Genomic DNA, 113339 nt, shown 5'->3' with positions numbered 1-113339 from the left:
CCGTGGAGGGTGAAGCGCACGACCCCTTGCTGTGCGGGATTGGCCGATTGATCGTCGCCTGGGGAATGCTGGAGGTCCAGCTGGAACAGAAGATTGGGCAGTTGCGCCGTGCGGCGGGGGAGGTCCGGTCCGCCACCAGTCGCACCAAGCCCACAATGGCCAAAATGCTATCCGAACTGCGTGCGATTGTGTCGATGCGATGCCGCCGCGACAATGTTCAGTTGGTGGAAATCGCTGAAGTCGAACGCACGATCCAGCAGATTGACAAGTTCCGCACATTGGTGGTGCAGGGCTTTCAGGGCCCGGCTGACAATGGTCATTTGGAAGATCACCCGTTCCTGTGCCGCGATGCGAAGAACAATGTCATCAGCATCAGCCTTGATGAACTGATTGGCGAAGTTTCGCGGCTTGACGCCTGCAGGGAACGTTTGCTGGCGCTTTAGCTTAATAAAACGCTATTTCGGATAGCGCGGCCAATCCTGCGGGATAATGGCAGCTTCTTGGCTTGACCGGAATAGGGGGAGCGGCGATGGCTGCTTCATCTTCGGCAGTTTACAGCAGAAGGAATATCGATGACTCTCAAGAAGATCCGCAAGGCCGTGTTTCCAGTGGCTGGCCTTGGCACTCGCTTTCTCCCGGCCACCAAGGTGGTGCCAAAGGAAATGCTGCCGGTCGTGGATCGCCCACTCATCCAATATGCCGTCGATGAGGCGCTTGAAGCTGGCATCGAACAGATGATCTTCGTCACCGGCCGGGGCAAGGGCGTCATCGAAGACCATTTCGATATCGCCTATGAGCTTGAACACACCATGTCGGTGCGGGGCAAGGATCTGTCGGTCCTGAAGCCAACCCGGCTGATGCCTGGCAACGCGGCCTTTGTTCGCCAGCAGGAGCCGCTTGGGCTCGGTCATGCCGTTTGGTGCGCTCGCGACATTGTGGGAGATGAACCCTTCGCAGTCTTTCTTCCAGACGAGTTCATGGTCGGCCGGCCGGGATGCATGAAGCAGATGGTCGACGCCTATGAAAAGGTGGGCGGGAATCTCATCTGCGCTTTGGAAGTACCAGCGGATCAGACCTCAAGCTATGGCGTGCTTGATCCCGGAGCGGTCGACGGAGCCCTTACCGAGGTCAAGGGGTTGGTGGAAAAGCCCGCTCCCGGCACGGCCCCTTCCAATCTCATTGTCGCAGGCCGCTATATATTGCAGCCGGAGGTGATGGAGATGCTGGAAGGCCAGGAAAAGGGAGCGGGAGGAGAGATTCAGTTGACCGATGCCATGGCGGCGATGATCGGGAAACAGTCCTTCCATGGAGTGACCTTCGAAGGCCGCCGCTTCGACTGCGGTTCGAAGACCGGCTATATAGAGGCGAATTTTGCCCTTGCCCTCGACCGGGATGACATGCGCGATCACATCCGGGCCTTCGCCCTCGATTTGCTGGGTTGATTCCTGCCGCCGGCAGTAACGCCGGGTTCAGGAGGGAATGTCTTATTCGCCGACGAGCTTCAGCAACCGTCGTTCCACCGGAGCGAGGACGTTGACCAGCTCATGTCCGCGTTTCAGCACGGCCCCCGCTTCGCCAATCAAGCTCCACATGCCCTGACGATGGCGGAGCGCCGGATGCTTTTCGATCCGATATTCCGGCCGTTCCGTTGCCCTGCGAAAGGCAGAGAAAATCGCCGCCTCTCGGCCAAGGTCGATGGCATAGTCGCGCCAATGGCCCGCAGCCACCATACGCCCATAAAGGTCCATGATCCGCATTAACTCGAAGCGCTCGAAACCGATTTGCAGCCCCCCCTGCGGCGATGGAAAGGGGGTCACATTATACATCAGGCGCTGTCACGCTCCGGCAGGCTTTTATGTCGTGTACGTTCGTCGCGTTCCTCCATCAACTCGGCAATCCGCTTACGCATCTGCTCAAGTTCGCACTGCATCAGCTCCAGCTTCTGCGTGGCGGGATCGAACATGTCTGAACAAGGAGTGCCGTAAGGGACGAAGTGACGTTGATATTCCTGCGCGTCCACCAGCGTCTGCCGCGCCGGAATGCCGACCATGACAGCGCCTTCCGGTACGTCCTTGGTGACCACGGCATTGGCGCCGACGCGCGCGCGAGGTCCAACGATGATCGGCCCAAGCACCTGAGCGCCCGACCCAATGATCGCCCCATCGGAAATGGTGGGATGCCGCTTTCCGGCAATGCCGTTTGCAGGGTCGGTTCCGCCTAATGTCACGCATTGATAAATGGTGACATCGTCACCGATCTCGGCGGTTTCGCCAATGACGGTAAAGCCGTGATCGATGAAGAATCTCCGACCGATCCTTGCGCCGGGATGAATATCGATTGCGGTCAGGAAGCGTGAAAAGTGATTGACCGCGCGGGCGAGAAAATAGAGGCGGGCAAGGAACAGGGCATGGGCGATGCGGTGCAGACCCAGCGCCCATACGCCCGGATACAGCAGAATCTCCCAGCGGGAGCGGGGGGCAGGGTCACGCGACATGACCGAGTCCAAATAGACCACAAGATTGCGCAACATAGGCGCTCCCTAAAACCTGAGTATCGGTCCAAGGTAGTCTAACCCGCGCCATTTTTCCAGATGCGGCCGTTTTTTCACCGCGAGTGAAACGCCATCAATTCGCGCAGACCAGCTTGGTTTTAGTGGGAAAAGCGATTACATGACGCTCTACAATCGAGGAGGGCGATGAATGTCGAGCTACATGCCGACCCTGAAACAATTGCAATACCTTGTCGCGCTGAAGGAACACGGTCACTTCGGCAGGGCTGCCGACGCCTGCTTCGTAACCCAGTCGACCTTGTCGGCAGGCATCAGGGAGCTCGAATCGCTGATCGGCATCACTTTGGTCGAACGGACACGCCGGGTGGTTCGATTCACGTCTTTTGGCGACCGCATCGTCGAAAAAGCGCACAGAATTTTGCGCGAGGCGGAAGAACTGGCCGAAATGGCGCAGGCGGCAGGGAAGCCGCTAGCTGGCGAATTGCGCATGAGCGTCATTCCAACCATTGCGCCATTCCTGCTGCCACAGCTGCTGCCCAAGGTCCGCAAGGAAAAGCCTGAACTCAGGCTCTATCTTCGTGAGGAAACGAGCCAGGCCGCCATTGAGTCGCTGCGGCATGGGAATGTCGACTGCGTGCTGCTTGCGCTGCCTTTTCCCTGCGGTGACGTCGATAGTGAGTTGCTGTTCCAGGACCCTCTGTTCGTTGCCTTTCCCAAGGATGACCCCCACAATCCACCGCCATTTGTCACGCCCGAGTCCATCGACGAAACGCGCCTCCTTTTGCTGGAGGACGGGCATTGCCTGAAGGATCATGCACTCGCCGCCTGCAATCGTCCGGATTTGCGCGCGGAAGCCACGATGATGGGGACCTCGCTGCACACGCTGGTGCAGATGGTGGATAATGGGTTGGGCGTGACGATGCTCCCCGAAATGGCCATCCGCAACGGTATTCTGACCAACACTGACATTGCCGCGCGACCGTTGAAGTCGGAACATGCCTATCGCGATGTCGCGCTGGTTTGGCGAAAGAACAGCCCTCGGGAGAAGGAATTCCGGTTGATGGCCCAGATGCTGCGGGATGCGGCAGGGGAGCGGCGGAAGGCGGCTTAGCAACCTGCCTGAGGAGGTTTCGTACCGGAACAGGTCGTACACTCCCGTGATGGGCGCAGATCCCATCTGTGCGACCGGTTGCCGGATCATGTCGAAAATAATGGAAGCCAAATGCGTTCGAGCGCTGTATGCGGTCGCCGAGGCGTCGGTTTCGAGTAGGTTTGAGCCAGCGCCGAGAGCCGCCGCGAATGTTCGGGCGTCCTTTTTCTTTTCCAGCCGCTTCGGCGGCGCAGCAGTTTTTTGGAACCTATGGACTTTTCTGACCTTCCCCCGCTCCTTTCGGAGGCCCTGACCGCGCGCGCCTATACCGCGCTGACGCCCGTGCAAACTGCCGTGCTGGAGACGGAGGCTCATGGCCGCGATTTGATTGTGTCGGCCCAGACCGGTTCCGGCAAGACCGTCGCCTTCGGCCTTGCCATGGCGAACGACCTCCTGGTCGGGAAGGAGCGGATGCCCTATCTGCGTACGCCGTTGGCGCTCGTTATCGCCCCGACGCGTGAGCTGGCCCTGCAGGTCAGCCGCGAGTTGATTTGGTTATACAATAAGGCGGGCGCCCAAATCGCCACCTGCGTTGGAGGCATGGACGCTTCGAAGGAGCGGCGGGCGTTGGCACAGGGCGCGCACATCGTCGTCGGCACTCCCGGCCGCCTGCGCGATCATCTCGAACGCGGTGCGCTGGACCTATCGGAACTCAAGGTCGCCGTTCTCGACGAGGCGGACGAGATGCTGGACATGGGTTTTCGCGAGGATCTGGAAGAAATTCTCGACGCGACGCCGAATGAGCGCCGCACGCTGCTGTTCTCCGCGACCATGCCCCAGCCTATCGTCGCACTGGCCAAGCGCTATCAGCGTAACGCGTTGCGCATCTCCACCGTTGGCGAGCAACGGGGTCATGGCGACATTGCCTATCAGGCCGTCACCGTCTCTCCAGCGGAGATAGAGCAGGCGGTGGTCAATCTGTTGCGCTTTCACGAGGCGGAAACAGCCATGCTGTTCTGCGCCACGCGAGACAATGTTCGCCGTCTGCACGCCACTTTGCAGGAACGTGGATTCGCTGCGGTGGCTTTGTCGGGAGAGCACAGCCAGAACGAACGCAATCAGGCGCTCCAAGCGCTCCGTGACCGGCGGGCACGGGTCTGCGTAGCGACCGACGTGGCGGCGCGCGGCATTGACCTGCCGACGCTCAGCCTGGTCGTACATGTCGAAATACCACGCGACGCTGAAACATTGCAGCACCGCTCGGGCCGAACCGGCCGCGCCGGCAAAAAGGGTACAGCCGTCCTCATCGTGCCCTATCCTCGCCGGCGCCGGGTCGAATCCATGTTGCGAGGCGCGCGCATCAATGCGGAATGGGTCGAGACGCCTACGCCCGAAGCAATACGCAGGCAAGATCGCGAGCGCCTGATATCCGCCCTGCTTCAGCCGGTGGAGGTTGATGAAGAAGACCGCGCACTGGCGGCGCGCTTGCTTGCGGAGCGCAGCCCGGAAGACATTGCGGCTGCTCTTGTTCGTTCTCATCGCGCCGCCATGCCGCAGCCTGAAGATCTGATCGACGGTTCACCGGAGGCACAGCGGGCCGCGCAAAAGGAACGTCACCGCACCGGGTTTGAAAATACCGTCTGGTTCCGCATGGATGTCGGCAGGCGGCAAAATGCCGATGCGAGATGGATCCTGCCGCTTTTGTGCCGTCGTGGGCATATCACCAAGAACGAGGTAGGCGCTATCCGGATCTCTGCGAACGAAACGCATTTTGAGGTGCCCCGGGCTATCGCCGACAAGTTCGCCAACGCCTTGGTTCGCACCGCCAATCCGAACGGCGAGGACGAAAGCGGCATTCTGATCGAGCGATCAGAGGGCGGTCCGCGCGAGCTTGCACGTCAACGGCGAAATGTGTCCAATGCGGACCGGCGTCCCGCCCCGCCACGACACCAGGCGCAGCCCATGCGCAAAGGACCCCCAAAAGGCCGCCGACCCAAATAATCATTGCGACGCAGGGATGCTTATTCAATCTGTTCATGTTCGCCGTCGCGGCAATAGCGAAGTGGAGACTCGTTCCCTATTGGTCGTGTTGCGCACGGACTTCGCCGCTTTGGGCTGGACGGCACCAGTCCCCCCTCCAATGCATTGTTCTGAATGTCCGATATGAAGGGACACAAAATGGGATTGGACGGTTATCTGGCGAATGCCGGAGACCCTTTGGCCGACGGAACGGCGGGCGCAGTCACTCGGGGCATCATGCGGCTTTTCAGCCGGCACGACATAGCCGGCATAGCTGAAGTGCCGCTGCCCAATGGACGCAGGGCCGACGTCATGGCGGTCGATGGCAAGGGGCAAATTCTGATCGTCGAAATCAAGTGCAGCCGGCAGGACCTGCTAGGCGATACCAAATGGCCTGATTATTTCGACTATTGCGACCGCTATTACTGGGCCGTGCCGGCAGGTTTCGACTTGAAGCTGTTCGATAGCGAAAATCTGTGGCCCTCTCGAACCGGCCTCATCTGCGCCGACCAATATGATGCAGAGATTATTCGTCCGGCCCCGACACAGCCATTGGCAACCGCTCGACGCAAAGCCGAGATACTGCGTTTCGCACGCCGATCTTCCCGGCGGCTTATGGCGATGTTGGACCCCGGTTATATCAGTGATAATTCGGGGATATAACGGTTATCTCGCTTGAACAGACCGAAATCGTTCGAAGCCAATCCTATTTCGGTCCCTGCACTTCTCCAGTTCCTTGTACGGGTTTTGGTGCTTCAAGCGCCGCCACGATCGCAGGAGTGCGGTTGTCCCGCTTGGCGTAATCGCGGGCGGACATGCCGGCTAAGGAATCGGATTTATCAGGGTTTGCGCCATTGGCGATCAGCAGGCGAACCAGCGCCAGATCGCGAAGCTGGACGGCACGGATCAACGGCGTTTCGCCCCGGTCATTGGCCTTGTCCACTTGCGCGCCATTTGCCAGCAACAGCCGTGCGCCATCCAGAAAACGCAACTGCGCGGCCAGCATCAGTGGCGTTGTCCCGCTATTGTCAGCGAAATTGGGCTTTGCGCCCTTGGCTAGCAAAAAATTCACCCAAATGGCGTCGCGGCGGGCGACGACGATGTGCAGCGCAGTTTCGCCGCTTTTGCCATCGCGGGTATTGATGACGGTGGTGCCGGGCTGGTCGACGAACTCAGTCACCTTGGCGCCGTCACGGTCCCTGACCGCTTTCAGGAAGTTGAAGCTATCTGAAAATTGCGCATGCGCCAGGGTTGGCGCCAGAAACGCCAGCGCCAGCACAAAGCCGGCGACCCGCCTTAAAAACGAACGCGGCTCAAATTCACCCGTCATGTTTCGCTCACCCTGTTCATGCAATGCGGAATCGATTTGAATTTCGTTCCCTAGCAAGGCATGGCTGGCTTTGCCATGAACAAAGCCCTTATTTCCATCGCCATTCTGTGCCTTTTACCATTGACCGCTTGCGGCGACGCATCCGATCCGGACAAAAAGAGCGAGCGGCCTCCACTTGAAGGAGCAAGCATCGGAGGCCCATTCACCCTGACCGGACAGGATGGAAAGAAGGTTTCCTACAGCGACTTCGATGGGAAATACCGGCTAGTCTATTTCGGCTATACCTATTGCCCCGACGTTTGCCCTCTTGATCTGCAAAAGCTGATGCAGGGCTATCGGCTGTTTGAAAAGCAGAACCCGGCTTTGGCGGCAAAGGTGCAGCCGATCTTCATCACCATCGACCCGCAACGGGACACTCCGTCGGTCGTGAAGAATTATGTCGGGAACTTTCACCCCAAACTTATCGGCCTGACAGGCACTTCAGATGAAATTGCAGATGTCGCGAAGGAATTTGCGGTCTATTATGCCAAGGACGAAAGGTCCGGGGGCAGCGAATATCTGATGAACCATTTAAGAGCGCCCTATCTCATGGGCCCCGAGGGCAAGCCGCTGGCAATCTTGCCGACGGATCAACCGGGTACGGAAGAGGACGAGGGCTCGCCCGAGCGAGTGCTGGCCGAACTTGACCGATGGGTGAAATGATCGACACTCCTTTCTGGGAAAAGCCTTTAAGGGACCTCGACCGCACGCAGTGGGAGGCGCTCTGCGACGGATGTGGAAAATGTTGCCTGCACAAGATCGAGGATGAAGATAGCGGCCGCATCTACCCCACCAATGTTGCGTGCAAGCTGCTGGACCGCCACAGCGCCCGTTGCGTGGATTATCGCCGGCGGAAAGCATTTGTTCCTGATTGTCTTCGCCTGACGCTCAACAGGCTCAACGACATTGAATGGCTGCCGGAAAGTTGCGCCTATAAACTGCGCGCCGCGGGACAACCGCTTCCAGAATGGCATTATCTGATCTGCGGCGATCCGGAGGCGGTGCACAAGGCCGGACAGTCGATACGCGGCTGGACGGTATCGGAAACAGAAGCGGGCGATCTTGAACATCATGTGGTGGAACGGGGGCTCTGACGATCAGTTGACCGTGGGCGGTGTGGCATACCCGCTAAAGGTGCGCCGGCACGCTAGATCGCGCGCCTTTCGGCTGTCAGTGGATCCCGGCAAGGGTGAAATCCGCTTGGGCCTTCCTACAGGCGCCAGTCTGCGCAAGGCCATTCAATGGGCATGCCAACAAACAGATTGGCTGGAGCGCCAGTTGACGGCTGTGCCGGCTACAATCCTGCTCGCACCGGGCGCCGTCTTTCCCTTGGAAGGACTGAACATTCGCATCGATTGGTCGCCTACTCTACCAAGACGGGTCCAGCGCCATGAAGACCGCTTGCAACTCGGCGGCCCCGAAGAGGCGGTGGGTCCAAGGACGCTTCGCTGGTTAAGAGAGCTCGCGCGCCAGACGCTGGTGAACGAGACGGCCGCCTATGCCGAACCGTGGGGCCTCAAGCCAGGCCAGATCACAATGGGCGATCCCCGCTCCCGCTGGGGAAGCTGTGCGTCCAACGGAAATATCCGCTATAGCTGGCGGCTGATCTGCGCGCCGGTATTCGTGCGGCAGGCGACCGTCGCGCATGAGGTCGCCCATCTCGCCCATATGGACCACGGTCCCGCCTTCCACGCGCGACATGCCGAAATTTATGGAGGAGATCCGCTGCCCGCTCGGCGCTGGCTTCGCGAGAATGGCGCAATGCTGCATCGGATCAGCATTTAGAGTGTTTTCAAGGCATTGCTGAGTTGATGCTGATCGGTTTCGGCTGCGGCACATTATTCATTAGACGGAAAGGCGCACTGCCTTATAATTCGCGGCTGTTGATCATTTAGGACGTTCATTAATGAAGAAAACTGCGATTATCGCCGCCCTTTCCATTGCCATGACGCTGCTCGCCGCTTGCAACACCGTCAAAGGTGTCGGACGCGATATTGAATCCGTCGGCCAGGCAGGCGACGACGCTATGCACTGACCAATAGCCTTCAGGCCATTCCCAGCATTCGTGCCGCCAGCCAAGCGGGCAGGGTGGCAATCGCCATGTAGGTGCCGAGCGGCATTTGCGTAGAAGAAGAGACCTCCCCGCCCCGCGCCGCCCGAAGCCCTGCGGCGGTCAGGGCGGTAAGACTGGCGATGAGGAGCACTAGTGGCAATGGCTGCCACCCGAACCATGCGCCTATCGCTCCCAACAGTTTGGCGTCGCCGCCGCCCATGCCGGTCCGACCGCGCAACCATTGGTAAATGACGGCTATCAGCATCAAACTGCCATAACCTGAAGCAGCGCCGACCACTCTATCGGGCAGCGCGACAGGAGTGACCCACATGGCAAGAGTGAAGCCCAGGAAGGCCAGGGGCCATGTCAGGGCATCGGGAAGCCAAAAGTGGCGATGGTCAAGTATGGCAAGGGTGATGAGGAACCAGACCAGCACCGCCCAGCCCAATCCTTCGATTCCTGGCGCCAGCCCTAAGGCGGCCGCGCCCGCCAGCCCACAGGTGAGCTCCACCCGGAAATGCAGCCAGTCGATGGGAGCGGCGCAGCTTTTGCACCGGCCCCCTTGTGCCAGTGCGCTCAGCAAAGGCACCAGATCGACAACGCCGAGAACTCGACCGCAGCCGTCGCAGGCTGACCGACCGGCCAGAACAGATCGCCCTTGGGGCCAGCGAAGAATGAGTGTCGCAAGGAAGCTGCCGATGATGGCGCCCAGGACGAAACCGGACAGCGACCAGGACCAGACCGGAAGCGGATCTACACTCACAATTGGCCGCTGAGCTTCAGCAGATAACCGCCCGGCGCTGGAACAAAGCCATCGTCGACAAGAGCGGCGGCCTGGGTGGCATCACTGGGACGGACGACAAGTTCAGCCGTGTAGTTTCGATTACCCTCGACCAGCATGTTCAGCTTTTCCATGCCGGATTGGCTGTGAAGCGCGAGGAGCAGGGCAGCGCCATTGCAGACAGCATCGCCGGAGAGGCTCGAAGAAAAAGCTTGGGTAGTCGAGAGGGTCAGGCCTATGTTCACGCGGCCCTGCGCACGAATGCAGGCGCCCTTGGCGAAACGCACGCTGACGTCCTGAAGGTCTATTCTGGTGAAAGGCAGTGGGGCGAAGGTCTCTCCGGTGCCGATGCTGGCCGTCACATCGTCTATGCCGAAACTGCTGTTACTGACGCTGACTGCTCCCTTCATGTCATCGGGGGAGCCATGCCGGACGAAATCCATCCGGGCACGCCCGATGAACAGCGGCAGCGGCGAAAGCCGCGCCTCGACATCGCCGAGCGGAAGACCCGCAAGATTCAGCTGCTCGATCCTGCCCCACCAGACGGCTCCATGAATAGCGCGGGCGGAAAGGGCGTTTTCGTGAAGAGCGAGCATGTCGAAGGCGGTGCGCAGAGGGAATAATGCAATCAGCGAGAAAAGGAAGCTGAGTAGCAGGAACAGCCGGCCGCGCGCGCGAAGAAGGAGCGCCATCATCGTCCGGACGCCCTCAAAACACCATTTGCGGTAAGGACAACATTGTCAGTCGGCTCAACGCTCAATGACTCGACCTGGATCCCCTGCGCTTCGAGCGAGGCAAGCCAGCCGAAAAACGCGGTGGGACGAACAGAAGCTGTCATAAAGGCCACCCTGTCCTCGCCTTGCCGTTCATTGTGGTTAAGAGTGAAGCCCGTTTCGGCCGCGCTTTGGCCAATTAAGACGTCCAGCGGTCCCCTTCGAACGGGTGAGCCCTGACCAGACAGGGTTTTGATTGCGGCTACCCGCGCCCGAATGGCGGCGGAACGGTCAATGGCGGCGGCGTGCCTCGCTTTTGCCGAGGCAAGGCCGCTTTCGATCGGGCGCAAGACGCCCAGCCATAAAATGATCATGACGAGCAGCGTCAGCATGATGCCTATCAGCCATTTTTCGCGGATCGAAAATATCGCCCATTTACCCTTTATAAGAGCGATCATGGTGTCCGCACCGCCACTCGGGTGCGTATCGGTCCGTCTTGGTCCTGCTGGGGTGTGGCAGTGACCAGAAAGCCCGATTGCTGCAAAGCGTTTAGCACCTGGTTCATATCATCGGCGCTCGGCGCGGAAAGCGTCACGCTGAGGGTGCCTTCGGCGGTATAAGCCATGTTGGCGATACTGGCGTTGGGCACGTTCCGCATGGCGGCATAAAGGCCGGCGGCAGGTCCGGAGAACGCCAAGCCACCGCCGCCAAGCTCGGACAATCGAGCGTCGAGTTGTGCCTGCGCCGTGGCGATATCGGGGACATGGGGCAGAACCGTGCGTGCCAGAGCTTGGCTTTCGGCATCCACCGCATCGGCCGCAAGATCATATTTCATTATTTGGGTGAGCGCGATCAGCAGGCTGCAGAAGGCAATGAAACCCAGCATTGCTGCCAAGCTGCGCACTAACGGCCAATCGAGCACATGCTTCCCGCGCTTGGCAAAATCCCCCTGACGCAAATTGAGCGGAGGGGACGCCAAGGCTGCGATGGCGGCGCGGTTAACGTCCCGGACGGTGACTTCGCGGACCTGAGCCTCGCCGACGATGAGCGCCGCGACCGGATCTGCGGCGCCTATTGCACAATCAGGCCCCCGTAACACGATCTCTCCGCCGATCATTCCGCTTACAAAACATTCGTCCGGATGGGGCAATAACAGCCCGGCAGGCAGAATGATGTCGGGGTCGATTCCCTGATGCTGGGCCCAGAGGAGCCATTGCGCCATCTGCGTTCGCGAAACGACCGCGACATTGTGGCGGTCGTCCATATCGCCCGTATCAGCGGTTGCGATGTGCAGCATTTCCGCAGAGCCAATGCTGTTGTCGAGCGCCAGCAGGCGCGCCGCCGCGCGTCCCTGACGGGGGGTCAAATCCGGAAAGTCGGTCCAATGCAAGGTGGTGAGCCCGACCGGCGTGACCAGCATGACGCGGGTATCGCGCGGTAGCTCGGTAAGCCCGCTGTCATCGAGCCATCGCGCCCCGGCACTGTGGCCGACTATCTCGCCACCCGCGACCCGCATCCACAAAGGTTCGGCATCGCCGTTCTCCGGGATGGAAATGATGAGCCCTTCGGCGCTCAACCTGCTTCTCCCCATTGGCGGATGACTAGTCTGGCCGGTTGCTCCCCCGCGTCAATCAGCGCCTGTTCGGTCAATTCCGCGTCCCCCAGCTCGACCAGAATGTCGAGGCGAAAAAATCGGCTAGTCAGTTTCGTCTGGGCTGTCACCTCGGCATTGGGTGTGAGCTTCGCCACTGCGGGCAATTTCCAGAACGCGTCGAGGCTGCCATAACCTGCGGGCGGACGCTGCGCCAGCATTTGCCGCGCGGTTTCGATGGTGAGTTGTCCCGGCAGCAGCATGGCAAAAAGCGGCGCTTGTTCGGGCAGCAAGGTATTCACATTGATCGGCGAAAGATCGCTGGTTGGTAGTGCGCAAATCCATGGGCGAAGCGTCGCATAGATTTGGGGAGTGACCCCGGCCAATGCGCGAAGTTCGCTTGCATCCAGAAGCATGCGGTTCGGGGTGCGATAGAATTGGGGCAGGCTGGCATAAACATTGTCTTCCGCGCCGCCGGGCTGACTGTCGCTGTCGATCCAGTCTGCGGCCGAGGCAGCGATGCCTGCCGCTTCTCGCGGCGGGATGCCCAGCACTTCCATAAGCGCAGTGAACTGGCGAACGCCCAGCGGCCGGACCTTAAGGTCCTCAACATTTTGGCCAGTGACGAGGCTGTTGAGATTAAAGCAATTGCCGCCATCGACAACGCGCGCCGTAGCGATGCCGCCGGGCAAGGGCAGCCGATTGGTGCGGCCTTGCCAATCCCCCTCCAAGGTGGTCCTGGCCCGATCGCGCTCGATCAGATCTTCGATCCGGACAATCGATATGGTTTCGGCCGCAAAGGCGTAGGCCCGGGCCTGATCGAGCGCGCTTGAGTTGCCCGCCAGTTTGGTGGCGATGGTGAGCCTTTCCAACGCCGTTGCGGCGATGACCGACATGATGGCGACCAGCAGGAGGACGGTAAGCAAGGCCGCGCCTTGTTCGTTGCGGCGGTCGGTCGTGGCAGGGCGTTGCGTCATTCGCCGTCGCCCTGCACCGAGGCGTCTTTTCCCGGACCCACCAGAAACAGCAGTGTCAGCGGCGGTTGCGAAGCACGCGTTACGCGCATTTCCACCGCCTGGGGGAGAAGGTCGGGCTGCACCGACCGCCAGTCGTCCCGCCATGTGCCCTTGGCGTCGCGATAGCGTGTGCTGAACAGTGTGACATTTTCGAACAGGGTTGATGGCGCATTGGGAACGCTGCCATCGACCATTGGATAGGTGACCCGCTCCAGGCGGCCGTCGTTCAGCCAATATTCGATCTTCTGCAAGGTCGATCGGGGTGCGTGGTCCAGGTTGCTCCAGCCACTGCGCACGAAGCGCAACAGAGGCTGTTGCGGATCGCGCTGGCCCCAAAATGCGGGGACGGACAGTCCCTCGACATTGCGGCTGATGCGAGGTTGGGCCTGCGCCAGATCTGCGGTGATGGCGGCACTGGCGCGCTGGACCAAAGCCATGTCCTCAAGCCGTTGCTTGACCGCGCCCTGGGCACTGACACTGCCGGAGAGCAGCATCACGCCGGCCGAGGCCAACAAGCCAAAGATCAGCAGCGCGACCATGAGTTCGATCAGGGTGAAACCTTGATCATGTTCGATGACCCTGCGCGGGCGGGAGCGCCGTCGGCCTTTTCCTGCCCGCATCACTTCGCCATTCTCACAATGGTGAGCGCGTTTGGGGACGTGCCGGCGTGGCCCTCTACGCGAAGGTCGATCTGGATGATGCGGGGGTCATCGGTTAGCTTGGCCTTGCGGGTCCAGTGCCAAAGCTGACCGCCATTTTCAACATCGCCGCTGGTCTGGCCGAGTCCGGGCGGGGCAGGGTCGCTCAGCAATTCGACCGCAAGATTGCGAGCGACTATCTGACCGAGCAGCTTTTGGTCGAGATCGGCTGTGGTGGCGAGAGTGAAGCCCTGCAGTTTCAAGAGTGCGAGAGCGGCAAGGCTGAAAACGCTGAGGGCAACGAGCATTTCGATCAGTGTAAAACCGCGAGCCTTAAACGGTATTTCCGCGCAGGCAGGGGCACCATACCCCCTGCTCGTCGCCTGTGGCTCGGGTCGCTCCCCGGGCTTTTTATCACGCACCGACATTGATGTTGCCGTCAAGGTCGATGGTTACAGACACGCGCTGCCCTCCCCTTACCAGCGTGATCATCAAAGGTTCGCTGGCAAGGCCGGTGCTGTCAAAATAAAGTTGCTCGTGGCCTGTCTGTCCGACCAGTGCGCTCGTACCTTTGCGCCAATTGGTCGGGGCGAAGGGCTTATCCCGTAATGGCGTCCACTGACCCCGTGTGCGCTGCGAAAAGCCATAGCCCGAGGCGGAAATCCAAAGAGACATGGGACGTGATTGAAGGACTGCGTCGTCGCGAGCCGCCAGGGCGCGGGCGGCGAAGCGCTCGGCATCTTCCAGGATATGGCTGCGCTGATCGGGCATGGTGAGGACGACCGTGGCCGACATCAAGCCAAGTAGGACAATGACAACCAGGAGTTCGACCAGCGTGAAACCGTGTTCCTCCGCTTTGGGGGGTGTATCTGAACGCCGGGCATCAGATGTCGCTGGAATAAATGTCGGCATTTTCATCCTCGCCACCCGGCGCTCCGTCCGCGCCTAGCGAATAGACGTCAAAAGCGCCACTCCGTCCGGGGTTGGCATATTGATAAGCCCGGCCCCAAGGATCGGCGGGAAGCTTCTTGATATAACCGCCACTGCGGTAACGCTCTGGCCGGGCGAGCGTTGGCGGCGGCGTTACAAGCGCATCAAGTCCCTCTGCTGCTCCAGGATAGGTTAGATTATCCAGGCGGTACATTTCGAGCGCCTGGCTGAGCGTTGCAATGTCGGCCTTTGTTTTTTCCACCATGGCACGGTCCTGACTGGGGAGGACATTGATCACCACCACCGTGGCGAGCAGGCCGATAATGACGATGACAACCATGAGTTCGACAAGGGTAAAACCATTTTCACTCATCTTTGCCGGGGACGCGCTTAGATGTCGTGAAAATCGGGAAGGGAAGCGGGACATATATTCCTCAAACACCTGTAAGGCTTTGCAATTGCAGGATTGGCAACAGGATCGATAGCACGATTATTGATACGACGCCGCCCATGATGACGATGATCGCGGGTTCCAATAGTGACAGCGCCGTGGCGGTGAAACGGTCGAACTCTCGCTCCAGATAATCCGCGGCGCGCTCAAGCATCATGTCCAGACGCCCGGCTGCCTCTCCGCTTGCTGTCAGATAGACGAGGAGCGGCGGGAAGACGCCTGCACGGCGCAGCGCGGCGGAAAGGCTGCCGCCGCCCCGGATCGCTTCCACAATGTCTTCGGTTGCGTGACGGAGGACGCGGTTGTGGACCGTTTGGGCCGTGAGAGCGAGCCCTTCAAGCAGCGGAAGGCGGCTTGCCACCATCGTGGAAAGTGTCCGCGCCATGCGGGCGGCGTGGAGATCACGGATAAGGCGGCCGATCAGTGGCAGGCGGAGGAGGAAAGCATCGACGCTGGTACGGATCGATTCTTCCTTGAGCGCGCGCCAGCCAATGGCGGCTGCAAGAACGAGGAAGAGCAGCAGCGCCCACCAATAGCTCGCAAGCAAATGCGAAAGGCCCATTACGATGCGGGTGAGCAAGGGCAGTTTATGGCCAACGGTATCGAACTGTTCCACCACCTTGGGGACGACGAACATCATGAGCGCGGCGACAACCCCGATGGCGACCAGCGCCAGGACGATGGGATAAGCCAGCGCCGTCGTCACCTTGCCGCGCACCTGCGCCTGGCGCTCAAGCAGTTCGGCAAGGCGGTCCATGATAAGCGGCAAGCTGCCAGAGCTTTCGCCCGCCGACACCATGGCCCGGTAGAGCGGCGGAAAGCTTTTGGACTCGAGGGCCATCGCATCGGCAAGACGGCGGCCCTCGGTAAGGCCCGCATGGACATGGGCGACGATAGTGCGGACATGATCCTGCTCGCTCTGGCGACTGATGGTCCGGAGCGCTTCCTCTAGCGGGCTGACCTCCACAAGGGTCGAGAGTTGACGGGTGAAGAGCGTCAATTGCTTCGCGGAAAGCCTGCGCCGGGCGAAGGATAGAAGGGCGTAGCCGTGGTTGGGCTTACCAGGTTCGAGCCTGACGACAAACATTTTGCGCTGATCAAGGCTCAGCTTGGCATCATCAGCGCTCGGTGCGGTGAGAGAGCCACGACGTTCCTTGCCCGCTGGATCGATGGCGAGATAGTCGAACTCAGGCATCGCCCAGCACCTCTGTGCTTTCCCGGCGGGAGATGCGGATCGCCTCCTCGGCTGTGGTCTGTCCGTTGCGGACCAGCGCGCGCGCCGCACTGCTCAGGTTGGGAGCGTTGGCGAAGGCGTGACGGGCGATGCTGGATTCGTCCGCACCCTCATTGATGAGGCGGCGGATGGTGTCGTCGACACGGACGGCTTCGAACACTCCTATGCGGCCCTTATATCCAGTGCCATTGCATTCGCCGCATCCCCTGGCCTGCCAGATCAGGCTAGCTGGCTCAACATCCAGAAGCCCGCTGACCGACCTGTCGGCCTCAACCGGTTCACGGCAATTCGGGCAGAGGCGGCGGACGAGGCGCTGTGCGATAACGGCGCGCAAGGTGGAGGCGAGCAGGAAGGATTCCACTTTCATGTCGCGCATCCGCGTGATCGCGCCGATCGCGTCGTTCGTATGAACCGTCGAAAGCACGAGGTGGCCGGTGAGCGACGCCTGAACCGCGATTTCCGCCGTTTCCTTGTCGCGAATTTCGCCAACCATCACGACGTCAGGGTCCTGGCGCAATATGGCGCGCAGGCCTGCCGCAAAAGTAAGGCCGACCTTGGGATTGACCTGTGTCTGGCCGACGCCCTCAATGGCGTATTCTACTGGGTCCTCGACCGTCAGCAAGTTGCGGGCGCCATCGTTCAATTGCCGCAGGCCGGCGTAAAGCGTCGTGGTTTTGCCCGAACCAGTGGGTCCGGTGACGAGGATGATGCCATTGGGTTCGGCAAGGGCATTGCGAAAAACCTGGTCGGCGAAACCGGTCATGCCAAGGACATCAAGGTCGATGCCAGCATTTTCCTTGTCCAGGATACGCAGCACAACTCGCTCGCCCGCGCGGCTGGGGAGGGTGGAGACGCGCACGTCGAGCAGCTTGCCGCCCAACGTCAATCCGATGCGCCCGTCCTGAGGTAGCCGGCGCTCGGCAATGTCGAGCCGGGCCATGACCTTGATGCGGCTGACGACCATAGGGGCGACGTGCGGAGGCATACGCAGCGTCTCCTTCAGGACGCCGTCCACCCGCATGCGGACGACAAGTCCGCTCTCATAAGGCTCTATATGAATGTCCGAGACGCCCTGCCGCGCTGCTTCGGCTATGATGCCGTTGATAAGGCGGATGGCGGGGGCATCATCCGCGCTGTCCAGCAGGTCGTCGGCTGTAGGAAGGTTGGTCGCCAGCAGGTCTAGCTCATCGGCAGGGACGCCCATCGTCCCCGCTACTGCGGCGGCGGTGCCATCCATGGCGTAATGCTGGGAGAGATATTTGTCGAAGGTGGCGGCGTCTGCGATCTCGACATCGAAGCTTTGGGCAAAATGGCGGCGGACTTCGATCAGCACGCGTGGATCGCCGCCTTCACGCAGGGCGACGGCCGGACGATCGCCTGTGCGGCCCGTCAGCAGGACGACACCGAATTTGCGCGCAAAGCCATAGGGTATGTCGACAAGGCGGGGCATGGTGGGACCTGCTTCCTCGCCAACGTCCGGGGTCATTGCGGCTCAGCCTTGCCTGAAGGAACAAGCTGCGGCTTCACGACAGACTGCGATTCCCGAACTTCCGGCACAATGACCCGGCCGTCGATCACTTGATCGCTTGGCTGGTGCTGCGCCGCTGTGGGCGGGACGGCGCCCATATAGTCACGGACCAGCTCGTCTATGCTGGGTTCGCTCTTCGGGTCCTTCAACAGTTGCTGGGCACGAATATAATTGTAGCGTTGCGCCGCAAGCTGGCGGCTCTCCTCCTTGCTGCGAACGATGGTGGGCCGGATGAAGATCATGAGATTGGTCTTTGTCCGGGATTTCGAACGCGACTTGAACAACTCGCCAAGGCCCGGAATCGAGGATAGCAACGGGACCTGTTCAACGGTCTTACGCTGATTATCGTCCAACAAGCCGCCCAGCGCGACGATTTCGCCATCGTCGACCGTGATTGTCGTGTCGATTTCCCGCTTGTTGAGGATAAGGTCGCTCGATTTTTCCGAGACCGGACCAGAGATCGAGCTGACCTCCTGCCGAAGGAAAAGCTTGATCGCACCGCCCGTGTTTATTTGCGGCTTCACCTCTAGCTGAATGCCGACATTTTCTCGCTGCACGGTCCGGAAGGCGTTGTCGAAATTATCGCTCAGCGCCTCACCGGTGGTGACGGGTATCTCTTGTCCCACCAGGATCTTCGCTTCCTGATTGTCGAGCGTGTAGATCCAGGGCGTGGAAAGCACGTTGGAATTGGTGTCGCTCTTCACTGCGTTCAGGATCGCGCCGAGCACATTGCCGTTGCCCAGATCGGCAGCCATGCCGAACAGGCCGCCATTGGCGCTCTGCACCGCTGCGAGGCCTGCTTCGACAAGATCATCGCGCAGTCCGCTGGTCGTTGTCGTGGAGGTAGTCGTCGTTGTCGTGGTTGTCGATCCGATCCTGTCGGCGATCAGCGCGCCGCCCACCGTGATGATATTGGGGGCGGTGTTGGAATAGTTGGTGACGAATCCGCCTTGCTTGCCGCCCACCAGCCACTGCACGCCTAATTTTTTCGCCACTGTGTCGGATATTTCGACGATGATCGCCTCGATAAGCACTTGCTCGCGCCTGGTGTCGATTTGCCGAATGACTTCCCCCAGCATGCGCTGCACATCATTATTGGCGGCGATTATGATGGCATTTGCGCCTTCATAGCGGGTAACCACGGCCGGCCCCCGCGAAGCTATGCCGGCGCTGGAGGCGACAGCGGAAGCCAATGCCGGAGCGGCGGATGAGGGGTTTGCACCGCCAATCTGCCCGTTGCCACCGGTGGAGGTCGCCGCCGCGGAGTTCATGAAGGAAGGCGCGCTAGAGCCGGAAGCCATCTGGGTCGTCTGCTGCCCCAGCATCTGCTGCAACACCGGCACCAGCTTTTCAGCATCGGCATGTTCCAGCCAATAAACCCGAATTTCCGTGCCCGACGCGGCCTGTTGGTCCAGCTCCTTCGCCATGGCGATCAGGCGCGATACCGTAGCCGGGTCGCCGCGCAGGGCAATGCTGTTGCTGCTGTCGATCGGGACGACCGAAACGGCGTAACCAGCGCCACCCTGCTGCCCTTGGCCAACCAGCGTTTGCAGCGAAGTCGCGATTTCACGCGCGCCGGCATTCTTCAGCGTCACGATCTGGGCCGACGCCCCGTCCTGGTCGATTTGGCGAACGAGTTGCCGGATGCGGGCGACATTGTCGGCGAAATCGGCCACGACGATGCTGTTGCCCGCGCGATTGGCGGTAATCGAACCTTCCTTGCTCACCAGCGGCCGGAGCGTTTCCAGTGCGGAAGCGGCGTCGATCGAGCGCAGGCGTATGACCTCCGTCACGAACTGGTTGCGCGCTGCCGATGCGCCGCCGATCCGGCTCGGTTGGGCAGCGGCCGTGTCGGCGGGAAGTATGCGATAAGCTCCGCCTGGCGCGGGCACGGCGACAAGGCCGTTGGCGCGTAGGGTGGACAGGAAAATCTCAAAATATTCGGACTTGCTCAGCGGCCTGTCGGTCACCACCGACACTTTGCCTTGTACGCGCTGGTCGATGATGAAAGTTCGGCCCGTGACGCGAGCTGCATCCTGGATGAAGGCCCGGATGTCCGCGTCGCGGACATTGAGCATGTGCTGCGCCTGAACGGGACTTGTGAGGATTAGCGCAAGGGCGGCGCTGATTTTGAAAATATGCTTGGTCATTGGCTCGATAGGATCATGGTGACCGGGACAATGCTTCCGCCCCGTTCGACCTGTAGGGAAATGCTGCTGGTCGGCTGCAACTGATCAGTTAAGGTCTGGATATCACCGGCCGAAGAGATAGGCTGTCCGTTGATTTGGACAATGACATCCCCCGGCTGAAAACCAGCAAGCCGGAATGTGTCGCCATTGCCCGATGGGCTGACGTTGATGCCTGTCACGCGGCCACCTGCCATGCGTGGTGCAAAGTTGATGCCTCGCTGGATATCCTGCAGAGTAGGCGGTCCCGAAAGCTGTCGTGCCGCAGAAGCGTCTCCTGGCCGGACTGAAGGAGCGGCCGCCGATTGGTCGATGAACAGCATTTCATCCCGCCCGCCACGGTCGATCACGACATGGTCGAAGCTTACCGATTTCAGTGTGACGCCCGGAAGGATCTCGTCGCCGGGCGCATAGCTGCCCTGCATCTGATCGGGGTTGGCGAGGATCGCCGATCCGCCACCCGAGCCTTCATTGATGCGCGTGCCGAACAGCGTAAGATTGAGCGATGTCACGATCTGCCCCTCGCCTTGTCCATTTGTACGGAAAAAGGGATCGAAAGAAGAAAAGAGCGCCTTGCGTATTTCCGAGGAGGGGATGGCCGCCTGGCGGGGCCGCCAGTCGCCATAGGGGCCTACTGGCGTCACTACCGTCCAGACCAAATGGGCGAGCTGAACAGCCATGAGCGCCAGCAACAATAGCTCTATCAGGGAGAAAAGATCGCCGCGGCGCAGTCGCGACATCCATTTCCTGTCCAGTCTCAAGCGCATGGTTTGCCGTTGCCCCTTTTTCCAGACCGCCTGTCACGGCGGTTCCGTCATGCTGCAATCGCCGTTATCGACCTTTTGCATTGCAGCGAGGCCTCTTTGAGCACAATGCGCCGCTTTTTTGAAGCGGAGACTGGCTTTGCAACGGGGCATCAATACGCCTATATCTTCGGAAAGTATGCCAAGGACGCCTGAATCGATGAAGAACAGCCTGATCAAAGCCGCATTGCTGACAGGCGCTCTTGCGCTGGTGCCGATGACCACGGCGGCGCTCGCGGAGGCCGAAGGAAATAGTTACCGTACGCTCGACGAGTTCATGGACGTTTTTCAGCGCGTGCGGGCCGATTATGTGGATAAGGTCGACGATGAAAAGCTCATCAAGGGCGCCATTGACGGCATGCTGTCGAGCCTTGACCCCCATTCCAGTTTCCTGGACGCCCGCGATTTCGAAAATCTGCGGACACAGACCGATGGGGCTTATGGCGGCCTTGGGCTGTCGGTGACGATGGAGGACGGCGCGGTTAAGGTGATTGCGCCGACCAAGGATACTCCGGCTGACCGCGCGGGTATCAAGGCGGGCGACTATATCACGCATCTCGATGGTGAACTCATTTACGGCGGGACGCTGGATGACGCTGTCGACAGGATGCGGGGCGAGCCCGGCACCAGCATCAAGCTTACAATCGTGCGTCCGGGACGCGACAAGCCCTTCGACGTTGCCATCACGCGTGAGATCATTGAGTTGAAGCCGGTCCGCTGGGAGGTGAAGGACAATATCGGCGTCATCAACATCATCAGCTTCTCCGCCAATACCGGCGCGGACGTGCGGGCGGCGATACGGGGCGTTGAAAAGTCGCTGGGTCACAAGCCGACGGGCTATATCCTTGACCTGCGCTCCAATCCGGGGGGGCTTTTGGACGAGGCCGTGAATGTTTCCGACGTCTTCCTGGAACGCGGCGAGATCGTTTCGCAGCGCGGCCGGAAGAAGGGCGACATCGAACGTTATTTCGCAAAGGCGGGGGATGATACTGGCGGCTTGCCGGTGATCGTCCTTGTGGACTCGGGATCGGCATCCGCATCGGAGATCGTGGCGGGCGCGCTACAGGATCAGCGACGGGGGTTGGTGATGGGCGAACGTACTTTTGGTAAGGGCAGCGTGCAGACGCTCCTGCCGCTCAGCAACACGACAGCCCTTCGGTTGACGACGGCGCGCTATTATACCCCTTCAGGGCGTTCGGTGCAGGAAGGCGGGATTGAGCCCGATATACGCGTACCGCAAATCTCCGATCCCGACTACAAGTCGCGGCCGCGCTTCCGGGAGTCGGATTTGCGTCGTCACCTCATCAATGAGACAAAGGTCGACAACAGCATATTGGAAGATGACACCAAGGAAGATCCCCGTTTCAAGGCGACGCCCGAAGAGCTGAAAAAAAACGGGATAGAGGATTTCCAGCTTAATTATGCCCTGGAAACGATTGGCCGCATCGCAAAATCGCCCGTTCGCATGGCTGCTACGCGCCCCAATGAAAAGAAGAAGAAATAGGGGTATCAGAGAGATGCGAGGATTGACGCTGGCGCGGCTTTTCGCGTTGCTTGCCCCTGCGGCGCTTCTGGGTGGAGCGCTGCTCTCCGAATATGTCGGGGGCCTGGCCCCGTGCGAAATGTGCTATTGGCAACGCTGGCCTCATGCGGCGGCCATTGGTTTTGCATTGCTCGCCCTTTTGTTCCGCGGTGGAGCAGCGCGCTTCTTTCTGGTGCTGGCGGCGCTGGCGATCGCGGTGAGCGGCGGCATCGGCATATTTCATGCGGGCGTGGAATATGGTTGGTGGGAGGGGCTGACAGCCTGTTCCACCAGCAGCATGGGCGGCAGCACGCAGGACATTTTGGCTAATATCATGGCGACGCCGCTGGTGCGCTGCGATGTGCCGCAATGGACGCTGTTCGGCGTTTCGCTGGCGGGCTATAACGCCATCTTGTCACTTGGGGCCGCTATCGCCATCTTGGTCCTGACGACAGGATACAAAGGGAAACGAGCATGACGTCGAGCCGTTTCGGTGAGAAAAAGCCCGACCGCACTTCCATGCTGCGGGTGAATCAGGCCGGCGAATATGGCGCGACGAGAATCTATGCAGGGCAGCTCGCCGTCCTGGGGGATCGCCATCCGATGGCCCGCGCCATAGCAGGAATGGCCGCGCAAGAGGAACGGCACCGCATTCATTTCGATGCGATGATGACCCGGCGAGGCGTCAGGCCGACTATTCTGGCGCCGCTGTGGGATCATGCGGGTTTCGCACTGGGAGCGATCACGGCCGCCATCGGCCCGGAAGCCGCCATGGCTTGCACGGCGGCGATCGAGACCGAGATCGACCGGCATTATGAAGAGCAACTCGCCGACATGGGCGATGCCGACCCCGAGCTTGCCGAGGCGGTGCGGGATTTTAAGGCGGAGGAGGCCGAGCATCGCGACATTGCCCTGGCTTCCGGCGCGGAAAATGCACCGGCCTACCCGTTGCTGTCGGGCCTCATCCGGCTGGGATGCAGAACCGCGATTGCCTTGTCGAAGCGCATCTGAAGACCCCGCACCGGGGCGGAAGGACGATAGATGAAACGCCTGATGATTGCAGCGCTCTTTGCTGGCCTGAGCGTTTCCGCGCCTGCCCCGGCCCAGGAGCGGGAACCGGTTGGTGCGGTCGACGATGCGTCGGTCAAGATCAACCAGCTCATCGTCTATGGCGACGATCCCTGCCCGGAAAGCACGGCGGACCAGATCACGGTGTGCGCCAGGAAAAGCGAGCGCGAGCGTTTCCGCATTCCCGAAGCGCTGCGCGAGGATCCCAATAAACCTGCCAATCAGAGCTGGACGAACCGCGCTGAGGCTCTGGAATATGTCGGACGGAGCGGCACTGACAGCTGCTCACCGGTGGGCGCGGGCGGTTTCACCGGCTGCTTTGCCCAGCTAATGCGAGAGGCGCGGGCCGAACGCATGGGTTCCGACAATGTCAGTTGGTCGCGGCTCGTGGAGGCGGAGCGGCAGAAGCGGCTTGAAAAGCTCGACGCCGAAGCCGAAGCGATTGAGAGCCAGCTTAAGGCGCAGGAGAAAAGCGGGGGATAGAAATCTCCTGTTCATCTGAAAGGGGCTTAAAATGCATCATGCCCCGTTCCCGCCATTTCGTCGCGCTTATGGTTCCGCTGTTCCTTCTGCCTTCAACCGCGCGGGCAGAAGCGCCGGAACGTGTGCAGACACTGGTCGTCTATGGGAATGACCCTTGTCCCAAGGCAGAGGATGGCGCCATCATTGTTTGCGCGCGAAAGCCGGAAAGCGAGCGCTACCGCATTCCGAAGACACTGCGCGAAAAGAAGAGGGCGGTGGGCAGCCAGGGCTGGGCCAGCCGTGTGGAAACCATGGAGGCCGCCAATCGGCAGCAGCTACCCAATAGTTGCTCCGTCATCGGCAGCAACGGCCAGACCGGGTGCACGCAGGCAATGCTTCGGCAATGGTTTGAGGAGCGCCGTCGCGCCAAGCAAGAGGCAGAAGGCGTGCCTTAGGCGATAGGGTGTTTGCAGGAGCGCAGTTCCCATGAGGGCATCAATCCAGGACACACCCATATCCGGGCCGTAATCTGGCTGTGCGTCTGGCGATCAAAGGCACGTTCGCGGTAACCGAGTGCCTATCCGGCTGGTCATCCAGCATGACCATTTCCATGCCCGGTTCCATATCTTCCTCGCAGCTTTCGATGGGTCGCCCCTGCACATAGCGGCAGGAACAGCCGATCCGCGCTCCGTAAGCCGCGCCCGCCTCCGCTCGCGCCTTGAGGCCGGGCCAGCTCCAGACAAGGAAGGCCAAGCCAAACAGGCCCAGGCCCGCAGCCGCATAGCCTGCCACACGCGCACTGAACATGCTTCCCCTTCCCCGTGATGATGCTGTAGAGCGCGGCCCATGAACCGGAAAAAGATGCTTCTGGCAAGTCTTGCGATCTGCGGCGCGATTTGGCTGGGCTTCCCCCGCTCGATCTCTGGCCAGGCGCGCGTGTCCTATATGGCGCAAGGCACCACAGGTGTTAGTGAGGCGGACTTGCGCGCCGCCGTCGATCCGTTGTTTGAAGACGCCGTAGTTGGCAAAACGCGCGCACTGATCGTGATGCGGAATGGCCAGGTCATTGCGGAACGCTATGACGAGGGCTTTGGTCCGGACAGCAAATTGCTGAGTTGGTCGATTGCGAAAAGCATAACGGCGGTACTGGTCGGCCTAATGGTTTCGGACGGCCGGCTAGTGCTGGACGCGCCTGCCCCTGTGCCCGCATGGAATCGGCCAGGCGATCCGAGGGGAATGATCACCTTGCGGCACTTGCTCCAAATGTCTTCAGGGCTGGAGCATGTTGAAAATGGTGATCCCATCTATGACAGCGACACGGTTCGCATGCTGTTTCTTGGCGGGGCAAGCGACATGGCCGGCTATGCCGAAGGCAAGCCGCTGGCTGCGCAGCCGGGTTCGAAATTCCAATATAGCACCGCCAGCAGCATGATCCTGTCGGACATCATGACCCGCGCGCTGACGACGAGCAATGATCCCGAGGCCCGTCGCCAGGCGATGATGCAGTTCCTGCGCGGACGACTGACAGAGCCGTTGGGACTTACCAGCTTGACGCCCGAATTCGACGCTCATGGCACGCTGATCGGCGGCAGCTTCATGCATGCGACGGCCCGGGACTATGCCAGCTTCGGTGAGTTCCTGCGCCACAATGGGGAAGCGAATGGCCGGCAGATATTATCTGCCCGCTGGGTCACCTTCATGCGCGCCTCATCGCCGCTGGACGCGGGCTATGGCGGCCATATGTGGCTGAACAAACCTCGACCGGAAGGATCGGCGGAGGCGCTGTTTCCGGATAGAGGTTCCCAGAGCCTGTTCGCTTGCCTCGGACATCAGGGGCAATATATCTTGATTTCGCCAGAACAAGGATTGACGATTGTTCGCTTGGGCATATCCGGGGAAGAGGAGCAAGTGGCGCTTCGGCAGCAACTCGCGCGCCTCGTCGAACTTTTTCCGGCTTAGAAGCGGCCGCTGCTCAAATGACCGCCCACAGCAGCAACAGCAGCGCTCCTGCCGCCACCAGCCCGATGCCTGGAAGGTCGGAAAACAGGCTTAACCTATCGCCGCTCCCCCGCGGTTCCAGCGTTTGCGGGTGCTTGGTATTGGGAGCCGGACTGCTGAGCCGGCCGCGTCGCGCGGTTCGTACCGCCGCCACTGCAACGCCCGCTATGATAAGCAAAGAGCCAAGCCAGACTAGAAGCATGATCGTCCTCGAAGGGAGAACTGGCTTATTGCCCCGATTGTTCCGGGATCAGGCCACCCGCGCCAATTCGGCCGCTTCGGTCTGCACAATCCAGCCGCCCCCGAGCACTCTGTCGCCATCATAGAGGACGGCCGCCTGCCCCGGCGCAACGCCATATTCGGGCTGCGAGAATAGCAATAAGCCGCCGTCCAATTGCGCCTGAACAGGCTTGGCCAGCGAACGAACCTTTGCCTGACATGTGCCGCTGAAGCTTCCCCCCAGCCAGTTCATGTCGGACAGGTGCGCGGCGCGAACGGCGAGCGCCTGGCGTGGCCCCACGATCACTCGCCGTTCGGCGGCGTCGATGCGGATCACATAGAGCGGCTCGGGCTGGCCGCCTATCTCCAATCCTTTGCGCTGGCCCACGGTATAATGGATAAGACCTTTGTGCTGCCCCAGGATGCGGCCGTCGACATGCATGATCTCGCCGCCGTCGTCTGCGTCGGGACGCACCTTGCGCACGATCCGGGCATAATCTCCGTCGGGTACGAAGCAGATGTCCTGACTGTCGGGCTTCATCGCCACGCCAAGACCAAGCGAAGCGGCGATCTCCCGGACCTGCGGCTTGGGCAGGCCGCCAAGTGGAAATCGCAGGAAGTCGAGCTGGTGCTGGGTTGTGGCGAAAAGAAAATAGCTTTGATCGCGGGCAGGATCGGCCCCGCGATGCAATTCCGCGCCCTCGTCGCCAATGACGCGCCGCACATAATGGCCGGTGGCGAGGCAGTCGGCTCCAAGATCCCGCGCTAGGGTGAAAAGGTCAGTGAACTTCACCCCCATATTGCATTTTACACAGGGTATTGGAGTGCGGCCCGCCATATATTCATTGGCAAAGTCTTCGATCACGGATTCACGAAACCGGCTTTCATAATCGAAAACATAGTGAGCGATGCCCAGCTTGTCGGCCACTGCGCGGGCATCCCGGATGTCCTGTCCGGCGCAGCAGCTTCCCGTCCTGCCCGTTGCGGCTCCATGATCATAGAGCTGAAGCGTCACGCCGATGGTTTCGGCGCCCGTACGTGCGGCAAGAGCGGCGACGACGCTGCTGTCGACGCCGCCTGACATGGCGACGACGATCCGCCGGGCCTGCATTGGCCCTTCAAGCTGGAAATCGGCTGACATGATCGCGGCCATATAGTCTGCTTGGCGCCTCAGCGCCAGAGGCACCGTTAAGCAAGCGTTGAGGCTGCTTAACAGCTTCTAACCGACGGGTTTACCGGCCCTTATCCATTAGTCGCTATTGATTCGACTCATGGACATGAACTTCCCGCATCGGCCAAGAGGCTTGCCGCCCGGCCCGGTAGCCCTGGGCGACCAAGCACCGGATCTTTCGGTACTGCTGGCCGTAGCGTCTGCCAGACAAGCGGCCAGTCCTACTGCACGCTGCCTGGCCGCGGGCAAGGATGGTGCGGGGGAGCAAATCGACTTTGCTACTGCCTTGGCGCGGGTCTTTGCGCCCAGGGCAGTGGAGAAGGTCAAGACAAGAAGCTTGGCGGGATGTTTCAGTCCGCTGATCGCCGAGCATTTAACGGTGGGGCAAGAATCGTGAACGGAGCATTTACCGTGGCGCTTTAGCCGATGTTCAATGCTCCTGTGACAAGTCGATGTGCGTAGACATGTGATTGGCTCCGTTGCCGTGTTTGAGGTGAGAATGATCGAGAATCAAAAAATCCGGCCCGCTCAAGTCGTCGGCCCCCTGGGCGAACCGCTGACGCTGGACAGCCTTCCGCCGCCCTCGACCACGCGCTGGGTCGTGCGACGCAAGGCAGAAGTGGTTGCAGCCGTCAATGGCGGCCTGCTGTCCGCGGACGAGGCTTGCGAGCGTTATGGCTTGACGCTTGAGGAGTTTGCAGGATGGCAGCGGGCGGTGGACCGCTCCGGCATGCCGGGCCTCCGCGTGACCCGAATCCAGCATTATAAGTCGCTGTACGAGCGCCAGCAAAAATATTGATCTGCCTGGATCGTCTGGCCCTGTAAGACGGCTTTGCATCCAGCCGAGACCGCCTGCCCCCTTTGGGCGGGCGGTTTTGTTTTGGCTTCTGTCGGGAAGCACAAGCAGTGCTCGGTTAATTCTAAATAGTCATGGCTCAAAACCAACGGGCCGTCGCAAAGGCGCAGCCAAGCTGGATCGATTCGCTAGCTCATCAATTGTTTGAAGCTGATTGAAAAGCAATCTGAGCTAATATTACCTCACATGACCAGTTTACAGTAACTCAAGAATAATCAATCTCATGGGGTGTATACAGTGTAAATGGGGGAGAGGATCGGCTGAAGGGAAGCCGTAGGTGCTGTTCAATTCCGTTACGTTTCTGTTTTATTTTCTGCCGACGGTATTTGGTGGCTTCCTGATCCTTGCTTATTTCAAACTTCAACGCGCCGCCGGACTTTGGCTGACCTTGGCTTCCCTGGTCTTTTATGGCTGGTGGAATCCGCAATATGTGCCGCTGCTGCTGGGCAGCATGGCGTTCAATTATTGGCTTGGCGGCGTATTGATGCGGCGGCGTAGCCGCGCTTTCCTTTTTGCCGGAATTGCCGCCAATGTCGCGTTGCTCGGCTATTTCAAATATACCGGCTTTGTGATCCAGACGGCGGCGGACGTTGCTGGCGCTTCCTGGGCAATGCCGCAGATCCTGCTGCCCCTCGCCATCTCCTTCTTCACATTCCAGCAGATCGCCTATCTGGTCGACGCCAATGATGGTGAGGTGACCGAGCACGGGTTCCTGAACTATTGCTTGTTCATCACCTTTTTCCCCCATCTCATCGCCGGTCCCATCACGCACCACAGAGAAATGCTGCCGCAGTTCAGCAATGCGGACAGGTTTCGTCCTCGTTGGGATTTGGTGGCGGTGGGGATGACCCTGTTTTTCATCGGATTGTTCAAAAAGGTCCTGGTGGCCGATCCCTTCGGAACTTACGCCCGGCCGATTTTCGAACAGGCGCGCATCGGCGGTGTCCAGTTCCTAGAGGCCTGGACCGGCGCGCTGTCTTATACCCTGCAAATATATTTTGATTTTTCAGGCTATACCGACATGGCTATCGGTCTTGGCCTGTTGTTTGGCATTTCACTGCCGCCCAATTTCAACAGCCCCTATAAGGCACGGAATATCATCGATTTCTGGAACCGCTGGCACATGACGCTGACGCGGTTTTTGACGGCCTATATTTACAATCCCATCGTTGTCGCGATGACGCGACGTCGCGCCACAAAGGGCCTGCCATTGCCGCGAAGGGGTAGGATGTCGCCCGAAACATTTGTTGCGCTTGTGGCTTTTCCGACAATTTTCACAATGTTCATTTCAGGGGTGTGGCACGGTGCGGGATGGCAATTTGTCGCCTTTGGTCTTCTGCATGGCGTTTATCTGATCGTTGCGCACGCCTGGCGGCAATGGAAAGTGCATCAAGGCCTTCCACTGGAAAGCGCCAATCCCCTCAATATTGCCGCGTCGGTAGGGCTTACCTTTCTATGCGTGATGGTCGCTCTGGTATTTTTCCGGGCCCATAATATAGCTGCGGCGCTGAATATTCTTTCTGGAATGGCCGGGCTCAATGGCGCAGCCTTGCCCCAACGGCTGCAGACGATGCCGCTATTAGGTGCATTGGCGGAAGGCGTGGGGGCCAGCTTTGGTGACATTACGGCCCTCACGCCCTCTCATGCCGTGCGCATCGCACTGTTCCTCATTGTCGTCTGGGCTTTCCCCAACTCTATTCAGTGGCTTCGGAACTTTCCCACAGCGCTTAATCTGCATCCGCCAGCATCATGGTTGGAACGCTATTCGTCGTTGTTCCGTTGGAGCCCCAGCATTCCCACGGGAGTTGCGATGGGGGCGGTTTCGGTCGTTGTAATGCTCTACGCAACATCGGTCGCGCCGACGGAATTTCTTTATTTTCAGTTTTGAAGGCCTGTGATGGTTCAGATGCTTGATTGGCTCCCTTCGACCGTTGATCTGACCCAACGGATCAAGGACGTTCGGAGGATGGAAGGATCCACGACCGAACGGCTTCAAGCTGTTATTCGGTTGCTGCAATTCAATCGGGACATGACGGCCACAGGCCAGATCGATCGGTTGCTCAAAGATGTTCTTCAAACATGGCCAGCGAACGAGATCGCTCCCCTAGGGCTGCCGAAATTGCGCGTCGCTATATCATCCTCCCATAGCGCCGAGCATCTGGCACCGTCCATGCGCGTGGCCAGCCTGGGACGGGGCGTTATCGCGCAGATACATGTCGGCCCTTATGGTGCGTTTCGCCAGTCGTTGGAGGGGGATGACCCGGAGCTGCGGGATTTTGATCCGCAGGTGATATTGCTGGCTCTGGATATCCATGCCGTCCTACCCAGAATAGCCATAGGCGCGCAGGAGGAGGCGGAACGGCAGATTGCTTCAACAGTTTTGGAAGTCCGCCATCTGTGGAAGCGGGCGAAGGACAATTATGGCGCTCAGATTATCCAGCAGACCTTTTTGCCGCTTACGCCTCCTCTATTTGGATCATTTGATGCGCTGGTTCCGGCTTCTCCCACCGCAATGTGCATGGCGCTCAATCAGGCCATCCGTCTGGCTGCACGGGAGGAGGGGGTGGCTCTGCTCGATGTCGAGGCACGTCTTCCCCCCAATATTGGCGGGATCGACCGAGTAGACATTGTCCGCTGGCACCATGCCAAACAACTCATCAATCCCCTGTTCGCCCCGCTTTATGGAGATCATGTCGCGCGGATATTGGCTGCCTTCACTGGCCGGTCGCGCAAATGCCTGGTGCTTGACCTTGACAATACCCTGTGGGGCGGTGTGATCGGCGATGATGGCCTTGCTGGCATTCGCCTTGGCCAAGGGAGCGCCGAGGGGGAGGCTTATCTCGCGTTCCAGCATTATGTGGACCAGTTGCGAAGGACAGGCGTGATCCTCGCGGTGTGCAGCAAGAATGACGATGCGACTGCTCGCCAGGCCTTTGACGAACATGGCGAGATGATCCTGAAATATGCGGATATCGCCTGCTTCCGCGCCAATTGGTCGGATAAGGCGGAAAACATCCGGTCCATTGCCAGCACCATCAATATTGGGCTCGACGGCTTGGTCTTCGTGGATGACAACCCTGCGGAACGGGCAATCGTCCGGCGTGAACTTGCCGAGGTGGCCGTGCCGGAAATGCCCGAGGATATTGCCCATTACCCAGAACGCCTGGCCGCCGCCGGCTATTTCGAAGCCGTGTCGCTCACCCAGGACGACCTGACCCGCGCCGGAAGCTATGCCGCCAATGCGCAACGTCAGGCGCTCTCCGCTACAACAGACATGGATGGCTATCTGCAGAGCCTGGAAATGACGATGGCCGCAAGGCCGATTGGTCCGATCGACCTGCCGCGCGCTGCCCAACTGATCAACAAAACCAACCAGTTCAACCTGACAACGCGCCGTCGTACCGCAGCCGAGCTGGAAGCGTTCCTGGCCGAGCCCGATAATCTGGGCTACTGCTTTCGCCTGCGGGATCGCTTTGGTGACAGCGGCCTGATCAGTGTCATCCTTGCCCGGCCCGATCCTGCTTTGGAACCGGGTGAGCTGCTGATCGATACCTGGCTTATGAGTTGCCGTGTGCTGGGCAGGGGAGTGGAGGCGGCGGCGTTCGAGGTGCTTGCGAGGGCCGCTGGCGAGCGCGGTTTCGCGTCGTTGCTCGGTGAGTATCGTGCGACCGAGCGAAACGGGCTGGTAGCCCGGCATTATGAAAAGCTCGGATTTGTAGCTGCGTCCCCGCCGAGCGGCTCTGTGGGGACGGGGACATTTTGGCGGCGGGCAATTCCGGGGGCGGAAATGGGTAAACACCATATCACTCTGGAGGCTGCATGACCGAAGCTGAAATCTACGATGCTCTCACCCAAATCATGCGCGACATTTTTGACGATGAGGAACTGGTGATCGGCCCGGAGACCCGTGCCGAGGATGTTGCCGGCTGGGACAGTCAGTCTCACATCTCGTTGATCGTGGCCGCTGAACAGCGTTTCGGCATCCGTTTCCTGACCTCCGAATTTGAGAGCCTGCACAATGTAGGGGAATTTATTTTCCTCATCGAAGCAAAGCTGAGCCCGACATGTTCATCCCTGTAGGTTCATCGGATATCATTGCGCCAGGCGTTGCGCCCCGGCGCTATATGCGCCGCTACCTGCTGGCGATGTTGGCTGGCGGGATCATGACCGCCCTATCCATGGCAGCGATAGCGGCGTTTCTATATTCTCGAAACGCATTACCCCCGCCGCAATTGTCCAACAGCATCTGCATTGACGAAAAACTGCGTATCATGCGGGAGCAGCCACCGCAATCGCCCAACCTGCTAGTCATCGGATCGTCGGTCGCATGGCGGCATTTCAACAGTCCTGCGGCTATGGCGACGGACGCCAGCATTCGACCCTATAATGCCGGATTATGCGGTCAGTCAGTGGCTCAAACCGCTGAGACGGCGCAATGGCTGTTGGGCCGCCTGCCGTCCGTCGAGCATGTGATGCTGCTGGCCTCTCCGGTCGATTTCCAGGATTGTTCGGCGGAAGCCAGCAAACTGAATTACAGTGACGCGGACGGCTATGTGTTCGGTGACAAGCCCGCCTGGCGTTATTATCTGCGCTATTTTGATCCTGTGACCTTCCTGCGCAATGCCCAGGGTTTGGCGGCCCGACGGAGCGACCCCAATCATTTTGAGGCGTTGGTAATCGACCGCTTTGGCGATGGTCCAATGGAACCTCGTCAAACACGGGGCCTGCATTATCGGGAATTGAAGGCCTTTGATAGAAAGTGCCTTTCTTCGCTTTCCTATCTGGCCCAGCTCACCAAGGAACGGGATATGGCCATGGACGTCGTACTGACTCCCGTTTCTCCAGAGTGGATCAGGACCTATGATCCAGAGGGACGGGTTCTGGGCCAATTGCACGACGCCGTAGGCAAAACTGCGAAAAAATCAGGGTTGCGCTTCGTGGATATGCGGGACGCGTTCAAGGATCAGAACTTTGTTGATGCAATTCATTTGCGTCAGTCGGTCACTGCCGAATTTACACGGGCCATACTTTAGCAACCAAACCATCTGGTGGCGTCAAAAAGTTCTTGCTATGTTCCTGACGAGATGTGGCGGTTGGGCCCTTGCCGCCTCAGCCGATGGAACGAGGAACGCGCGTGGGCGAAGCGACTATTCGCAAGATTATCCATGTGGATATGGATGCGTTCTTCGCTTCGGTCGAGCAGCGGGATGACCCGTCGTTGCGCGGTCGGGCTGTGGCCGTGGGGCATGCTGCCTCCCGTGGAGTGGTCGCGGCCGCCAGCTATGAGGCGCGGCGCTTTGGCGTGCGGTCGGCCATGCCCTCGGCGACGGCCTTGCGAAAATGTCCCGAATTGTTGTTCGTGCCGCCCCGCTTCGATGTCTATCGTGAGGTATCGCGGCACATCCGGGCGATCTTTTCCCACTATACGGAATTGGTGGAGCCTCTTTCGCTCGATGAGGCCTATATGGACATCACGGCCAATTTACGAGCCCTTCCTTCCGCCACCGCGACGGCGCAGGAGGTGCGCGCCCGGATCCGGGAGGAAACGGGCCTCACCGCCTCTGCGGGCATTTCCTTCAACAAGTTCCTGGCGAAGCTCGGCTCTGATCAGCGCAAACCGGACGGGCAGTTCGTCATCACTCCGGCGCAAGCGGAAAGCTTCATTGCCAAGCTGGACATAGGCCGCTTTCATGGCGTGGGTCCGCGCACCGTGAGCAAGATGCATGCACTGGGTATCTTTACCGGCTCCGACCTTCAACGGCACGATCTCGCCTTCCTTCAGCAGCATTTCGGCAAATCCGGTTCATGGTATCATGCCATAGCCAGGGGCGAAGACGACCGGCCGGTTTTGGCGGATCGCGAGCGCAAGTCGTCGGGGTCGGAAACGACCTTCGCCACCGATCTTGTCGATCCAGCGCTGATTTCCGAGGCGACCGCCGCCCAGGCCGGCGAGGTTTGGGAGTGGTGCCACAAGGCGGGAATGTACGGCCGAACGGTGACGGTTAAAGTTAAATATGCCGATTTTCGCCAGATCACACGCAGCAGGACATTGGCTGAGCCGGTGAACAATCGCACCAAACTGCTGTCGGTCAGTCAAGATTTGGTGCGGCAACTCTTTCCGTTGCGAAAGCCAATAAGGCTGCTGGGCGTGACGCTGTCGAACTTTCCAGGACCGCAAGCCATAGGCGGTTATCCCGAACAACTGGCCTTCTCGCTGGAATAGCTCAATCCTTTCGATGCGGGCCACTATATCTACTACATGTCAGTCAAGGCGTTGCCTCTCTCTGCATCGGCGGAGGAGAGGCGACGGCGATGGCGGTGGAACTGCTTTAACCGGCGGGCCGCTTATCCCAGGGGCGCTGAGGGATCTATCGTGCGTAGCGGCTTTGGCGGCTGTTGATGGGGATAGGGATCTGCAAGGGCAGGACTGTCGCTAACGGCGGGATCGGCGGTCCCCAGAACAGGTTTGGCATCCCCAAGCGCGACATCCTGATCCACGAAGACTTCAAAAGTCGTACCGGCGCGTATCTTGGCCTCCCGGCCTCTGACGATGACTGCTAGCGGCAGGAATACTACACCCGCGCCAACCGCGCCCAGCGTCCCGGACTTGCCTTTGACGTTGCGCTGTCCACGAACGGGTACGTCCGTTTCGCCGACGCGGACTTTGGTTACCTTGACTTCAAGCTTGCCGGAGCGACCGAGCAGGCCATTGTCCTGAACGCGGGTGACCTCACCTGTAGCCGGTGATCCGGCCGGAATGGCGGTCGTTCCGGCGATGTTAACCGGTTCGGCCACGGTGAATTCAACCGGATCGCCGACCTTTGCATTTTTGGAAGAGATGTCCTGACGCGTCTGGAGGCGAATGCCCATCCCTTCGGGCAGCGTCAGAGATTGGGCTGACGCCAAATCGGTACTAAGGAGCGCGAAAACTGCGCACATGGTGATAGCGAGCTGTTTCATGGGGCCAACCGTTCCGCTTGACCGCACCTGCCTCCCTTAAACGTGCATTGGGCAATCTGGTTGCATTCGAGCAACGAAATAGCCGTCATCCCTTTTACAAGGCGGATGACGGCTGAGCAAAAGCCTCAGAATTTGCCACGCAAGGTGATGCCGTAAGTGCGCGGTTCGGCGAGATACGCGGAGAATAATTGCGTGCCTGCTGCGAAGCTCGGCGCGCCAATGGCTTGGACCTGCGCGACCGATCCGCTACCTTGCAGAGGTGAGTTGAACCCCACCTGAGTATATTTGGTGTTGAAGACGTTCTGACCCCAGAATTCCACCGCCCAGCGTTCCTCTGGTCCGCGAATGCCGACGCGCGCGTTCCAAATGCTGTAACCATCCTGCGTCTTTTCCGGGAACAGGTCGGATCCGGTGTTATAGTCAGAGGTCATGCGCCCGTCGAAATAGATGAGCCCTGAAAGCCCGGAGGAACCGATATCAGGCGTCCAGGCAAAACTCATGGTCGTTACGAATTTCGGCGCATTGCTGTTTATATTGCCCGGAAGCAGAAGCAGAGCCGGGTCGAGTGGCGTGACGCCGTCACTGCTGCCGACCAGGCGGTTACGGAACTTTGCTTCGGCGTAGGTCAGGCCGCCGCTCAGCCGGACGTTTCGCACCGGCGAGGCGGTCAACTCGATCTCGATGCCCTGGCTGACGAGACCGGCCTCCACATCGTCCTTCGCGCAGGTGCGCGCGGAAGAAAGCGTTCCGTCGCACCCGTTGATATTCTGTACGACGAAGCTGGTTCCGTTGAAGGTATTGAGCTGAAAATCATCGAATTCTTGACGGAACGCGGCAATGTTGGCGCTCCACATGTGAGAACTATATTTCAGCCCCACCTCGAAGGCATCGACCTTTTCCGCCGCGAAGCGCAGGGTGGAGGCATCAGCGCTACTGCGGGGGAAGAAATAGGTGGCCGGGGACGTGGTAAGCCCGGATAGGCCGGTATTGCCCAATTCGAACCGATCCAGATTATAGCCGCCTGCCTTGTACCCCCGCGAATAGCTTGCATAGACGAGCAGGCCCCGCGTCGGCTTGAAGGACAGGACCGCCGTGCCGGACAATTCATTATCCGAAAAGCTGTCATTGAGCGTTAGCGCATTAAGGCTTGTGCTGCTGTTGCCTAGACATCCCAGGCCCAATATGCCGCCGGCCAATTGGGCAGCAGTGGCGCCGACAAGAGCTGGATTGGTTGCAAAATCCACCAGATCGTTCGGCCCGCCGGGAAGCTGGGTCTGAAGTGCGGCGCAGGCCGCATTGTCATTGTCAAAGGTCGCCGAGAGCTTCTTCTTCTCATGGGTGTAACGCAGGCCCAGGGTCAGATCGAGCTTGTCCGTGATATGCACGATATTGTGTGTGAAGGCAGCGATGCTCTCACTATTCTGCTTGTAACGCGCATCGTTGTCGCCTGCGGTGGTGCCACCCGCTCCGATGTTGAGCAAGGTCTTCAGTCCAGCATTCAGCACCGGATTGGTGATGAAGGGATCGATGACCCCGGCGCTCATCGCCGTACGGCTGTTGCAGGGGAGCAGGGCCGCTGGGATGCTGGCCGACAATATGCGGCAGGTGGCAAACAGGCCATAGTCGTTGCCGAAGCGGATATTGTCGACCAGCGTCAGCTTTTCGTTCGAATAATAGCCGCCGACCAGCCAGTCGAGCTTGTCATTGAAGGCCTGACCCTGGAGTCGCAGCTCTTGGGTGAAGGTCTTGAACTGCCGATAGGTATTGGGATCGCGATAAAGAATATCGGCGGGATTATAGTCATAATCGCCATAGTCCCGCGACTTGTAATCCCGGTAGGCGGTGATGCTGGTCAGCTTTGCGGTCCCGAAATCATAGTTGATCTCACCGGACAATCCCCAATCCTTGAGCTTGCTGACATATTCGCGACCCGGCGTGATCCGCGTCTCGCGGTCATAGGGATCGACTACCACCGGCTGCCCGCTGATCGTCCCCAATATCGTCGCGATCCTGCTGATGCCGTTGGGCGCGAAATCTCCCGGAACCCCCGGCGTGGGGTCGATTACCTCACGATTGGAGATGTACACCGCGCCGCAACAGCTTTCGTCACGATGGGTATAATCGCCGATGATACGGACTGACAATGCATCGGTCGGTTCGAATAGCGCCTGGCCGCGCAGGAAGTAACGATCCCGGTCGTTGGTATCGCCAATCTTGTCGCCGGACGCGTCCACCACGTCCAGGAATCCGTCACGCTTCGACCAGACGCCGTCGAGGCTTAATGCGATGGATTCAGTGATGGGCCCGGTTACACGCCCCTGAAGCCGCCAATAGTCATAATTGCCATAAGTGATTTCACCACTGGCGCCGAATGTGAAGGAGGGCGCCTTGCTGACGATATTGAGAAGGCCAGCTGAAGTATTGCGACCGAATAATGTGCCTTGCGGCCCGCGCAGCACCTCGACACGTTCGATCTCGCCAAGATCAGTAAGGCCCGCGCCCGTGCGCGAACGGTAGACACCGTCGATGAAGACCGCGACTGAGCTTTCCAGCCCAGGGTTGTCACCCACGGTGCCGATGCCACGGATGCGGGCCGATCCATTGGCTTCAGTTCCGCTGGAGGAGACCAGCAGCGATGGGGCCAGTTGGTTGAGCTGCCGAATGTCGGAGGCGCCGCTGTTCTGCATGGATTCCGCTGTCACGGCCGACACGGCGATCGGCACTTCGCTCAAGGGGCTGGCGCGGCGGGTGGCCGTCACGATGATCGCGCTGGGATCGTAGGTTTCAGCGGCATCTTGCGGCGTTGTATCGCCGGAAGTGGTTTCTTGGGCCTGGGCCGGAAAGGCTAGGGCTGTAAGCCCAACGGAAAGTAGCAAAAGACTTTTTTTCACGAAGGTCCCTCCCGAAGGTGCCCGGTCCATTTTGGCATTGAACCGGTCTATTTTTGCATTGAATGCCAATATGTCCGCCTTTTCCATTGGGAAGCATTTGGAATTCCCTATATTTTTCCCGCTGCAACCTTTGTGCAACAGCATAAGCATGTCCATTTTGTACAATTTTGGGAGAATAAGGTTAAGATTTGGTAAAAATTACCCGGCCAATGGGAAGCGCAGCAGCCTGTCTGTAAGGGCAATGATGGCCTCTCCCGAAGACCCTATCGCGCGTCCTATTTCGGGATGCCGGGCGTCCAATCCTCCCGTCAATGCGCCAAAGGCGGGCAGGATGATTTTGCGATCGGATCGGATGAAGCAACGCCGCGACAGGCTTCTGCCTCGATGCATCAGGCGCAGCTTTGGATGGTAATGCCCCGATAGTTCGGGGCGTGGATCACAGGGATCGGCCTCGTGTCGTAATATCAAACCATCCACTTCTATCTCGGGACACAGATCGCCGCCCAGCCCAGACTGGGGCGCGGCATCATGATTGCCGGTAATCCAGGTCCAGCGCAGTCTTTGCGTCAGGCCGACCAGTTGCTCCCGCGCCGCATGGGGGAGGCGGCCGGTGCCCCCATTATCGTGAAAGCTGTCGCCCAGGCACCAAAGCTCCCGTGCCTCCAGCCGTTCCGCCAGCGTGGCAATAGCGGACAAGGTGGCAAGGCTGTCATAGGGCGGCAACATCTGTCCATGGCCGGCGTACCAGCTCGCCTTCTCAAAATGCAGGTCCGCCAACAGCAGTGCTCGCCGCGCCGGCCAGAACAGGGCAGCCTCGGGCAGGGCGATCAGCTGATGACCGGCGAACGAAAGGGGAACCATGTATTGGCTATGCCCTGTGTTGGATCATGGTTCAACGGCTTTGAATGCGCTGGCTGCTAATGTATAGGCGCTCGCCATGACTGCTTCGCCCATCACTGTTGCCGCCTTGTACCGTTTCGCGCGGTTCGACGATCCGGCGGCCTTGCGGGAGCCCCTGCAGACGCTATGCAATGCGGTGGGGATCAAGGGCACCTTGCTGCTGGCGCGGGAGGGGATCAATGGCACCATTGCCGGGGCCGCCGACGCGCTGGAACAAGTGATCGGCCATATTCGCGGCCTGCCCGGTTGCGATGATCTTGACGCCAAATATTCCAGTGCGCGCGAAATGCCCTTCTACCGCATGAAGGTGCGGCTGAAGAAAGAGATCGTCACCATGGGCGCCGGCGAACTCGACCCCGCCACCAACGCGGGCATTTATGTCGAGCCGCAGGACTGGAATGCGCTTATCTCCGATCCTGACACTATCCTGATCGATACGCGCAATGCTTATGAGGTGGCGATCGGCACGTTCGAGGGCGCGATAGACCCCGAGACCGACAGCTTCAGCGCATTCCCGGAATGGTTCGATGCACATGCGGATCAGCTGACCCAAGGAAAGCCTCGCAAGATCGCAATGTTCTGCACCGGCGGCATACGTTGCGAAAAATCGACCGCCCTCGTCAAAAGCCGAGGATTTGACGAGGTCTACCACTTGAAGGGCGGTATCCTGAAATATCTCGAAACTGTCCCTGCCGAACAAAGCAAGTGGCAGGGAGAATGCTTTGTCTTTGATCAAAGGGTCGCGGTCGGGCAGGGTTTGAAGCTCGGGGAATACAGCTTATGCCACGCTTGCCGTTCGCCGGTTTCACCGGAAGACCGCGCCTCTCCCCAATATGTCGACGGGGTTTCCTGCCCTCGTTGCCATGACGAACGGGATGACGCTCAGCGTGCCCGCTACCGAGAGCGCCAGCGCCAGATTGAGGCAGCCAAGGCACGCGGAGAGGATCATATCGGCGTAGCACCGACGAAAGATTTTCCGTCCGACAAGTAATCCTGCTCAAGTCTTCCAGTTGAGCCCTGCAACATCGAACTCAAAGGCTTGCTTGCTCTTAGGGGTGAAACCTACCGTAATCTTGATCTTTTTAGCGTCCTTGATGGTTTCAAAGGCCCTGCGCGCCGGCGGAATGAAGATCCCGTCCTGGGCGTCCGTCATTCGTCCTTGCCAAAGCTTCGGTTTTCCACCATCCGCGACGGCAGTGACGCTGCAATCCGACAAATCGCAGAAAAACGGCGCGCCAACCGTCTTGATGGTCACGCCCGTTTCCCCTGTGTCCAGGCTGTTGAGCAGCAGCACCGCGAAGGTGTCCGGCGCGGTCGGCGTCGCAACACTGTTGGCACTTCCAATATAGGCGATCTTCGTGTCGCCCTTCGTTTCATATTTCCACGCATGGCCGATGGCCTGCCGTTGCGAGGCTGTGTCATCCTTCTTGCCGCACCCGGTCAGGACAAACGGTGCAACCAGCGCGGCCAGGGGCCACAATCGCTTGAGCTTCATCATCTTGTTCTCCACAGGCCGGCCCTCAACGCATTTGAGCGTGAGACGTTGCCTTAGCAGAGACTGAGATCAGCTCAGGCGACGTCAGAACCCGATAAGGGGGAAGAAACACCCTCTCGCACCAGGAGCACTCAAACGGACTGTTCAAATCATATGGGGCCAGACCGCCGCGATGCTCAGCCCAAGGCTTGCGATGACGATGCCCCCGGCGAGCAGCCTGCTGCCGTGCATTCGGGTCCAGAGCAGAAATCCGGTCAGGCTCATTGCGACCAGCGCGCCCGCAATTGTGTCCAGGAACAGGATCCAGCCGACGCCGACGCCGGTCCCCTTGTGAAGGTTCTTGATGAAGCCAAAAAGGTTATGCGCGTCCTGCCGTACCGAAACACTTCGTGATCCAGGTACATATTCCACCGTCACCCGGCCGTTCGCCTGATTGAAGACCTGGACCCATTTTTCAGCCTCTTCCTGTTTTCGGCCCATGAAGCTTTTATGCTGGCTGCCTTCCCGGCCCTCCCGACGTTCGTCCCGTCCTTCGGGGCGGCCCTCTTGCCGGGGAGGGCGAGGTTTTACTGACAAGCCGAGTTGCTTGCTTGCCCATTGCCCAAGCGCTTTTTGATCGGGGATGCGGGCGGGATCCACCGCTATGTCCATTGCGCTGACTTCGGCGGCGTCGCCGGTGTCGATCTTCATGACGCTCCGGTGATTGAGGAGTACGCCGCTAAGCCCCAGCATGAAGAACAGGATCGCGCCCCAAAAGCCGGTCCAGGCGTGTACCTTCTTCAGCCAGCGGATGAATGCTGTCCGCTGCCAAGTCGAGGGGACGAAGAGAAGTCCAGATTGGTTGAGTCGAAAGGTCGTCACAGCTCGGCCCATTTCCGAAGAAGGTTGTGATAGGTGGCAGTGAGCCCCAGCACGGCCGGATGGCTATCGCCAAGTTCGGCGCGCGTCAGGGTGATGGAACGGTCGAAGCGATAAAGCAGCGCGCGATCGCCATCATCCCGAACCATGGATTGCGTCCAGAAAAAAGCGGCCCAACGGCTGCCTCGCGTCACTGGCTCGACACGATGCAGGCTGTCGGCGGGGTACAGAACCAAGTCGCCGGCGTCGAACTTGACCCGCTGCTCGCCATAGCTGTCCTCTATCACGAGCTCGCCGCCGTCATAATCGGCAGGATCGCTAAGAAAGAGCGTTGCCGACACGTCGGTCCGGACCCGCTGCCGCGCGGCGGCCATATAGCGGATCGCATTGTCGACATGAGCGGTAAAGCCCATGCCCTGATCATAGCGGTTGAACAGCGGTGGATAGACGCGCAGCGGCAGGGCGGCGGCGTTGAACGTCTCGTTATTGCCCAAGGCGCGCAGGATGATGTCCTGCAACGGCTTGGTCTCCGGCGCGTCCTCGGGGACCTGAAGATTATTCTTGGCGATGGCTGACTGCACGCCAGCGGTGATCCGGCCATCCACCCATTGCGTCTCGGTCAGTACCTTGCGGCACTGATCCACTTCCTGGGCGGTGAGAAGGGAGGGAACTTTGATCAGCATCGACGGGCCTTCCAGGACAAAGGTGAGGGACGGGGGGCAATCGCCACCCGTCCTTTTGCCTTCTGCCGGGCCGCACTGTCAGAAGGCAATGCCCAAGGTCGCTACAAAGGCGCGGCCCGCCGCCGGAACGACCCGGCTGCTATTGACCTGCGCATAGTAAAGCTCGTCGGTCAGGTTATAGCCGTTCACCGCCACGCGGTAGTTGCCGAAGCTGTAGCCGACGAGCGCGTCGAACGTTGTATAGGACGGCGCAACCTGCGAATTGTCCACGTTCAGATAGACCTTCGATTGATGATTCATCCCGCCGCCGATCTCCAGACCCTTCAGCGCTCCATCAAGCGGCTTGTAGCTTGCCCAGACCGACAAAGCATGTTCAGGGACGTAGCGTACCTGATTTCCAACGACGCTGGTGTCGATTGCGCCGTCGGCGACCGCGCCCCGGATTTCCGCATCAATATAGGAATAGTTCACATTGAGCAGGAAGTTGGGTGTCACCAAGCCGCTTACGCCCAGTTCAAAGCCGCGCAGCCGCTGCTTGGGCTCTGAGGAGGCGACAAGGTTGTTAGTCGCCGGATCCACCTCCACCGAATTCCGGCGATTGAGCTGATAGACGGCTGTCTGGATGAGTAGACGCTTATGGAAGAGATTCAACTTCGCGCCCAAATCAAACGTTTCCGTCCGCTCCGGTTTAAGCAGGGACGAGGTGGCTGACAGCGTATCGCCATTGGCCACTGCGTTGCCCGGAGGGTTCAGCGCACGGCTGTAGGTTGCGTAGAAGCTCAACTCATCGGAAGGCTCCCAGATTGCCGAAACCTTGGGGCTCCAGAGATTGTGTGTGGCTTCGCCATTGAGGACGCAAGCCGTAGTAGGTCCATCCACCCCGTTGCACTCCTCCAGTGCGTCGCCGGTATTGGTCAAGAAGTCGATCTGTTCCTGTTTCACCTTGTAATGCTGGTAGCGAATTCCGGCGTTGATGGAGAATTTTGGCGTCAGCCACAGCCGTTCATCGATGAAGAAAGCGATGTCGGTAGAACGGGTGTCACGCGTCAGATAGGTGACCGATGGATAAGCGGGCAACGGCGAACGAACTGGATTGAACAGGTCCTGTAGATAGGGACCAGGTCGCGCATCGTCCGATCGGTCATTGGTCTGGTAAGAAATGTCCCAGCCCGCCACCAACTCGTTCCGCATCCCGCCAAGTGGCTTTGTCACGGTCAAGGCCGTCACATTCTGGATGCCCTTTGTGGTCTGCTCATAGGCGCCGCGAGGGGTCGTGCGGGCGACCGGGACGGTTGCATCATCACCGTCCAGAAGGTCATCGCCGCAATTCTCGTCGAAACGGCAGCCCGGAACCGTCTGGCGGAAGTGCCGCTTGTAAACGCCCAATTTGGTGTCGCTGGTGAGGCTTAGCCAATCATTCGCCTGATGGGCGAATTTGCCGGTCACAGTGTTCACCACCACTTCATCCCGGTCGCCAAGGAAGCCATAGAAGGTGGAGCGGGGCACGCCGAATTCAGTCACCGGCCGCTCGACATCGTCCTCATCGGCCGTCCCGGCAAGCGGCACGCCATAATCCACCAGCTTTTTCTCATCCTGATGCAAGTAAATCAGCGTGAAGCTTGTGTTGGTCCCAAGACCGAAGCCGATCGATGGCGCAAAGCCCCAACGGCGGGAATAGACCTCGTCCCGGTCGACCGCGTTGTTGTCATGCGCCATGAAATTGAGGCGGAGACCGATCGTGTCGGTCAGTCTTTTGTTCGCATCCACAGTGACGCGTCCATAGTCGCCGGTGCCATAGCCGCCGGTGGCGCTGAAGAAATCCGTCGTGTGGGGCTGTTTGGAAGTAGTGTTGATTGCACCGCCAGCGACGCCGCGGCCAAGTGCGGTGGAGGAAGAGCCTTTCAGCACCTCGACCGATTCATAATTGAAGGCGTCACGGGTAAAGACGCCAAAATCACGCAGACCGTCAGTGAAAATGTCGTTTTTGGCGGACTGGCCGCGAATGTTGAACTGATCGCCATTGAGGGCGCCGCCCTCACCGACCTGGGTGGTTACGCCCGCCACATTGCGCAGCGCCTGTTCAAGCGAGGTGATTTGCCGGTCGCGCAGCGTTTCGGACGAAATAACATTAATCATTTGGGGCACATCGATGATGGGGCCGCGGATTGTCGGCAACTCCATCGCATGCCGCTCGCCATTGACTTCGATGCCCTTGCCAGCCTGGGCGGCGACTTCTGCGTCCGCTGCTGCAGCGTCAGCGGCAAATGCGGGGCCTGCCATCAGCATGGCTGCGGCGATGGAGGTGGAAGCGGCAATGCCGTGGGATGAACGCGAATTGATTGACATGAGAAGTCCCCCTTTCCTTTGTTGCGGGGGCCTTATTGCGAGTCAATCTCAGTGTCAACTATTTTGAGAATGAGTATCAATAAACATGTTGGTGCGCTGCTGAAAAAGCCACAATCGGATGGCGCTTGCAAGATTGGGCGGTTGTTCCACGCCGATGCGCTCCAGATCGATCTGAGCGATCAGGGCATTGACAGGCAGGCTCTTTCGGGCTGCTTCCTCGCGTAAGGCTTCCCAGAACAATGGTTCCAGGCTGAGCGAGGTCTGATGTCCGGCGATGGTAACGCTATGTTTTACCGGCCCTGCGAGATATTCAGTCAAGGCATCGTGGCCTGTCGCGCCGCGCCTGGCCTCAGCGTTGCTCCTTCATGTTCCAGCAGCCAAGCCTTGCGGCTTATTCCCCCGCCATAACCCGTCAGCTTGCCATTCGAACCGATGACCCGGTGACAGGGAACCACGATGCCGACCGGATTGGCGCCATTTGCAAGGCCAACGGCGCGTACCGCGGCGGGCCTGCCAATATGGGCGGCGAGCGCTGAATAGCTCATAGTGCTGCCCGCCGGTATATCAAGCAGGGCCCTCCAGACCTGACGTTGAAAGGACGATCCGTTAGTCTCCCACTTGATCCGCGACAAATCCTGATATTCGCCCTGGAAATAGGCGTCGAGCGCGTCGCGAATTGCGGTTGGAGCGGGAACGGATAGTGTCTGGTCGGTGCCATAGTGCCGACGCAACAACCGCCGCATGCGATCTTCATGATCCTCAAAATCCAGCGCGCGCAATCGTCGGTCTTCATCGGTCACCAGCAATATGGTGCCGATGGGACTATCATACCGGTCCAGGAAAAGTGTGGGCATTACCGTAAACCTTTCATTAGCCTCCTTCGATTGCGCTCTTTCGTTCGCGCAGGAAGCATAGCGCAATCCCCGCGAAAAAGGCACCCAGTCCCATAAACATCGCTACCCATTGCAGTCCATATCCGGCGTTGAACAGGAACCCACCAATCATGGGCGCCAGCGCCGCCCCACCCCGGCCGACGCCAATGGCAAAGCCTGTTCCCGTGGCGCGAACATGGGTGGGAAAAGCCTGCGCAAAAATGGCGTACAGCCCCACCACGCCTGCATTGGTGAAAAACCCGGTTGCCCCGGCGACCAAAGCCAACTGAGCCAAGGTGGACTGTCCCATTCCGAACACCGACACCATGGCCGTGGAACATAGCAGGACGCCGATGGTCAGCCATTTAAGCGGCATATAGCGCGCGAGGATTCCCAGCATCGCTCCGCCGCTCGCGCCGCCGACATTGGCCCATACCAGGACGCCGGCAGCAGAAGCCGGCTCAAAGCCCATGTCCACTACGAGCTTGGGGATCCACTTAATTATGAAATAAAAGGTAGTGATGTGCAGGAAATAAGCCAGCGTCACGATAATGGTCGTCCCAATCAGGCCTGGCCTAAAAATATCGCGGACCGATCGTTCCTGCTGTTCTGCGGACGCAAAAGCGGGAAGGGCGCTGACAGTTGCATGGCCCAGGCTCTTTAGGGTGCGGTTGATCTTCTGCAGGGCGTGTTCCGGCTGCTTGCGGGTCAGGAAGGGAATTGTCTCTGGCAGGCGCCACCAGACCAGCGGGATGAAAGTCGTGGTCACAATTCCACCGAAAATGAACACCGCGCGCCAATCATTTGCAGTGAGCAGCATCGCCGAGACCGATCCGCCGATGACGGCTCCAAGCGGATAGCCTATCGCCATCAGGGCAATGCAAAGATTGCGGCTGCGGGCGTTCGAATGTTCGGCCGCGGCCGCGGCGATGGCGGTCAGCATCCCGCCGATCCCCAGGCCTGTGAAGACGCGCCAGGCCGACAATGCGGCGATACTTGACACGGTCGTGGTCATGAACATGCCCGTCGCCATTGCGGTTAGGCATCCAAGAATGGTTGTTCTGCGCCCGATCTTGTCAGCCACGCCACCCAGCAGCAGCGATCCTACGGCCATGCCTATCAGTTCCATGGACAGAACCACGCCCAAGGCGGCTCTATCGATGCCCCATTCAGCCGCAATTCCCGGCGAAGCAAAGCTGATGGCCAGAACATCGAAGCCGTCGAGCGCGTTCAATCCAATCGTGATTGCTATCGCCACGACCTGGAACTGCGTCATTTTGGATTCGGCTATGATTGCCCGCGGATCAGCGGTCATCGGCATCCCCTTTTTATATAATTTGTATTTATTGGGCCTCTGCCCGTGTAATTTTGGCAAGCAGATCGATCAGTGTCTGGCGCTCCTTTGCAGTGAACGAGGCAAGCAGACGCTTCTCATGCGCCATGATCATTGCCGTCGCCTCTTTGAGCTTGGTTTCACCGGCAGGGGTGATGTACAGATCCAACACGCGCTTATCCTCCGCGGACGCTTCCCGTCTCAGCAAACCGTCATCGATAAGGCCGGAGAGCAGAGGCACCATGTTGGCCCGCTGAATGTTGAGGCTGCGCCCTAATTGGGTCTGGCTGATACCGGGATTGGCGTCGACCACCGACAAAATCGACACCAGTACGGAGCGCAGACCGCTTCCTTCCTGAACGGTACTGGCAAAGTCGGCCGACACAACGTTCGAGGCCCTGCGCAGCCAATATCCCACCAGACCGTCCAGAAATCGCGTGTTCGTAACCCCGTCGCGGGGCTCTTCGGCGGAAACTGCTTCGATGCCGCTTGGCGACGCCATTGAAAATCTCCTTGATTGTTATGCGACACAACATTATTGAGTGGGCTAGGTCAACACAAAAAGCAGGAGCGGGCCATGGAAGCAACATCTGTGCTGATGTCAATCGCCGGGAATTCGACCGCCGCTGATGCTGGGCGGACCTTTTTGCGCATCAATCCGCTTACTGGCGAAGCTGCCACCGTCGCCCCCGCTGCCGGTCTCAAGGACGTTGAGCGAGCGGCGGAAGCTGCTGCTGCCGCTTTTCCGGCCTGGTCCGCCACCGGTCCCAATGCGCGCCGCGCGCTGCTCATGAAGGCTGCTGCCGCGCTGGAGGCGCGCGCCGACGACTTCGTCGATGCCATGATGTCCGAAATCGGGGCCACCAAAGGCTGGGCGCTATTCAATCTGGGCCTTGCCGCCGGGATGGTGCGGGAAGCAGCCGCCATGACAACACAGATCGGCGGTGAGGTCATTCCCTCGGACAAGCCCGGCTGCCTTGCCATGGCGATCCGCGAGCCGGTTGGCGTAATCCTGGGCATTGCTCCATGGAACGCCCCCATCATCCTTGGTGTCCGCGCTGTCGCGATGCCTCTCGCTTGCGGCAATACCGTCATAATGAAGGCATCGGAAAGCTGCCCGCGCACCCACGCCGTCATTATTGAGGCCTTTGCTTCGGCTGGGTTCCCTTCCGGCGTCGTCAACTCCATCACCAATGCGCCCGAAGATGCAGGTGAAATAGTGGGCGCGCTCATCGATCATCCAGCAGTCAAGCGGATCAACTTCACGGGTTCGACCGCAGTTGGCAAGATTATTGCCAAGCGCGCAGCCGAGCATCTGAAGCCTTGCCTGCTGGAATTGGGCGGCAAGGCTCCGCTGATCGTGCTGGAAGACGCTGATCTGGATGAGGCGGTAAAGGCTGCGGCGTTTGGCGCTTTCATGAATCAGGGCCAGATCTGCATGTCGACCGAACGCATCATTGTGGTCGACGCGATCGCCGACACCTTCGCCCAGAAGTTCGCCGCAAAGGCAAGCAGCCTCACCGTCGGCGATCCGCGTCAAGGCAATACGCCGCTTGGAGCCGTGGTCGACCAAAAGACAGTCGATCATGTGAACAGCCTTCTGGACGATGCACTAGCGAAAGGCGCGAAGGCCCTTTCCGGCGGCAAGGCAGACAATGTGCTTATGCCCGCAACCGTCGTGGACGGCGTCACCAGCGGAATGAAGCTTTATCGTGACGAGAGTTTCGGGCCGATCGTAGCGATGATCCGCGCCAAAGATGAGGCCGACGCCATTCGCCTTGCCAATGACAGCGAATACGGCCTGTCCGCGGCCGTCTTCACCAGGGACACAGCGCGCGGCCTGCGCGTCGCGCGGCAGATCAAATCCGGCATTTGCCATGTGAACGGCCCCACGGTGCATGATGAGGCGCAGATGCCTTTCGGCGGCGTCGGTGCATCAGGATATGGCCGCTTCGGCGGCAAGGCGGGGATCGATAGCTTCACGGAACTGCGCTGGATTACGATGGAGACCGAACCAGGGCATTTCCCGATTTAATTCAATGACCCACGCCCGTTCGTGTCGAGCAATCGAAACACGTTCGCGCAGCATTAATGTCCCTCGACTTCACTCGGGACGAACGGAGAAAGAAGTTATGACTACAGAACGTGCAGAAAAGGACACCGTCGCTTATACCGTCGAGAATGGCATTGCCTGGGTGAAGTTCAATCGCCCGGAAAAGCGCAATTGTATGAGCCCCAAACTCAACCGCCGGATGCTGGAGGTGCTGGATGAGCTGGAATTTCGCGACGATGTCGGCGTTCTTGTTCTCACCGGTGAAGGCGCCGCATGGTCTGCAGGCATGGACCTCAAGGAATATTTCCGAGAGACCGAGGCCCAGGGCCTGCCGGGCGTCCGCAAGTCGCAGCGAGAGGCTTATAGCTGGTGGGAACGGCTGCGCTGGTATCAGAAGACCACCATCGCCATGATCAATGGCTGGTGCTTCGGCGGCGGCTATGGTCCGCTCTTCGCCTGCGACCTCGCTTTTTGTTCGGACGATGCGCAGTTCGGCCTTTCCGAAATCAACTGGGGCATTTTGCCGGGCGGCGGCGCGACCAAGGTGGCTGTGGAGCTTATGTCGTTCCGCGACGCCATGTACCATTCGCTGATGGGCGAGAATCTGTCCGGCCAGGAAGCTGCGGCCGCGCGTCTCGTCAACGAATCGCTTCCCGCCGACAGACTGGAAGCCCGCGTACGTGAAGTCGCACAGACGCTGCTCGGGAAGAATTGGGCGACGCTGAAGGCCGCCAAGGATTGCGTCCGCCGTGTTTCCGAAATGACCTATGACAATGCCGAAGATTATCTGATCCGTGCTCAGGAAGCGCTGAACTTCATGGACAAGTCGGACGGCCGCCATGAGGCAATGAAGCAGTTCCTGGATCACAAGACCTTCAAGCCCGGCCTTGGCCATTATGACAAGAGCAAGGCTGAGGCCTGAAATCCATGCCGTCATTCCGCGAAAGCGGGAACCCATTCCTCCGCAGGAACGATGTACCAGGAGACGAAGATGGGTCCTGCCTTTGCGGCGGTGACGAGCAGCTGAAATAATCAACTTCCACGAGGAATCCCGTGACAGTCCAGACCGCTCCGATCCCGTCCACTGCCATCGATCGACTGCTGGCCCCCAAATCGGTCGTGATCGTCGGCGCCTCCGACAAGCCCGGGGCGCTTGGCGCTTCGGTGCTCGGTAATTTGGAACGGCTCGGCTATCAGGGCGACATCCATTTGATCAACCCAAAGCGCGATGAGATCAATGGCCGTCCCTGTCTTCAGTCGATCGACGATCTGCCTGAAGGCGTGGACGCGGCTATCCTCGCCATTCCCCGCGCCGGTGTTGTTGAAGCCGTCAAGGCGCTGGCCGGGCGAAAGGTGGGCGCAGCAGTGATCTTCTCCGCAGGCTTTGCCGAAGGCGGTGAAGAGGGGCTGGCCGAGCAGCGCGAAATCGCCCGTATCGCGCAGGAAAGCGGCATGGTGATCGAAGGACCCAACTGCCTGGGCATGATTAACTACGTTGACGGGGTGCCGCTGACCTTTGTGGAAATGCCGACGGCGCGGCTGGAAGGGCGAAAGGGCATCGGCGTTGTCTCGCAAAGCGGTGCGATGGCGGCAGTGCTGAGCGTCAGCCTGCTGAGCCGCGACCTTGGCATTTCCTACTTCGTCTCCACCGGCAATGAAGCCGCGAGCGGTGTCGAGGACTATGTCGATTATCTGATCGACGACCCGCATACGCAAGTTATCGCCATGATCGTCGAGCAGTTCCGCAAGCCCCAGCGCTTCCTCTCTGCCGCCCGGCGTGCGCGGGAGGCAGGCAAGCCCATCGTCCTGCTGCATCCTGGCAAATCCAGCGCTGCACGCGAATCCGCCGCCACCCATACAGGCGCTATGGCTGGTGACTATAAGGTCATGCGCACCAAGGTGGAACGCGCGGGCGTGCTCGTTGTCGAAAATCTCGAAGAACTGGGCGATGTCGCCGACATCGCGGCACGCTGCGTCACTATGCCGACCGGCGGAACCGCAGTGCTTGGCGAATCCGGTGCCTTCAAGGCGCTGACCCTCGATCTCGCCGAGGATATCGGCCTGCTGCTCCCCGAACTGCATGACGACAGCAGCCCCGCCCTTCGCGCGGCCATGCCGGACTTCATTCCAGTCAGCAATCCGCTTGATTTGACGGCGCAGGCGCTGGTCGATCCGGGACTGTACGAGCGGACGCTTTCCGCGCTGCTTCCCGATGAACGCTTTGGCTGCGTCGTGCTCGCCATCATCCAGACCGATCCCGCGACCGCCTCACGCAAATTCCCGCCGGTGATCGAAGCGATTAAAAAGCTTAATCCGAGCAAGCCCGTAATTTTTACTGGCGTCGATGAAGGCGCGGAAGTGCCGGCCGAGTATATTTCGGGGCTACGCGCCCTCGGCGTCTCCTATTTTCCTTCACCAGATCGGGCGCTGCGAGCGATTGCCCATCTCTCGCAATTTGCGGCACGGGACCTTTATGCGTCGGGCGCAACGCCGTTGAAAGCCGAAGGGCTGCCGCTGCACGGCGTTGTGCCGGAGTATCGCGCCAAGCAAATCCTTGCGCCATTGGGTGTGCCCTTCCCCAACGGCCGCTTCGCCACCAGTCTGGATGAAGCAAAAACCGCTGCCGCCGACATCGGCTATCCCGTCGTCATCAAGGCACAGTCTGCGGAGCTGTCGCACAAGAGCGATGCCGGAGGCGTCATCCTGAACATCAGCGACGTTGAGGCGCTGGCGGCGGCATGGGCGCAACTTTTCGTCAATGTCGGTGTCTATAACCCCAGCCTTAAACTTGACGGCGTGCTCATCGAGGGGATGGGCAAGCGCGGAACAGAACTCATTATCGGCGCCCGCAATGATCCTGAATGGGGCCCGGTGATCCTTGCCGGTTTCGGCGGCGTTCAGGCCGAAATCCTGCAGGACGTCCGGCTTTTGGCCACGGACCTTGGCCGCAAAGAAATTATTGCAGAACTCAGCCTTTTGAAGAGCAGTCCGCTCTTGAGGGGTTTTCGTGGTTCGCCCGCGTTGGACGTCGGCGCGGTCGCCGATATCATTTTACGCCTCGGGCAACTGCTCCTGGGCGAACCATCAATCCGTGAAGTCGATCTTAACCCGGTGATCGTCTATCCGGAAGGCGAGGGCGCAGTCGCGCTGGACGCCCTGATGCTGGTGGGATGACCATAACGTCTGTTATTGATTCTGCGCATTGCCATTTCCAACTTGTTGATGATATCAAATGTTATCAATAAACGAATAAGACATTGGAAGTGGCTCAATGAAAATATTTCCGCAGACTCCGGATTTCATGGGGTTGAATGAGCCTTTGGGCGTAGAAGTGCACCTCGAGAATCTGGAAGTGGAAGGCACGATTCCCTCAGAAATCGAGGGTGCATTCTTCCGTGCCGTTCCCGATCCCGAGTTCGCCCCGCTTTATCCTGACGACACTGCGCTGTCCGGCGACGGCATGATCAGCCGCATTCGGTTTCAGGGCGGCAAGGTGGATTATGACATCCGCTATGTGAAGACGGCGCGTTATTTGGCGGAGAAGGAGGCGGGCAAGGCTCTCTTTGGCCGCTATCGCAATCCTTATACTGACCGAGCCGAGGTACAGGGCGTCGATCGCACCGTCGCCAACACCACGCCGATCTGGCACGCGGGCCGCCTGTTCATGACGAAGGAGGATGGTCGGGCTTATGAAGTCAATCCCAACAACCTCGAAACGCTGGGAAGCTGGGATTATCACGGCGCGTTGAAGTCAGAGACGATGACGGCCCACGTCCGCATCGATCCAGAGACCGGCGAGATGTTCTTCTTCGGCTATGAGGCGGGCGGCCTGTGTTCCACCGACGTCGCCTATTGCATAGCCGACCGCGACGGCACTCTCGTTTCTGAGCAATGGTTCAAGGCGCCTTATTGCTCGATGATGCACGACTTTGCCATCACTGAAAGTTTCGCGATCTTTCCTGTTTTTCCGACCACAGCCAGCCTCGACCGGGTGAAGGAGGGCGGCGCCCACTGGATCCACGAGCCGGAACTGGAAAGCTGGGTCGGGATCATGCCCCGGTACGGCAAGGTAGAGGAAATGCGCTGGTTCAAGGGACCAAAAGGCGTTTCGGTCTACCACATCATGAACGCCTTTGAAGAAGGCGGGAAAGTGCACATGGATATGCACCTTTCCGACACCAATGCCTTTGCCTTCATCCGCGTCGCGTCCGGCATTGACCGACAGCCATGGGAAATTCAGGGCGGTTTTGTCCGCTGGACCTTCGACATGGAAAGCGGCGACAACGCTATTGGGCAGGAAATGAAGGGGCCTCCGGGTGACATGCCGCGCATTCCCGATGCAAAGCAGGGGAGGCCTTATGGATATGGCTGGTATGGCAGTGTGAATCCACAGGGCGGGCCACCGCTTCTGGGCGGGCCGGCTGGTGTCTGCTTCAACATGCTCTTCCGCATTGAACCCGACACCGGCCGCTTGGAGGCGCTCGGTTTGCCGCCGGGGCACGCCATTCATGAACCGGTCCACGTTCCAGCCGCCGATCCCGCGCATGAAGGATGGTTGATCGCGATTGTCGATCACCAGACCGGCGATACCCAATTTGAGCACGCCGCCTGGATTCTCGAAGCCGGTAATATCGGCGCGGGGCCGGTGGCGAAGGTTAGGATTCCCACTCGGCTACGCGCCCAAGTTCATGGTTGGTGGGTGTCTTCGGCTCAGCTTGCCCAGGCGAAGGCCCGGTAGTCCGTTCACTCCACCTTGATCTCATAGAGACGGGGCCAGTTCTTTCCAGTGACGAACACGCGATCGTCTTTGGCATCATAGGCAATGCCGTTCAGGACTGCATCGGGATCGTCGATTCCTTGAGCTTCTACAAGCCCCCTCAAGTCGATCCAGCCCCGGACCTCTCCGGTTGCGGGGTCGATGCGAGCAATCCTGGGCGTCATCCAGACATTGGCCCAGATTTCCCCCTTCACATATTCCAGCTCGTTCAGGCGGCTGACGGGGCGGCCCTGATCAGAGACTCTGACACGGCTGAGTTCCCGGAATGTCGCAGGATCAATCACCCTTAATTCCGGTGTGCCATCGCTCATGATGATATGGCTGCCGTCCTGAGTCAGGCCCCAGCCTTCGCCCTGGTAGCGAAAGGATGCTTTTGGTTTGAAATTTCGCAGGTCCCAGCGGAACCCAATGCCATGCAGCCAGGTGATGTTGAGGATTTCGCCTTTCCAAAGCACTATCCCCTCGCCGAAATATTGCGGGGGGAGGGGCACGCGGCGAATGACCTTACCATCCTCCAGCCTCACCTCTCTTATGTCTGACCGACCCTCGCCGCCGGTGCTCTCATAAAGCGTCCCGGAGAGGTAGAAGAGTCCTTGGGTAAAAGCCCCGCTATCGTGAGGATAGGAGGCGACCACGCGATAACCCTGCGCGTAAGCGGGGGCGGTGATTAGCAGGACAAGGAATAGGGTGAAGAACCGCAACTATCTCAACCTTCTGCAGGCACGACGGCAACGGCGCGAGCGAGCCAGTCTGGAAGTGCAAGTCCCGCAAGGTCCTCCACTCGCCGGTGCTCGATCGAAAGGCCAAGGTCGGGAAGAGCAAGCCTTTGCCGCTTCACGTCTGCCTGATCCATCGGCACGACGACCAGCCGGCGATTGACCTTCGATCGGTAATGCATCCGGGCGGTATTCTCCTGCCCGACATAGCAGCCCTTGCGGAAGTCGACGCCGTTCAGTTCGCCCGCATTCGCCTCCAGCCATAAGGTCTGGTCCGATCCGAGTTCGGCCACTCCTTCAGTGACGCCAAGCGACAGCCGATGCTTCCGCCAAGCCGCCGCATGGTTCGGTCCTGCATTATCGCGTTCGGAAAGCCACCTGTGGCCCAATTCCAGCAGCCGAGGATCGGCCGGTTTGCCGGTGGCAGCCGGAGACCAATGGACCGCCAGCGTCGGATGACTCTCTATGCTTATTATTCGCCGCAATCGGTAGAGCGACAGCCGCCGGACCAAGGCATCCGCCTGATCCGCTTCACAGTCGATCAGAACGTCCTCGCCCTTCGCCCATAGCAGGAAGTCGAACAAGGCCTTGCCCTGCGCGGTCAGCAGCCCGCTCCAGCGCGGCTCCCCCTCCTTTAGTGTAAGGACATCCTGGGTGAGAAGGCCCTGCAGGAAAGGGCGAACCTCATCGCCTGAAAGGCGGATGATGGCGCGGTCGATTAGGGTGGTTTCGGACATGGCCTTTAGGTAGGAGAGATTCTAAACTTATCCAAGTCGTTCGTGCCGAGCCGACGCGAGGCACGTGGCGCAACCCAGCGTGCTTAGGCGAACCAACGGAGCCTTTTTGAGAAATGACCCAGACCTTCGATCTCATCCTCAAAAATGGCACGGTCCACACGCCGGGCGGCCCTGCGCAGATCAGCATCGGCGTCCGCGACGGAAAGATCTCTACGCTGGGGACCTCTCTGGACGACGCGGGCGACGTGATCGATTGCACCGGCCTCGACATTCTTCCTGGTGTTATCGATAGTCAGGTGCATTTCCGAGAGCCGGGCCTGGAGCATAAGGAGGATCTGGAATCGGGTAGCCGCGCCGCCGTTCTGGGCGGCGTGACTGCGGTTTTCGAAATGCCAAACACTAATCCTAACACTGACAGCGCGGAACGGCTGGCGGAAAAGGTGAAGCGCGGACACCACCGCATGTGGTGCGACCATGCCTTCTATGTCGGCGCGACGGCCGCCAATGCCGCTGAACTTGTCGCGCTTGAACGTCTGCCTGGGGCGGCGGGGGTGAAGATCTTCATGGGTGCGTCCACCGGCAGCCTGCTGGTGGCGGAAGATGAAGCACTGAGCGCTGTCCTGGCTTCCGGCAAGCGCCGCGTCGCCATTCATGCCGAGGACGAAGCCCGGATGAACGCGCGCAAGGATTTTCGGGTGGAAGGGGACGCCTCCTCCCATCCCATCTGGCGCGACGACGAAAGCGCCATGTTGGCGACGCAGCGCATATTGCGGTTGGCGCGTGCAGCCGGACGGCGCATTCATATTCTCCACATCACCACGCCTGCCGAACTGGAATTGATCGCACGGCACAAGGATATCGCCACTTGCGAGGTGACGCCGCAGCATCTGACGCTTGCAGCGGACGAAGCCTATCCGCGCCTTGGCAGTTTGGCTCAGATGAATCCGCCGATCCGATCCGGCGCGCACCGGGATGGTCTTTGGCAGTGGTTGAATCAAGGCGTGCCGGACGTCATCGGCTCCGATCACGCGCCACATACATTGGAGGAAAAGGCAAAGGCCTATCCGGCATCGCCCAGCGGCATGCCAGGCGTTCAGACGCTGTTACCGCTGTTGCTCGACCATGTTGCTGCCGGACGAACCACTTTGCAGCGCGTCATCGAACTCACCAGCGCGGGCCCGCAGCGGGTTTTCGGTCTTGTCGGCAAGGGGCGCATTGCCGCCGGCTATGATGCCGATTTCACGGTCGTCGACCTCAAGCGCCACTGGACGATCACCGAGGATTGGTTGGCATCGCGTTGCGGTTGGTCACCCTTTACGGGGATGGAACTTACAGGCAAGCCCGTCGGCACTTTCGTCCGCGGGCACAGGGTCATGTGGGAGGATCAGCTCGCCAGCCAGGCCGTAGGCGAAACGGTCCGCTTCGAAAGCGTGGAATTCGGCTGAAGCGCTATTCTTTCCGCTATTCCTGAAATATCCCCCCGTTAACGGCGGGGACGTGATAAAACCTCGCGTCACCGTTACTGAATCCGCTAACCGCCGATATCGCGGCTCAATCCAATATGTGCATGACCATTGGCTGGTCGAGGAGGCTGTCAGATCCGCTCAGCCGTTCCAGCGTATCATTGACGCAGGCCAGTTCACCGGTGTGGGTGACGATGGCCACCAGCACGCCGCCATTGCTGGTCTCGCCTCGTTGGATCATGCTTTCGATTGAAACACCGGCGTCGCGCGTGGCGGCGGCGATTTCCGCCAACACTCCGGGGCGATCTTTAACCTTGAACCGCAAATAAACGCGCCCAGTCCGTTTGCCCGCGTCCGCCTTTGGCAGACGATCGAGCGATTCCACTGGCATGGCAAATGCCGGACCATATTCGCCGCGCGCCACATCGATCAGGTCCGCCACCACGGCGGAGGCGGTTGGTCCATCGCCTGCGCCTGCGCCCTGAAAAAATAGTCGGCCGACGAAATTCCCTTCCGCGACGACTGCATTTAAAGAACCGTCGACATGGGCCAGCGGGTGATTTGCTGGCACCAGCATGGGGTGGACCTGCTGAAACAATCCATCGGGTCCCGTTTCTGCCATACCCACCAGGCGAATGCGAAAGCCCAAGGCGGCCGCTTCGGCGATATCGGCGGCAATGACATGGCGAATGCCGGTGACATTGACCTTGTCGAAATCCAGCGCCGTACCGAAAGCGAGACTCGCCAGAATGGACAGTTTATGCGCGGCATCAATGCCGTCTATATCGAACGTGGGATCAGCTTCCGCATAGCCAAGATCCTGCGCGTCCTTCAACACGTCGGAAAAGGCATGCCCCTCCCTTTCCATAGTAGTGAGGATGTAATTGCAGGTGCCGTTCAGTATGCCATAGACGCGGCTGATCTCATTCGCCGCCGCCCCCTCGCGAAGGCCTTTGATGACCGGAATGCCGCCCGCAACCGCCGCTTCATATTTTAGTGCGACCCCTGCTTTTTCAGCGCCTTCAGCCAAGTCGAGGCCGTGGTGCGCGATCATGGCCTTATTGGCCGTCACGAACGGCTTGCCGGCGGCCAGGCATTGGCGGGCAAGCGTCAGTGCTGGACCATCGGCGCCGCCGATCAGCTCCACCACCGCGTCTATGTCTTCGCGGACGGCAAGGCTGCTCATGTCGTCGACCCATTCATAGGGGGAAAGGTCGACGCCCCTGTCCTTGGTCTTGTCGCGGGCTGAAATGGCGGTGATCCTGATCGGCCGTCCGGCGCGCCGGGCGATCAGCGCTCGATTGGTCTCCAGCAGGCGAATGACGCCGCCCCCGACTGTGCCAAGGCCCACGATCGCAATTCGCAACCCATTTTCACCAGACATTCTGATCCCCGCTCACAAAGCAATGATCGCGCTGATAGCGGCGCGGGGGCAGAAATCCAAGGCTATGATTGTGTCGAAGCTGAACTGGGCGAACTGGCCTTACGCGTGCGCCCGCACGGACCCAAGCCAGCGATCACTACCTTATAATCCGCCCTGGCCATTTCCGCGTCGGAGGAACTGAGATTGGATAGCGCCGGTTCAGGCAACTCGCGGGGCAAGGAGCAGGCTAGACGATACCACAACAGGCTTTGGGGTGCGGGAATGCTGGCCGATTCATCCACAATCTCCCCCAAGGCGACGGCCCATCGGGGATCCTGACCAGGACGCCGGAGAATCGATAGGGATACAGGATCGCCGGTGGCTGTCTTCAAAAAGATCTGCGTCTCTCCCTCACCGGGAATCGACCCCGCTGAATAAAAGGCGCTGCCCACTCCGGTGATTCGCGGAGGGGCATCGGGCCTGACCGCCTGGGCCAAAATGGCGCGCAACATGGTCTCACTTTCGGGCGACCAGTCGATCTGTGCATCGGGTGCGACCAACTGAATAGACCCCGAACCGCCGCTGACAGGGCGAGCGAACAAGAGTACATGACGCTTCTTCAACTTGGCCGTGCGCCCTCTGAAATCGAGCGGTAAATCAACAACATAATTAATGTCTCGACCGATTCCGTCGCGGCCCCTGATCAGCTTTATGACCCTTGCTTCGACAAAAAAGCGCTGATGGCCCTGGGCGAGCCCAGGCGCCCGTTCCGGTTTTACCTTTATGGCCTTGCGAACCTGCGCTTCGATGGCCAGCGGCGTGTCCGCTGCAAGGTCGGCGACGTCAGCATAGGACAACTGGGCGGAAGGTGCTGAATCCCGCGCATTTGCTGGGATTGTGGCAACAATCAGACCAAAAAATGCCAGGGCGATGAAGGTTTTTTGAATCATGGTTACTCTTGATGCTTGCATGCGCGGGTAAACTGGCACAGAACTCCCCTAGCCGCTAGCCTTCGGCCGTGAAAACGCGCGCTTCGATAAAGCGTTTGCGTACCAGGCCGGGGCGCGATACAGGAATGCAAAATAACAGAACAAGAATTCTGGCGCATTGGAGAAAGATGGATGTGGGCGCCCCTGCTCCACCTTCTAATATGTGTCTCACCTTTTTTTGGAAGCTGAGTTAAGGAGTGTCGTTTCTGAATGGCTTATGCTGACCACTCGATGAGTTCGAGCCGTTTTATCTCGATTATCATCGTTGCCCTTATCCACGCTGTCCTCGGTTACGCATTCGTTACTGGCCTGGGCATGAAATACGTCAAAAAGGCGGCCGAACAGCTCAACGTGATCGACGTGGAGGAGGAGCCGCCGCCACCCGAGGAGCCACCGCCACCCCCGCCGCCTGATCAACCGATCGAGCCGCCGCCTGTGGTTGCGCCGCCGCCGATCGTTCAGACGCCTTCGCCGCCGCCACCGGTAACGACGGTACGGACTCCGCCGCCGGTGTTCACCCCGGCGCCTGTTGCCGCGCCGCCGCCACCCCCGCCGCCCAAACAGGCTGCAAAGGCTGCTTCGCCGCGCGGGAATCCTGGCAGTTGGGTAACGCCGGACGATTATCCCTCTCGCGCGCTTCGTGAGGAACGTGCAGGGACAACCGGTTTCCGCCTGGCGATCGACGCAAGCGGAAGGGCGACTGACTGCCAGATAACGTCGTCGAGCGGTCATGGTGATCTGGATGCCGAAGCTTGCAAGATGCTGTTGCGTCGCGCGCGCTTCAAACCGGCCGAAGACACCGAAGGCAATCCTATGCCGAGCAGCTACGCCAGCCGCGTCGTGTGGCAGATACCACGTTGATTTGCAGGGCGACCCGGCGGAATTCCCGGCGGGCCGCCCTTTTAGCCCATAAGTTAGTTAGAGGAAGTTACTGAAAATGTTCATCCAGTTTGCAGCTGCAGCCGCCGCACCGGCCGCTGAGAATCCCTACGGTCTGATGGAAGCCCTTGAACAGGGCGGCGTCATTGCCTGGACCGTGTTCCTCATCCTTTGCGGCATGTCCGTCGCATCTTTCTACATTCTGTTCACAAAGCTCATCGAGCAGCAGAAGATCATCAACCAGTCGAAGAAGGTCCGCCAGACCTTCTGGCGGAATGCCAGCCTGAAGGAAGGCGCCGCCAAGCTGGAAAAGAACAGCGCTTACAAGCAGCTGGTCGATGACGGCATTGCCGCTCAGGAACAGTACACCAAGCTGACCGATCCCGTTGAAGCGCATGACTGGCTGCACGGCTCGCTCGCTCGTTCCGAAGCCGCGATTAATGCGAAGCTCGGCACCGGTCTTGCGTTCCTTGCTACCGTGGGCGCGACCGCGCCGTTCATCGGTCTGTTCGGTACCGTTATCGGCATCTACCGCGCTCTTATCAAGATTGGTGCTGCCGGTCAGGCGTCGATCGACGCTGTTGCGGGACCGGTTGGTGAAGCTCTCATCATGACCGCCTTGGGTCTGGCCGTGGCTGTTCCTGCCGTGCTTGCCTACAACTGGCTGCAGCGCCGGAACAAGTCGATCTCCGAGAACCTCAATGCCTTTTCGGTCGACGTGCTTGGCTACATGGTTTCCAATGGCCAGGTTAAGCCGACCAACACCGCTGCAATCGCCGCCGCCAAGCCGGCCGCAGCCGCTCCTGCCGCGACTGCCAAGAAGGCCTGATGTCCAGGACGGCCTGGCCCGTGGTCAGGCCGTTTCCGGCCAGCTGCTCAACCCTGCCCTAGGACGGCATGTCCGCAAGGCTGAGCCCAGGCATAGAATGTTGGAATGTTAGGAATTTGATCAATGGCAATGAGCGTTGGATCCGAAGGCGGCGATGAAACCCCGATGTCCGACATCAACACGACGCCTCTTGTGGACGTCATGCTGGTGTTGCTCATCATCTTCCTCATCGCGGTCCCGGTCGTTATCCAGACGGTCGATCTTCGACTGCCCAAAGTGGCTTTCGAACCGACAACGACGAAGCCCGAAAATGTTTCGCTTTCCATTACGACCGAGCCCGGCGGCGCCTGCGCGGTATATTGGAATATGACCCGCGTCGATTCATCGGAACTGCTCGACCGTGCGGTGGCAAAGCTGACCGCGGATATTGAAAAGGCCGGGGGCGTCGAAAATATGACGCCCGAAGATATGCCCGAAGTGCACATCCGCGGCGACATCAACACGCCTTACCGCTGCATTGGCGGGACCGTCTACACCATGCAGCGCGCCGGTTTCGCCAAGGTCGGGTTCATTTCTGAGCCTGAGCCTGGTCAGAACCGCATGCGGCTCTAAGATTTCAGGAGTATAGATCATGGCCATGAGTGGCGGCCGCGAAGACGGCGAACCGATGATGGAAATGAACACGACGCCGTTGATCGACGTCATGCTCGTTCTTCTCATCATGTTCATCATCACCATCCCGATCCAAACCCACGCGGTGAAGATCGACCTTCCGCAAGAGTCGGTGAATCCTCCGCAGAATGTCGTCGACCCAGTAAAGAACAAGTTGGCAATCGATGCTGCTGGCGTCATCACCTGGAACGGCGCTCCGGTGGATCTGGTAACGGTGCGTCAATATCTCGACCAGACCGTCAAAATGGTGCCGGAGCCAGAACTCCAGTTCCAGCCTGACGCTCAGACCCGTTATGTGATCGTCGACCAGGTGCTTGCAGAGATCAAGCGCAGCGGCGTCACCAAGCTGGGCTTCGTTGGTAATGAACAATATGGCGCTTTCTGATCTCGCATAGAGGCAGTTAGAGCTGAGGCATCAAAGGCGGGACCCCGGTCCCGCCTTTTTTGTCCAGGTGAAATTTATCTCGTGATAAGCTAATGACGGTGGGTCGCAGCCACGCCTCCACCGCCGCATTCATGCGTGCACCCCGTTCAGCGTAGAAAGTTGGACCGGAACCGTCATAACGGTCGTGACATCCCCAACGGTTGCGGTTCTGCAAAAAAGCGTTTCATTAACCTGCAATGTCTTCACGCATTGCAATGGGTTCACAAACTAATGCGTCCGCCCGAAATCCGGCGCGGCATCATCCTGACCTTCCTCAATGATCGAACGGCGGATTGCCCGCGTGCGGGTGAACAGGTTGAACAGCGCGTCGCCGTCGTTCCAGCGAATGGCCCGCTGCAACGCTGACAGATCCTCGGAAAAGCGCTGCAGCATTTCCAGCACCGCCTCCTTGTTAGTCAGAAACACATCACGCCACATGGTAGGATCGCTCGCCGCTATGCGTGTGAAGTCCCGAAAGCCGCCTGCCGAATATTTGATAACTTCGGACCGGGTGACATCCTCCAGATCGCTCGCCGTTCCGACAATGGTATAGGCGATAAGGTGCGGCAAGTGGCTCGTGACCGCGAGCACCAGATCATGATGCTCGGCATCCATTGTCTCGACATTGGCTCCCAGGCGTCGCCACAATTCGGCCACCCGCGCGACGGAGGCGGCCTCTGCGTCCGAAGGGGGCGTGATGATGCACCACCGTCCCTTGAACAGGCTGGCAAAACCCGCCTCCGGGCCACTATTCTCCGTTCCGGCCACCGGATGGGCAGGGATGATGATGCGGCCAGGAAGGGCCTTTTCCAAAGCGGACAGGATATTTGCTTTGCACGAGCCCACATCGCTGACGATGGCATCAGCAGGCAAGTCGGCGGCAATTTCCTGGGCGACCGTACCCATCGCCCCTACCGGCACGCACAGGATCAGGAGATCAGCATCGATTACCGCGGCGCCAGGCGTATCAGTCACATCATCGCACAGCTTGATCCGTTCGGCCGTTGCTCGCACCTCGGCGCTCGCGTCATAGCCGGTGACCCGCACTGTCGGCATCTGGGTCTTTATAGCCCGCGCCAGCGACGAGCCGATGAGGCCCAGTCCGATGATGGCGACGCGAGAAAAAGGCAGCATCAGCCCCGACCTTCCGCCATTTGGCGAAGCAAACGCGCAATATCGCGGGTCTGTGCTTCCGTGCCGATCGTAATCCGCAAAGCATTGGGCAATCCCTGGCCGGGCAGCCAGCGCGTGGCATAGCCCGCCTGCATCAGGCCCTTATAAGCAGCCTCCGCGTTGAGTGAACCTTCGAACAGGATCAGGAGGAAATTGGCTCGGCTCGGCACGACTTTCAGTCCGTAATTGCCTAGTCCTTCCACTTCGGACGCCAGCCATTGGCGCCATTGACGATTGTGAGCCCTGCTCGCTTCGATCCATTGTTTGTCATCGATGGCCGCCGCTGCAGCGGCCTGCCCGGCCGTCGTGACGTTGAATGGAGCGCGTATCCGATGCAGTGCGTCGATCACCTCGCTTGATGCATAACCCCAGCCGATGCGCTCAGCAGCAAGGCCGTATATTTTGGAGAAGGTGCGTGTGACGAAGACATTGGCCGCCGTCTTAGCCAATTCCAGACCCAGATCGTCATCTTCAGGCTCCAGATATTCGGCATAGGCCTGATCGATCACCAGCAGCACTTCGGGCGGCAGGCCCCTATGCAGTCGCGCGATTTCCTGCCTGTTCGAAAAGGTGCCGGTAGGATTATTCGGATTGGCGAGATAAACGACCCGCGTCTTTTCGGTAACACAAGCCAGCAGGGCGTCGACGTCGGTCGCATAGTCCTTGTCCGGAGCTTCGATGGGCGTCGCCCCCACGCGCCGCGCCGCGATATCGTAAACCGAGAACCCGTACCGAACGTAGAGCACCTCATCGCCGGGGCCTGCATAGGCGCTGGATGCCAAATGCAATAGTTCGTCGGACCCGGTGCCATAAATTATGCGCGCGGAATCCAAGCCATATTCGGCCGCAATGGCCCCCCGTAACAAAGTCGCGCCTGGGTCCGGGTAGGCGGCAAGATCAGCGGTCGCCGCCATGAACGCCGCTCGGACCTTGGGACTTGTGCCTAGCGGGTTTTCATTGGCGGACAACTTCACGACCTTACGCCCATCGTCGCTGGTGGCTTTTCCCGGCACATAAGGTGAAATGCCGAGTATCCAATCTTTGGGGTGCGGTTTTGTCATGCACGCGCTTTAAGATTGAAAGCCGCTCAGGACAAGGCGGGAGGGACAGAATGGCTGCCCGCAAGCCAACAATGTAAAATCGGACGATAAAAGCAGGGTACGCAAAGTAAGTGCGGCTACTTTACTGAGTTTTAAGGGATATTTGCGACCTGTAACTAAGCAAATATAGGGATAGCCCGCATGTCGCAATCGTCACATTGTCAGGATAGGGGCGTACGCTGGGCGGAGCGCCGAAAAGTCTTTATCGACGCAACCGTTCGCGGACATCGCCAGGTTCGATTCGACGTGGACGTTATCGACCTTTCAATATCCGGCTTCCGCTTTGAAACCGCGTTTTCCATGCATGTAGGCACAAGGCTTTGGCTGAACGTTCCCGGATTTCAGGGGCTGGAGGCGGTCATCAAATGGCATGAGGGCTTCACCTATGGATGTGCCTTTGCTCTTCCCCTTCATCCCGCGGTCTGCGATCATCTGATACGGCAATTTCCAGGGGAATGTCCCCCTTGACCGGCGCCAGGGTCGCTAGACGGCTGCGCGAGGCGGAGCTATGCTGTGCTGGGAGGACCCGATGAAGACGCTGATCGCCCTATTCGCCGCTCTGTTGCTCGTCGCGCCCGCTGAGGCGTTCGCCGCCCTGCCGGTCGGGGCCAAGGCTCCGGACTTTACGACCAAAGGTGCATTGGCCGGCAAATCCTTTACACTGAACCTTTCCAGGCAACTCCGAACCGGTCCGGTGGTGCTATATTTCTTTCCTGCCGCGTTCACCCCCGGCTGCACCATTGAAGCACATGAGTTTGCCGAGGCGAGCGATGCCTTTCACAAGGCTGGTGCAACGGTAATCGGTCTTTCTGCCGATCCCATCGAAAAGCTGCAGAAATTCTCAATTGAGGCGTGCCGGAACAAGTTCGCTGTTGCCTCTGCTACACCTGAGGTGATCAAGGCTTATGACGTGACGCTCCCGCAACGTGAGGGTTTGTCCAACCGCACCTCATTCGTCATTACGCAAAGCGGGAGGGTAGCCTATGTGCATAGTGACATGAGCCCCCAGGATCATGTGAAGAACACGCTGGCGGCTGTCCGGTCCCTGAGCAACAAAAGCGCAAAATAGCTGCAACGCAACTCCTCTCCTGTGGTGCGCGTTACTGATCGCATCGGATCATGCTGAAGAGAGCCGTTGTGATGCCGCAAGTCGTTGATCATCCCTTTCCCAGAGTAACGAGCCGCCTGCTGTTAGGCGCGCTGGCGGGCATAGTAGGAACAGCCGCGATGACGGCCGCGATGAACCGTATGTATCAGCGCTTGCCTAAGGATGAGCGATATCCGCTACCCCCGCGTGAAATAACTCAGACGCTGCTTGGCGGTACATCGGAGGACTCGATGCAGGATCGTTCGACCGCGGCGCATTTCAGCTTTGGAGCAGCGGCGGGAGCGCTGATGGGGACGGTCAGCCCCTCTGCACGGCCAGTTGCAGGAGCGATAGCGGGCTTATGCATCTGGACCGCCAGCTATTTCGGTTGGGTCCCCGCGCTTGGCGTTCTCAATTCTGCTGAAAAGCACCCAATCAGGCGCAATGCGCTCATGATCGGAGCGCATCTGGTGTGGGGCAGCGTAACGACCGCGACCATGCGCGATCTTTTGGCCGCGCGGCACACGATGCTGGGCGACGGCCCGTTGCGGGATCGAAACCGTCAGGCGTGACGGCCCAACGCAGTCTGGATCATTCTTTCCCAAGCGCCGTTTGCCGCATAATCGACCGCTCGCATCGCAGCATCAGGCTCTCGCATCGTCTTCAGCACGGCGACGGCATCATTGACATAATCCGGCCATTCCTCATCGACGATTTCGGCGACAGCCGTACCCGGAGGCGCTGCTCCTTCGGCGTTGCGGCTGAAATGCTGACCTGCGAGGACGCGGGCGATGCGTTCTACCATGTCCATGTGCGTTCTTCCTTTCTGTGCCGAAGGGAACCCGCGTTTGAAGATGATGTTCCGGTCCTACCTTGTCAGCGATAATAATAGGATTGATCGAAATCCCTCCGCCGCCCACTGAAAATAGACCTGTTAAGCACAGTTCCGACCAAGGGAATTGCCTCCATCAATCGCAGAGCTTCGCGCACCTCATCTGCGCGGGTCTTACCCTCTTCCACGACCAGCAACACGCCGTCCAGGTGCTGAGCGAACAGCAGAATATCATCGACCACGAGAACCGGCGGCGTATCGATGAGGCAGATGGGATCATCACTGCGGCCCCGCAAAGCCGACAGTAATTGAGGAAGCGTCTCGACGGTGAGCAGTTCTGGCGATTGGGGCTGGGGTACTCGAACGGGGACAATGCCCAGATTCATGTCCTCGACATTCTGCACCACGTCCCAAGCATCTGCCCCTCCTGACAAATAGTCGTCGATGCCGGCGGCAGCGGAAAGTCCGAAGCGCCATCCGACAGCCGGCCGGCGAAGGTCAAGGTCGAGCAGGACTGTGGGGCGAACCCGGCTGAGTGCTGCTGCGAGATTCGTGGTGATGAAAGTCTTGCCGTCGCCAGGACGGGTAGAAGTGACAGCGATAACGCGGCCGCCGGAACGCACAAATCCATTCAGTAATTGCCAGCGGAGGAAAACGAAGCTCTGCGCGCGCGGATCCAGGTTGTCGAAACCGAAAATGCCGTTCTCTACCAGCCGTGCTCGATCCAGCCGGACGGTATGGCGTCGCCACGCTTCAACATCGGGGTGGACATTAACGCGTTCGTCACCTGACGGCAGCGCCGAGGATAGGATCCTGTTCAATCCGGTAGACATGGATTTCCGCTCCTTTAAATCTTGGCACCGCCCGGCAACAGCCGACGCAACAGGGAAGAGATGCCGGCTGGTCCATCGGGCCTCAGCATCGGTACGACGGCCAGGGGCCGAACACCCGTCAAGCGCCGGATGGCAGCCTGGCCATTGATAAGGCCGGCCAGCATTTCAAGGATAAGGACCAAGCTCACACCGACGGCTAGGCCACCCGCCATTCCAAGTATAACCAGATGTTTTGGATTGGGGCTGATCGGCTGCAACGGCCAGTTGGCGGGATCGACCACCGAAAAGTGCTCGCCCTTACCCTCCGATTGCAGATTGGCCGCGACTTGAGCCTCCAACTGCTTTTCGCGTATGTCCTGATATTGCTGCTTCAGATTGTCATAATCGCGTTCCAGATTGTTCAGTTCATAGGCGGCTTGGGGGGCAAGGGCGCTGATGCGCTCCATTTCACCGACTGAAGCAACCAGATTTGCTCGTCTCTGACTGAGGGACACCACGCGGTTCCGCCCGGCGGCGATCTCCGATGAGATAACGCCAGTTCCGCGAGGCGTCGTTTTGCGTGCGCTTGCCCGTGCAGCCTTCAGCGCCGTGCGCGCGGCCACCACATCGGGATGCTGGTCGGTGTAGATGGAGGTCAGTTGAACCAATTTGGTTTCGGCAAGTTGAACGGAATTAGGTGCCTCATTCGCGGCGGATGCCAATTCCGCGCCGCGTGCAGCCAAAATGCTGTTTTGTTGCATGATTCCTTGCGCCTCAGCATCCATGCGCGAGATTTCCGCCCGAAGCGCCGAACTGGACTGAGCGCTCAACGCCACTTGATCGGGAAGCGCGCCGCCATAGCGGGCCTGAATCTCCCGCCGCTTTTGGTCGAGTTCCACCAAGCGGTCGCGCAACTCATTGCCGCGCCGCGCCAGAAAGGCGGCTGTGCCTGATGCCTGTTCGATGCGCTGTCGCTTGTCTTCGCCTATGAACATATGGGTCAGGCGATCGGCGACGGCCTGGGCGGTGGCTGCGTCGGCATAAGTGAAGGACAGGCTGAACGCGATCGTGGTCCTGGCGCCCTGGCCTCCATTATTGGTGTCGCTGGCGCTCACCAGATTGACGCCGACCGCGCCTCTCATCAAATTCTGGACATCTTCACTGGGGAGTTCCTCGCGCTCCTCCGGGTAGAGATTCAGGTCCTTTATGATCCGGACGATATTGGCGCGGCTCAGAATTTGTTGGCGGATCTTGGCGATGCGCTCGTCGGCATAGGTGGCGAATGGAGAGGCCACGAGGGCAGTGGGCACCTCCTGTGAGGCAATGAGCAACGTCGCTGTCGACTGATATTGCGGTTCTATGAACAGCGTCATGCCGGTTGCAGCGACCGTGCCCAGAGCCGTCGGTGCGGCGAGCCACCAGAAGCGTCGGTACAAGATCGCCAGCAGTTCGCCTGGTGTTACAAAGCTGGTGGGGACTTCCCCTTCCTCCTCGCTCATGGCGTCCTCCTCCAGTCATAGCTCAGCCTGATGCCGACAAACCCGGCCTTGACCGTGCGGCCGGAAAATAGTTCCTGCCGGCGATATTCGATGTTGCCGCCCACTCGGAATTTGCGGGCTGCCTGCCATTCCACGCGCGCCTCGGCTCGCATGGAATCAAGGGCGGAGATGTCCGCACCTTGCAGGCGAGCACGCTGATATTCCCCGATGGCGCTTAGAGTTACTCTTTCGCTGACCCGGTGAGTGGCGGACAGAAAACCCGCCAGACGCCGCTGTGATCCCCCAAAGCCGCTAGGCTCGGACGAGAGCGTGGCGTTGGCACACAGCGTCAGCCGCTCAAGTTCATGGCACAGGTCCACACGCCCGGCAAAGCGCGTCCGCGCCGATTCCCGAATGGCAGGAAGTCCGGGGATAAGCAGGTCATGCGCTTCGCTGCGTTCCGCACCTGCTTCAGCGGTCAATTGCCAATGCTCGGCCAATCGCTGATCTACGGTTATAAATCCTGAAATCGTCTTGAATTTGGCTTCATCATCGGGCGAATGGAACTCTACCTCCGCCCGCGCCCCGAACCGGGTATAGGGGCTGGTCCGTCGCCAGAGTTGCAGGCTTGGCGTGATTATTCTGGTGTCGCGCAGAGGAGTGGTGGAACCCAGATAATTGGTGTTCAGGTACGCGACTGCGGGCGCAACCTCGAAATGCCGATCAGGTTGCCACAACAGACCCACCTTCGCCGTGACATCTTCCCGCAAACCTTCCCCATCGGACGCGGCATCGATTCCAGAAGTCAGTTGGTCGGCCAAAATCCCCCGGTCGAAACCGGCCGACGCCAGTACCGACAGCCGCTCGCTGTCTCTGTAGGTGCCATCGGCGTGCAGATTGCCGATCAAGAAGTCCTTGTACCGCGCACGGCTGTAGATGCGCTTGGTCGCAACACCCGCCAAGTCCAGCGATGATCCGCCCGGCGATGTCACGGTGACCGCAGGCCGGACGGACATTTCGCCGATTACGGTGTCAAGGTCCGACCCAGTGATCAAAAAGGGATTGGAGGACAGGAAAACGCTGGCGTCCACCGTCAGCCTGGGCTCAACCTTCGCCATTGCGGGGAAGGTATAGAGCAGTGCAACCGCCAGCACCGCCAACCTTCCCTGCCGCTCGGCCCCCCGGCGCGTAAATGGTCCGGTGCGGTCAGGGGATGACGAGGACATCGCCGCTCCTGAGCACGGGCAGCGGTTTCGCCAATGCGCCGGGGCCAAGGCGTCGGCTCCCTTTGAGCACCTGTGCGAGTTGCACACGTTCAATGAATTGGCCCTGAGGCGTCTTGCGCAGGATGACGGCGCCCTTCACGTCGGCAAAGTCGGCGAGTCCGCCAGCCAGGCTGAGCGCCTGAAGAATATCGATCGCACCGCTGGCAGCATAGCTCCCGGGCGTACGGACCTTCCCCACGACAAAGAAGCGCATGCCTGTAGCTTCGCGAACGGTGACGGTGACATCAGGCGGCCCGTTCCTGTATTTGTCGGCGAGTTGCCTTTGAATTTCGGCACGAACGTCCTGGGTCGTAAGGCCGGCGGCAATGATGGTGCCAGCCAGCGGAAAGGCGAAGCTGCCGTCCGGCTGTATCCGGACGGTGCGCTGCATCCGGTCCTCTCCCCAAACCAGCACTTCCAGTTCATCGCCGATATTGATCCGGTATTCGGCCTCAGGAGCGCTTTGTATGGCCGCCGGGAGGGCCTGCGCCAAGGATTGGGCAGGCAGCGCCGCAGTGGCACAACAAAAGACGACTTTGGCCGAAAGGTGTAAAAGCCCAAGGCTCCTCATGGCTCATCCCCTAAAATAAGCAGGCTTTTACTATAGCTTGATCAGAAGGGTGCCGAGCAGTCGGAAAGGACAGGCCCAATTCTTGCGTGGTGATTTCTTCCACTCCTATTGAGTAAACGCCGGGGAAACCACAGCCGGTCTGCCCCTTTGTTCTGCCTGGTGTCGTAGTCCCACGCGATCCGACCCACGGAATTTTGATTGGTGCTTTCGCGAAATGATTTCGCCGACAGGCACGCCTACTCTTGTTCAGGGCAGGCTTCCTCCATGAGGAACGGACAGGTTCCGGCAAAGCATGCGTCCTGATCTTCAATTTGGGCGGCCGGCGCTTTTCGTCGTGTGATTGCCTACAAGAATGGAGGGCATGGTGGCCACATCAGCTCAAGCCATGAATGGCTTAGTCCAGGCAGGCGGCAGAGCATCCGCCCCGCCGCCTTCCGGCAGGATCAGAAAGTCGACGGACTTTCTGGACATGGACTTTTCGCCCCTGGGAAAGGCCCAGGTGCTCAAAATGATCGCGGAACGGCCGGTCGACGCGCCATTTGCCTATGTCGTTACCCCTAATGTCGATCATATCGTGCGTATCCAAAGGCTGCGGTCGGATCTTTGGCCAATGTATCGTTCAGCATGGTTGAATCTGTGCGACAGTCGCATTCTGTCGCTTCTGGCTTCTCGAACCGGCCGTTCGCTTCTTCCTATTCCGGGCAGCGATCTGACAGCGGATTTGCTGGAGGAGTTCATTTGCCCGGATGACCGGATCGCCGTGGTGGGCGGCGATCCGGTTATGATCGCAACCGTGCGCGAAACCTATGGCTTGCGCAACCTGATGCACCACAACCCGCCCATGGGATTTGCGTCGGATCCCGCTGCTCTCGAAAATGCAACGCAGTTCGTCATAGAGGCTCGTGCACGCTACACTTTTTTGGCGGTAGGCTCGCCGCAGCAGGAGATACTGGCATATCAAATCGCCTGCTCCGGGCAAGCAACAGGTATCGCCCTGTGCGTCGGCGCAAGTCTGCAGTTCCTGAGCGGGGATCAGCGGCGGGCTCCGCGCTGGCTGCAACAGCTTGCGCTCGAATGGCTGTTCAGGCTGTTGTCCAATCCGCAACGACTGTGGCGCCGTTATCTGGTGGACGGCCCATTGATCCTGCCGATCTACAATGCTTGGCGGGAAAAGCGTGATCAGCGTCGTGAACCGCGGCATCTCTGCCCGTATCATGCGCGCTACAGACGGTGAAAGCCCACAAGGGGAGGATCTAGAGCATCGTGCGATTAATCGGCATCATGACCCATTCGTGTCGAGCGAAGCCGAGATACGGCTACACTAAGCCGGCGTCCCTCGGCCACGCTCGGATCGAACGGTGAGATTCCGTTTTAGCGCAAGCGGCTCCAAGATGGAGCATGCTCGCCAGACTATGCCGTCTGAGACGGAGATGCCACGCGCTATCGGCCAGTTGACTTCGCTGCGATTCTTCGCGGCGCTCGCGGTGCTGCTGTCACATCTGGCGTTTCTTGCGGACAACCAGAACCCGGCGGTGAAGTGGGTTTATGATAACCTCTTTTTCGAAGGATATAGCGGCGTTTCCTTTTTCTATGTCCTTTCGGGCTTCATCATATCCCATGCCTATGGCGACAGGATAAGACATCGACACATAAGCGCCGGGGCCTATTTCGCCTATCGGATGGTCCGCATCCTGCCGCTCCACTGGCTCGTGGCGCTTCCATTTCTGGCCTGGCTTCTGCTGATCAAGAATGAAGCGCCCGGCATCACCACGATTCTGCTCAATCTGTCGTTGCTTCATGCTTTCGCGCCGCAGTCGGCGATCCACTATTCGCTGAACGCGCCGAGCTGGAGCCTCTCCTGCGAGCTATTCTTCTACCTGATGTTCCCTCTTCTGGTGATGCTTCGCACCCGCACGCTGGCGACTCTCGCGGCAGGCGGAATCGCCCTCATTGCGACAGCGGCGGCCTATTGGGTGCTGAAAGGCAATCAGCCATCGGCAATGGCGGAGTGGTTCTTCTATCTCAATCCACCCACACGGCTGGTGGATTTCGCTGCTGGCATGCTGCTTTACCGGGCGGCCCGCGCGGGGATGTATCGGGATCAATCCGGTACAGCTCTGGAAATCGGCCTCGTCCTCCTGATTCCGCTGTTGATGGTGGTTTGTCACCAGATGGACGTGCCGATGCCATTCCGGTGGCAGCTCGCTTATCTGCCTGCCATGGCCGCGCTGGTTCTGGTGTTCGCACATGGCCGGGGAGCCGTCTCGCGCATCTTGAAAGCGCCGCTGCCTATCCTGCTCGGTGAAGCCTCTTTCGCTCTTTATCTGACGCACCGGCCGGTCATCACTTTGGCGAAACAGATTAGCGACCGCTATCTGTCCAGCCAATGGGACGTCGTCCTGGCTGCGGCTTTGTTGGTCGGCTGCGTCCTATTGTCGCTGCTGGTCTTTCATTTTATCGACAAGCCCGTCCAGCGCCGGCTTCGGTTGATGGTGGCGCGTTTTGAGCAGCGGACCAGGCCTCGGGGCAGGACACGGGATCAGACCCGGACACTCGCTCAGGCAAGAACCCGCGCCCTCGCAATGAGCGCTCCCGCTCTCGTAACCATTGCGACCGTGGCCTTCGCCACGACGCAGCAATCGGCTCCTCTTTCGGCCTCCATCGCAACGGTGGGGCCCGCCCCGGCGACTCGTGTGGGCGTTAATCTGTTCGGACCCGAGACCTATAACCGCCAGCAGGTCTTCACCAATTTGATCGCCCAAAGCGAATGGTTCACGGCGGAAGGGGACGGTTGGACCAGAATGGACGACCGGCAACTCGATGCGCTTGGTTGGGTCAAATATCTCAAGCCCGGCCAGGCAGCGCCCCGGCCGTTGATTTTGCCTCCTTCCCCATTCCGGAGAGTCGCTGTCCGATGCGTCTTCTTAGGCGAAGGTGAGCTTTCGACAGGCGGTATCGTGGAAGAAACCGACCGAGGCAGCCAGTTCCTGGACTTCGACCTGGTGTCACAAGGAGGCGCGGATGAGGGCGCCTGGATACAACTTGACCGCACAAACCCTGCCAATCCCCTGCGAAATATCGATTGCCGGGAAAAGGGCCGGCCGGCAGCCGAGATGTTTCATCCTGAGTTCGTGAAATTCCTCCAGGGCTTCGCCGTCATTCGTTTTCTCGACTGGCAGATGATTAACGGTAATCGCGGCGGCGTTTGGGCCAAACGGACGCCCGCCGCCTATTCCTCCCAGATCGCCAAAGAAGGTGTAGCGATTGAAAACATGATCCGCCTTGCCAATGAAGCCAAGGTCGATCCGTGGTTTCTGATCCCCTACAATGCCGATGACGAATATATCCGGAACTTCGCCCGAATGGTGCATGATCGCATTGCGCCAGAGCGGACCGTCTATGTGGAACTCGGCAATGAAGTCTGGAACGACATGTTCGAGGCAGCCGAGCAGGCCCGCGAGGAGGGGCTGAAGCTCCGGCTTGATCCGGCTGGAGATCCAACGCGCGCGCAGATGCGCCGTTATGCGCAGAAGTCGCGGAATGTATTGCAGATATGGACAAGCATCTTTGCCGACCGGCCGGAAAAGCTTGTCAGAGTCGTGTCCAGCCTGAACGTCTATCCCGATCTTGCAAAGATGATCCTGGAATATGAGGACACGGCCCGCTGGGTCGATGCTCTTGCGACAGCGCCTTATATCCATTTGGACCTTGCCGACCGGGGACAGCGTGATGTCGATTGGGTGTATTCCCGGCTCAATGCCGCCATAGACGAAACGATCGATTATGCGGTCCAGAACAAGGCGATCGCGGCAAGCTATGGCAAACGCTTCATCACTTATGAAGGGGGTCAGCATCTGGTGACCACCGACATGCCGCTTGCCTACGGCGTGCAACGGGATCCTAGAATGGCTGCCGTCTACGAGCGTTATTTGGCCGCATGGAAAGCGAAATTGGGCGACCTCCTGATGCTCTATGCCTCGACGGCTCCGATAGGCGAATATGGATCCTGGGGACTGAGGGAATATGCCGGACAACCGCTCGCCCAAGCGCCCAAGGAACGGGTGGTGCGACAGTTTCTGGAGGACCTGGACCAATGACCCAGGGCGTGGCCTCTGCGGTTCTGACGGTTCTCGCCATTCTAGCGCTGCTGCTGTCCTACGCTTTCATCAAGCCAGCGCTCTTCATTTCAATACTCACGGTGATTGCGTTCGGCTTATTTTACTATTGCCTCAGTCCGCAGATGAAGCGGTCGATTGGCTACCGTCCGGCGTTGATTGCGCTTGCCATGCCGTTAACCGCCTGGGGTGCCCCCAGCGTGTGGCTGCTCTATGCCGTGATGTTGTGGATGGTGCCGCTTTTTGCTCGCAAGCCGGGCGAAGTCGCCCCCATGTACATGTTCAGCCTGCTGCTTCTGCCGGGCCTCGATACTTCAATGATCCTGGGGGGGGTGAAGCTGTTTGAGTTCGGCGTGCACGATGGTTTGGCGATTGGAGCGATGATCCGGCTGTTGCTGTTTACTCATGGAAAGGCCGGCGGCTTTCGCGCGCTCGATATGCCGGTGGCGGCGATCCTGCTGGTGCTGGTGGCGGGGCTTGCGAGAGATACCACAGTTACGAACTTCATCCGGCTGTTGCTCAATATCGGCCTGGATTACGCTTTCCCTTATTTCATCGTTAGTCGGAGCGTAAGGACGATGGATGACGTCCGGCTTTGCATGGTCTGGCTCACCTGCGCCGCTGTGATCATTTCCATCATATTGTTGTATGAGGTCAGGACCGGCTGGCCGATCTATAACGGGCTTTATGACAGACATGGCATTGTTGCAGACCTGCTGGTCAAGACGCGGGGAGGGGTGCTGCGCGCGGGCGGGCCATTCCTTGAATCCACATCCATGGCGATGGTCCTGGTTTTCTGCTTGCTCGCTGCATGGCTTTCGAGGCCTGCTTTCCGATCCAAGCTCCATTATTTGGGCATTCTCCTGTTGTTGCTGGTGGGACTTTCCGCGCCGCAATCGCGAGGCGCATGGATCGGCTTGTTTATCGGCATGACGGTGGCGGACCTCTATCGCGGCCGGATTGTGTTGCTGCTGCGGCGCTGCGCCCTGGCGGGGTTGGCATGGGGAATATTGATGGGCCTCGCGCAGGTCAGTCCCTATGTTTCGGAGACCATTGGTCTTAGTGGCGGGTCGGTTGACACCGTTGATTATCGTGAGCGGCTGTTTGAGCGGGGGCTGGAGGAGTTCAAGAAAAGCCCCCTGGTCGGCTATTCCTTCCCCGAAGCGATGATCCGATTAGACGACTTGCGTCAGGGCGAAGGTATTGTCGATCTGGTGAACACCTATATCTTCATAGCGCTCATCTCAGGCGCCATTGGACTTTTGATCTTCCTCGGGGGTTTTGCGACCTTCATTGCCTTGTTGTGGATGCGTCGGTCATATCTGCGCCGCTCTCCGGCCGACTTAGCTCCGGCGGCGTTGATCTGTGCTGGGCTAGTGGCGATGATGGAGATGCTGTTCTTTACCTCACTGGGGGGCAGGCCGGCGGTGTTCATGTTCCTGTTCTTCGGCTTTTCGGCGGCGATCCATTGGATGCGCGGCGGGGCGCGGACTTCCTTCACCAAGTTCAACGCCGCACCGTCGATGGCGCCAGCACTTACAAATAGGGCAGGATGATCTGCTCCAGGCCGAAACCGATGAGAATGCCTAGTCCTCCGACGGACAAGAAGGCGAGTTCCTCGGGCAGCTTCAGCAACTCGGCGCGGTGGAGCTGCCACCAGCTGTACAGAAGAGCGGGCGCTTCAATGGCACCAACCGCCGCCACGAGGCCGATTGGCCCAAAGGCGCGAAAGGCGACGGGTCCGACCAGCCCCAGCCATAGCAGCTTGGCAATATTGGCGTGGAAGGTGACATGAATTCGGCCAGAGGCGGTCAGCACCTCATTGGCGCTGCCGCTGCTGAGCGCAAGCAGCGGAGCGATAGCCAGAATTTGCAGGAACATCGCCGCGGGCGCATAGCGATCGTCATAAAGAATAGCGACCACCAGCGAAGCTGTTCCGATGAGAGCGCCCGCAGCAAACATGTAGAGGTAGGACATGCGCCGCCGGTAGCGATAAAATACCGTCTTTAGCTCTCCCGGCTGGTCCCTCCACGTACGGGCGAAGGCGGGGTAGAGGACGCGGCTGGTATAGGCGCTCGTAAAGGCCAGCGGCGCCATCGCCAGATTGGTGGCGAGCATGTAATAGCCCAGCGTGTCGAGCGGAAAAAGCCGCGCCAGCACGATCTTGTCGCATTGCGAAAGAAGCATGCTGATGAGGCTGGAACCAATGACAAAGCGTGCGAAATTCCACAACTCAATGGAATAGGTTCCGTCGATCCGAAAGCGGCGACGAGCATCCTTGAAGCAGAAATAGCTGAAGGCCGATTTGGCAATCCCGCCGGCGAGTGGGGCAATCACGATCGCCCAATAGTTTCGCCAGGCGAACGCCAGCGCCACCGCGACAATCAATTGTATGATGGACGCCAGCGTCTCTACCGCGCTCAGTCGCAAAAGAAGGCGTTCGCGAAGCGCCGTAATTACCGTTAGCGCGGAGCAGCCGTCGATCAGAAACATGAAGGCGGAAACCGCGATCGCAGGGGCGATCTCCGGCTTACCCGTTGCGAGGGCAATGGGCTCTGCCAACGCCATCATCAATATAGTGAGAACTGCCGATCGCATAAGTCGGATCGTCCATATGACGTCCCGGAACTGCTGCTTGTCGCCGTCTGCATGACGCACGACAAAGGCCTGGAACCCAAGATCCGACATCATTGTCATAACAAAGGCGATGATGCCGATAATGCCTGCGATGCCGAAGGCTTCAGGCGCGAGCAGCCGGGTCAGCAGAATGGTACTGACGGCGCGCAGCAGATTGGCGAACACGACGGTGGCGATCACCACATTTGTATCTTGCCGGGCTACGCTAATCGCGCGTGACAGTAAGGTAACCGGACGTGGGAAGCGCCTTGGCGGTTGCAGCGCGCCGGCGTCAGTCACGCTTTGGATGCCGAGACAATGTTTCTTCGTAGAAGCCCAATGTTCGAGCGCCTATGCTGGCAATCGAATAGGCTGTGCGGCACTGGTTCCACGCCGCTTCGCCAGCTCTGGTCGCCGCAGCGGGGTTGCCCAGGAGCCAGCAAATCCGGTCGGCCAATAGCTCCGGACGGCCCACCGGTGTGCGCCAACCCGTCTGCCCATGCGCGATAAGGTCGGCGCTACCGGCCCAGTTGGTGGAGATGAGAGGGCTTCCGACGGCCATCGCTTCGACCGCGGCGTATGGGAAATTTTCCCACCGCGACGCGACTACCGTCACATGGGCTCGTCGCCGCAACATTCTGATCTGGTCGGGCGTCTGAATTCCCAGGAACTCGATGTTCTTGCGCTCCTCGGAGCTTAGATGCTCGGATGCGTAGACATCCCAATTGAACGTCCGGCCATCATCCAGCGTCAGGCCGTAATCCGGGCCCACCATTAGCAGCTTGGCGGTGGGACGTTTGTGAAGGAGGCGCTGGAAAGCAGCCAATATCGTGTCGGCACCCTTCAGGCGGTCGAAACGACCGACGTACAGAATGACGTCCCGCTGACAGTCCGATAGCCGCCAACGCTCGTCGGGATCTGCAACGGCCACCGGATTGGGGATGATTTCTCCGGTGGCGTCTTCCCGTCCATAGAGAGAGCATATGGCATTCATGACCGTGCGCGAGGGCGCCGTGAGCGCCGAGGCCCCACAAATGGCTTTGCCTTCGGCCGATACGCGATGGCGGGAACGACGAGCCTCTCCGGGAGCCTTCGGGAATTTGGGCATCAGCGCATGGGGACCGTGCAAGCGGGTGATGACCGGCACATTAAGACGCAGTTGCGCGGCGTGCGACCAGCCAAAGCTTTCCTCCATTTCCACAAGATCGATAGGCGCGAGGCGGCATGCCTTGCTGAGCTGCGATGCTACGATCCGAGCCGACCAGGGACGGTGGCCGAGATGACTGTCGATTCTGCCTCTGAGACGCGCGATATAGTGGCCCAAGGCTCCTCGCTCGGCATCGAAGTCATGAATGCTGCCATCGCTGGCGAACAGCTTCCCCTGGGCAAGAATCGATACGTCATGACCCTGCGAACGCAGATAGCTTCGCATCGCGGAAACATAGGTGACGACCCCGTTGGCTGCGCCAGCGGGAGGCCAGGTTGGCGACAGATAGGCGATATGCATTCCCGCGTTCCCATTCGTACCGGGAGAGATTGGAACATTATTGTGCCGGTCCCCTCCGCTGTCGATCAGGGAAAATGGGAGGGTATTTCCTCGCCTTGACCAAAAAGGCCGCGCGGGCGCTTAATGATCGGCAGATGGGAGGGCGGACCGCATGGCTTTTCTGAACCTCATGGACAGTGGCGGCTATCTTGGCTTCGACGAGGCGGCGTGTCGGGTGGCCGGAACAGAATGTGCTGAGCGATACCAAAATGCCGATCCGTTCCCGCATATCGTATTGGATGATTTCATTGACGTGGCATTGCTGCGGCAGGTGCTCAGTGGCTTTCCCGACAGTAGGGGCAAGTTCCATTTCATGCGGGATCAAGAGCGGCTGAAATATCAATATCACCCGCAGGAATGCGCGGGTCTGGCCGTGCGAAACTTGTTTGCTGAGCTGAATTCACAGGCGTTTCTCACCTTTTTGTCGGAGATGACCGGCATTCAGGGGCTGATCGCCGATCCCTATTTTAACGGCGCGGGCCTGCATGAAACCAAGCGCGGCGGGCATTTGAGCATCCATGCCGATTTCAACCGGCACCACATCATGAATGTGGAGCGGCGGCTGAATTTGCTGATTTACCTCAATGAGGATTGGGATGAATCCTACGGCGGCGCGCTTGAGCTTTGGGATCGGGAGATGGTGGCGTGCAGGCACAAGATTCAGCCCGTGCTGGGGCGGGCGGTGGTCTTTACCACTGATCTCAGCAGCTATCATGGCCATCCTGATCCACTGACATGTCCGGAGAGCCGGTCGCGGCGCTCGATCGCCACTTATTATTATGCAGTTCCGGACGGCGCCTGGCATACACATGACCGCACCACCAATTTCCGTCCCCGTCCGAAAAGCGGCGACAAGCGCGACTGGGAAGTGATGCTGGATCATTTGGTACGGGAATGGGCACCGCCTGTTCTTCAACGCCGGTTGCGATTTTAGCACCCGCATTCTCCCGAGCAAATTTGCGAAAGAAACGCCCGCTTGGACGCCGGGGGCCACACGCCAATGCGCCTTCCTAAAACGGTGATCCGGAATGCCGCAGGGCTGCTTTACCAGCGGGATTCAACCAATATCGGGGCTGCCTTCCGCTTTGATAATCTTGATTTCATGAGATCTGGTCCCCGCAGTTCCGGGGCAAATGGGAGGCTCGTTCATGTGGAGCGATTCCGCCGTCGCGGCCCGGCAGAAAGACCCAAATCAAGGAATGGGCACAGCAGAGGCGGCCGGTGGCCAAGAAGCTGTTGGCCGTCGAACCCCGCTTCGAGTTTTGCTCGTGGCCGAAAATATCTCCCTTCGTCAAAGCGGCGAGACCAGCGTCCCATTTTATTATCTGGAGAATTTTGCCCGGCTTGGGCTGGATGTGCTGGCGATCTGCCATGCGCGGGTGCGGGAGCAATTGAAGGAAGACATGGCTCCGGACCTGTTCCGGCGCGTCCATTTCATCGAGGATGGCTGGTTGCAGAAGCTGATCTTCGCGGCAGGCAAATATGTGCCTTATCGGATCGAGGACCTGGTCTTTAACCAGGCGATCCACGTTCTGACCCAGATCCGGCTGCGCAAGGTGGCCCGCCGGCTGATCGCGGAGCACCAGAGCGATATTGTCTTTGAGCCCGTGCCGATCTCTCCCAAGGCGCTGAGCTTCATGTATGGATTTCCGGTCCCGGTGGTGATTGGGCCGATGTGTGGCGGACTGGAGCTGCCTCCCGCCTTCAAGCATATGGATGGGGCGTTGGTCGGGTGGACGATCAATGCCGTACGCAAGCTGGCCGTAATGCTGCACCGATTCATTCCTGGCAAGCTCAACGCCGACGCGCTCGTCGTGGGAAATCAGCGCACCGCGCGGGCGCTGCCGCCCGGTGCGCGGGGGCTAATTCATGAGGTGGTGGAAAGCGGGGTCGATATCGAACGCTGGGCCCCCAAAAATTATGATGAGCCGCTCGCCAACCAGCATGTAACGCGCTTCCTCTTCTGCGGGCGACTCGTGGACTGGAAGGGCGCGGAATATATTGTGAGGGCTTTCGCCCCGCTTGCGCGTGAAGGCAATTCGCGCCTGGACCTGATTGGCGACGGTGAACTGTTCGAGACCATCCGGTTACTTGTGGAATCGGAGGGCATCGGCGAGAGCGTGAAGCTGCACGGCCGCGTGCCGTTGGAGACCTATATCGACCTTCTGCGCAAGGCGGATGTCTATGTCATGCCGTCACTGAGGGAGTGTGGGGGGCTTGCCTTGCTTGAGGCGATGGCGATCGGCCTGCCGATCGTCGCCACCAACTGGATGGGGCCAAGCGAATATCTGGACGAAAGCTCAGCCTTTCTCATCGATCCATGTTCCGAAGAATTCATGGTCGACGGCTTTACCGACGCACTGCGCCGTTTGGCTGCTTCGCCGGCCCTGCGTCGGTCGCTAGGACAAGGGGCAAGGCGACGCGTGTTGGAAGGTTATTTCGGCTGGGATGCCAAATCCCGCCGCGTGGTGGAGATATTGGAAGAGGTGGTGAACGCACGCCAGGGCGCTGTGCTGGCTGCCGGCATGGAAAGGGCAGCGTGATGGCGTCGATCATAACCCCCTTAGAGCACCCCGCCCGAGCGAATCACATCGCCTTTAACGAACCCAATATTACCGGCGGCGAGCAAGGTCATATCGCCGCCGCCATCCATAGCCGGAAGCTTGCGGGCGATGGTCCCTATACCAAAAGGTGCCAGCAATTCTTCGAGGAATGCTATGGCTATGCAAAGGTGCTGCTGACGACGTCCTGTACCGACGCACTGGAGATGGGCGGCATTCTCGCGGATATTCGGCCGGGCGATGAAGTGATCGTGCCTGCCTATACCTTCGTGTCGTCTGCCAATGCATTTGCGCTGCGCGGAGCGAAGCTGGTCTTTGCCGACAGCCTTCCCGATAATCCCAATATCGATCCCGAACAGGTGGCGGCGCTGGTCGGTCCCCGCACACGCGCCATTGTGGTCGTTCATTATGCCGGGATCATTTGCGACATGGACCGGATCAGGGAAATTGCGGCGCAGGCCGGCCTGGTGGTGGTCGAGGACGCAGCGCAGGCGCTGGATGCGACCTACAGGGGACGGCCTGCGGGAAGTTTTGGAGATGTGGCGGCCTTTTCCTTTCACGAGACCAAGAACATCACTTGCGGGGAAGGGGGAATGATCGTCGTCAACAATGCGGCTTATGCCCATCGGGCGGAGATTATAAGGGAGAAGGGCACCAACCGGTCTGCATTCGTCCGGGGTGAGATCGACCGCTATGGCTGGGTGGACATCGGTTCCTCCTTCCTGCCGTCCGAGCTTAATGCGGCCTTTCTTTGGGCGCAGCTGGAGACGGTGAAGGAAGTGCAGGCGCGGCGGAGAGCGATCTTCCGGCGCTACATGGCGTGGCTGCGCACATCGATGGAGGAGCGGGGCGTTGCCGTTGCGGACGTGCCGGCCGAGTGCAGCGGCAACGGACATGCTTTCTATCTGGTCTGCCGCGATATGGAGCACCGTTCGGATCTGATCGCGGCATTGAAGCTGCGAGGCATTCAGACGGCCACTCATTATGCCGGGCTTCATCGGAGCCAGTTTTTCCAAAGCCAGCATGATGGTCGACTGCTGCCCAATAGCGACCGGTTCACGGCCTGCCTGCTGCGTCTCCCCCTGCATTCGAACCTGACGGACGCCGATGTGGATCATGTCGCCGAAGCCGTCATCGATTGCGCGTGAGGCAGGGATGAGCACCAGCGCCAGAGCCGATGTGGCGGTCTATGTACGGGCTCTCTACAATGGCGGGACCGATCAGGTGATGCTGAACCTGATAGAGGAGTTTTTGGCGCGCGGGCATGGCGTGTCGCTGGTGGTCGATGTCGACAATATCTATTCCCCCTATCGCGACCGGCTTCCGGGGGCCGTGCGTTATGTCGTGTTGGAGGCGGAAAGCCCCTGGGCGCGCATCGTAAAGCTGTACCGGTTCCTGCAACGCGAGCGCCCCCGCTCGCTGCTGTGCGCGGGCTTTTTTCCCAATGTGTTTGCGATCATGGCGCGGCATCTTTCGCGGGCCGATGTGCGAGTGGTGGTAACCGAGCATAATACGCCGACGATCAATCGGCAGCTTGCTTCTGCCTGGCAGCCCCGGCGATGGTTTCTGCTGTTCGCGCGCCTCTTTTATCCTCATGCCGACGCGGTAGTTGCGGTGTCGAACGGCACGGCCGGCGATCTGGCCGACGCAATCGGGATGGGCAGGGGCCAGGTGCGCTGCATCTATAATCCGATCGTGAACAGCGGCCTGTACCAACAGTCGCAGGAGCCGGTGGACGATGCCTGGTTCACGGACAGCGACGTCCCCGTAGTGATCGGACTGGGAAGGCTGGAGCCGGAAAAGAATTTCGCGCTATTGCTGCACGCCTTTGCGCAGGTGCGGAGGGAAATGGCGTGCCGGCTAGTGATCTTCGGTGATGGTTCGGAACGGGAAATGTTGGAAACGCTGGTCGCCTCGCTCGATCTTTCCGACTGCGTGCAGTTGCGGCACTTCGTGCCCAATCCGCATGCCTATACCGCAAAGGCCGCGATGCTGGCGGCCTCGTCGATTTGCGAGGGGCTGTCCAATGTTCTGGTCGAAGCCATTGCACTGGGAACGCCCGTCGTGTCCACCGACTGCCCCTTTGGGCCAACGGAAGTGCTGAACGCCGGGGCATATGGAACGCTGGTGCCGGTAGGTAATGCGCGGCGGTTGGCGGATGCGATGCTCACTTGCTTAAAAAACCGGCCGGAGCCCGCGCCAAAATCCTGGCTGGAACAGTTCACCACGCGGCGGTCGGCGGATCGGTATCTGGAGCTGTTGATCCCAAATGCGGAATGAAGGCGGGCCTAACCCGTCGACTTCGCTCGGGACGAATGGATAGAAAAAGGGGTTTGGGTCCTTACCCGATGCTTTGCTCGGCGAAGCGCAGGATGCGGGCGGCGGTATCGAAATTATCGAGCGTCACATCTTCGGCCCTGATCTCCACCCCAGCAGTTTCCTCAACGAAGGCTATGAGGTTGAGCATGGAGACGGAATCGAGCGCTCCGGTGGAAAAAAGCTCACTTTCCAGGTCCAGCTCCTCTTTGAAATTAAGCGTGTCCTTCAAATAGGTCATCAACTGTCGATCGGTCAGCGCCATGCGTCTTACTCCATTCCCATGGGGGTCTCCGAACGCAGGCGGTCATCGCAATGGCGGCGGACATCCGGGCGCGCCAGCTTGCCGCTTGCGGTGCGAGGCATCGGTTCCTGCCAGACGTGAATCCGGCTGGGGATCATATAGTGCGGCATGACGCGCTGGCAGTGCCGGAGCAGCGCCGCCTCCGTAAAGCCCGGCAGCGGGGTGACGGCGACGTGCACCAGCTGGCCCCGGTCATTGTCGTTGATGCCGAAAGCGACGGCGTCCGCCACCATGCCGCTTCGGCAGACCAGGTCCTCGATCTCGTCGGGGCTGACGCGGAAGCCGCTGGTCTTGATCATTGCATCGTTGCGGCCAACGAACCAGAGGTCTCCCTCCGCATCAAGCTCCACAATGTCGCCGCTGTAAACGACGGGTTCATCGCCGATCAGGCGGGCGAGTTCCGGGCATGGACGCAGCTTTTCGCGGGTGGCCTCAGGGTTCCCCCAATAGCCCATGCTGACCAGTGGACCGCGATGGACCAGTTCGCCCTGCTCGCCGGGACTCGCGATGCCCGCGCCGGACTTGACGACATAAATTTCAGCACCCGGAATAGCGCGTCCGATAGAGCCCATTTTGCGCTTGAATTCCTGCGGTGGAAGGTAGGTGGAGCGGAACGCCTCGGTAAGTCCGTACATGAGGTAGATGTCCACGCCCGGAAAGACGTCCGGCATGCGCTTCAGAACGTTGAGCGGGATCTTTCCGCCTGAATTGGTGATGCGGCGCAGGGTCGGGAAGGTCGCGGGCCTTTCGCTGAGCAGCCGGACGATCTGGTTCCACAGCGGTGGCACGGCGGCAAGGCCGGTGACTTCGTGACGCTCTATCGCGCGAACAATCTCGGTCGCCATCACAACAGGCTGATGCACTATGGTGCCCCCCATCAGCATCATCGTGGTCAGCTGATTAAGGCCATAGTCGAAACTGTAAGGAAGGACGCTCAGCAAGCGGTCGTCCTCCCGCAGCTTAAGATAGCGAGCCACTGAGCGCGCGCCGGCGATGATGTTGCGATGGCTGAGCATCACGCCCTTGGGTTTGCCTGTGGAGCCCGAAGTGTAGATGATCATCGCCAAGTCGGTGTCGAGACGGGGCACTTCGTCAATGGGGTGCCCGTGAGCATTGTCCCACTGGTCAAAGCGGCTGACGTTGGGCGACTTTCCCCTGCTTAAAACATGGCGCACGGCAACCGGCAGGGGGAGAAGCGAAAGGGCCTGGGCGACCGTCTGTTCGACGATGAGCAACTTCGCGCCGCAGTCATCGGCAACATAGCCCAGTTGTTCCAGCGTGCATTGGACGTTGACGTTCACCACGACAGCGCCGACCTTTGCGATGGCGAACATCGCGGCGACTTCGGCCATGTCCTTGCGAAGCTGAACGATCACGCGATCACCGGACTTGACGCCGCAATGGTGGAGATAGGAAGCCAGGCGGTCGACCTCGGCCGCGAGTTCGCCATAGGTCGTTCCTCGATTTTCATCGATTACCGCAAGCTTGTTCGCGCGGAGGGGAAGATTGTCCGCGAGAAGCTGATAAAAAGTCGTGGTCAAAGCGTTCATGGCAGCTGTTCCACTGATCGCCGCTGCGGGCCTGCTGCCTTCCTGTGGAAGGCCATGGAGGCCAGCGCGGTAGCATCCGGCCAAGGGCCAAGGCGGGGGTAGATTTTCGCTGGCGAGCCGATAGCGACGCAGTCATTGGGAACATCGGTGGTGACCGCCGTATTCGCCGCAATCCGGACTCGGTCACCAATTGTGATTGGGCCGAGCAGGGTCGCGTTGACGCCGACAAAGACGTCGTCCCCAATGACTGGCGCGCCATCGGTCATATTAGTGCCGATGGTGACATTGTGCATGACCCCGAACCGGTCGCCGATGATCACATTGGGATGGATGGACAGCGATCCTTCGGCATGGATGATGTGAAAATCTTCCCCAATAGTCACTTGCGGGGGGATCCATATCTTCGTGACGTTCGCGACAAACAGGTTTACCGCGCCGTAGAGCTTTCGGGCGATGCGGCGGCCCATCGGATTCTCCCGTTCGAGCGACCAGCGTCCGAAGCGGTAGATGAGAAGCGACAGGAAGGCCGCATTCATGACAGAATTGCCGTGCCGCCTGTAATCCTGGCGAATATGCTGCATCAACATGGCTTGTTCCCCCCTCATAAGTCAGGAAAGCGCCAGATCGAGCGTGCGCTGAATCTCGGTCCACTCCACGGTGAAATGGTTCTGCGTTCCGTTTCCCACGACAAAGGCGTAAGTCTGTCCCTGGCGATCCGTGATGATCTTCAGCACCGACACCACCCGGTCGGGCGGCTGAATGGTGAAGAGGATGCCGTCAGGGGGCATCACCGCCAGGCCATGGACCAGATGGCTGCCTTCCACCCCGGCGATGACCTTGGCTCCCGCACAATGAGCGAGAATTTCGTCCACCGACGCCGTGCTGGGGTCGAGTACGCCGAACCCTCGTTCCAGCGCCAACCGTTCGGCGATGACCTTTTCGTTCACCAGTCTCCGGCAGTCGCCCGTTTCGCCCCTCAGCAGAAAAACGCCGGGGTGTCGGGCCGCAGGAATGGTGGCAGTCAGTCGCGCGCGAAGTTCATCCGCCCGTTGCTTTTTATGGGTGTTCTGAGAGGAGTCGCGAAAGAAGATCAATTCATTGAAATGAACATGATTCACGGTGGCGGGACTGATGCCGAGCAGCGCCGCATAATAGGGCATATGGCCGGCATTCACCGAGCGGCTGGTGACCGGCCTGCCAAAGCGTTCGGCCAGCCGATAGGTAAGGCAGTCGTCCGTCAGCCAGTTCCCGAACCAGCGATTGCCCACCCAGCTTTCGTAAAGCGCGCCCGTGGTCACCTCTTTGGGCGCGGAATAGGCGGGAACGCGGCGCGAGCGCGGCTTCAAGCTGCGATTGGCCCGGGGCGCATAGAGGACGCCGTCGATCAAGTCGATCTCGCTGGCCCGAAATCCCAGCGTTTCTTCCTGTATGGCGTCATAACCGCCGCGGAAGTCGCGGATCACGTCTGTAACCGATCCGAATTCCGCCGCCCGGATGCGCTCAAGTTGTCCGGGCACGAACTTCGCGGGATGGACGTAGCGCCGGCACCCAGGGGAGATCGTCCACCGTTCCGCCGCCGCAGACTCCAGATCGGGGAAGGACATGCCTACAGCCTTACGAAGTGAATGGATGCCGGGGCGAAACGATATCAAGGCGTAGTGCCTCCAGAACATGAAGTTACGGACAATCGCCCGCAATAAATGCGCAGTTCAGGCGCCTAAGCTACCGCCGATCGCCCTTGGCGACCATGATCCCTAGTCCGTGGGTATTTTCCGGGCGCGAATAGATACTGAGTAGACTTCAGTGGATTATATCAAGTCTTCTCACGACACCGGTTTCCCCTGCAGAATGAGCCTATCCGGCGGTGGGAGAGGCGTGATGCAAATCGTTCTGGATGAGCGACGGCTGAGCGCGCGCGACGGCTGGTACGGCAGAGTGGCGCCCCTTCGGATCGCTTATTTGACCAATGTCTATCCAAAGGTCAGCCACAGCTTCATCCGCCGCGAGATTGCTGCGCTTGAGCGGCAGGGCTTCGATGTGCACCGCTTTTCGATCCGCACGTCAGGCGAAACGCTGCCCGATCCCGACGACCAGTCGGAAGCGACGCGAACCGCAGTGCTGCTCGACGGCCCTCGCATGCGGCTTTTTTCCGCTCTCCTTTGGCAGTCGTTGAGACACCCTGTCCGCTTTGCGAAAACGCTGGCGCTGGCGGTCGGCTCTGGCTTGCGTGGACAGGCCGGAATTGTCCGTTCGGCGGCTTATCTTGTGGAGGCCTGCCTGCTCGTTCGGATGCTGCAGAACGCAAGTATCCGGCACGTCCATGTCCATTTCGGCACTAACCCGGCCGCCGTCGCCAGGCTGGCGAACAAGCTTGCCGGCATTACCTACAGCATGACGCTGCATGGCCCCGATGAGTTCGACGCACCGGCATCGCTGCTGCTTGCGGAAAAGATCGCCGGCGCGAGTTTTGTCGTGGCCGTTTCCGACTTCGGTCGCGGCCAATTGATGCGATGGGCACATATCGCCGATTGGCCGAAGATCAAGGTCGTTCGCTGTGGGCTCGACCGCCAGCTTCTGGATGAAGAGCCCTCGGCGTCATCGCTCCCGCATTCCAATGTCCTGGTCTGCGTGGCCCGGCTCAGCAGCCAAAAGGGATTGAACCTGCTGATCGAAGCGGCAGCTGAAGTCGCGCGGGATCATCTGTTCTCGCTGCGCATCGTTGGAGATGGCGAAATGCGGCCCCAGCTTGAGGCGCAGATCAAGGCGCTTGGCCTGGAACGGCGGGTGACGCTGACTGGCTGGAAAGACGCGGAGGCTGTTCGCCGCGAGATATTGGGAGCGCGGGCATTGATCCTGCCGAGCTTTGCCGAGGGCCTTCCGGTCGTGCTGATGGAGGCCCTGGCGCTAGGCCGCCCCGTGGTCGCGACCTGCATCGCCGGTGTTCCGGAGCTGGTTGATGAACAATGCGGCTGGCTTGTCCCGGCCGGATCGCGTCCGGCGTTGGCCGAAGCCCTGCGCGAGGCGCTGGAATGCCATCCGGGCCGGTTGGCGTGCATGGCGGAAATCGGTCGGGAGCGTGTGCTTAGAAACCATAATGGCGACAGGAATGCGGCGTTGCTGGCCGATTTGCTCCGTCCACTGGTAGGGGGATAGTCATGGCGGCGGCCTGGTTGCTTGCGATGTTGTTGCTAGTTCCGCTGCTTTGGCTGTCGTTCGAATTTACAGTGGCGATTCTCGCTGGACAAAGCCGAGTTGCTTCCGCGTCGGCCCCGCCATTCGCTGTGCTGATGCCGGCACATAATGAGGTTCTGGGCATTGCCGCAGTAATAGCAGCGGTGCGGGTGCAGTTGCGCCCTTTCGACCGTCTGGTCGTTGTGGCCGATAATTGCACGGATGACACTGCAGCGGTGGCACGTCGTGCAGGCGCCTTTGTGGCAACCCGCACCAATCCGGCGTTCCGAGGGAAAGGATTTGCGCTCGATTTTGGCCGCGACATCCTTTCGGATGATCCTCCCGAAATTGTGATCATCCTCGATGCCGACTGTGTTCCAGAGCCGGGCGCGCTGCAAAAGTTGGCGGCTTGTGCTTATCAGGAAGAGGCGGCGGTGCAGGGCTTGTTTCTGCTGACGCATGCTGAAGAGGCAGGGGCGTTGGTCGGAATTTCGACCTTCGCCTTTCGTATCCGCAATCATGTGAGGCAGCGGGGGTTGTTCGGTTTGTCTGGAGCAGCCTTGCTGCAAGGGACGGGGATGGCATTCCCCTGGGCCCTGTTCAAGTCCGCGCCGCTCGCCTCAGCCAATCTGGTGGAAGACTTGCAGCTTGGACTGGAATTGTTCCTCGGCGGAGAACGCGTAATTTTCCATGAGGATGCGGCCTTCACCAGCAGCGCAAGCAGTCAGTCCGCTACGGTGACGCAGCGGACCCGCTGGGAACATGGGCAGATCATGACGGCGGCCGCCTATGTCCCCCGCCTGGCACGGACCGTCTTGCAACGGCCCTCAGCCCTGGCATTGGCATTGGACGTCGCCGTACCGCCGCTAAGCCTGTTGGGCATGGCGGTGATCAGTGGGTTGCTGGGACTGCTCCTTTTTGCATGGCAGTCCGGGGACGCCACGCCATTGCTAGGATTGGTAGCGGGATGCCTGCTGTTCTTCGTCAGCCTGCTGTGCGTCTGGGCCCGGTGGGGCAGGGCTTCGCTGCCACTTGGGACGTTGATGAAGCTGCCATTCTATATGGTCTGGAAGCTACCGATCTATGCCAGGCTGCTGGTTCGGCCTCAGCGAGCCTGGCTGCGCACGAGCCGTGAGCCATGAGCCAGAATTGCCCTATTGGAGCCGTCATTATCGGGCGGAATGAAGGCGAACGCCTCCGGCGCTGCCTTGCCAGCTTGTCCGGGCAGTTCGTCCGATCAATCTATGTGGATTCTGGTTCCATCGACGGCAGCGTGGCAATGGCGCGGTCCTTGGGAGTCGACGTCGTGGAATTGGATGCCGCAACGCCCTTTACGGCGGCGCGCGCGCGCAACGCCGGGTTTCGGTATCTATGCGATGCATTGCCGGAAATGGAGTTGGTCCAGTTCATTGACGGGGACTGCGAATTGCATCCCGACTGGCTGGACGCTGCAAAAGCGGTGATGCAGAGGAATACTGACGCCGCCGTCGTCTGCGGACGGCGGCGCGAGCGCTCTCCTGGCGACAGCGTCTACAATCGACTCTGCGATCTTGAATGGGACACTACGGTTGGGGAGGCCGAGAGCTGCGGCGGCGATAGCCTGATGCGCGTCGTTGCGCTGGAGGAAGCGGGCGGCTTTGCGGACGAGCTGATCGCGGGGGAAGAGCCCGATCTCTGCCATAGACTGCGCAAGGCAGGCTGGAACATCTACCGCCTGGCGCGAGAAATGACGCTGCACGATGCCGCAATGTCCCGCTTTGCCCAATGGTGGCAACGCAACCGGCGCAGCGGCTATGCCAGCGCCGAAGCTTTGCACCGCCGGGGCGCTGAAGATCGACGGCTATGGCGCAAGGTTATGAGCAACCTTTTCTGGGCCAATCCAATGAGCCTTCCGCTTTGGCCGCTGCTCTGGCTGCGTGTCACGCGGCATGCGGGGGCGCTTTATGCCAGCTTCATTCTTTTGGGGAAGATACCGCATGTCCAGGGACAAATGCAATTTTGGCTTAACCGGCTCCATTTGAAGAAAAAGGGGAAGTTGATTGAGTATAAATAGGGAGAGAAATTTACTCATATGAATTAGTCTGTGGGGAATTGTCCCCAGGCAATTCGGAAAATTGTTCCTGAACATATAATGCCCATAATGTTACTATTGGACGGTGTAAAACTGCATGTGAATTGGCATTAAATTCACATGTGGATGGTCTTTTTAGTAAAGGCTGCTGCCGTTGCTTTGGTTGGCGGGAGTTCATGATGCATTGTTCCTGGCGCTGTGTTCTCATCGGCGAAGAGTCTCTTCTCATTCAGTGCGCCAAGACGTTGGAAGCGCGGGGCCACAGGATCGCGGCAGTGGTGTCGCGGCGGCCCGCCATACGCAACTGGGCGAGCGAGGCTGGCATCCTGCTGGTCGATCGGCCGCGTGACCTGCCCTCAGCCGAAGTCGGACGGTTCGATTATCTGTTCAGCGTGACGAACCTTTCGGTGCTTTCCGATGAGGTGCTGAGCCTGCCCGCCAAGGGCGCGATCAATTTCCATGACGGACCGTTACCACATTATGCAGGTTTGAACGTGCCGGTGTGGGCGCTGCTGAACGGAGAGCCCCTGCACGGCATCACCTGGCACCAAATGACAGGAGAGGTCGATGGCGGGGCGGTGCTGACCGCGCGGGGCATCGCCATTGATGAAGGCGAAACAGCCTTTTCGCTCAATACGAAATGCTTTGCTGCGGGGATCGACAGTTTCGAGGAACTCGTCGATGGTCTCGCCAGCGGCCGGATCGTACCACAAGCGCAGCCCAATGGACCGGCTCGTTATTTTTCAAGGCGGCATCGGCCTGAGGCGGCCTGCGCAATTCAGTGGCACCAACCTGCCGACAAGATCGAAAGACTGATACGCGCGCTTGATTTCGGCGGCTACGCCAATCCCATTGGAAAGGCGAAGGCGAGCTTTGGCGGGGCGCTGATGCTTGTGCTGGGCGCAAGTGTCGAGGGCGACACATCCAGATTTGCGCCGGGCACGATAGTGGCCATCGAGCCACACCGGATCATCGTCGCGACCGGCGCCGAGCATTTGGCGCTGCATCGTCTTTCCACATTGCAGGGCGCTGAACTGGCGGTGAGCGAAGCCGTGGGTCGGTTCGGACTTCGCGAAGGGGCGCAGTTCGACGTGCTAGACCGGTCGACGCTTTCGGCCCTCACTGAAATAAATTCAGGCTTGGCGGCGCATGAAAATTATTGGCGCAGCCGCATCGCATCCCTTGGTCCCGTCGACCTCCCCCTAGTCGTACGGGACCGACATCCGGGTCGGGACATCATGACGCACGCGGAACTCGTCATGCCTGGCCCGGATGTTCTGGGAAGGGAAAAAGCCGTTCTGGCCGCTGCTGTGGCCTTGATCGGACGGCTTGCCGACAAAGAAGAGTTTGATTTCGGCTATACCGATCCAGTGATGACCGCTTCCCATGCCGGGCTGGAAGCCTGGTTTTCGCCGCAAGTGCCGCTTCGCGCGGAGATCGACTTTTCACAGGGGCTGGATCACCTGCGGGAGGGGTTGTGCGGATCGGTGCGGGAGGCACATCGCCGGCTGGGGTTCAGCAGCGACCTTGTGGCGCGCATGCCGGAGTTGCGCGCGGAAAAGGACCGCGTGCTGCTGCCCGTCTCCATCCTTATCGCCGAGACATTGGACGAAGTGACGCTGCTGCCCGGATCGGAGTTGACCATCGCGATCCGGTCCGACGGGCGGGTCAGCCGCTGGTTCCATGATCCGGCACGGCTCGATCATGCTGCGGTGACAACCATGCAGCAGGGACTGCTTTCGTTGTTGGCGGCGGCAGACGCGGAGCCGCAAGCGCCCACGGGTGAACTACCCCTTATAAGCCCTGTGGAACTGGCGAAGGCAATCCGCGCCTGGAGTGGACCTGACGCCGCCTGGCGTGCCGATGCTTGCGTCCACGAACTGTTCGAAGAGCAGGCGCGCCGCACGCCGGACCGCGTCGCCGTGACCTGCCGGGGCGAGAGCTTGAGCTATGGCGAGCTGAATCGGCGCTCCAATCAGATTGCGCGCCATCTGCAGCAGCAAGGCGCGGGACCCGATCAATTCGTGGGACTGTTCGTCGACCGCTCATTGGACATGCTGGTCGCGCTCCTCGGCATATTGAAGGCGGGCGGAGCCTATGTTCCGCTCGATCCCAAATACCCTTCCGAACGAATTGCGCACATGATCGCCGATTCCCGTGCAAAGCTGATCATCACGCAAGCGCATCTGGCCGAAAGGATTTCCGGCGAGGGCGCGACCCTGGTTCGGATCGATGCCGATTGGCCCGAAATCATGCGTCATTCGCCTGAGCCGGTTGAGAGCGCCGCGGGTCCTGCAAGCCTTGCCTATGTGATCTACACCTCTGGTTCGACCGGCAAGCCCAAAGGCGTCATGGTCGAGCACCGGAATGTGGCGAACTTCTTTGCGGGAATGGACCAGCATATCACGCCTGAAGGGACATGGCTCGCCGTCACCAGCCTAAGTTTTGACATCTCTGTGTTGGAACTTTGCTGGACGCTGTCCCGCGGCCTGCATGTCATACTCTCAACGGGCGGCGAACTGACCGAAGCGCGCGTCCCGGTTAAAAAGCCACTGGACTTCAGCCTGTTCTATTTCGCGGCCGATGCGGAGAGCCAGCCGGGCGAGAAATACCGCCTGCTGCTCGAAGGCGCGAAGTTCGCCGATCAGAACGGGTTTTCCGCGGTATGGACCCCCGAGCGGCACTTTCATTCTTTTGGCGGGCTGTATCCCAATCCGGCCGTGACCGGTGCGGCAGTGGCGGCGATCACCAGTCGCGTCAAGATCAGGGGAGGCAGCGTCGTGGTGCCGCTGCACCATCCTGTGCGGGTTGCGGAAGAATGGTCGGTGGTCGACAATCTGTCGAACGGCCGCGCCGGTATCGCCTTCGCATCGGGATGGCAGCCCAATGATTTTGTGCTGCGCCCGGAAAGCTTTGCCGATCGCACTGGCGCTCTCCTTAACGGCATGGATGCCGTCCGGGCCTTGTGGCGGGGTGAAAGCCGGTCATTTGCAGGTCCGCTGGGCAAGCCGGTGGAAGTGCAGATACTGCCCCGGCCCGTGCAGCCTGAACTACCTTTCTGGATCACCTCGGCCGGAAATGTGGACACCTTTGCTGCTGCGGGCAGAGCGGGCGGCGGCGTATTGACTCATTTGCTCGGGCAGTCGCTCGGTGAGCTTTCGGAAAAGCTGGACGCCTACCGCAACGCCTGGAGGGAAGCGGGGCACGAAGGCGAGGGACATGTCACCTTGATGTTGCACAGCTTCGTGGGGCCCGACGCGGAGCAGGTGCGGGAGGCGGTCCGGGAACCGATGATCGCCTATCTGCGGACCGCGACGAGCCTTGTAAAGCAATATGCCTGGGCCTTTCCGGCATTCAAGCGGCGGGCGGGAATGGCGGAATCCGCCGGGCAGGACGCATTCGAGGCCCTGTCGCAAACTGACATGGAAATGCTGCTCTCCTTCGCTTTCGACCGTTATTATGAAACCAGCGGCCTGTTCGGGACGCCCGAAAGCTGCTTGGCGATGGTCGATATGGCCCGCACGGTCGGCGTGGATGAGATCGCGTGCCTGATCGACTTCGGCGTGCCGGAACGGCAAGTGCTGGAGCATCTTCCTTATCTGAATCAGCTGCGGCTGATGGCTTCGTCGGGTGAGCCGGCCGGCGCGGATGAACCTTTGCCTGTGCTCATGAAGCGTCATGCCGTCACGCATCTGCAATGCACGCCATCAATGATGCGTTTGATGCTCGCGGACGACCGCCTCAGGGAGCCGATCGCGGCTCTGAAGCATGTAATGATCGGTGGCGAGGCCTTCCCGCCGGATTTGGCGCGAGAGCTGACAGGCCTGTCCGGAGGCGCCGTTACCAACATGTACGGTCCAACGGAGACCACCATCTGGTCGGCGGCTCATAAAGTCGATGGATCGGATGGCGCGATACCGCTCGGAAGACCGCTCGCCAACCAACATGTCTATATTCTCGACAGCCGGCAGCAGCCGGTCTTGCCCGGCGCGCCCGGCGAGCTCGTCATTGGCGGTCATGGCGTCGTGCGGGGCTATCTGGATCGACCGAGCCTTACCGCCGAACGCTTCATCGCCGATCCCCTGCGTCCGGGCGAACGCGCCTATCGTACCGGCGACCTTGGTAGGCGGCGAGCCGATGGCGTCATCGAATTCCTGGGACGTCTCGACCATCAGGTGAAGGTGCGGGGCTATCGCATCGAGCTTGGTGAGATCGAAGCTGTGCTGAACGACCATGAAGCGGTGCAGGAAGCTGTAGTCGTGGCTCGCGAGGATGAGGTCGGGGACAAGCAGTTGATTGCTTATGTCGTGCCGGAGCTTTCAAGGGACATGATTGCGGAGGTACGCGAGTGCCTGAAGGCCCGACTGCCCGAATTCATGGTGGCGGCGCATATCATGTCGCTCGCGCGGTTGCCGATGACGCCGAACGGCAAGGTCGATCGGAACGCGTTGCCGGCGCTGGAGTCGGTCAGCATGACGTCCGTCGCGGAAAGCTATGTCGCGCCTGCGGGGGGCATGGAGCAAAGGATTGCCGCAATCTGGTGCGATGTGCTGAAGCTATCGCAGGTCGGCACGCGCGACAATTTCTTTGACCTTGGCGGTCATTCATTGCTCGCAGTGCAGATGCATCGCCGTTTGCGGACCGAGCTGCGGCGGGAGCTGCCGATCACCGATATTTTCCGGTTTCCCACCGTCCAATCGCTAAGCGCTCATCTCGCGGGAGGCGATAGTTCGGCAAAGGCCGCAGAGGAAGGCCTCAGCCGGGCCGAGGGGCGCAGGGCAGCATTGCAGCGCCGGATCGCGGGACGGGTTCCAGCCGTCCTGGGCGAGGGGAGTTAACTGCCATGTATCAGTCCAACCCTGACTTCAACGGCGGTTCTGGCGGGGCCGATTTTGACACGGCCATTGCCGTTGTCGGCATGGCCTGCCGTTTTGCCGGCGCGCGCAATATGCAGGAATATTGGTCGAACCTGCGCGAAGGCGTAGAGTCGATCACGCGCTTTTCCGATGACGAACTAATTGCGGCGGGCGTCGATAAGAGTCTCATCAAACGGTCCAACTATGTGAAGGCCGGAGCGCCCCTGCCCGACATGGAAATGTTCGACGCGGCGCTGTTCGGCCTTAGCCCGCGCGACGCGGCGATCATGGACCCGCAGCATCGCCATTTTCTGCAATGTGCCTGGGCGGCGCTGGAAGATGCCGGGCATTTGCCGGAACGTTTTGCAGGGGCGATCGGCGTCTTCGCTGGGTCCGGCCATAACGCCTATCTGCCTTACAACCTGCTCACCAATCCTGAGCTGGTGCGCAATGTCGGCTTCTTCCTGTTGCGGCACACCGGCAACGACAAGGATTTCCTGACCACCCGTGTTTCCTATCTGCTCGATCTGAAAGGGCCGAGCGTCAATGTGCAGACCGCCTGTTCCACTTCGCTGGTCGCGATCCACATGGCTGTACAGAGCCTTTTGAACGGCGAAAGCGACATGGCGCTTGCGGGCGGCGTCACCATCGAGTTGCCGCACCGGCGCGGCTATGTGTTCGAACAGGGGGAGATATTGTCGCCGGACGGCCATTGCCGTGCCTTTGATGCAGAGGCGGCAGGGACGATCTTTGGCAGCGGGGCGGGAATCGTCGTGCTGCGGCGCTTGCGGGACGCCATGGCGGATGGCGACCATATTTATGCGGTGGTCAAGGGTTCCGCCGTCAACAATGATGGTGTGGGCAAGGTCAGTTATCTCGCTCCCAGCGTCGACGGCCAGGCCAAGGTGATAAGCGAAGCGCTGAGCATCAGCGGCGTCACTGCCGACACCATCGGCTATGTCGAGGCGCATGGCACAGGCACTCCCGTCGGCGATCCCATAGAGGTGGCCGCGCTGACCCAGGCCTTTCGACAGGACACCGAAGCGACCGGCTATTGCGCCCTCGGGTCGGTCAAGCCGAATATCGGGCATACTGATACAGCGGCGGGCGTTGCGAGCTTCATCAAGGTGGCGCTGGCGCTTCGTCATGGCAAAATTCCGCCTAGTCTGAACTACAGCGCGGCCAATCCGTCGTGCGAGTTCGAGCGTACGCCCTTTTATGTCAATGCGACGCTGCGCCCTTGGGAAAAGCAGGGCTTGTCGCCCCGTCGTGCCGGCATAAGCTCGCTCGGCGTCGGGGGCACCAACAGCCATGTGGTGCTTCAGGAAGCGCCGCCTTCCAGTCCGAGCGGGCCATCGCGTCCGTGTCAGCTCCTGGTCGTCTCAGCAGCTACGGAGACGGCGCTGGAGGCAAATGCCCAAGCGCTGGCGGACCATCTGCGGGCGCACCCCGACCAGAATTTGGCGGACATCGCCTATACGCTTCAGGTGGGAAGGAAGGCGCTTCGCCACCGGCGCGTCATTGTGGCGGGCGACCCCGCCGAAGCGGTTTCCATGTTGGAAGGCGCAAGTTTCACGCAGCAGTGTAAGGAAAATGATAGGAGCGTCGCGTTCCTGTTCGCTGGCGGGGGTGCGCAATATCCCAACATGGCGCTCGGCCTCTACCGTTCGGAATTGATATTCCGGCAGGCGGTTGACGAGTGCATGGATATTCTTTCCGGCAGTTGCAACCTCCACATCCGTGAGCATCTATTCCCTGAAACGGACGATGCAGCGGCGCGCGAAGCGTTGAACAAGCCGTCCTTCGCATTGCCTGCGCTGTTTACCGTGCAATATGCGATGGCTCGGTTGTGGATGTCCTGGGGCGTCGAACCAGAGGCGATGCTAGGCCATAGCATGGGCGAATATATAGCAGCGCATTTGGCCGGCGTGTTCGACCTGAAATCAGCGCTGAAGCTCGCCGCCGGTCGGGGCAGGCTGTTCGAGACCCTGCCTGAAGGCCGCATGTTGAACGTGCCGCTGCCGGAGGATGAGTTGCGGCCGCTGCTGGGCCCCGACCTTTCGATAGCCGCGGTCAATGGCCCACAGCTCAGCGTGGCGTCCGGGCCGGTAGGGGCAATCGAGCGATTGAAGGCGACGCTCGCCGGTCGTGAGATAGAAACGCAAGAGGTTCCGATCTCCGTTGCCGCCCATTCGAAGATGCTGGAACCCATTCTGGCCCCATTTCGCGAATTGGTCCAAAGCGTCAAAATGAAAGCGCCCAAGGTGCCTTTCATTTCCTGCCTGACCGGCAAGTGGATCAGCGCCGATGAGGCGACCGACGCCAATTATTGGGTGCGGCACCTGCGCGAGACGGTGCGTTTCGCTGACGGGTTGCAGGTCTTGTTGGACGAGAAACGGCAAGTGCTGCTGGAAGTGGGGCCGGGACGAACGCTGACCAGCCTTGCGCGGCAGCATCCGGCACGTTCGCCTGATCAGCCTGTATTCAATTCGCTCCGGCATCCAGACGAGAAGGTCGACGACCTGTCCTATGCGTTGAACATACTCGGCCGCCTTTGGGCATCCGGCGTCGCCGTGCCTTGGGGGCAGTTCTGGCTGGGCGAGCGCAGGCGGCGCATCCCGCTTCCCACCTATTGTTTCGACCGGCAGCGGCATTGGATCGAACCGGGAAAGAGCGCATTGGCTCTTGCCGGACCGGGCGGCGATGATCCGTCCAGGCGAAAGGACCTGAACGATTGGTTATACGAGCCGGTCTGGCAGCGGACTGCCAGACTTGGGCGCGGAGACCCGCCCGATACGGCCTTGGTGTTCCTTGACGATTTTGCGCTGGGCGAGGCCCTGGTGCGCCGCCTGCGAGCGGAGGGGTGTAGAGTGGCAACCGCCCGCAGGGGCGCCCGTTTTCGGGAGGAGGGGCTCGACGCTTATCGGATCAACCCTAATCATGTGGAGGATTATGGGGCGCTGTTAGCGAGCCTCGGCTTTGTGCCCCAGCACATCTATCATCTATGGCTGGTAAGTGGCCATGATCGGCGTTTGTCCTCTCCCAAAGCCACGGAGAGCTTGTTGCAACGCGGCTTTTACAGCCTGTTGCGGCTGGCCCAGGCGCTGGGGGAGCAGGGGATTGACCGTTCGGTCCGGATTGCGCTGATCACCGATCGCACCCAGCGGGTGCTTGCCGAGTCTGGACGCCTGCCTGCCAAAGCGACAGCACTAGGCGCGTGCCGTGTGATCCCGCGTGAATATCCAAATGTGGAACTTTGCAGTATCGACCTTGACCTGACGCCCGCCAGCACGGCGGCGGAGTGTCATGTGGTCGAAGCATTGGCGGCCGAGTTGTCATCGCCGGACCTGGCCCAGGCGGTCGCCTACCGCAATGAGCAACGTTGGGTGCAGCAGATGGAGCCCATGTCCGCTCCAACAGTATCGCATTCGCCCACAAGATTGCGGCCGGGCGGTGCATATCTGATAACCGGCGGCCTGGGCGGAATCGGACTGACGCTTGCGCGGCATCTGAGCGATAGTTTTGGCGCGCGACTGGCACTGCTCGGGAAGTCCCCACTGCCACCCCGCGACCTATGGGCAGACCATCTCGCCAGCCATTCGCCGGGCGATCATATCAGTCGCCGCATCCGCGAAGTTCAATCGCTGGAGTCAAAGGGCGCCGAGGTCCTGTTATTGTCCGCCGACGTAAGTGATTTCCACCAAATGCGGCGAGCGATCGCCCAAGCGCGGGCCCGGTTCGGCCAGATCCATGGGGTTTTCCATACGGCAGGCGTGCTCGACGATGGCCCCATTCAGCTCAAGACCATAGGGGATGCGGCCAAGGTGCTCGCGCCAAAGCTGCAAGGAACGCTGGCATTGGATGCGGCGCTTGTGGGACAGCGGCCCGATTTTATCATGCTGTTTTCTTCCATCAGCGCTTTTGCCGGAATTGCCGGTCAGTTCGATTATGCAGCCGCCAACGCCTTTCTTGACGCCTTTGCCCAGGCAAAAAAGGAAAATGGTGCCACGCCGGTAATTTCAATGGGGTGGAGTCAGTGGCGTGAAGTGGGCATGGCCGCGTCATTGGTGGATGCGGTCGATCAGCCTGACGAGGCGGACGGTTCGGCCGGCACTTTGGTTGATCATCCCCTGATCGACCGGCTGATTTTCAATACAAAAGATCGCAGTATCTATAGCGCGACCTATTCGCCCGAGACGCGCTGGCTGCTGGATGAGCACCGTCTGGCTTCGGGGCAGGCGCTGGTGCCAGGTTCGGGTTATGTCGAAATCGCACGTGCCGCTTTCCATCATATGGTCGGGCCGGGTGCCCTCGATCTTTGTGAACTAGTGTTCCTGACGCCTTTTGCCGTGCCCGATGACCAGGCGCGGGAGATGCGAGTGGACCTCCGCCATGAAGGTGGAGAAGTCTGGCGCTTCGCCATATTGGGACGGTCTGGAGATGTCGCAGATGGCGATGAATGGGCGGAACATGCGCGTGGCTATATTTCGGGAGCGGAACGTCGCACGTCCAGTCACCTGAACCTCAGCGCCATTCTTGCGCGATGCACGGAAGAGCGGCGAGGAGAGGCCGCCATCCCCAGCGCCGCGCACCTGCACCTCGGGGAGCGGTGGAACAATGTACAGGCGCTTCATCTGGGCGATGGAGAAGCGCTGATAGAACTTAGCTTGCCGGAGGTTTTTGGAAGAGATCTCGATCAGCTTTACCTGCATCCTGCGCTGCTGGACTTCGCGACGGCCGGAGCGCAGATGCTGATCCCAGGGTGCGACGTCAGGACGCAATTCTATGCGCCGGCATCCTATGGTCGTATCCGGCTGGCCGGACCATTGCCGGAACGAATCGTCAGCCATGTACGGTATCGGCCGGAAGGTGGAGATCCTTCTTCAGTAGCTATGTTCGATGTCACCCTGGCTACGGCAGAGGGACAGGTACTTGCCGAGATAGAAGCATTCACCATGATGCTCGTCCGGGACAGCTTTGCAATGGGTGTAGCAGCAAAAGGCCGGGGCGGGCTCCGTGGGGGCCTGGCCGCCAGCGCCGCCCAGGGCCTCACACCATCGGAAGGCATGGCCGTCATCGAACATATATTGAGCGCACGGGCAGCGCCGCATGTCGTGGTGTCTCCGGTGGTCTTGTCGTCCGCTCTTGAAAAATTGCACGCTGGAAATTCCGATCGGCGGACGGGCGATGGCGAGGTTGCGGCCCTGGAGGGCAGGGATGCGCCACGGACCTCATCTGAAGAAATGGTGGCGCATCTCTGGTCGGAAATGCTGGGCGTGGGGCAGGTGCGGCGTAATGACAACTTCTTTGACCTGGGTGGTCATTCCCTGCTGGCGGTCCAGTTCATCAACCGTTTACGCAAGCAAAGCGGGAAATCCTTGCCTCTCACCGCGCTGATAGAGGCGCCGACGGTTGCGCAGCTTGCCGCCTTGATCGAGCCGCCTCCGATCGAGGATGAAGAGGGCGGTGTAGGGCCGGAAAACGGGACTATTCCCATTCCTGGTCTCGTGTCCCTGCGGCCTGGAAAGGGGAAGCCGCCCCTGTTCCTGGTCCATGATGGCCTTGGCGAAACGCTGCTGTATCGTTCAATGGCGCTGCTGTTGGATGAGGGGCATCATGTTTACGGCCTTCAGCCGGAAATGCGTGCTGACGGTTCCTTTGCCCATACCCGAATCGATGAAATGGCGGCGACCTATGTCGACCGCCTCAGAATAGCGCAGCCGGAAGGGCCCTATTTGCTGGCCGGTCTATGCGCGGGTGGGGTGATCGCATTTGAAATGGCCAGGCAGCTTCAAGACCAGGACCAGGATGTGCGTTTTGTCGGGATCATCGATGCAGCCGACGTTGAAGCGGTCGAACGGCCGTTCCAGATCACCTTGGCGCGGCTCCGCCGACTGCGGGACGTTCTGAGCTTCAGGGGGGCAACGGCCGCCGAGCTACTGAATGTGCCGGTGCTTCTTGCCCGTAAGTTGAATAATGTAATCGCTTATGAGTTGAGTTCCCGCATCGACCGGCTGCGTCACCATCGTGAGGTCAAGCGGCTGCGTAGCCGGTCGATCCATGAACCGAGAGGATCAACCCTCTCATTCCTGGAGCTTTATCAGGTCGCGCATCGCCATCACCGACCGCAGGGTTTGCTGACCAACAGCAACGTCGTGCTCTACAAGGCGACGGAGGGAACCGGGGCCCCGGATGACGTGCCCTTCAGCCTGCAGTTCAGCGACTGCATCATGGGATGGGGCAAGCGTGTGGCAGAGCCCGTGCAGCTCGTGCAGATCCCCGGGGGGCATACCAGCGCGCTTCAGGAACCCAATGTCTCCGTACTTGCCCGCTCGATGCAGGAGGGCATTGATGCGGCGCTCAAAGGAGGCTCGGCCATAGCGGCGGCGTGCAAAAGACCGCCCGTCCTTTCTGCCGTCGAGAGGAGGACTGCCGCGCCGGAACTCCTGGCGCAATGAACGGTCCGGTGAACAGGATCAGCCAGCCGTCAGTTCTGGTCGCGATCGTGAATTATCGCACGGCCGGCCTGGCAATCGACTGTCTTGACAGTCTTGTCGAAGAGATGAAGGCCCATCCCGGCGCGCGCGCAGTTATCGTCGACAATGCCTCCGGCGACAATAGCTGCGGCCGTATTGCCTCCGCCATCAAGAAGCGCGGCTGGGACCGCTGGGCAAAGCTGGTCGCTTCCCCGGTCAATGGAGGGTTCGCACAGGGTAATAATCGTGCCATCGCCACCGACCGGGCGGCAGGCGGTTCGCCCGATTATGTTTGGCTGCTCAACCCCGACACGCGCGTACAGCCGGGTTCCATGCAGGCACTGCTGAAATTCATGGATGACCATCCGCGTGCCGGCATTGCCGGAACCTTGCTGAAGGACCGCGACGGGCAGGCATGGCCTTATGCGTTTCGCTTTCCGTCATTGTTGGGAGAAGTTGAACGCGGCGCTCGGTTCGGGCCGGTCAGTCGTCTGCTGCGAAATCATGCGGCGGTTCAGGAAATGGGCCGCGAACCGGCGCCTGTCGATTGGGTGTCAGGAGCCAGCATGATGATCAGGGCCGAACTGCTCGATTCGGTCGGACCGATGGATGAGAGCTATTTTCTATATTATGAAGAGACGGACCTGTGCCTGCAGGCCCGGCGGGACGGGTGGGAATGCTGGTACGTGCCCCAGGCCTGCGTCATGCACATTGCCGGACAGAGCACCGGTCTCACGGGCAAGGATGCGGTCGTACGCCGGATGCCGGCTTACTGGTTCGAATCGAGGAGATATTATTTCTTGAAAAACCATGGACGCTTCTATGCCATGACTGCCGACATGCTTTGGATCGTGTCGCATCTGGCTTGGCGGTTACGTCGGCGGATCCTGGCGCTCACTGATCATGATCCGCAAGGCCTATTGATTGACTTCGTGAAGCACTCTGCCTTGCTGAAGGGTGAAAGCCCCGCGCCTGGAAAGCCGCTGGGCTCAAGGTGAAGGGTGCGAGGGTCGCATTTATGAGAAATTCACAGGCGTTGGTGGCGGACGGTCCGTGTATGTCACGTCGTCCGCCGCCATCGCCTGCGGCCCCCGCTGGCAAATCAGCCATATTGAGATGGCAATATTCCCGCACGAATGACATAGGCGATCATATGCGCCCGGTTGCGCGTGCGTGTCTTCAGCCGGACATTTTCGATATGGCGCTCAACCGTACAGGGCGCGATGTCCAGCTCCATCGCCACTTTCTTGGCAGAAAGGCCGAACGCGACAAGACGAAGCACCTGGGACTCTCTGTTCGTAAGTTCAACAGAGGAAATGGCGTTGTCGTGCATGATAACCCCCAACTTATGCAATACTTGATTATCCTCATAAAACGCAATTTATCAGTGCAGTTCACAATAGTGAATTGCATGACAAGCGCGCTTAATCGAGACAACAGATTGCTTGGCCCAATAGATTTATATGAATACGTGTCTGATTATCAGAACATGTATTTACTGCTATTTGCGACCCATAGCGGATGAATAGTTGTCTTAAATGCCTGACCGGCTCCCACTCACAGTCAACTATGATCCACCATATGTTCGATTCGGGCAATAGGGCCTACATGGCGCATTTTGGACACGCCTAACCCGGATGGGAGGCGAAAATTCTAGAAGTCTGAAAATTCAGTGAAAACCTTGCCTGTATCAAACAGGATATCTGTTTATCCCAACGGAAAAATATGGCCGTGCATGTTTCGTTTTGGGACAGAAACGAATTTGCCATCGTGGATAGATGCGATTCGAATAGCCTAAAATCGGAAATCAGGGCTTGAAATCCAAATCCGCAAGCAGAACACTTCCTATTTTATCCTTATCTTACAGTAATATATCGAAAAACTCATAAAAAAAGCGGGTCTCTATATCAAAGGGTATAGTCGCAAATAGCCAAACGGCCAACCTCGACGCCGGAGACTTGGTCATACAGGCTAACTACTCTCCACGCTTGCTATCGAGAGGTCGGCTTGAGACTAATATTCTCGTGACCACGTGTCTTATCGGACCGGTATGCCGAATACATCCTAGCTTAGCCCAGGGCTTGTTTCCGGGCAGGGGGGCTTGAAGATGATTGAAACGGACGACGACGCGAAGCTTTGGCTGACGCCGCGCGAGGTGCAGGTACTAACATGCATTGCCACGGGCCTGTCTGCCAAAGAGATCGCGAAGAAATTGAACATCGCTCCAAGAACGGTAGAACGCCACATCGACCACATCCGCCTGAAGACGAGAACGAGGAACCGTTCCCACATGGTGGCCTACGCAATTGCGAAGGGACTGATCGGCTAGGCTTTCATTCCATTCGACCCTGACCGCCTGTTCCTTCTGGGGAGCAGAGGGTTTCGCAAATGCGCTCGGCCTCCGGGTGGCGCGTTGGCCACTGGCGCTCCATGCTCTCATGTCCTATTTAGCGGACATGGCTATTTTTCCCCGTCCCGTCTCGCCCAAAAGGGCCTGGGTCGATCTGCGCGACTATCTGGCTGAAGGACGCCGTCACAAACTGCTGTTGCTGGCGCTTGCGCTTGCGATGACCTGGGTTATCATATGGGGCTTCCTCTTGGACTCCAAAACCAACACGGCGCCCGGAAAGCAGATTATCTATATTGAGAACTGGACCGGGGATCGGACCGATGCCGACATCATCGCCCAGCAAAAGATCGACCTTCTGAAGCGCGAGGCCGCGATCAAGCGTAAGCAGCAGGATTTTCGGAAAGTCGCTGACCAGTTCGGCATCGATTGGCGCAAGGAAGCGGCCATCGGCGATCGGCGGGAAAAAGAGGCGGTTGCCGCCCTGATGAAGCGCCTTGATAAAATGGAAGCAGAAGCCAAGGCAAAGGCGGCGGAGAAGGCTGGCAAGAGCGGGGCGGCTCACTGACCGTGGAGTCCGACGCGCGATACATGGCCGTCGCCATCTCGCTGTCTGAGCGGGGGCGAGGCCGGACTGCGCCAAATCCCAACGTGGGCTGTATCATCGTCAACAACGGCCATGTTGTCGGACGCGGTTGGACGCAGCCAGGGGGGCGACCCCATGCTGAAGCCATGGCGCTGGCCGAGGCAGGAGATGCGGCCCATGGGGGTACCGCCTATGTCACCTTGGAGCCTTGCTTCCATCGGTCATCGCGTGGACCTGCATGTAGCGCCTTGTTGCGAGAGGCAGGGATCAGCCGAATGGTCGTCGCCACGCAGGATCCTGATCAGCGAACCGACGGGCGTGGCGCGGCAATGCTGGAGCAGGCTGGGATCGAAGTTCGCACTGGAGTGATGCGGGCCAAAGCACGTGCGGCGATGGCGGGCTTTTTTGCACGGCAAGCCCTTGGCAGGCCTCATGTAACACTTAAACTGGCGACTTCTCTGGATGGCCAGATCGCGCGCGCGGACGGAGAAAGCCAGTGGATCACTGGGCTGCAGGCGCGGGCTCACACGCATCTGGAACGCGCCCGCCATGACGCGATATTGGTAGGCCGCGGCACGGTGAAGGCGGACAACCCACGGCTTGATGTGCGACTGGCAGGACTTGAAGACCGCTCTCCGATACGATTCATGCTAGGCAGCGGCAATGCACCGGACGGCTGGAACTCCATCGCTGCGCCCCAAGACATTGCCGGCATTCCCGAGGTCGACCTTCTGATGATCGAAGGTGGGGCGCGGACAGCCTCGGCCTTTTTGGCTGCTGATCTGGTTGACCGGCTGCTCCTTTACCGGGCGCCTGTCCTGATCGGTGCGGGAAAAGCGGCGCTTGCCGATATCGGCCTGGGAAGCCTTTCCGACGCACATGAGCGCTGGCGCCTCATTGAGACCCGCATGTTGGGTCCGGACCGGATGGAGCTTTACGAGCGCACGCGCGCTGCTTAGAGGTTAGTCATGTTCACAGGCATCATCACCGATATTGGCCGCATAGACGACATCGAGCATCGCGGCGACCTGCACCTTAAAATCGCCAGCAACTATGACATGGACGGTGTTGATATCGGCGCTTCGATTGCCTGCTCCGGCGTTTGCCTGACCGTTGTCGAAAAAGGATCGGACTGGTTTGCCGTGGACGTGTCGGCGGAAAGCGTCTCTCGCACAACTCCCGGAATGTGGAATTCTGGGCAGCGGCTAAACCTCGAACGCGCTTTAAAAGTTGGGGATGAGCTTGGCGGGCATATTGTCACGGGCCATATCGATGGCGTGGGCGCTCTCGTTTCGGCAGCGCAGGAGGGTGATTCAACGCGGATCATCATCGCTGCGCCGCCTGCGCTCGCACCTTGCTTGGCTCCAAAGGGTTCCATCGCGGTCGACGGCATTTCCCTGACCGTCAACGAAGTGGAGGACCAGCCTGACGGCAGCGTCCATTTCGGCATCAATCTCATTCCCCACACGGCGCAGATGACCACATTTGATACGCTCTCGGTCGGGCGTAAGTTCAACTTGGAAATTGATGTTCTGGCTCGATATCTCGCAAGAATGCAGCAAGTACGCAAATAGCGATGTGATCAATGCGCTTGGATATCACATTATAGTGTGATAATGGGAGCCAATGAGCACAGATCTTATCAAAAAACTTCGGGAATTGGTGACTAACGGCGGCATGTCGCGCTCCGGTCTGGCGCGAGCCGCTGGCCTCCACGCCAATTCCCTGCGCCGAATGGATGAGTTTGACTGGAATCCAACAGCGGACACCCTCGGAAAGCTGGAAGCCTATCTGCTGAAGCGCGAAGGCGGGACGGCGCTTGCCAGCCCGGAAGAAATCATCAACGAAGCCCGTAACGGCCGCATGTTCATCCTGGTCGATGACGAGGACCGGGAGAATGAAGGCGATCTAGTGATCCCGGCCCAGATGGCCACTCCCGACGCGATCAACTTCATGGCGACCCATGGCCGTGGGCTGATCTGCCTGACGCTCACCCGTGCACGCGTCGAGCAGCTTGGCCTCGATCTGATGAGCCGGAAAAACGGCACGCGCCACGAAACTGCTTTCACGGTATCTATCGAAGCGCGGGAAGGTGTAACCACCGGGATCAGCGCCGCCGACCGTGCGCGCACCATCGCCGTCGCCATTGATGGCGCGCGCGGGAGGGAAGATATTGTAACGCCTGGCCATGTCTTCCCGCTGGTGGCGCGCGATGGCGGCGTTCTGGTCCGCACCGGCCATACCGAGGCGGCTGTAGACGTTGCCCGCCTTGCCGGCCTCAATCCCTCCGGTGTGATCTGCGAGATCATGAAGGATGACGGCACAATGGCGCGTATGGATGACCTCATCCCGTTCGCGCAAAAGCACCGGCTGAAGATCGGCACCATCCGTGACTTGATCGCTTATCGCCACCGCAACGACCATCTCGTGGAAAAGCGTGCGGAGACGCGGTTCAACAGTCGCTGGGGTAGCGATTGGACGGCGATGACGTTCTACAATCGCGCCACCGGCACGGAACAGGTCGTCCTTCAAAAAGGAAGAGTGAATCCCGACGAGCCGACCTTGGTTCGGATGCATCAATTTTCCCCTTTCTTGGACCTTCTAGGGCAGGAAGGGCCGCGCAGCGGGTATTTACGCCGTTCGATGGAAATCATCGGGGAGGCCGGCGCGGGCATCATTGTCCTGTTGGATCGGCACGTGCCGGATTCGATGAGCAGGATGTTCAGAATTCATGCAGGGATCCAAGATCCCAACATGGAGGAACTTCGCGATTATGGCGTGGGTGCGCAGATTCTGGCGGAACTGGGCGTGCATGACATGATTCTGCTTACCAACAGCCATCATAGCCTGGTTGCACTTGACGGCTACGACCTCGCCGTGGTTGGCGAACGCCGCATCGATTAAAGGCAAAGGGAGCGTCATGGCTAAATTCCTTATCGTGGAAGCACGCTTCTACGATCATCTCAATGACATGTTGGTGGACGGCGCGAAGACCGCGCTGGACGAGGCCGGACATAAATATGAGGTGATGATGGTCCCCGGCGCGCTGGAGATCCCGGGCGCCATAGCCATGGCCGCCGAGTCGGGCCGCTATGACGGCTTTGTCGCCATCGGTGTGGTCATCCGTGGCGAAACCTATCATTTCGAAGTGGTGTCGAACGAAAGCGCACGCGGACTGATGGCTCTTTCCATGGACGGTATCGCGATTGGTAATGGTATCCTGACCGTGGAAAATGAAGCGCAGGCATTGGAGCGGTCCGACCGCACGCGTAAGGACAAGGGCGGAGAAGCGGCCAAGGCTGCTATTGCGATGTTTGAAATAGGACAGAAATTCGCAGTGTGAGTAGGGCTGGGCAGAGACCTTTATCTAGGTCGGCTGAGGCGGAATGTTCGTTTTACTGATGACGTCCTGCTGTATTCCCTATTCCTAACCATTCGCCTTTTCCCTACATGCAGCATCAGGGAGAAATGCAATGACAGGCTTGCCAAACGATCCGACCCTGGACGAAGTGCGCGAGCATGTGGCCCCGTTGCTGCCCGGGCAGGCGGCATTTGACGGGTGGAACGACGCAGCGCTGACCAATGCGGCGGCTGCGGCAGGGCTGGATGCCGCCATGGTGGAGCTTGCCTTTCCCGGCGGCGCGATGGACATGATCGATGCCTGGTTCGGCTGGCTCGATCGGGAAATGGAAAGAAAGTTCCCGCCCGAGGTGCTGGCGACCATGAAGGTGCGCGAGCGAATTGTGGCGCTGATCGAAGCGCGACTCGATCTGCTGGCTCCCGAAAGGGAGGCGCTGCGCAGGGCCCAGGCGATCATGGCGATGCCCCAGAATCTGGTCGCCGCCACGCGTCTTGGCTGGCGAGCGGCCGACCAGATGTGGCGGCTGGCAGGAGATATTTCCACGGACTTCAACTATTACAGCAAACGAACGACGCTCGCGGCGGTTTACGCCGCCACCTTGCTTATCTTCATCAGTGATGAGAGCTCCGGATGGACGGACTCCCGCGCTTTTCTGGGCCGGAGGATCGACGGGATAATTCGCTTCGAAAGGACCAAGCAGCACTGGCGCGCTAATGCGGAACGGCGGCCGAGCCTTGCTCGCTTCATTGGCCGTTTGCGTTACCCCGCCATATGAGTTCTAGCTCGCATGCGGGACTGGAAATTCTCGCTGGTTATTGATAATCAATCGCACAATCGACCCAATTTTTTATCTTGAAAGTCAGTCATTGCGCCTCGACCAGTTACCGCTTCGCCGGTCCGCATCCATCGACAGCATCAACTGGTCGTCCCTGTCCGATGTGGAAGGCCAGCGGCTTCGCGAATTGGGCATTAGCGAAGGCGTCACAGTGGAGGCGCTGCATCATGGCGGCTTGTTCGGGAGGGGGCCTATCGCCTGTCGCGTGGGTCGTATGATCGTCGCCATGCGTCGCCCGCATGCGGCCGCCATAACCGTCCGTCCACTTGAAACGGCCGAATTTACCCGAACGGCGGAAGCCGCTGCATGAGCCGTATTCCCTTGGTGGCGCTGGTCGGTAATCCCAACGCCGGCAAAAGCGCGCTCTTTAACGCGCTGACCGGCGCGCGGCAGAAACTGGGCAATTATCCCGGCGTCACCGTGGAGCGTAAATCGGGCCGCTTGATGTTGAATGATGGCCGGCCGGTGGAACTGGTGGACCTTCCTGGCACCTATAGTCTTAATCCTGCCAGTCCCGACGAGCAGGTCACTCGCGACGTGGTCATGGGATTACAGACCGGCGAAAGGAAGCCAGACGCCCTCGTCATTGTGCTCGACGCCGCCAATCTGGACAACCACCTGCGATTCGCGCTTGAACTGATCGCTCTGGATCTGCCGGTCGTGATTGCGCTCAACATGGTCGATTTGGCAAAGCGGGATGGACTGGAGCTGGACCCTGAAGCGCTCGTCCGTGATCTGGGCGTGCCGGTCATTGCCACGGTTGCCGTCCGCAAACGCGGACTGGAAGAGTTGCGTGAGCATCTAGCGGGTGCTCTCGCCCAAGGCAGCGGACGCGCGGTCTCGCCGGCGCCCGCCGGAAATTTTTCGGAAGTACAGGCGCGTGCGCGCCGAATCGCCAGGAACGCCATCCGTTCGGAAACACCGACGCGCCGCCTGACCAGCGCTGTGGATGCAGTAGTGCTTCATCCGGTCGTAGGCCCCATCTTGCTGGCGGCATTGCTGTTCGTAATGTTCCAGGCTGTATTCTCCTGGTCGGAGGCACCCGTGGCCTGGATCGAAGGAATGGCTGCAGTCGCGGCGGATCTGGTGACGGCGAGCTTGCCTGCCGGTGTGCTCCGTTCCTTCCTGGTGGATGGCGTCATCAACGGCGTCGGCTCGGTGATCGTGTTTCTGCCCCAGATCCTGATCCTGTTCTTCTTCATCCTGTTGCTCGAAGCAACGGGATATATGGTTCGTGCGGCTTTTCTGATGGACGGCCTGATGGCGCGCGTGGGGTTGTCCGGCCGCGCCTTTATTCCGCTGCTGTCCTCCTTTGCCTGCGCCATTCCCGGCATCATGGCGACCCGCACGATCAGCGATCATAAGGACCGCCTCACCACGATATTGATTGCGCCGTTGATGACCTGTTCGGCGCGCTTGCCGGTCTACGCCGTCATTATCGCCGCATTTATCCCGAACAGGGTCCTGGCGGGCGGCATCGGCCTTCAGGGATTGGTGCTGTTCCTGCTTTACCTGAGCGGCATTGCGGGCGCGCTGCTCGCTGCTTTGGTGCTGCGGCGGAGCGTGACGCGCGGTAAGAGCAGCGGGTTTCTGATGGAGATGCCCAAATATCAATGGCCGCGTCCGCGCGACCTGTTGCTTGGCCTTTGGCAGCGTGCAGTCATCTTCCTGAAAAGGGCAGGCACGATCATATTTGTCTCGACTATCATCCTCTGGACGCTTTTGAGCTTTCCCAAAGCGCCGCAAGGTAGCGATGTGTCGCAGGTCGATTACAGCATCGCCGGGCAGATAGCGGGCGGGCTCAGCACCATCATGGAACCGATCGGATTCAACCGGGATATTTCCCTGGCGCTCATTCCCGCCATGGCGGCGCGGGAGGTGGCGGTATCGGCGCTGGCGACGGTCTATTCGATCGAAAGCGGCGATGAAGCCCAAACCGAACGCTCGCTGACCGAGCGACTGCAGGGGCGTTGGTCGCTTCCCACGGCGCTGGCGTTCCTCGCCTGGTTCGTGTTCGCGCCGCAATGCATTTCGACCATTGCGGTCACCCGGCGCGAAACCAATGGCTGGCGATGGCCGCTGTTCATGGTCGCTTATCTCTTCGGCCTCGCTTATATGTTCGCCGGGATTACATTCTGGACGGCGGCCGCTCTGGGACTATAAGGGAGTTTTCCTTTATGCGGCGCGCTGCGCCGCTCCCCAATGACGAGACGGTAGGAGACAACATGGCAGGCAGCGTCAACAAGGTGATTCTGGTCGGGAATCTGGGCGCTGATCCGGAGGTTCGCAGCTTTCAGAATGGCGGCAAGGTCTGCAATATCCGCATCGCAACCAGCGAAAACTGGAAAGACCGCAACAGTGGGGAGCGCAAGGAGCGGACGGAATGGCACAGTGTCGCCATCTTCTCCGAAGGCCTGGCGAATGTTGCCGAGCGCTTCTTGCGCAAGGGCAGCAAGGTCTATGTCGAAGGTCAGCTGCGCACTCGCAAGTGGCAGGATCAGCAGGGACAGGACCGCTATACGACAGAGGTCGTGCTGCAGGGCTTCGATGCCAAGCTGGTGCTGCTTGACGCGCGTGAAGGCGGCGGCTCTTCCGGCGGCTTTGGCGGTGGCGGGCGCAGCGATGACAGCTGGGGTTCGTCCGGCGGTTATGACGATGGCGGCTTTAGCGGCGGCGGCAGCCGAGGAGGCGGGTCGCGCAGCAGTGGGCCGAGCTTCGACAATGATCTGGATGACGAAGTTCCGTTCTAAGGAGTGGATCTTATAGGACTTGGGGAACTGGTCATAATCATTTGAAAATGAAACCTTGTTTGTGTCTCGCTAGGCTAATGGCGTTGCCTTTTATGGCGGTAAGCCCATCTGCCACGTCGCAAGTGATGCCTGTGTTTCAACAATCGGCGGAACTTTCCGATTACCATCTTCCTGGACAGCTTGCATCGGAACAGCGTTTCAGCGGCCTGACTTCCGCAACTGATATAAAGTTAGACTTTGAACAGGAGGGGTCCATCGGAACAACGTCGCTTTCGACTGTCGAGGCCGTGTTGGACGATCTTCAACTTTCGCAAACCGCGACCAAATCTTCTCCTTTTATTTATGGTCCGCAGGACTCCGCCAGGGTGCCGGATGCTTCCCAGTCCAGTGGCTTTCGCTCATTTGGCAGTCAGGTTGGCGCCGTTAAATGGGAAATGGCGGCGATTGCAGCATATTACACGGCGATAAACGGAAAAAAGCTATTCGACGACGCGTCTTCGCCTCACTTCCATAAGGAGGGTTGGTTCGGCAAATCGACGTCCAATGTGGGCATAGATAAGCTGGCGCACGCCTATAGCACCTACGTGATTTCGGAACTCATCCATGCACGACTGAGGCGCAAAACGGAAAGTGCGCCGAACATAGAATTTACGGCTGCAGCATTGGCGTCCGCTGCAATGCTGTACACAGAACTTTGGGATAGCATTGAACGTAGTGCAGGATGGTCTTGGGAGGACGTTACGTTCAACACATTGGGCGCAGGTTTTTCAATTCTTCGAAACTCGGTCCCCAAGCTTGATCAGAAGCTTGATTTCCGCATGATGATTGTACCGAATTCGAAGATATTTCAAGCCGAAGGAAAAGGTCATTTCGAGCAGCAGAGGTTTTTTCTTGCCCTGAAACCTTCCGGATTTGAAGCCTTGAAAGATGGGCCATTGCGCTTCCTGGAACTTCACCTGGGTTATTATGGCAAAGATTTTTCCTCGGAAGATCGAGCTGCCGGTGTCAGACCAAAGCGACGCATTTTTGTTGGTTTTGGAATCAATCTTCGAGAATTGCTCTTCAAGAATTCCAAGGGAAGGGCAGGTCGCGCGGCGGGCGAGATTCTGGACTATTTCCAGCCCCCCTATACCGCCGTACGCACCCATATAACCAATTGAAGTTTGGCCTCTAAATGTGCGCCCCGGCTATTGATTCAACCGAATAGGCCGAGAGCGGCAACCTCCTCTGACGACAGATGGAGGTCGAATAGTCGGCGAGCAGGGCGCGATATTCTGCAGGCGTGCTGATGCTCCGTTCCTCGGTGTGCTGATTGCGGCTGATCGAAAGCTCCCGGTCTATGAGGCCGGCCCTGCCGTCGGGCAAGGCGCGGCTGACGATGCGCAGCGTGGTGAAGCGCGTCTGCCGACGGGTGGCTGTCCAATGGTTGCCCATCTCCAGGTCGCAGGCCTCCACCGGCGTCAGCTGGAAGCTATATTGGTCCTGCCAACCGGTTCCCCCATCCCGCTGAAGCATCCAGCCACGTTCCTCTTCGATCAGGCGATAGAAGACGCCGCCTGGCGCTTCTGCTGCTCGGTTGGGTTCAAGAGGCATTGGCGGGGTGAAGTCCCCACCGAAACCCGCATCGGCGATCCAAGGCTGACCATTCAGCGTCACCAGATTGAATGTGTGGGTATGCGGCTGAACTTCATCGGCCATCAGCCATACCCGCGCCAACAGGGGCCGCGCTTCAAATCCGACCTGTCGCAACGCCCGGAGGAAAAGCTGGTTCTGCTCGAAGCAATAGCCGCCGCGCCGCTGGGTCACGAGCTTTTCGAACACTCGCTCGGGCGCCAGGGATATGCCTCGGCCCAAAGGGATGTCCAGATTTTCAAACGGGATGGCCAGTCGATGCGCTCGCTGCAGCGACATCAGTCCCTCGGCGTCGGCAGATGGAGCTTCGTTGATGCCGATGCGGCTGAAATAAGCATCAAGTTCGCTCATGGCTTCAGACGCCGCCAGCCGCCGCTCCCTCGGAACCTGGCGGACAATTGCCGATGTGACGCCCTGTCACCTTTGATTTCATCGCCATGCTCATGCCTTTTTGAAAGCCGGACATGTTGGTTTCCTGGTT

Annotated in this window: 109 protein-coding genes (2 of these 109 cut by a window edge); 59 read left to right on the top strand and 50 right to left on the bottom strand. The window is 59.6% G+C overall.

Annotation, left to right across the window (positions count from 1 at the left end; translation table 11 throughout):
- Window positions 1–443, top strand: partial view of a hypothetical protein gene (locus HNQ99_RS06710; protein ID WP_246414676.1) — the 3' portion only. 103 nt of this gene lie to the left of the window's left edge; the window shows 443 of its 546 coding nt (coding positions 104–546); its start codon lies beyond the left edge, outside the window; the stop codon is at window positions 441–443.
- A gap of 129 nt (window positions 444–572) precedes the next feature.
- Window positions 573–1442 (top strand): UTP--glucose-1-phosphate uridylyltransferase GalU, encoded by an 870-nt coding sequence (galU, locus tag HNQ99_RS06705; RefSeq protein WP_184474865.1) that lies wholly within the window; start codon window positions 573–575, stop codon window positions 1440–1442.
- A gap of 42 nt (window positions 1443–1484) precedes the next feature.
- Here galU and HNQ99_RS06700 read toward each other — a convergent pair whose 3' ends face one another.
- Entirely contained in the window at window positions 1485–1826 is a 342-nt protein-coding gene (locus HNQ99_RS06700) for a DUF2794 domain-containing protein (RefSeq protein WP_184474864.1), read from the bottom strand.
- The gene (epsC, locus tag HNQ99_RS06695; protein ID WP_184474863.1) at window positions 1826–2530 is read right to left on the bottom strand and encodes a serine O-acetyltransferase EpsC; all 705 of its coding nucleotides are present in this window, start codon (window positions 2528–2530) and stop codon (window positions 1826–1828) included. Before epsC ends, HNQ99_RS06700 begins: the two co-directional genes overlap by 1 nt.
- 169 nt (window positions 2531–2699) lie before the next feature.
- Here epsC and HNQ99_RS06690 point away from each other — a divergent pair, with 169 nt between their 5' ends.
- From HNQ99_RS06690 to HNQ99_RS06680, 3 genes are all read left to right on the top strand, one after another.
- The gene (locus HNQ99_RS06690) at window positions 2700–3620 is read left to right on the top strand and encodes a hydrogen peroxide-inducible genes activator (RefSeq protein WP_184474862.1); all 921 of its coding nucleotides are present in this window, start codon (window positions 2700–2702) and stop codon (window positions 3618–3620) included.
- 249 nt (window positions 3621–3869) lie between these two features.
- Window positions 3870–5600, top strand: coding sequence for a DEAD/DEAH box helicase (locus tag HNQ99_RS06685; RefSeq protein WP_184474861.1), 1731 nt, complete (start codon window positions 3870–3872; stop codon window positions 5598–5600).
- Window positions 5601–5762: 162 nt separating this feature from the next.
- Window positions 5763–6281 (top strand): MmcB family DNA repair protein, encoded by a 519-nt coding sequence (locus HNQ99_RS06680; protein WP_246414731.1) that lies wholly within the window; start codon window positions 5763–5765, stop codon window positions 6279–6281.
- A gap of 43 nt (window positions 6282–6324) precedes the next feature.
- Here HNQ99_RS06680 and HNQ99_RS06675 read toward each other — a convergent pair whose 3' ends face one another.
- Complete coding sequence (locus HNQ99_RS06675; RefSeq protein WP_184474860.1) at window positions 6325–6948, bottom strand: ankyrin repeat domain-containing protein; 624 nt, start codon at window positions 6946–6948, stop codon at window positions 6325–6327.
- 60 nt (window positions 6949–7008) lie between these two features.
- Here HNQ99_RS06675 and HNQ99_RS06670 point away from each other — a divergent pair, with 60 nt between their 5' ends.
- The 4 genes from HNQ99_RS06670 to HNQ99_RS06655 all read left to right on the top strand — a co-directional run bounded on the left by HNQ99_RS06670 (window position 7009) and on the right by HNQ99_RS06655 (window position 9022).
- Window positions 7009–7650 carry an SCO family protein gene (locus HNQ99_RS06670; RefSeq protein WP_184474859.1) on the top strand — a complete coding sequence of 214 codons (642 nt, stop codon included), beginning with the start codon at window positions 7009–7011 and terminating at the stop codon, window positions 7648–7650.
- Window positions 7647–8081: a YcgN family cysteine cluster protein gene (locus HNQ99_RS06665; protein ID WP_246414673.1), complete on the top strand. Its 435-nt coding sequence runs from the start codon at window positions 7647–7649 to the stop codon at window positions 8079–8081. The genes HNQ99_RS06670 and HNQ99_RS06665 overlap by 4 nt, the downstream gene beginning before the upstream one ends.
- Complete coding sequence (locus tag HNQ99_RS06660; protein WP_184474972.1) at window positions 8059–8772, top strand: M48 family metallopeptidase; 714 nt, start codon at window positions 8059–8061, stop codon at window positions 8770–8772. Before HNQ99_RS06665 ends, HNQ99_RS06660 begins: the two co-directional genes overlap by 23 nt.
- A 160-nt stretch (window positions 8773–8932) precedes the next feature.
- Window positions 8933–9022 (top strand): entericidin A/B family lipoprotein, encoded by a 90-nt coding sequence (locus HNQ99_RS06655; protein ID WP_407692305.1) that lies wholly within the window; start codon window positions 8933–8935, stop codon window positions 9020–9022.
- 10 nt (window positions 9023–9032) lie between these two features.
- On the opposite strand, the gene HNQ99_RS06650 is transcribed toward HNQ99_RS06655, so the two are convergent.
- From HNQ99_RS06650 to HNQ99_RS06590, 13 genes are read right to left on the bottom strand one after another with little or no spacing between them, the layout of a single operon-like run.
- Window positions 9033–9803, bottom strand: a complete 771-nt coding sequence (locus HNQ99_RS06650; protein ID WP_184474856.1) for a prepilin peptidase — start codon at window positions 9801–9803, stop codon at window positions 9033–9035.
- The gene (gene gspN, locus HNQ99_RS06645) at window positions 9800–10516 is read right to left on the bottom strand and encodes a type II secretion system protein N (RefSeq protein ID WP_184474855.1); all 717 of its coding nucleotides are present in this window, start codon (window positions 10514–10516) and stop codon (window positions 9800–9802) included. Before gspN ends, HNQ99_RS06650 begins: the two co-directional genes overlap by 4 nt.
- The gene (gene gspM / locus HNQ99_RS06640) at window positions 10513–10992 is read right to left on the bottom strand and encodes a type II secretion system protein GspM (RefSeq protein ID WP_184474854.1); all 480 of its coding nucleotides are present in this window, start codon (window positions 10990–10992) and stop codon (window positions 10513–10515) included. Before gspM ends, gspN begins: the two co-directional genes overlap by 4 nt.
- Window positions 10989–12110 carry a type II secretion system protein GspL gene (gspL, locus tag HNQ99_RS06635; RefSeq protein WP_184474853.1) on the bottom strand — a complete coding sequence of 374 codons (1122 nt, stop codon included), beginning with the start codon at window positions 12108–12110 and terminating at the stop codon, window positions 10989–10991. The genes gspM and gspL overlap by 4 nt, the downstream gene beginning before the upstream one ends.
- A complete protein-coding gene (gene gspK, locus HNQ99_RS06630; RefSeq protein ID WP_184474852.1) occupies window positions 12107–13102 on the bottom strand; it encodes a type II secretion system minor pseudopilin GspK in 996 nt (331 codons plus the stop codon). Before gspK ends, gspL begins: the two co-directional genes overlap by 4 nt.
- Window positions 13099–13761: a type II secretion system minor pseudopilin GspJ gene (gene gspJ / locus HNQ99_RS06625; RefSeq protein ID WP_184474851.1), complete on the bottom strand. Its 663-nt coding sequence runs from the start codon at window positions 13759–13761 to the stop codon at window positions 13099–13101. Before gspJ ends, gspK begins: the two co-directional genes overlap by 4 nt.
- Window positions 13761–14207 (bottom strand): type II secretion system minor pseudopilin GspI, encoded by a 447-nt coding sequence (gspI, locus tag HNQ99_RS06620; RefSeq protein WP_184474850.1) that lies wholly within the window; start codon window positions 14205–14207, stop codon window positions 13761–13763. The genes gspJ and gspI overlap by 1 nt, the downstream gene beginning before the upstream one ends.
- Entirely contained in the window at window positions 14194–14691 is a 498-nt protein-coding gene (locus HNQ99_RS06615) for a GspH/FimT family pseudopilin (protein WP_184474849.1), read from the bottom strand. The genes gspI and HNQ99_RS06615 overlap by 14 nt, the downstream gene beginning before the upstream one ends.
- Window positions 14663–15136: a type II secretion system major pseudopilin GspG gene (gspG, locus tag HNQ99_RS06610; RefSeq protein ID WP_281376775.1), complete on the bottom strand. Its 474-nt coding sequence runs from the start codon at window positions 15134–15136 to the stop codon at window positions 14663–14665. Before gspG ends, HNQ99_RS06615 begins: the two co-directional genes overlap by 29 nt.
- Before the next feature lie 7 nt (window positions 15137–15143).
- Window positions 15144–16355, bottom strand: a complete 1212-nt coding sequence (gspF, locus tag HNQ99_RS06605; protein WP_184474847.1) for a type II secretion system inner membrane protein GspF — start codon at window positions 16353–16355, stop codon at window positions 15144–15146.
- Window positions 16348–17880: a type II secretion system ATPase GspE gene (gspE, locus tag HNQ99_RS06600; protein WP_184474846.1), complete on the bottom strand. Its 1533-nt coding sequence runs from the start codon at window positions 17878–17880 to the stop codon at window positions 16348–16350. The genes gspF and gspE overlap by 8 nt, the downstream gene beginning before the upstream one ends.
- Window positions 17877–20072, bottom strand: coding sequence for a type II secretion system secretin GspD (gspD, locus tag HNQ99_RS06595; RefSeq protein WP_184474845.1), 2196 nt, complete (start codon window positions 20070–20072; stop codon window positions 17877–17879). The genes gspE and gspD overlap by 4 nt, the downstream gene beginning before the upstream one ends.
- Complete coding sequence (locus tag HNQ99_RS06590) at window positions 20069–20875, bottom strand: type II secretion system protein N (RefSeq protein WP_184474844.1); 807 nt, start codon at window positions 20873–20875, stop codon at window positions 20069–20071. Before HNQ99_RS06590 ends, gspD begins: the two co-directional genes overlap by 4 nt.
- Window positions 20876–21071: 196 nt before the next feature.
- Between HNQ99_RS06590 and HNQ99_RS06585 the strand changes: the two genes are divergently transcribed.
- The 5 genes from HNQ99_RS06585 to HNQ99_RS06565 are packed head-to-tail and all read left to right on the top strand — an operon-like array spanning window position 21072 to window position 24418.
- Window positions 21072–22415, top strand: coding sequence for a S41 family peptidase (locus HNQ99_RS06585; protein ID WP_184474843.1), 1344 nt, complete (start codon window positions 21072–21074; stop codon window positions 22413–22415).
- A 13-nt stretch (window positions 22416–22428) separates the two neighbouring features.
- On the top strand, window positions 22429–22911 hold the full coding sequence (locus HNQ99_RS06580) for a disulfide bond formation protein B (RefSeq protein WP_184474842.1): 483 nt from the start codon (window positions 22429–22431) through the stop codon (window positions 22909–22911).
- Complete coding sequence (locus HNQ99_RS06575) at window positions 22908–23444, top strand: demethoxyubiquinone hydroxylase family protein (protein ID WP_184474841.1); 537 nt, start codon at window positions 22908–22910, stop codon at window positions 23442–23444. Before HNQ99_RS06580 ends, HNQ99_RS06575 begins: the two co-directional genes overlap by 4 nt.
- Before the next feature lie 30 nt (window positions 23445–23474).
- Complete coding sequence (locus HNQ99_RS06570; protein WP_184474840.1) at window positions 23475–23984, top strand: hypothetical protein; 510 nt, start codon at window positions 23475–23477, stop codon at window positions 23982–23984.
- A 38-nt stretch (window positions 23985–24022) separates the two neighbouring features.
- Window positions 24023–24418: a hypothetical protein gene (locus HNQ99_RS06565; protein WP_184474839.1), complete on the top strand. Its 396-nt coding sequence runs from the start codon at window positions 24023–24025 to the stop codon at window positions 24416–24418.
- A gap of 40 nt (window positions 24419–24458) precedes the next feature.
- Here the strand turns inward: HNQ99_RS06565 and HNQ99_RS06560 are convergent, their stop codons facing one another.
- Complete coding sequence (locus tag HNQ99_RS06560; protein WP_184474838.1) at window positions 24459–24770, bottom strand: hypothetical protein; 312 nt, start codon at window positions 24768–24770, stop codon at window positions 24459–24461.
- Window positions 24771–24809: 39 nt separating this feature from the next.
- Between HNQ99_RS06560 and HNQ99_RS06555 the strand changes: the two genes are divergently transcribed.
- Complete coding sequence (locus HNQ99_RS06555) at window positions 24810–25922, top strand: serine hydrolase domain-containing protein (protein ID WP_184474837.1); 1113 nt, start codon at window positions 24810–24812, stop codon at window positions 25920–25922.
- Between the two features lie 13 nt (window positions 25923–25935).
- Here the strand turns inward: HNQ99_RS06555 and HNQ99_RS06550 are convergent, their stop codons facing one another.
- Window positions 25936–26163 (bottom strand): hypothetical protein, encoded by a 228-nt coding sequence (locus HNQ99_RS06550; RefSeq protein ID WP_184474836.1) that lies wholly within the window; start codon window positions 26161–26163, stop codon window positions 25936–25938.
- 48 nt (window positions 26164–26211) lie between these two features.
- A complete protein-coding gene (mnmA, locus tag HNQ99_RS06545) occupies window positions 26212–27321 on the bottom strand; it encodes a tRNA 2-thiouridine(34) synthase MnmA (protein ID WP_184474971.1) in 1110 nt (369 codons plus the stop codon).
- A gap of 130 nt (window positions 27322–27451) precedes the next feature.
- On the opposite strand from mnmA, the gene HNQ99_RS06540 reads away from it, so the two are divergent.
- The 7 genes from HNQ99_RS06540 to dinB all read left to right on the top strand — a co-directional run bounded on the left by HNQ99_RS06540 (window position 27452) and on the right by dinB (window position 34430).
- A complete protein-coding gene (locus HNQ99_RS06540; protein WP_184474835.1) occupies window positions 27452–27748 on the top strand; it encodes a hypothetical protein in 297 nt (98 codons plus the stop codon).
- Between the two features lie 102 nt (window positions 27749–27850).
- Window positions 27851–28150: a CtrA inhibitor SciP gene (gene sciP, locus HNQ99_RS06535; protein WP_184474834.1), complete on the top strand. Its 300-nt coding sequence runs from the start codon at window positions 27851–27853 to the stop codon at window positions 28148–28150.
- 334 nt (window positions 28151–28484) lie between these two features.
- Complete coding sequence (locus tag HNQ99_RS06530; protein WP_184474833.1) at window positions 28485–30095, top strand: MBOAT family O-acyltransferase; 1611 nt, start codon at window positions 28485–28487, stop codon at window positions 30093–30095.
- Window positions 30096–30173: 78 nt separating this feature from the next.
- Window positions 30174–32030, top strand: a complete 1857-nt coding sequence (locus HNQ99_RS06525) for an HAD-IIIC family phosphatase (protein WP_221232604.1) — start codon at window positions 30174–30176, stop codon at window positions 32028–32030.
- Entirely contained in the window at window positions 32027–32287 is a 261-nt protein-coding gene (locus HNQ99_RS06520) for an acyl carrier protein (RefSeq protein WP_184474832.1), read from the top strand. Before HNQ99_RS06525 ends, HNQ99_RS06520 begins: the two co-directional genes overlap by 4 nt.
- Window positions 32272–33240 (top strand): hypothetical protein, encoded by a 969-nt coding sequence (locus HNQ99_RS06515; protein WP_184474831.1) that lies wholly within the window; start codon window positions 32272–32274, stop codon window positions 33238–33240. Before HNQ99_RS06520 ends, HNQ99_RS06515 begins: the two co-directional genes overlap by 16 nt.
- 101 nt (window positions 33241–33341) lie before the next feature.
- The gene (dinB, locus tag HNQ99_RS06510) at window positions 33342–34430 is read left to right on the top strand and encodes a DNA polymerase IV (protein WP_322790332.1); all 1089 of its coding nucleotides are present in this window, start codon (window positions 33342–33344) and stop codon (window positions 34428–34430) included.
- 122 nt (window positions 34431–34552) lie between these two features.
- Here the strand turns inward: dinB and HNQ99_RS06505 are convergent, their stop codons facing one another.
- The 3 genes from HNQ99_RS06505 to pdeM form a co-directional block, all read right to left on the bottom strand.
- Window positions 34553–35167 carry a hypothetical protein gene (locus HNQ99_RS06505; protein WP_184474830.1) on the bottom strand — a complete coding sequence of 205 codons (615 nt, stop codon included), beginning with the start codon at window positions 35165–35167 and terminating at the stop codon, window positions 34553–34555.
- A gap of 125 nt (window positions 35168–35292) precedes the next feature.
- On the bottom strand, window positions 35293–38058 hold the full coding sequence (locus HNQ99_RS06500; protein ID WP_322790331.1) for a TonB-dependent receptor: 2766 nt from the start codon (window positions 38056–38058) through the stop codon (window positions 35293–35295).
- Between the two features lie 198 nt (window positions 38059–38256).
- Window positions 38257–38919 (bottom strand): ligase-associated DNA damage response endonuclease PdeM, encoded by a 663-nt coding sequence (gene pdeM / locus HNQ99_RS06495; RefSeq protein WP_184474829.1) that lies wholly within the window; start codon window positions 38917–38919, stop codon window positions 38257–38259.
- A 76-nt stretch (window positions 38920–38995) separates the two neighbouring features.
- Here pdeM and trhO point away from each other — a divergent pair, with 76 nt between their 5' ends.
- On the top strand, window positions 38996–39949 hold the full coding sequence (gene trhO, locus HNQ99_RS06490) for an oxygen-dependent tRNA uridine(34) hydroxylase TrhO (RefSeq protein WP_184474828.1): 954 nt from the start codon (window positions 38996–38998) through the stop codon (window positions 39947–39949).
- Between the two features lie 6 nt (window positions 39950–39955).
- Here the strand turns inward: trhO and HNQ99_RS06485 are convergent, their stop codons facing one another.
- From HNQ99_RS06485 to HNQ99_RS06450, 8 genes are all read right to left on the bottom strand, one after another.
- Window positions 39956–40456: a hypothetical protein gene (locus HNQ99_RS06485; protein WP_246414671.1), complete on the bottom strand. Its 501-nt coding sequence runs from the start codon at window positions 40454–40456 to the stop codon at window positions 39956–39958.
- 141 nt (window positions 40457–40597) lie between these two features.
- On the bottom strand, window positions 40598–41314 hold the full coding sequence (locus HNQ99_RS06480; RefSeq protein WP_184474827.1) for a PepSY-associated TM helix domain-containing protein: 717 nt from the start codon (window positions 41312–41314) through the stop codon (window positions 40598–40600).
- Window positions 41311–41994, bottom strand: coding sequence for a Fe2+-dependent dioxygenase (locus HNQ99_RS06475; RefSeq protein WP_184474826.1), 684 nt, complete (start codon window positions 41992–41994; stop codon window positions 41311–41313). The genes HNQ99_RS06480 and HNQ99_RS06475 overlap by 4 nt, the downstream gene beginning before the upstream one ends.
- A 78-nt stretch (window positions 41995–42072) precedes the next feature.
- On the bottom strand, window positions 42073–44340 hold the full coding sequence (locus tag HNQ99_RS06470) for a TonB-dependent receptor (RefSeq protein ID WP_184474825.1): 2268 nt from the start codon (window positions 44338–44340) through the stop codon (window positions 42073–42075).
- A gap of 54 nt (window positions 44341–44394) precedes the next feature.
- Window positions 44395–44658 (bottom strand): ribbon-helix-helix domain-containing protein, encoded by a 264-nt coding sequence (locus tag HNQ99_RS06465; protein ID WP_184474824.1) that lies wholly within the window; start codon window positions 44656–44658, stop codon window positions 44395–44397.
- Window positions 44655–45194, bottom strand: coding sequence for a methylated-DNA--[protein]-cysteine S-methyltransferase (locus HNQ99_RS06460; protein WP_184474823.1), 540 nt, complete (start codon window positions 45192–45194; stop codon window positions 44655–44657). The genes HNQ99_RS06465 and HNQ99_RS06460 overlap by 4 nt, the downstream gene beginning before the upstream one ends.
- A gap of 16 nt (window positions 45195–45210) precedes the next feature.
- Window positions 45211–46527, bottom strand: a complete 1317-nt coding sequence (locus HNQ99_RS06455) for an MFS transporter (RefSeq protein WP_184474822.1) — start codon at window positions 46525–46527, stop codon at window positions 45211–45213.
- Window positions 46528–46555: 28 nt separating this feature from the next.
- Window positions 46556–47047, bottom strand: a complete 492-nt coding sequence (locus HNQ99_RS06450; protein WP_184474821.1) for a MarR family winged helix-turn-helix transcriptional regulator — start codon at window positions 47045–47047, stop codon at window positions 46556–46558.
- Between the two features lie 96 nt (window positions 47048–47143).
- On the opposite strand from HNQ99_RS06450, the gene HNQ99_RS06445 reads away from it, so the two are divergent.
- The 4 genes from HNQ99_RS06445 (at window position 47144) to HNQ99_RS06430 (ending at window position 53336) form a co-directional block, all read left to right on the top strand.
- Window positions 47144–48580: an aldehyde dehydrogenase gene (locus HNQ99_RS06445; RefSeq protein ID WP_184474966.1), complete on the top strand. Its 1437-nt coding sequence runs from the start codon at window positions 47144–47146 to the stop codon at window positions 48578–48580.
- A 97-nt stretch (window positions 48581–48677) separates the two neighbouring features.
- On the top strand, window positions 48678–49520 hold the full coding sequence (locus tag HNQ99_RS06440; RefSeq protein WP_184474820.1) for a p-hydroxycinnamoyl CoA hydratase/lyase: 843 nt from the start codon (window positions 48678–48680) through the stop codon (window positions 49518–49520).
- 131 nt (window positions 49521–49651) lie between these two features.
- Window positions 49652–51772 carry an acetate--CoA ligase family protein gene (locus tag HNQ99_RS06435; RefSeq protein WP_322790330.1) on the top strand — a complete coding sequence of 707 codons (2121 nt, stop codon included), beginning with the start codon at window positions 49652–49654 and terminating at the stop codon, window positions 51770–51772.
- A 97-nt stretch (window positions 51773–51869) separates the two neighbouring features.
- Entirely contained in the window at window positions 51870–53336 is a 1467-nt protein-coding gene (locus tag HNQ99_RS06430) for a carotenoid oxygenase family protein (RefSeq protein ID WP_184474819.1), read from the top strand.
- A 5-nt stretch (window positions 53337–53341) separates the two neighbouring features.
- Here the strand turns inward: HNQ99_RS06430 and HNQ99_RS06425 are convergent, their stop codons facing one another.
- Window positions 53342–54076, bottom strand: coding sequence for a glutaminyl-peptide cyclotransferase (locus HNQ99_RS06425; protein ID WP_184474818.1), 735 nt, complete (start codon window positions 54074–54076; stop codon window positions 53342–53344).
- A 5-nt stretch (window positions 54077–54081) separates the two neighbouring features.
- Complete coding sequence (ygfZ, locus tag HNQ99_RS06420) at window positions 54082–54828, bottom strand: CAF17-like 4Fe-4S cluster assembly/insertion protein YgfZ (RefSeq protein ID WP_184474817.1); 747 nt, start codon at window positions 54826–54828, stop codon at window positions 54082–54084.
- Between the two features lie 113 nt (window positions 54829–54941).
- Between ygfZ and HNQ99_RS06415 the strand changes: the two genes are divergently transcribed.
- Window positions 54942–56273, top strand: a complete 1332-nt coding sequence (locus HNQ99_RS06415) for a dihydroorotase (RefSeq protein WP_184474816.1) — start codon at window positions 54942–54944, stop codon at window positions 56271–56273.
- A 106-nt stretch (window positions 56274–56379) separates the two neighbouring features.
- Here HNQ99_RS06415 and HNQ99_RS06410 read toward each other — a convergent pair whose 3' ends face one another.
- Entirely contained in the window at window positions 56380–57675 is a 1296-nt protein-coding gene (locus HNQ99_RS06410) for a homoserine dehydrogenase (RefSeq protein ID WP_184474815.1), read from the bottom strand.
- Window positions 57676–57737: 62 nt separating this feature from the next.
- Window positions 57738–58604: a hypothetical protein gene (locus HNQ99_RS06405; RefSeq protein WP_246414667.1), complete on the bottom strand. Its 867-nt coding sequence runs from the start codon at window positions 58602–58604 to the stop codon at window positions 57738–57740.
- 249 nt (window positions 58605–58853) lie between these two features.
- Here HNQ99_RS06405 and HNQ99_RS06400 point away from each other — a divergent pair, with 249 nt between their 5' ends.
- The 4 genes from HNQ99_RS06400 to HNQ99_RS06385 all read left to right on the top strand — a co-directional run bounded on the left by HNQ99_RS06400 (window position 58854) and on the right by HNQ99_RS06385 (window position 61408).
- Window positions 58854–59504: an energy transducer TonB gene (locus tag HNQ99_RS06400; protein WP_184474814.1), complete on the top strand. Its 651-nt coding sequence runs from the start codon at window positions 58854–58856 to the stop codon at window positions 59502–59504.
- Between the two features lie 76 nt (window positions 59505–59580).
- Entirely contained in the window at window positions 59581–60351 is a 771-nt protein-coding gene (locus HNQ99_RS06395; protein WP_184474813.1) for a MotA/TolQ/ExbB proton channel family protein, read from the top strand.
- A gap of 123 nt (window positions 60352–60474) precedes the next feature.
- A complete protein-coding gene (locus HNQ99_RS06390) occupies window positions 60475–60963 on the top strand; it encodes an ExbD/TolR family protein (RefSeq protein ID WP_184474812.1) in 489 nt (162 codons plus the stop codon).
- 19 nt (window positions 60964–60982) lie between these two features.
- The gene (locus tag HNQ99_RS06385) at window positions 60983–61408 is read left to right on the top strand and encodes an ExbD/TolR family protein (RefSeq protein WP_184474811.1); all 426 of its coding nucleotides are present in this window, start codon (window positions 60983–60985) and stop codon (window positions 61406–61408) included.
- Between the two features lie 267 nt (window positions 61409–61675).
- Here the strand turns inward: HNQ99_RS06385 and HNQ99_RS06380 are convergent, their stop codons facing one another.
- A complete protein-coding gene (locus HNQ99_RS06380; RefSeq protein ID WP_184474810.1) occupies window positions 61676–62581 on the bottom strand; it encodes a prephenate/arogenate dehydrogenase family protein in 906 nt (301 codons plus the stop codon).
- A complete protein-coding gene (gene hisC, locus HNQ99_RS06375; protein WP_184474809.1) occupies window positions 62581–63681 on the bottom strand; it encodes a histidinol-phosphate transaminase in 1101 nt (366 codons plus the stop codon). The genes HNQ99_RS06380 and hisC overlap by 1 nt, the downstream gene beginning before the upstream one ends.
- 180 nt (window positions 63682–63861) lie before the next feature.
- Here hisC and HNQ99_RS06370 point away from each other — a divergent pair, with 180 nt between their 5' ends.
- The 3 genes from HNQ99_RS06370 (at window position 63862) to HNQ99_RS06360 (ending at window position 65379) form a co-directional block, all read left to right on the top strand.
- Window positions 63862–64188 (top strand): PilZ domain-containing protein, encoded by a 327-nt coding sequence (locus HNQ99_RS06370; protein WP_184474808.1) that lies wholly within the window; start codon window positions 63862–63864, stop codon window positions 64186–64188.
- A gap of 61 nt (window positions 64189–64249) precedes the next feature.
- Window positions 64250–64789 carry a peroxiredoxin gene (locus tag HNQ99_RS06365; protein ID WP_184474807.1) on the top strand — a complete coding sequence of 180 codons (540 nt, stop codon included), beginning with the start codon at window positions 64250–64252 and terminating at the stop codon, window positions 64787–64789.
- A gap of 71 nt (window positions 64790–64860) precedes the next feature.
- Window positions 64861–65379, top strand: a complete 519-nt coding sequence (locus tag HNQ99_RS06360) for a hypothetical protein (protein ID WP_184474806.1) — start codon at window positions 64861–64863, stop codon at window positions 65377–65379.
- Here the strand turns inward: HNQ99_RS06360 and HNQ99_RS06355 are convergent.
- The 5 genes from HNQ99_RS06355 to HNQ99_RS06335 all read right to left on the bottom strand — a co-directional run bounded on the left by HNQ99_RS06355 (window position 65370) and on the right by HNQ99_RS06335 (window position 69765).
- On the bottom strand, window positions 65370–65618 hold the full coding sequence (locus HNQ99_RS06355; RefSeq protein ID WP_184474805.1) for a hypothetical protein: 249 nt from the start codon (window positions 65616–65618) through the stop codon (window positions 65370–65372). The two genes, HNQ99_RS06360 and HNQ99_RS06355, sit on opposite strands and share 10 nt — an antisense overlap.
- A 65-nt stretch (window positions 65619–65683) precedes the next feature.
- Window positions 65684–66472, bottom strand: coding sequence for a CpsD/CapB family tyrosine-protein kinase (locus HNQ99_RS06350; RefSeq protein ID WP_184474804.1), 789 nt, complete (start codon window positions 66470–66472; stop codon window positions 65684–65686).
- A 14-nt stretch (window positions 66473–66486) separates the two neighbouring features.
- Window positions 66487–67950 (bottom strand): GumC family protein, encoded by a 1464-nt coding sequence (locus HNQ99_RS06345; protein ID WP_184474803.1) that lies wholly within the window; start codon window positions 67948–67950, stop codon window positions 66487–66489.
- Window positions 67947–69155, bottom strand: coding sequence for a hypothetical protein (locus tag HNQ99_RS06340; RefSeq protein WP_184474802.1), 1209 nt, complete (start codon window positions 69153–69155; stop codon window positions 67947–67949). Before HNQ99_RS06340 ends, HNQ99_RS06345 begins: the two co-directional genes overlap by 4 nt.
- The gene (locus tag HNQ99_RS06335) at window positions 69136–69765 is read right to left on the bottom strand and encodes a polysaccharide biosynthesis/export family protein (RefSeq protein WP_184474801.1); all 630 of its coding nucleotides are present in this window, start codon (window positions 69763–69765) and stop codon (window positions 69136–69138) included. The genes HNQ99_RS06340 and HNQ99_RS06335 overlap by 20 nt, the downstream gene beginning before the upstream one ends.
- A 469-nt stretch (window positions 69766–70234) precedes the next feature.
- Between HNQ99_RS06335 and HNQ99_RS06330 the strand changes: the two genes are divergently transcribed.
- The 3 genes from HNQ99_RS06330 to HNQ99_RS06320 all read left to right on the top strand — a co-directional run bounded on the left by HNQ99_RS06330 (window position 70235) and on the right by HNQ99_RS06320 (window position 75436).
- Window positions 70235–70999 carry a WecB/TagA/CpsF family glycosyltransferase gene (locus tag HNQ99_RS06330; protein ID WP_184474800.1) on the top strand — a complete coding sequence of 255 codons (765 nt, stop codon included), beginning with the start codon at window positions 70235–70237 and terminating at the stop codon, window positions 70997–70999.
- 196 nt (window positions 71000–71195) lie between these two features.
- The gene (locus HNQ99_RS06325) at window positions 71196–73862 is read left to right on the top strand and encodes an acyltransferase family protein (protein ID WP_184474799.1); all 2667 of its coding nucleotides are present in this window, start codon (window positions 71196–71198) and stop codon (window positions 73860–73862) included.
- The gene (locus tag HNQ99_RS06320) at window positions 73859–75436 is read left to right on the top strand and encodes an O-antigen ligase family protein (RefSeq protein WP_184474798.1); all 1578 of its coding nucleotides are present in this window, start codon (window positions 73859–73861) and stop codon (window positions 75434–75436) included. The genes HNQ99_RS06325 and HNQ99_RS06320 overlap by 4 nt, the downstream gene beginning before the upstream one ends.
- On the opposite strand, the gene HNQ99_RS06315 is transcribed toward HNQ99_RS06320, so the two are convergent.
- Together HNQ99_RS06315 and HNQ99_RS06310 are read right to left on the bottom strand one after the other, a co-directional pair.
- Window positions 75417–76796 (bottom strand): oligosaccharide flippase family protein, encoded by a 1380-nt coding sequence (locus HNQ99_RS06315; protein ID WP_184474797.1) that lies wholly within the window; start codon window positions 76794–76796, stop codon window positions 75417–75419. The genes HNQ99_RS06320 and HNQ99_RS06315 overlap by 20 nt on opposite strands.
- Window positions 76789–78003: a glycosyltransferase family 4 protein gene (locus HNQ99_RS06310; protein WP_184474796.1), complete on the bottom strand. Its 1215-nt coding sequence runs from the start codon at window positions 78001–78003 to the stop codon at window positions 76789–76791. The genes HNQ99_RS06315 and HNQ99_RS06310 overlap by 8 nt, the downstream gene beginning before the upstream one ends.
- Window positions 78004–78154: 151 nt before the next feature.
- On the opposite strand from HNQ99_RS06310, the gene HNQ99_RS06305 reads away from it, so the two are divergent.
- The 4 genes from HNQ99_RS06305 to HNQ99_RS06290 all read left to right on the top strand — a co-directional run bounded on the left by HNQ99_RS06305 (window position 78155) and on the right by HNQ99_RS06290 (window position 82883).
- Window positions 78155–78976: a 2OG-Fe(II) oxygenase gene (locus tag HNQ99_RS06305; protein WP_184474795.1), complete on the top strand. Its 822-nt coding sequence runs from the start codon at window positions 78155–78157 to the stop codon at window positions 78974–78976.
- Between the two features lie 334 nt (window positions 78977–79310).
- Window positions 79311–80585: a glycosyltransferase family 4 protein gene (locus HNQ99_RS16900; RefSeq protein ID WP_184474794.1), complete on the top strand. Its 1275-nt coding sequence runs from the start codon at window positions 79311–79313 to the stop codon at window positions 80583–80585.
- Window positions 80585–81751, top strand: coding sequence for a dTDP-4-amino-4,6-dideoxygalactose transaminase (gene rffA, locus HNQ99_RS06295; protein WP_184474793.1), 1167 nt, complete (start codon window positions 80585–80587; stop codon window positions 81749–81751). The genes HNQ99_RS16900 and rffA overlap by 1 nt, the downstream gene beginning before the upstream one ends.
- Window positions 81720–82883, top strand: a complete 1164-nt coding sequence (locus tag HNQ99_RS06290; RefSeq protein WP_246414665.1) for a glycosyltransferase — start codon at window positions 81720–81722, stop codon at window positions 82881–82883. The genes rffA and HNQ99_RS06290 overlap by 32 nt, the downstream gene beginning before the upstream one ends.
- A gap of 61 nt (window positions 82884–82944) precedes the next feature.
- On the opposite strand, the gene HNQ99_RS06285 is transcribed toward HNQ99_RS06290, so the two are convergent.
- From HNQ99_RS06285 to HNQ99_RS06270, 4 genes are read right to left on the bottom strand one after another with little or no spacing between them, the layout of a single operon-like run.
- Window positions 82945–83184 (bottom strand): acyl carrier protein, encoded by a 240-nt coding sequence (locus HNQ99_RS06285; RefSeq protein WP_184474791.1) that lies wholly within the window; start codon window positions 83182–83184, stop codon window positions 82945–82947.
- Between the two features lie 5 nt (window positions 83185–83189).
- Complete coding sequence (locus tag HNQ99_RS06280) at window positions 83190–84773, bottom strand: AMP-binding protein (RefSeq protein ID WP_184474790.1); 1584 nt, start codon at window positions 84771–84773, stop codon at window positions 83190–83192.
- Window positions 84770–85360, bottom strand: coding sequence for a serine acetyltransferase (locus HNQ99_RS06275; RefSeq protein WP_246414654.1), 591 nt, complete (start codon window positions 85358–85360; stop codon window positions 84770–84772). Before HNQ99_RS06275 ends, HNQ99_RS06280 begins: the two co-directional genes overlap by 4 nt.
- A gap of 21 nt (window positions 85361–85381) precedes the next feature.
- Window positions 85382–86377 carry a glycosyltransferase 61 family protein gene (locus HNQ99_RS06270; protein WP_184474788.1) on the bottom strand — a complete coding sequence of 332 codons (996 nt, stop codon included), beginning with the start codon at window positions 86375–86377 and terminating at the stop codon, window positions 85382–85384.
- Window positions 86378–86651: 274 nt separating this feature from the next.
- On the opposite strand from HNQ99_RS06270, the gene HNQ99_RS06265 reads away from it, so the two are divergent.
- The 6 genes from HNQ99_RS06265 to HNQ99_RS06240 all read left to right on the top strand — a co-directional run bounded on the left by HNQ99_RS06265 (window position 86652) and on the right by HNQ99_RS06240 (window position 102345).
- Window positions 86652–87926: a glycosyltransferase family 4 protein gene (locus HNQ99_RS06265; RefSeq protein ID WP_184474787.1), complete on the top strand. Its 1275-nt coding sequence runs from the start codon at window positions 86652–86654 to the stop codon at window positions 87924–87926.
- A gap of 2 nt (window positions 87927–87928) precedes the next feature.
- The gene (locus tag HNQ99_RS06260) at window positions 87929–89086 is read left to right on the top strand and encodes a glycosyltransferase family 2 protein (RefSeq protein WP_184474786.1); all 1158 of its coding nucleotides are present in this window, start codon (window positions 87929–87931) and stop codon (window positions 89084–89086) included.
- Window positions 89083–89997 carry a glycosyltransferase family 2 protein gene (locus HNQ99_RS06255; protein ID WP_184474785.1) on the top strand — a complete coding sequence of 305 codons (915 nt, stop codon included), beginning with the start codon at window positions 89083–89085 and terminating at the stop codon, window positions 89995–89997. Before HNQ99_RS06260 ends, HNQ99_RS06255 begins: the two co-directional genes overlap by 4 nt.
- Before the next feature lie 194 nt (window positions 89998–90191).
- Window positions 90192–94853 carry a MupA/Atu3671 family FMN-dependent luciferase-like monooxygenase gene (locus HNQ99_RS06250; protein WP_221232602.1) on the top strand — a complete coding sequence of 1554 codons (4662 nt, stop codon included), beginning with the start codon at window positions 90192–90194 and terminating at the stop codon, window positions 94851–94853.
- Between the two features lie 5 nt (window positions 94854–94858).
- Window positions 94859–101329: a type I polyketide synthase gene (locus HNQ99_RS06245; RefSeq protein WP_184474784.1), complete on the top strand. Its 6471-nt coding sequence runs from the start codon at window positions 94859–94861 to the stop codon at window positions 101327–101329.
- 8 nt (window positions 101330–101337) lie between these two features.
- Window positions 101338–102345 (top strand): glycosyltransferase family 2 protein, encoded by a 1008-nt coding sequence (locus tag HNQ99_RS06240; RefSeq protein WP_322790329.1) that lies wholly within the window; start codon window positions 101338–101340, stop codon window positions 102343–102345.
- A gap of 104 nt (window positions 102346–102449) precedes the next feature.
- Here the strand turns inward: HNQ99_RS06240 and HNQ99_RS06235 are convergent, their stop codons facing one another.
- A complete protein-coding gene (locus HNQ99_RS06235; protein ID WP_184474782.1) occupies window positions 102450–102680 on the bottom strand; it encodes a response regulator transcription factor in 231 nt (76 codons plus the stop codon).
- Window positions 102681–103454: 774 nt separating this feature from the next.
- Between HNQ99_RS06235 and HNQ99_RS06230 the strand changes: the two genes are divergently transcribed.
- The 11 genes from HNQ99_RS06230 to HNQ99_RS06180 all read left to right on the top strand — a co-directional run bounded on the left by HNQ99_RS06230 (window position 103455) and on the right by HNQ99_RS06180 (window position 112386).
- Window positions 103455–103676, top strand: a complete 222-nt coding sequence (locus tag HNQ99_RS06230; RefSeq protein WP_184474781.1) for a response regulator transcription factor — start codon at window positions 103455–103457, stop codon at window positions 103674–103676.
- 109 nt (window positions 103677–103785) lie between these two features.
- A complete protein-coding gene (locus HNQ99_RS06225; protein WP_246414653.1) occupies window positions 103786–104262 on the top strand; it encodes a hypothetical protein in 477 nt (158 codons plus the stop codon).
- A 2-nt stretch (window positions 104263–104264) separates the two neighbouring features.
- Window positions 104265–105239 carry a bifunctional diaminohydroxyphosphoribosylaminopyrimidine deaminase/5-amino-6-(5-phosphoribosylamino)uracil reductase RibD gene (gene ribD / locus HNQ99_RS06220; protein ID WP_322790328.1) on the top strand — a complete coding sequence of 325 codons (975 nt, stop codon included), beginning with the start codon at window positions 104265–104267 and terminating at the stop codon, window positions 105237–105239.
- Between the two features lie 9 nt (window positions 105240–105248).
- Entirely contained in the window at window positions 105249–105854 is a 606-nt protein-coding gene (locus HNQ99_RS06215; RefSeq protein WP_184474779.1) for a riboflavin synthase, read from the top strand.
- 52 nt (window positions 105855–105906) lie between these two features.
- Entirely contained in the window at window positions 105907–107184 is a 1278-nt protein-coding gene (gene ribB / locus HNQ99_RS06210) for a 3,4-dihydroxy-2-butanone-4-phosphate synthase (RefSeq protein ID WP_184474778.1), read from the top strand.
- A 16-nt stretch (window positions 107185–107200) separates the two neighbouring features.
- Window positions 107201–107623 (top strand): 6,7-dimethyl-8-ribityllumazine synthase, encoded by a 423-nt coding sequence (gene ribH / locus HNQ99_RS06205; protein ID WP_184474777.1) that lies wholly within the window; start codon window positions 107201–107203, stop codon window positions 107621–107623.
- A gap of 130 nt (window positions 107624–107753) precedes the next feature.
- Window positions 107754–108416, top strand: a complete 663-nt coding sequence (locus HNQ99_RS06200) for a COQ9 family protein (RefSeq protein WP_184474776.1) — start codon at window positions 107754–107756, stop codon at window positions 108414–108416.
- Window positions 108417–108507: 91 nt separating this feature from the next.
- Window positions 108508–108786, top strand: coding sequence for a FeoA family protein (locus HNQ99_RS06195; protein ID WP_184474961.1), 279 nt, complete (start codon window positions 108508–108510; stop codon window positions 108784–108786).
- On the top strand, window positions 108783–110639 hold the full coding sequence (feoB, locus tag HNQ99_RS06190; RefSeq protein ID WP_184474775.1) for a ferrous iron transporter B: 1857 nt from the start codon (window positions 108783–108785) through the stop codon (window positions 110637–110639). Before HNQ99_RS06195 ends, feoB begins: the two co-directional genes overlap by 4 nt.
- Before the next feature lie 62 nt (window positions 110640–110701).
- Window positions 110702–111226 carry a single-stranded DNA-binding protein gene (gene ssb, locus HNQ99_RS06185; protein WP_184474960.1) on the top strand — a complete coding sequence of 175 codons (525 nt, stop codon included), beginning with the start codon at window positions 110702–110704 and terminating at the stop codon, window positions 111224–111226.
- 92 nt (window positions 111227–111318) lie between these two features.
- Window positions 111319–112386 (top strand): DUF2279 domain-containing protein, encoded by a 1068-nt coding sequence (locus tag HNQ99_RS06180; protein ID WP_246414652.1) that lies wholly within the window; start codon window positions 111319–111321, stop codon window positions 112384–112386.
- Between the two features lie 10 nt (window positions 112387–112396).
- On the opposite strand, the gene HNQ99_RS06175 is transcribed toward HNQ99_RS06180, so the two are convergent.
- Both HNQ99_RS06175 and HNQ99_RS06170 read right to left on the bottom strand, forming a co-directional pair.
- On the bottom strand, window positions 112397–113209 hold the full coding sequence (locus tag HNQ99_RS06175; RefSeq protein WP_322790327.1) for an arylamine N-acetyltransferase family protein: 813 nt from the start codon (window positions 113207–113209) through the stop codon (window positions 112397–112399).
- A gap of 4 nt (window positions 113210–113213) precedes the next feature.
- Window positions 113214–113339: the 3' portion of a DUF3617 domain-containing protein gene (locus tag HNQ99_RS06170; protein ID WP_184474774.1), read on the bottom strand. It continues 441 nt past the right edge of the window; only the last 126 of its 567 coding nucleotides appear in the window; its start codon lies off the right edge, out of view; its stop codon occupies window positions 113214–113216.

Origin of the sequence: Rhizorhapis suberifaciens, assembly GCF_014200045.1 — a bacterium.
GTDB lineage: Bacteria > Pseudomonadota > Alphaproteobacteria > Sphingomonadales > Sphingomonadaceae > Rhizorhapis > Rhizorhapis suberifaciens.
This window is presented reverse-complemented; position numbering and strand designations above follow the sequence as displayed.

Coding starts and splice junctions, on each gene's coding strand:
- galU (WP_184474865.1), top strand. CDS start 573: ATGACTCTCAAGAAGATCCGCAAGGCCGTGTTTCCAGTGGCTGGCCTT.
- HNQ99_RS06700 (WP_184474864.1), bottom strand. CDS start 1,826: ATGTATAATGTGACCCCCTTTCCATCGCCGCAGGGGGGGCTGCAAATC.
- epsC (WP_184474863.1), bottom strand. CDS start 2,530: ATGTTGCGCAATCTTGTGGTCTATTTGGACTCGGTCATGTCGCGTGAC.
- HNQ99_RS06690 (WP_184474862.1), top strand. CDS start 2,700: ATGTCGAGCTACATGCCGACCCTGAAACAATTGCAATACCTTGTCGCG.
- HNQ99_RS06685 (WP_184474861.1), top strand. CDS start 3,870: ATGGACTTTTCTGACCTTCCCCCGCTCCTTTCGGAGGCCCTGACCGCG.
- HNQ99_RS06680 (WP_246414731.1), top strand. CDS start 5,763: ATGAAGGGACACAAAATGGGATTGGACGGTTATCTGGCGAATGCCGGA.
- HNQ99_RS06675 (WP_184474860.1), bottom strand. CDS start 6,948: ATGACGGGTGAATTTGAGCCGCGTTCGTTTTTAAGGCGGGTCGCCGGC.
- HNQ99_RS06670 (WP_184474859.1), top strand. CDS start 7,009: ATGGCTGGCTTTGCCATGAACAAAGCCCTTATTTCCATCGCCATTCTG.
- HNQ99_RS06665 (WP_246414673.1), top strand. CDS start 7,647: ATGATCGACACTCCTTTCTGGGAAAAGCCTTTAAGGGACCTCGACCGC.
- HNQ99_RS06660 (WP_184474972.1), top strand. CDS start 8,059: ATGTGGTGGAACGGGGGCTCTGACGATCAGTTGACCGTGGGCGGTGTG.
- HNQ99_RS06655 (WP_407692305.1), top strand. CDS start 8,933: ATGACGCTGCTCGCCGCTTGCAACACCGTCAAAGGTGTCGGACGCGAT.
- gspN (WP_184474855.1), bottom strand. CDS start 10,516: ATGATGGCGCTCCTTCTTCGCGCGCGCGGCCGGCTGTTCCTGCTACTC.
- gspM (WP_184474854.1), bottom strand. CDS start 10,992: ATGATCGCTCTTATAAAGGGTAAATGGGCGATATTTTCGATCCGCGAA.
- gspK (WP_184474852.1), bottom strand. CDS start 13,102: ATGACGCAACGCCCTGCCACGACCGACCGCCGCAACGAACAAGGCGCG.
- gspJ (WP_184474851.1), bottom strand. CDS start 13,761: ATGCGGGCAGGAAAAGGCCGACGGCGCTCCCGCCCGCGCAGGGTCATC.
- gspI (WP_184474850.1), bottom strand. CDS start 14,207: ATGTCGGTGCGTGATAAAAAGCCCGGGGAGCGACCCGAGCCACAGGCG.
- HNQ99_RS06615 (WP_184474849.1), bottom strand. CDS start 14,691: ATGCCGACATTTATTCCAGCGACATCTGATGCCCGGCGTTCAGATACA.
- gspG (WP_281376775.1), bottom strand. CDS start 15,136: ATGTCCCGCTTCCCTTCCCGATTTTCACGACATCTAAGCGCGTCCCCG.
- gspF (WP_184474847.1), bottom strand. CDS start 16,355: ATGCCTGAGTTCGACTATCTCGCCATCGATCCAGCGGGCAAGGAACGT.
- gspE (WP_184474846.1), bottom strand. CDS start 17,880: ATGACCCCGGACGTTGGCGAGGAAGCAGGTCCCACCATGCCCCGCCTT.
- gspD (WP_184474845.1), bottom strand. CDS start 20,072: ATGACCAAGCATATTTTCAAAATCAGCGCCGCCCTTGCGCTAATCCTC.
- HNQ99_RS06590 (WP_184474844.1), bottom strand. CDS start 20,875: ATGCGCTTGAGACTGGACAGGAAATGGATGTCGCGACTGCGCCGCGGC.
- HNQ99_RS06585 (WP_184474843.1), top strand. CDS start 21,072: ATGAAGAACAGCCTGATCAAAGCCGCATTGCTGACAGGCGCTCTTGCG.
- HNQ99_RS06580 (WP_184474842.1), top strand. CDS start 22,429: ATGCGAGGATTGACGCTGGCGCGGCTTTTCGCGTTGCTTGCCCCTGCG.
- HNQ99_RS06575 (WP_184474841.1), top strand. CDS start 22,908: ATGACGTCGAGCCGTTTCGGTGAGAAAAAGCCCGACCGCACTTCCATG.
- HNQ99_RS06570 (WP_184474840.1), top strand. CDS start 23,475: ATGAAACGCCTGATGATTGCAGCGCTCTTTGCTGGCCTGAGCGTTTCC.
- HNQ99_RS06565 (WP_184474839.1), top strand. CDS start 24,023: ATGCCCCGTTCCCGCCATTTCGTCGCGCTTATGGTTCCGCTGTTCCTT.
- HNQ99_RS06560 (WP_184474838.1), bottom strand. CDS start 24,770: ATGTTCAGTGCGCGTGTGGCAGGCTATGCGGCTGCGGGCCTGGGCCTG.
- HNQ99_RS06555 (WP_184474837.1), top strand. CDS start 24,810: ATGAACCGGAAAAAGATGCTTCTGGCAAGTCTTGCGATCTGCGGCGCG.
- HNQ99_RS06550 (WP_184474836.1), bottom strand. CDS start 26,163: ATGCTTCTAGTCTGGCTTGGCTCTTTGCTTATCATAGCGGGCGTTGCA.
- mnmA (WP_184474971.1), bottom strand. CDS start 27,321: ATGTCAGCCGATTTCCAGCTTGAAGGGCCAATGCAGGCCCGGCGGATC.
- HNQ99_RS06540 (WP_184474835.1), top strand. CDS start 27,452: ATGGACATGAACTTCCCGCATCGGCCAAGAGGCTTGCCGCCCGGCCCG.
- sciP (WP_184474834.1), top strand. CDS start 27,851: ATGATCGAGAATCAAAAAATCCGGCCCGCTCAAGTCGTCGGCCCCCTG.
- HNQ99_RS06525 (WP_221232604.1), top strand. CDS start 30,174: ATGGAAGGATCCACGACCGAACGGCTTCAAGCTGTTATTCGGTTGCTG.
- HNQ99_RS06520 (WP_184474832.1), top strand. CDS start 32,027: ATGACCGAAGCTGAAATCTACGATGCTCTCACCCAAATCATGCGCGAC.
- HNQ99_RS06515 (WP_184474831.1), top strand. CDS start 32,272: ATGTTCATCCCTGTAGGTTCATCGGATATCATTGCGCCAGGCGTTGCG.
- HNQ99_RS06505 (WP_184474830.1), bottom strand. CDS start 35,167: ATGAAACAGCTCGCTATCACCATGTGCGCAGTTTTCGCGCTCCTTAGT.
- pdeM (WP_184474829.1), bottom strand. CDS start 38,919: ATGGTTCCCCTTTCGTTCGCCGGTCATCAGCTGATCGCCCTGCCCGAG.
- trhO (WP_184474828.1), top strand. CDS start 38,996: ATGACTGCTTCGCCCATCACTGTTGCCGCCTTGTACCGTTTCGCGCGG.
- HNQ99_RS06485 (WP_246414671.1), bottom strand. CDS start 40,456: ATGATGAAGCTCAAGCGATTGTGGCCCCTGGCCGCGCTGGTTGCACCG.
- HNQ99_RS06475 (WP_184474826.1), bottom strand. CDS start 41,994: ATGCTGATCAAAGTTCCCTCCCTTCTCACCGCCCAGGAAGTGGATCAG.
- HNQ99_RS06470 (WP_184474825.1), bottom strand. CDS start 44,340: ATGTCAATCAATTCGCGTTCATCCCACGGCATTGCCGCTTCCACCTCC.
- HNQ99_RS06460 (WP_184474823.1), bottom strand. CDS start 45,194: ATGCCCACACTTTTCCTGGACCGGTATGATAGTCCCATCGGCACCATA.
- HNQ99_RS06455 (WP_184474822.1), bottom strand. CDS start 46,527: ATGACCGCTGATCCGCGGGCAATCATAGCCGAATCCAAAATGACGCAG.
- HNQ99_RS06450 (WP_184474821.1), bottom strand. CDS start 47,047: ATGGCGTCGCCAAGCGGCATCGAAGCAGTTTCCGCCGAAGAGCCCCGC.
- HNQ99_RS06445 (WP_184474966.1), top strand. CDS start 47,144: ATGTCAATCGCCGGGAATTCGACCGCCGCTGATGCTGGGCGGACCTTT.
- HNQ99_RS06440 (WP_184474820.1), top strand. CDS start 48,678: ATGACTACAGAACGTGCAGAAAAGGACACCGTCGCTTATACCGTCGAG.
- HNQ99_RS06430 (WP_184474819.1), top strand. CDS start 51,870: ATGAAAATATTTCCGCAGACTCCGGATTTCATGGGGTTGAATGAGCCT.
- ygfZ (WP_184474817.1), bottom strand. CDS start 54,828: ATGTCCGAAACCACCCTAATCGACCGCGCCATCATCCGCCTTTCAGGC.
- HNQ99_RS06415 (WP_184474816.1), top strand. CDS start 54,942: ATGACCCAGACCTTCGATCTCATCCTCAAAAATGGCACGGTCCACACG.
- HNQ99_RS06410 (WP_184474815.1), bottom strand. CDS start 57,675: ATGTCTGGTGAAAATGGGTTGCGAATTGCGATCGTGGGCCTTGGCACA.
- HNQ99_RS06405 (WP_246414667.1), bottom strand. CDS start 58,604: ATGATTCAAAAAACCTTCATCGCCCTGGCATTTTTTGGTCTGATTGTT.
- HNQ99_RS06400 (WP_184474814.1), top strand. CDS start 58,854: ATGGCTTATGCTGACCACTCGATGAGTTCGAGCCGTTTTATCTCGATT.
- HNQ99_RS06395 (WP_184474813.1), top strand. CDS start 59,581: ATGTTCATCCAGTTTGCAGCTGCAGCCGCCGCACCGGCCGCTGAGAAT.
- HNQ99_RS06390 (WP_184474812.1), top strand. CDS start 60,475: ATGGCAATGAGCGTTGGATCCGAAGGCGGCGATGAAACCCCGATGTCC.
- HNQ99_RS06385 (WP_184474811.1), top strand. CDS start 60,983: ATGGCCATGAGTGGCGGCCGCGAAGACGGCGAACCGATGATGGAAATG.
- HNQ99_RS06380 (WP_184474810.1), bottom strand. CDS start 62,581: ATGCTGCCTTTTTCTCGCGTCGCCATCATCGGACTGGGCCTCATCGGC.
- hisC (WP_184474809.1), bottom strand. CDS start 63,681: ATGACAAAACCGCACCCCAAAGATTGGATACTCGGCATTTCACCTTAT.
- HNQ99_RS06370 (WP_184474808.1), top strand. CDS start 63,862: ATGTCGCAATCGTCACATTGTCAGGATAGGGGCGTACGCTGGGCGGAG.
- HNQ99_RS06365 (WP_184474807.1), top strand. CDS start 64,250: ATGAAGACGCTGATCGCCCTATTCGCCGCTCTGTTGCTCGTCGCGCCC.
- HNQ99_RS06360 (WP_184474806.1), top strand. CDS start 64,861: ATGCCGCAAGTCGTTGATCATCCCTTTCCCAGAGTAACGAGCCGCCTG.
- HNQ99_RS06355 (WP_184474805.1), bottom strand. CDS start 65,618: ATGGACATGGTAGAACGCATCGCCCGCGTCCTCGCAGGTCAGCATTTC.
- HNQ99_RS06350 (WP_184474804.1), bottom strand. CDS start 66,472: ATGTCTACCGGATTGAACAGGATCCTATCCTCGGCGCTGCCGTCAGGT.
- HNQ99_RS06345 (WP_184474803.1), bottom strand. CDS start 67,950: ATGAGCGAGGAGGAAGGGGAAGTCCCCACCAGCTTTGTAACACCAGGC.
- HNQ99_RS06340 (WP_184474802.1), bottom strand. CDS start 69,155: ATGTCCTCGTCATCCCCTGACCGCACCGGACCATTTACGCGCCGGGGG.
- HNQ99_RS06335 (WP_184474801.1), bottom strand. CDS start 69,765: ATGAGGAGCCTTGGGCTTTTACACCTTTCGGCCAAAGTCGTCTTTTGT.
- HNQ99_RS06330 (WP_184474800.1), top strand. CDS start 70,235: ATGGACTTTTCGCCCCTGGGAAAGGCCCAGGTGCTCAAAATGATCGCG.
- HNQ99_RS06325 (WP_184474799.1), top strand. CDS start 71,196: ATGCCACGCGCTATCGGCCAGTTGACTTCGCTGCGATTCTTCGCGGCG.
- HNQ99_RS06320 (WP_184474798.1), top strand. CDS start 73,859: ATGACCCAGGGCGTGGCCTCTGCGGTTCTGACGGTTCTCGCCATTCTA.
- HNQ99_RS06310 (WP_184474796.1), bottom strand. CDS start 78,003: ATGCATATCGCCTATCTGTCGCCAACCTGGCCTCCCGCTGGCGCAGCC.
- HNQ99_RS06305 (WP_184474795.1), top strand. CDS start 78,155: ATGGCTTTTCTGAACCTCATGGACAGTGGCGGCTATCTTGGCTTCGAC.
- rffA (WP_184474793.1), top strand. CDS start 80,585: ATGGCGTCGATCATAACCCCCTTAGAGCACCCCGCCCGAGCGAATCAC.
- HNQ99_RS06290 (WP_246414665.1), top strand. CDS start 81,720: ATGTCGCCGAAGCCGTCATCGATTGCGCGTGAGGCAGGGATGAGCACC.
- HNQ99_RS06285 (WP_184474791.1), bottom strand. CDS start 83,184: ATGGCGCTGACCGATCGACAGTTGATGACCTATTTGAAGGACACGCTT.
- HNQ99_RS06280 (WP_184474790.1), bottom strand. CDS start 84,773: ATGAACGCTTTGACCACGACTTTTTATCAGCTTCTCGCGGACAATCTT.
- HNQ99_RS06275 (WP_246414654.1), bottom strand. CDS start 85,360: ATGTTGATGCAGCATATTCGCCAGGATTACAGGCGGCACGGCAATTCT.
- HNQ99_RS06270 (WP_184474788.1), bottom strand. CDS start 86,377: ATGTCCTTCCCCGATCTGGAGTCTGCGGCGGCGGAACGGTGGACGATC.
- HNQ99_RS06265 (WP_184474787.1), top strand. CDS start 86,652: ATGCAAATCGTTCTGGATGAGCGACGGCTGAGCGCGCGCGACGGCTGG.
- HNQ99_RS06260 (WP_184474786.1), top strand. CDS start 87,929: ATGGCGGCGGCCTGGTTGCTTGCGATGTTGTTGCTAGTTCCGCTGCTT.
- HNQ99_RS06255 (WP_184474785.1), top strand. CDS start 89,083: ATGAGCCAGAATTGCCCTATTGGAGCCGTCATTATCGGGCGGAATGAA.
- HNQ99_RS06250 (WP_221232602.1), top strand. CDS start 90,192: ATGATGCATTGTTCCTGGCGCTGTGTTCTCATCGGCGAAGAGTCTCTT.
- HNQ99_RS06245 (WP_184474784.1), top strand. CDS start 94,859: ATGTATCAGTCCAACCCTGACTTCAACGGCGGTTCTGGCGGGGCCGAT.
- HNQ99_RS06235 (WP_184474782.1), bottom strand. CDS start 102,680: ATGCACGACAACGCCATTTCCTCTGTTGAACTTACGAACAGAGAGTCC.
- HNQ99_RS06230 (WP_184474781.1), top strand. CDS start 103,455: ATGATTGAAACGGACGACGACGCGAAGCTTTGGCTGACGCCGCGCGAG.
- HNQ99_RS06225 (WP_246414653.1), top strand. CDS start 103,786: ATGTCCTATTTAGCGGACATGGCTATTTTTCCCCGTCCCGTCTCGCCC.
- HNQ99_RS06215 (WP_184474779.1), top strand. CDS start 105,249: ATGTTCACAGGCATCATCACCGATATTGGCCGCATAGACGACATCGAG.
- ribB (WP_184474778.1), top strand. CDS start 105,907: ATGAGCACAGATCTTATCAAAAAACTTCGGGAATTGGTGACTAACGGC.
- ribH (WP_184474777.1), top strand. CDS start 107,201: ATGGCTAAATTCCTTATCGTGGAAGCACGCTTCTACGATCATCTCAAT.
- HNQ99_RS06200 (WP_184474776.1), top strand. CDS start 107,754: ATGACAGGCTTGCCAAACGATCCGACCCTGGACGAAGTGCGCGAGCAT.
- feoB (WP_184474775.1), top strand. CDS start 108,783: ATGAGCCGTATTCCCTTGGTGGCGCTGGTCGGTAATCCCAACGCCGGC.
- ssb (WP_184474960.1), top strand. CDS start 110,702: ATGGCAGGCAGCGTCAACAAGGTGATTCTGGTCGGGAATCTGGGCGCT.
- HNQ99_RS06180 (WP_246414652.1), top strand. CDS start 111,319: ATGGCGGTAAGCCCATCTGCCACGTCGCAAGTGATGCCTGTGTTTCAA.
- HNQ99_RS06175 (WP_322790327.1), bottom strand. CDS start 113,209: ATGAGCGAACTTGATGCTTATTTCAGCCGCATCGGCATCAACGAAGCT.